Origin of the sequence: Pseudomonas sp., assembly GCF_017744435.1 — a bacterium.
Classification (GTDB): Bacteria; Pseudomonadota; Gammaproteobacteria; order Pseudomonadales; family Pseudomonadaceae; genus Aquipseudomonas.
This window is the reverse complement of the sequence record NZ_JAGIBG010000001.1, coordinates 1-111804: the sequence shown is the minus strand read 5'-3', so window position 1 is coordinate 111804 and position 111804 is coordinate 1. Positions and strand designations below refer to the sequence as shown.

Here is a 111804-nt window from a genome sequence, read left to right as displayed (position 1 = left end):
CTACATTGCCTTTGGACAAGCATTCCGCGGTTCAGCTACGCCCGATAGCCTGCAAGCAATAACAACAAAAAACCCAGATATCCGAGGAGGCAGCATGGCCACCTATCACGCCAGTGCGGCACAACCTGGCACTGATACTTCGCTCGGCATTCCACGGCGCTACGCCTGGATCGTCTTCGCCCTGACGTTCGGCCTGTTGATTTCCGACTACATGTCGCGCCAGGTGCTCAACGCCGTGTTCCCGCTGCTGAAACAGGAGTGGCTGCTCAGCGACAGCCAGCTCGGCCTGCTCAGTGGCATCGTTGCGCTGATGGTCGGCCTGCTGACCTTCCCCCTGTCGCTGCTCGCCGACCGCATTGGCCGGATCAAGAGCCTGACCGCCATGGCCGTGATATGGAGCCTGGCGACCCTGGGCTGCGGCCTGGCGGACAACTACCAGGAAATGTTCATTGCCCGCTTCATGGTCGGCGTCGGCGAGGCGGCCTACGGCAGCGTCGGCATCGCCGTGGTGGTGGCGGTGTTCCCGCGCGAGATGCGCGCCACACTGGCCGGCTCGTTCATGGCCGGTGGCATGTTCGGCTCGGTGCTGGGCATGGCCCTGGGCGGGGTGATGGCCCAGCACCTGGGCTGGCGCTGGGCGTTCGCCGGCATGGCCCTGTTCGGCCTGGTGCTGGCGCTGCTGTACCCGCTGATCGTGCGCGAAGCGCGCATTGCGCCCAACGGCAATGAGGCCAGGCCCGACAAGGCGGCGCTCAAGGCGCTGCGCCCACTGCGTACCCTGTATTCAAGCCGCTCGGTGATCTGCGCCTATGTCGGCAGCGGCTTGCAGCTGTTCGTCGGTGGCACGGTGATCGTCTGGTTCCCCAGCTACCTGAACCGCTACTACGCCATGGGCACTGATCGCGCCGGCGCCGTGGCGGCGATCATCGTGCTGTGCAGCGGCATCGGCATCGTCCTGTGCGGCATGCTCTGCGACCGCATGGGGCGCCACTGCCCGGACCGCAAGATCAGCCTGGCCATCGCCTACTGCCTGGGCAGTTGCCTGCTGCTGTCGGTGGCGTTTGCCATGCCGCCAGGGTTGGCGCAGCTGGTGCTGATCTGCCTGGGCATGATGATTGCCGCCGGCACCAATGGCCCGTCCAGTGCCATGGTCGCCAACCTGACCCACTACTCGGTGCACGGCACCGCGTTCGCCACCCTGACCTTGAGCAACAACCTGTTGGGGCTGGCCACCGGCCCGCTGATCACCGGCAAGGTGTCCGATCTGATCGGCCTGCAGTCGGCATTCCAGCTGGTGCCGTTGATCAGCATCGGCGCTGCTGCGGTGTTCTTCTACGCCAAGCGTTACTACCACCTTGACATGGCGCGCCTGCAGCCCGGTGAACCCGTGCAAGCGCCCGTGCAGCCCACCCTGGAGGCCCGCTCGTGAAGCGTTCGTTGTCGATTGATGTGTACTTCGATTTCATCTGCCCGTGGTGCCTGATCGGCCGTCGGCAATTGCAAGCTGCGCTGGCGCAGTTCAAGGCGGCGCAGCCGGAGGTCGAGGTCAACCTGGCCTGGCAGGGCGTGCAACTGCTGCCTGAGCTGCCGTTCGACGGCCAGCCGTTCGCCGAGTTCTACCGCCGGCGCCTGGGCAGCGACCAGGCCGTGCACCAGCGCCAGGCCCAGGTGCGCGAAGCCGCCAGCGCCGTGGGTGAGCAGATCGACTTCAGCCGCATCCAGCGCATGCCCAACACGGCCGACGCCCATCGCTTGCTCTTGCATGCCAGCGAACTGGGCAGCGAAGCGCAGGTCGAGGCGCTGCTGGAGCGGCTGCTGGCCGCGTACTTCACGCAGGGCGAAGACCTGGGTGACCGTGCCACGCTGTTGCGCATCGCCGAGCAGTGCGGCTTTGCTGCGCACAGCCTGGCTGGCAGCCTGCGCGGTGATGGCCTGCCATTCGTCAGTGCCAGCGCCGACATTGCCAGACGCGGCGTGCCCTGTTTCGTCTTCGATGATCGGCTGCAGGTGGTGGGTGCCCAACCGGCCGAGGCATTGCTCGAAGCCATGCACATGGCCGTATCGCGCATGGAGCAGGTGAAAGGATGAACCGGCGTATCGAAGTGCCGGCAGCGCGGGTGCCGGCGATTGGCGAGCGCTGCCTGGTCGAGGGTGAGGGCAAGAGCGTGGCGCTGTTCAACGTGGATGGGCGCCTGTTGGCGGTCGACGACAGTTGCCCGCACCAAGGCGCTTCGCTGTGTGCCGGGCAGCTGCAGGGGGCGGTGATTCAGTGCCGATCCCACGGCCTGCGCTTTGATCTGGCCAGCGGCTACCTGCTCAATTCCACTGCGCTCAAGGTCGCCAGTTACCCGGTAGAGGTCGAGGGTGACCGGGTGTTTATCGTACTGGCCCGCCAGGAGGTGGTGGCATGAGCACACTGGCACTTTCCCAGGTCAACCACCGCGTGCGCGAACTGGCGCCCGGGCTGATCGTCAGCCTGATCGCGGCAGGTGCGGCAAGCTTCCTGGCCGAGCATTACGGCGCACCGGTGATGCTGTTCGCCCTGCTGCTGGGGCTGGCCCTGAACTTCCTCAGCGCAGACGGCACGTGCAAGGCCGGCATCGAGTTCACCGCACGCACCGTGCTGCGCCTGGGCGTGGCCTTGCTGGGCATGCGCATCACCCTGGAACAGATGGCCGGCCTTGGCTGGAAAGCCGTGGCGCTGGTGGTGATCCTGGTGGTTGTGACCATCAGTGTGTCGATGGTGGCGGCCAAGGCCCTGGGCTTCCAGCGCCTGTTCGGCATGCTCACCGGCGGCGCCACGGCGATCTGCGGTGCTTCGGCGGCGCTGGCGCTGGCCGCCGCATTGCCCAGCCACCCGCAGAAGGAACGCGCCACGCTGTTCACCGTGATCGGGGTGTCGGCGCTGTCGACCCTGGCGATGATCCTCTACCCGATGATCGCCAATGCCCTGGGCCTGTCGCCGCAAACGGCCGGGGTGTTCCTTGGCGCCACCATCCATGATGTGGCGCAAGTGGTGGGGGCGGGCTACAGCATGTCCACCGAAACCGGCGACACCGCCACGGTGGTCAAGCTGATGCGCGTGGCCATGCTGGTCCCGGTGATCGTCGTCGCGGCCATGATCGGCCGTCGCCAGGGCATCGACAGCAGCGGCAAGCGCCCGCCGTTGCTGCCGTGGTTCGCGGTCGGCTTCCTGCTCCTGGCCTGCGTCAACAGCACCGGCTGGGTGCCGCTGGTGGTGCAGGGCAGCATCAACGAGCTGTCGCGCTGGTGCCTGGTGGTGTCGATCGCCGCCCTCGGCATGAAGACCCAGCTCAAGGAACTGGCCGCCGTGGGCATCAAGCCGATCCTGCTGATGGTGGGCGAAACGGTGTTCCTGGTGCTGCTGGTGCTGGGGTTGCTGCGCTTCGGCCTGTAACCCGCAGGCCCAGGGCCGTCAGCGGGCGCTGACGGCAGCCTGGGCAGCGCTGCGACTGCGGCTGCGTTTGGGTTGCGTGTGCGGTTCATGCTGCGCGCGCCAGGCCGCGGGTGGTTGGCCGAACTGGCTGATGAACCAGCGGGTGAACGAGCTGTGCATGGAATAGCCGAGCATGTCGGCGATGCGCCCCAGTGAGTAGCCGGGGCTTGCCAGGTAGCGCACCACCAGGTCGCGGCGCACGCCGTTGACCAGCTCGCTGAAGGTCGCACCTTCTTCTTCCAGGCGCCGCTGCAGGGTGCGCACGTTCATGCCCTGGGTCTGGGCGATGTGTTCGATGGTGGCGCGGCCCATGGGCATCAGCAGGAAGATCGCCTTGCGCACTTCCAGCGTCAGCGACGGCAGGTTCTCATCCTGCAGCACCCCCACATAACGCTGCGCCAGGCGCGCCATGCCTTCGTTGGCCTGGGGGTTGGTGGTGTCAAGGTCGGACGCTGAGCAGACGATGCCGTTGAAGTCGCTGTTGAACTCCAGCTTGCAGCCGAAGATGCGCCGGTGGATCGCCAGGTTGGCGGGGGCGGCGTGGGTGAAGTTGGCGCTGATCGGGTGCCAGTGCGGCCCCAGCAGCACCGAGCAGAAGCGGTGCATCACGCCGATGGCCATCTCGGTGGCCTGGCGGCTGTGCATCGGCTGGTCGGTGATGACCTCCTCGCGGATGATCACGGTCTTGCCGATTTCTTCGATGTGGATGGCCAACGCGTTGTTGAGCACGTGGCGGTACTGCACGATCACCTGCAGGGCATCGCGCAGCGAGTGCTGATGGTTGATCAGCAGGCTGACCTCGCCGAAGTCCGACAACTGGCGCAGTTCGGCCATCCGCAGGCCGAAGGCTTCGCAGCCGCTCAGCCGCGCCGACTCCTCCAGCACGCTGATGGCAGCGGCCACGGGGATGCGTTGATCAGGGGTTTCCAGCAGCGATGCACTGAGGCCGGCCTGGGCCAGCAAACCATGGCCGTTGAGGCCCAGATGGCGTGAAACTTCGAGGTAATTGGTCAAGGTTGCAGCACGGGCGAGCACGGACATTTTATTGTTTTCCACGTGATCTTGATGAGCTCCCGCTGCGCTGGCGGGAAGCTTCTTATAGCGGTTGTGTCGTCAGATGAAAAGCCATTTCCGAGCGGTGGAGCCCGCTTGCGGCGTGCCATGGCTGCCGTGTCATCAACTGAAAAGTACGTGACGCGCAATGTAAAGCGTCTGGCAGGGGGACTCTTTACTCTGGCCTCAAGCAGTCGGCAATCGACCGAGCTGACCAGAGCAAGGGCCCTGACGTGGAAAAACTGCAAACCACCGCAACCGTGCTGATCGTGCCCGGCTTGCGCGACCATGTACCCGAACATTGGCAAACCCTGTTGCAAGCGCGCCTGGGCAAGGTGCGCTCGGTACCCCCGCTGGAAACCGACAAGCTCAGCTGCAGCGCCCGGGTCGACGCGATCGAGCGCGAACTGGCCAGCATCGATGGCCCGGTGATCCTGGTGGCGCACAGCGCCGGTGTGCTGATGGTGGCGCACTGGGCCGCCCGTTACCAACGCCCGATCAAGGGCGCCTTGCTGGCCGCGCCACCTGACCTGGAAACCGAATGGCCGGCCAATTACCCCACCCCTGACAGCCTGCGCGCCAATGGCTGGGCACCGCTGCCGAACGCTCGCCTGCCATTCCCGAGCATCGTGGCCGCCAGCAGCAACGACCACCTGGCGAGCTTCGAAGCGGTCGCCCGCATGGCCGATGAGTGGGGCAGCGAGCTGCTCGAACTCGGCGCCGTCGGCCACCTCAACCCGGCGTCGGGCTTTGGCCCATGGCCACAAGCCGAGGCATTGATCCGCCAACTCGATCGCTGAATCGCGCGGGGCACGCGCATTCAAGGGCAGGCCAGCAACCGCTCGTTGCTGGCACCTTGCACATCCCAAGCAGAGACATCGCATGAACAACAATAAGAACGTTCTCTTCTGCCTTAACCGCCACAAACTGATGGCCACGCTGTTGCTGGTCGCCGGCACCCCGGCTGCCCAGGCATTCCAGCTTGACCTCGCCGACCCCGACTGGAACGTGCGCTTCGACAACACCGCCAAGCTCAGCTACGGCCAGCGGGTCGAGGGAGAAAACGCCAAGATCGCGCGCACCGCCAACCTCAACGACGGTGACAAGAACTTCAGCGTCGGCAGCGCGGTGACCCAGCGGCTCGACCTGCTGACCGAGCTGGACGTGGTGTACCAGGGCAACATGGGCATGCGCGTGAGTGCCGCCAGCTGGTACGACCACGCCTATGACGACGTGGGTTCCAATTCCAACCCGTTCCCGGGCCAGGCGGGCAATGCCGGCAACCTGGTCCTGGCGCGCCCGGCCGGAAGCCTGCCGGCGGGCACCGTGCTGCAGGGCGGGCCGTCCAGGCGCCATGGCCTGAGCAGTTACTCCGACCGTTACTACAACGGCCCGTCTGGCGAATTCCTCGATGCCTTCGTGTTCTACAACACCGAAGTCGGCGACGAATCGATGGTGAGCGGCAAGCTAGGCTGGCACTCGGTGTACTGGGGCGAGACGCTGTTCAACGCCGCCAACGGCATCAACTATGGCCAGTCGGCCCTGGACCTGGCCAAGCTGTACAACGTGCCCGGCACCGAAACCAAAGAGCTGTTCCTGCCGCGCAAGCAGCTGTCGCTGAGCTACACGGTCAACCCCGAGCTGACCCTGGCGGCGCAGTACTTTCTTGAATTCGACAACTCGCGCCTGCCTGAAGGGGGCACCTACATGGGTGCCTACGACATGCTGGGCGACGGCGCCGACATCTTCTGGCTGCCAGTACCCAACGCGGTCGGCGGTGCCGGTGCCTTCTATGGCGCTCCCCGCGGGCATGACATCCGCCCGCGCAACGCCGGCGACTTCGGCGTGATGGCCAAGTGGAGCCCGGAATGGCTCGACGGCACCCTGGGCTTCTACTACCGCAACACCTCCGACCCGACTCCGGCGGTGCTGATCAACGCCCCCAACCTGCACAAGGGCAGCCTGGAAGGCACCAGCTACATGACGGCCTACGCCGACGACATCGATATCTACGGCATCAGCCTGGCCAAGAACATCGGCCCGGTCAGCGTCGGGCTGGACGTCAACTACCGCGAGAACATGCCGCTGATCAGCAACTTCACCACCATCAACGGGCCGCTGTACGACGCCCTGGCCGGCACCGCCGGCGGTACCAACCTGATCGGTGAAGTGCCAGGCCACGGTGAAACCGGGTTGGCCCGCGGCAAGACCTTCCACGTGGTACTCAACGGCCTGGTGTCGTTCGGCGCCACGCCGCTGTGGAACGCCTCGTCGCTGGCCGTGGAGGGCGCCATGACCCACCTGGTCAGCGTCGACAAGGGCGAGCAGACCTTCAAGGGCGACTCCAGCTACGAAGGCGTCGACAAGGTCACCACCAACGCCTACACCCTGGCGGTCAACTTCACCCCGACCTGGTTCCAGGCGCTGCCGGGGGTCGATATCACCCTGCCGCTGTCCTACAACGTCGGCCTCAAGGGCAACTCGGCGGTGCAGCTGGGCGGCAACGAAGACTCCGGCAGCTACTCGATCGGCATCGCCGCCGACGTCTACCAGAAGTACAAGTTCGACCTGAAGTACGTCGACTCCTTCGGCAAGTTCGATACCTGCGAAACCGGTACCGACAACAACACCCCCGGCACCAACGGGCGCTACCAGTGCATCCCCGGGCAGATCACTTCGCAGGCCGGCCTGGCGCCACTGCTGAAGGACCGCGGCATGGTCACTGCCTCGTTCAAGACCACCTTCTGAAGCTCCCTGGAACAACAACAAGTCCTATAACAACAAGCGGAGAAACGTGATGAAGTATCTCAACAGCCTGCTGTCGGCCTCGCTTGCGGTCGTGATTGCCGGTAATGCCCATGCCGCCGCCCCGGCGCAGGAAGTCGCCCGGCTGGGCAAGGACCTGACCCTGGTCGGTGCCGAAAAGGCGGCCAGCGCCGACGGCTCGATCCCGGCCTACCAGGGCGGCCTGAATACCCCGCCTGCCGGGTTCAAGCAGGGCGATACCCTGCGCCCGGACCCTTACGCTGCAGAGAAGCCGCTGCTGGTGATCGATGGCAAGAACGTCGACCAGTACAAGGATTCGCTGACCGCGACCACCGTGGAGCTGGCCAAGCGTTTCCCGACCTTCCACCTCGACGTGTACCCGAGCCACCGCACGGCGGCGTTGCCCCAGGCGCTGCTCGACAACACCCTGAAGAATGCCGCCAATGCCAAGTCCCTGCAGGACGGCATGGCCATCGAGAATGTGCTGCCGGGCGTACCGTTCCCGATCCCGCAGTCGGGTGCCGAGGCCATGTGGAACCACCTGCTGCGCTACCAGGGTGTGGCGCAGAAGGCCAAGTACGACTCCTGGAACGTCGACTCCGCCGGCGTCGCGGCCCTGGCCACCACGGGCCTTGCGTACAACGCCTATCCGATCTACGAAGACCTGAACAAGGTCATCGAGCCCAAGGACATCTACTTCCAGACCAAGCTGTACTTCGAAGGCCCGGCGCGCCGGGCCGGTGAGTCGATGATGCTCAAGGACGCCGCCAACCCGCTGGTGCAGGAGCGCCGCGCCTGGCAGTACCTGCCAGGGCAGCGCCGGGTGAAGCTGGCGCCGAACCTGGCCTACGACACGCCAAACCCTGGCACCGCGGGCTCGGGCACGTTCGACGACATCTACGTGTTCAACGGTGCGCTGGACCGCTATGACTGGCACCTGGTCGGCAAGAAGGACATGTACGTGCCGTACAACACCTACAAGCTGACCTACATCCACGACCCGAAAACCCTGACCACGCCCAATCACCTGGCGCCTGACCAGGTGCGCTGGGAGAAGCACCGCGTGTGGGTGGTGGAGGGCACCCTCAAGGGCAATGCCCGGCACATCTATGCCAAGCGCCGCTTCTACCTCGACGAGGACAGCTGGGTGGCCCTGGCCTCCGACCAGTACGACGCCCGTGGCCAGCTGTACCGCGGCTCGTTCGCCTTCTTCACCCAGAGCTACGACGTGCAGACGCCCAACAGCAACCCGCACGTGGTCTACGACCTGGTCGGCAGCACCTACAACGTCAACGGCCTGATCGGCCCACATGGCGGTATCGAGTACATCGCCCCTCTGTCCAAGGCGCAGTGGTCGCCGGAAGCCCTGGCCGGCGCCGGTATTCGCTGACCCCGACGACCCGTCTGGCGGTGGTCCGCGCGTGGCCGCCGTCAAGCTTTGCAGAGGATGTGGCATGGCTTCTTTGAACAAGTATGCGCCGTGGGCGCTGGCAATCACGCTCGCCCTGGGCGGCACCGGCGGAGTGGCCCGGGCGGCCTATGTCGATGTGCTCGACTTGCCGGCCAGGCCCAGCGCGCTGGCAGTGCACAGCGCCCTGCGCGATGTGGCGCGGGCCGGCGAACGGCTGGTCGCGGTGGGCGCTCGTGGCCACATCGTGTATTCCGATAACCAGGGCCAGGACTGGCACCAGGCCAACGTGCCGGTGAGTGCCGACCTCAATGCCCTGGCTTTCCCCACCCCCGAGGACGGCTGGGCGGTGGGCAACGACGGGGTGATCCTGCACAGCCGCGACGGCGGTGTGAACTGGGCCGTGCAGCTCGATGGCCGGAAGATCGGCGCCCTGGTAGCGGCCCATTACCAGGCCCTGGCCAAGGCCCACCCGGATGACGAGCAATGGGCGCAGTTCGCTGCCGAAGGCCAGCGCCTGGAAGAAGAGGGCGCCGACAAGCCGTTCCTCGGCGTGTGCTTCATCGACGCCAGGCACGGCTACGCGGTGGGCGTGTTCAACCTGATCCTGCGCACCGACGACGGCGGCGCAAGCTGGGTGCCGATGCAGGACCGCACCGACAACCCGCAAGGCTTGCACCTCAATGCCATCCGTGCGGTCGGTGATGACCTCTACGTGGCCGGCGAGCAAGGCTTGCTGCTCAAGTGGAATGCCCAGCAGCAACGCTTCGTCGCCTTGCCCAGCCCTTACCAGGGCACCTGGTTCGGCATTCTCGGCAAGCCCGGCGAAGTGCTCGCCTATGGCCTGCGCGGCCATCTGGCCCGCAGCCTCGATGGCGGCCAGAGCTGGACCAAGGTGGACACCGGGCTGGGCCAGAGCATCACCGCCGCCACCCTCGACAACAGCGGCGACTACTGGCTGTTCAGCCAGGCCGGGCATGTGCTGCGCAGCCACGACGGCGGGCTGAGTTTCGCCCTGCAAGCGCAGGTGCCGCTGGCACCGGTGGCCGGCGCTTTGCAGACCCATGGCAACGGCACCGTGCTGGTGGGTGAACGCGGCGTGCGCGTGCTGCCTGCCCGCCAAGACCCACAATAATTCCAAGAGAGCCCCGTGATGGCCAACATCAAGCAAGACACCATGCCGGTGATCCGCGACCTGCGGGATTTCGATCGACGCTCCGGCAACCTGCTGGAACGCATGGTCTTCAACTATCGCCCGCTGTTCATGCTGTTCATGGTGCTGGCCACGCTGGTGCTCGGCTATGTGGCGGTCACCCGCCTGGAACTGCGCCCCAGCTTCGAGAAGATGATTCCGCAGAGCCAGCCCTACATCCAGAACTACCTGGACAACCGCAAGTCGCTGCGTGGCCTGGGCAACTCGGTGCGGGTGGTGGTGGAGAACACCCAGGGCGACATCTTCGACCCCGAATACCTGGACGTGCTGAAAAAGATCAACGACGAGCTGTTCCTCGCCCAGGGCGTCGACCGTGCCTGGATGAAGTCTTTATGGAGCCCGGGCGTGCGCTGGACCGAGGTCACCGAAGAAGGCTTCCAGGGCGGCGCGGTGATGCCCGATGACTATCAGGGCAAGCCGGCCGACATCGAGCAGTTGCGCCAGAACATCAACCGTGCCGGCATCGTCGGCAGCCTGGTGGCGACCGATTTCAAGTCGAGCATGCTGGTGGTGCCGCTGCTCGACCACGACCTGGCCACCGGGCGCGGCATCGACTACCGGCAGTTCTCGCAGATGCTCGAGCAGCAGTTGCGTGACAAGTACGAGTACGGCGGTGACAGCAAGGCGCGGGCGTCCGGCAAGGAAGGCGAGGGCAAGTACAAGGTGCGGGTGATCGGCTTTGCCAAGCTGATGGGCGACCTGATCGAGGGCCTGATCCAGGTGATGATGTTCTTCGCCCTGGCCGTGGCCACCTCGCTGGTGATCATCTTCCTGTACACCCGCTGCGTGCGCAGTACGCTGCTGGTGGTGTTCTGCTCGCTGGCGGCCGTGGTGTGGCAGTTGGGCATCGTCGGCTGGTTGGGCTATGCCATCGACCCGTACTCGATCCTGGTGCCGTTCCTGATCTTCGCCATCGGCGTGTCCCACGCGGCGCAGAAGATGAACGGCATCATGCAGGACATCGGCCGGGGCACCCACAAGCTGGTGGCGGCGCGCTACACCTTCCGCCGTCTGTTCGTGGCCGGGGTCACCGCGCTGCTGGCGGACGCCGTGGGCTTTGCCGTGCTGATGCTGATCGACATTCCGGTGATCAAGGACCTGGCGATCACCGCCAGCATCGGCGTGGCGGTGCTGATCTTCACCTCGTTGCTGTTGATTCCGGTTGCGCTGTCCTACGTGGGCGTCGGCCGCAAGGCGGCTGAACGGGCCCTGCGCATCGACCGCCGCGCCGCCGAGCACCGGGGCTTCGGCAAGCTGTGGGATGCGCTCGACCGCTTCACCACGCGCAAGTGGGCCACCGGCGCGCTGCTGGTCGCCACGCTGATGGGCGTGGGCGGCTTCTGGGTGAGCCTGCAACTGAAGATCGGTGACCTCGACAGTGGTGCGCCGGAGCTGCGCGCCGATTCGCGCTACAACCGCGACAACGCCTACATCACCAGCCACTATGCGCTGTCCAGCGACCTGTTCGCGGTGATGGTCAAGACCCCGGCGGAAGGCTGCCTGAGCTACAACACGCTGATTCTCGCCGACCGCCTGGCGTGGGAGCTGCAGCAGTACCCGGGGGTGCAGACCACGGTGTCGCTGGTCAACGCCGTGCGCCAGATCACCGCTGGTTCCTTCGAAGGCAACCCGAAGATGAACAGCCTGCAGCGCAACCAGGACATGCTCAACTACGCCGCCCAGCAGGCCTCGGTCAACGCCCCCGAGCTGTTCAACAACGACTGCTCGATGATGCCGGTGATCGCCTACCTCAAGGACCACAAGGCCCAGACCCTGGATGACGTGGTGGCCATCGCCGACCGCTTCGCCCGCGACAACAGCAGCCCCGACCGCCAGTTCCTGCTGGCCGCCGGCAGCGCCGGCATCGAGGCGGCGACCAATATCGTCGTGCGCGACGCCAACCGCACCATGCTGCTGTTCGTCTACCTGGCGGTCACGCTGTTCTGCCTGGTGACCTTCCGCAGCTGGCGCGCGACCCTGGTGGCGCTGCTGCCACTGGTGCTGACCTCGGTGCTGTGCGAGGCGTTGATGGTGGCGATGGGCATTGGCGTGAAAGTGGCCACCTTGCCGGTCATCGCCTTGGGGGTCGGCATTGGCGTGGACTACGCGCTGTACCTGCTCAGCGTGCAGCTGCACTACCAGCGCCAGGGCCGCACCCTGGGCGAGGCCTACCAGAACGCCGTGGCCTTCACGGGCCGGGTGGTCGGCCTGGTGGGCATCACCCTGGCCGCCGGTGTGGTCGGCTGGGCCTGGTCGCCGATCAAGTTCCAGGCCGACATGGGCATCCTGCTGACCTTCATGTTCCTCTGGAACATGCTCGGTGCGCTGCTGCTGATCCCGGCGCTGTCGCACTTCCTGCTGCCCGACAAGCGCTTTGTCGCGGCCGCCCCCACGCCTTGCGAGGCCCAACCGCAACCCTGTGACAACGCCCAGGTACCGCGCGCGCAAGCGCAGGTGCAGGCGTAGCCGGCAGGTCTACTCGTCGAATCGAACACGGAAATCGGACACAACGTCATGGCCAAGACAAAAATAATGCCGCCGGCACCCGGCGCCTATGCCTACCCCTTGCTGATCAAGCGCCTGTTGATGTCGGGCGTGCGGCACCAGCCGGACCAGGAGATCGTCTACGCCGACAAGCTGCGCTACACCTACCGCGAGCTCGACCAGCGCGTGCGGCGGCTGGCCAACGTGCTGCGCGCGGCCGGGGTTCAGGCCGGCGACACCGTGGCGCTGCTGGACTGGGACAGCCACCGTTCGCTGGAATGCTTCTTCGCCGTGCCGATGCTCGGTGCGGTGCTGCACACGGTGAACATTCGCCTGTCGCCGGAACAGGTGGCCTACACCATGAACCACGCCGAGGATGACCTGGTGCTGGTGCATGACGACTTCGTGCCGCTGCTGGAGCAGGTCCACGGCCAGCTGGGCACGGTCAAGGGCTACCTGCAGCTCAGCGACGACGAGGCGGTGGCTACCTCGCTGCCGGTACTGGGCGAGTACGAGGCGCTGCTGGCAGCGGCCAGCCCCGAGGCCGAGTTCGAGGACTTCGACGAGCAGTCGGTGGCGACGCTGTTCTACACCACCGGCACCACCGGCAACCCCAAGGGTGTGTACTTCTCGCATCGCCAGCTGGTGCTGCACACCCTGAACCAGCTGGGCACCTTCGCCGCCTACGATACCCAGCCGTTGCTGCGCTCGGGCGATGTGTACATGCCGATCACGCCGATGTTCCACGTGCACGCCTGGGGCGTGCCCTACACGGCCACGGCGCTGGGGATCAAGCAGGTGTATCCGGGCCGCTACGAGGCGGACAAGCTGGTGCGCCTGTACCGCGACGAAGGGGTGACGTTCTCTCACTGCGTGCCGACCTTGCTGCAGATGATGCTCGACAGCGAGCAGGGCCGGCACGCCGATTTCAGCCGCTGGAAGCTGCTGCTCGGCGGCAGCGCCCTGACCCAGGGCCTGGCGCGTCAGGCCAGCGAGCGCGGCATGCTGATCTTCAGCGGTTACGGCATGTCGGAAACCTGCCCGCTGCTGACCCTGACCCACCTGCGCGACGAACACCTGGCGCTGCCCATGGCCGAGCAGGTGGCGCAGCGGATCAAGACCGGCGCCCCGGTGGCCATGGTCGACCTGCGCATCGTCGATGCCAATGGCCTTGATGTGGCCCACGACGGCGAGTCGCTGGGCGAGATCGTGGTGCGCTCGCCATGGCTGACCCAGGGCTACCTGCACGAGCCCGGCATGGGCGCCGAACTGTGGCAGGACGGCTGGATGCACACCGGTGACATGGGCTCGATCGACCGCCACGGGGTGCTGGAGATCAAGGACCGGATCAAGGACGTGATCAAGACCGGCGGTGAGTGGATCAGCTCCCTCGCGCTGGAAAACCTGATCAGCCTGCACACGGCGGTCAACGCCGTGGCGGTGGTGGGCATTCCCGACGAGCGCTGGGGCGAGCGGCCGATCGCACTGGTGGTCTGCATGCCTGGCGACAGCCTCGACCAGGTGGGGCTCGAAGCGCACCTGAAGCAATTCGTCGACAGTGGCCAGATAAACAAGTGGGCGATCCCGCGGCAGGTGCACTTCGTGGCCGACATCCCCAAGACCAGCGTTGGCAAGATCAACAAGAAGCTGATCCGCGAGATGCACCTGTGAATACAGCGCATACCGCGATTCTGCAGGAAGCACCGGCCCGGCGCTGCGCCGTGGCCGAACAGCCGTCGGTCTGCCTCGACACCCTTTGACAATCACAACAAGGAACACCCGATGAACTTCCTCGATGGCCACCTGTTCACCGAAAACCAGCAGCCGCTGATCATCACCGCAGCACCCTATGCACCGTCCTGGGTACCGTCCGACTTCCCCGAGGACATTCCGGTAACCATGGCCGAGCAGATACAGAAGGCCGTGGACTGCTACAACGCTGGTGCCACGGTGCTCCACCTGCATGTGCGCGAGCTCGATGGCAAGGGCTCCAAGCGCCTGTCCAAGTTCAACGAGCTGATCGCCGGCGTGCGTGAAGCGGTGCCGGAAATGATCATCCAGGTGGGTGGCTCGATCAGCTTCGCGCCGGAAACCGAAGGCGCCGCCGCCAAGTGGCTGAGCGACGACACCCGCCACATGCTCGCCGAGCTCGACCCCAAGCCGGACCAGGTCACGGTGACGGTCAATACCTCGCAGATGAACGTGGTCGAGCACTGGGGCTACCAGGACGTGCGCGGCACCTCGATGGAAGACCCGGCCGTCTATGAGGCCTACAAGGAAATGACCGTGCCGGCGCAGCCGGGCTGGGTCGAGGAGCACGTGCGCCGCCTCAGCGCCGCGGGCATCCAGAGCGCCTTCCAGTGCTACAACCTGAACAGTTTCGAATCGGTCGAGCGCCTGATGCGCCGCGGTATCTACAAAGGCCCGCTGGTGATGAACTGGGTGGCCATCGGCGGCGGCATGGACGTGCCGAACATCTACAGCCTGGCCAACATCCTGCGGGCCGTACCGGACGGCGCGGTGCTCACCGTGGAAAGCTCGATGCGCAACGTGCTGCCGGTCAACATGATGGGCATCGCCATGGGCTTGCACGTGCGCTGCGGCATCGAGGACAACCTGTGGAACCAGGCGCAGACCGAGAAGATGTCCACGGTGCAGCAGATCGAGCAGCTGGTGCGCATCTCGCGCGAGTTCGGCCGGCCGATCGCCACGGCCAAGCAGGCCCGCGAAATCAGCAAGATCGGCGTGTTCTACGACACCGTCGAAGAAAGCCTGGCAGCCAACGGCTTCGCGCCGAACCGCAACGGCGGCCAGCAAGGCTTCCTGCGCAAGACGGCTGAATGCGCGTAAGCCGCGCTGCATGCCCGTGCTGATTCGGGCTGGAGCCCTGTCCCACTACCTTGAGGTGTGCCAGCAGTTCGGGATCGACCCGGTGCCGCTGCTGGCCGAGGTGGGCTTGAACAAGGCCCGGCTACGCTACGCCGAGCACCGCCTGTGCGGCGAGGCTGCGGTGCGCCTGCTGGAAAACACCGCGGCCGCCAGCGGCTGCCAGGCCTTGGGCCTGAGCATGGCAGCGGCGCGGCAGTTTTCCGACCTGGGCGCGGTCAGCCTGCTGTTGTGCCACCAGCGCTCGCTGCGTGATGTCCTGCAGGTGATGCTGCGTTACCGGCACCTGATGAACGCGTCGGTGGCCATCGACCTGGATGAGCAGGGCAGCCGGGTGATCATCCGCCAGGACGTGCTGACCCGCAGCGCCATGCCCAACCGCCAGGCCAACGAACTGGCCATGGGCGTGCTGTTTCGCCTGTGCGTCACCTTGCTCGGCAGGCACTGGCGGCCCTACAGCGTGCACTTCACCCACTCGGCACCGGCCAACCTGCAGCTGCATCGGCGCCTGTTTACCTGCGAGCTGGTGTTTGGCAGCCATTTCAACGGCATTGTCTGCCCCGACGGCAATCTGGAGCTGGGCGCTGGTCGGGCTGACCCGGCAATGGCGCGCAATGCCCAGCGCTACCTGGTGCCACTGCAGCAGGACGGTGGGCCGTCGCTGGTCGAGGCGGTGAGCAAGGCGATCCGCGAGTGGCTACCTGAAGGCCGGGCGTCGATCGAGCATATCGCCCAGCAGCAGGGCATGAACGTGCGAACCCTGCAGCGCCGCCTGGGCGACCAGGGCCAGGTGTTCAGCGCGTTGATCGGCGAAGCCCGCCGCGAACTGGCCCTGCGTTACCTGGGCAATGCGAACTACCCGCTGCAACGCATTGCCGAGTTGCTGGGTTTTTCCGCACCCACGTCCTTTACCCGCTGGTTCATCGGCCAGTTCGGCATCCCGCCGGCCGCCTGGCGCAAAAAAAACGGCAAGCTGCTGGCAGCGTTGCCGTAAAGCAGGCCGGTGCCAACGCACCGGTTGTGCGACCCATCAGTAAGGCTTGTCGCCAACGATGCCGGCGCGATTCATCTTGCGGTGGCAGGGCGGGTAGTCCATGACCGCGTAATGCTGGGTGCTGCGGTTGTCCCAGATGGCAATGCTGTTGGGCTTCCAGCGCCAGCGCACCTGATACTCCGGGATCGTCGCCTGGCTGATCAGGTAGCGCAGCAGCTCGCCGGCACCCGGGCTGAAGTCCTGGCCGAAGCGTACCCGTTCGGGCGTGTGGTAATTGCTGAAGTGGGTGGCAAAGCTGTTGACGAACAGCACTTTCTCGCCGGTTTCCGGATGGGTGCGCACCACCGGGTGCTCGGCATCCGGGTACCGCTCCTTGAGGGCCAGGCGCTTTTCGATCGGCATGGCGGCGCCAAAGCTGGCCTCGATGCTGTGGCGGGCGCGCAGGCCTTCGATCCTGGCCTTGACGTCCGCCGGCAGGCGATCGTAGGCCACCACCATGTTCGCCCACACGGTGTCGCCGCCCACGGGCGGGCACTCAAGGCAGCGCAGCACCGCGCCCATGGACGGGTTCTCGCGCCAGGTGGTGTCGGTGTGCCAGGCGTTCTCGTAGCGGTCTGGCGGGTTTTCTGGCGACTTGTGGATCTGCACCAGGCCAGGGTGGTCCGGGTGGCTGCCGACCACCGGGTGGTCTTCCAGTTCGCCAAAGCGCCGGGCGAACGCCACATGCTCGGCGTGGCTGATGTCCTGGTTGCGCAGGAACAGCACCCGGTGCTTGAGCAGTTGTTGGCGAACCTCGGCGAACAGCCCATCGTCATGGATGACGTCGGCCAGGTTCAGGCCTAGCAGTTCCGCACCGATGGTGCAGGTCAGTTGTTCCACTTGCATGATGTGCCCGCTCTCAGAGTCTGCATTGTTGTTGTAAGCGTTGGGTCACGCTGGAACAGACTGTAGGCCGCAGGTGTAGCGTGCTGCTTCACATCAGGTGACAGGCAGCTGTCTTTTCGTGACAACGGGCCTGGCGTTTCTTATTGATAAAACCGATAGGTGCTATGTCGCGAGTATCAGTTCCATCAAAGAAAATGTGAGCCACGACGTAACCACATGATGGAATCTGTTATGAAAAAGGTCTCTTTCACCGAACGCATGGTCCATGCCGTCGGCTATGAAATCTTCGCCGTGCTGCTGTGTGCGCCCTTGCTCTCGTGGATCATGGGCAAGTCGCTGGCCACGGCCGGTACCCTGGCGGTCACCCTGTCGGTGATCGCGATGATCTGGAACATGGTCTACAACGCACTGGTCGACCGTTTCGTGGCGACGCCGCGCATCCAGTGGAAGGCGCTGGCGCGCTTCGTTCATGGCCTGGGCTTCGAGGCGGGGCTGGTGGTCTGGTGCCTGCCGGTGGCGGCCTGGATGCTGGAGATCTCGCTGCTGCAGGCGTTCATGGTCGAGCTGGGCTTCTTCGTGATCATCCTGCCCTACACCGTGCTGTACAACTGGGCGTTCGACCGGGCCCGGCACTTCATCCTGCAGCGCCGGGCCGTGGCCTGAGGCCTCAGAAGTGCTTGCTGACACCGGCGACCACGGTGGCGCTGCAGACATCGTCGAAGCCATAGTTGCTGGCGCATTCGGCCTGCGACAGGTTGGTATCCATATAGCTGAGGCGCCAGATGAGGCCGAGGAAGTCGCGGGTTAATTTGGCTTCCCATTCACGGTAGGAATCGCGTGACTGGCCGCTCTGTGACCAGTAGCTCGGGTCCTTGAAGTCGGCGCGGCCGTAGCGCAGCTCCAGGCCGACCTCCAGCGGCAGCACCGTGTGGTAGCCCACCCAGGTGTAAAGGCTGTCCTGATCCTTGCCGTACTGTGTCGTGGCGTCCGTGGAGTAGTACGCCGCCAGCTTGAAGCCATGCACATCGAGGATGGCGTACAGCTCTGACTGGTTGTACTGGCTTTCCTTGGGGTAGGTGTACTTGAGGTACCCCAGGTCCAGGTTGGCGTGCTCACTCATTTGCCAGGCCCAGCCACCGTAGTAGTCGACCTCCTGGCGGGTCTTGCTGTCGAAGCCGAAATCGACGTTCGAAGTCCAGGCGCCCAGGTACAGGCCGCTGGCATGGCTGAGCATGACATCGGCCTGTGCGGCCGGATCGCCCTGGGTTTGTGAAATGCCGCGGCTGCGGTAGTCACTGACCGCGGCCAGGTCGATGTCGAGCGCGAAGTCATCGTTGATCGGCAACGCGATGGCGGCGGGGGCGAGCGCGGCGCAGCCGAGTGCGCACACGGCTGCCAGGGTAGCGTGCTTCATGGTCATCCCTATCTTGTGTTGTGGTTGTTGTGGCAGATAGAAAAGGCGGCATGCCGTGCAGGCATGCCGAGGTGCGAGGGCTTAGTGGGGGGCGTAGACCTGTTGGCCGCCGAAGTAGGTGGCCAACACCTGGGTCTCGCCCAGTTGCTGGTCGTTCACCGCGAGCACGTCACGGTCGAGGATGACGAAGTCAGCCTGCTTGCCCGGGCTCAGCGAGCCGATCTGCTGCTCCAGGCCCAGGGCCTTGGCGGCATTGGCGGTGTAGGCATAGAGCATGGTCTGGCGGTCGAGGCGCTCATCGGCATTGAGCACGCCTTGCGCGCCCTTGCGCGTTGACGCCTGGGCGATAGCCAGCCAGGGGCTGGGTGACGACACCGGCCAGTCGCTGGCGCCAGCAATGGTCGCGCCATTTTTCTGCAGCGAATGGGCCGGGTACTGGTAACGGAACGCGGAGGCATCGACGTAGGGTTTGACCATGTCGACGGTGTAGTCGTCGCCGGCGGCCCACAGCAGCTGCATCGAGGCAATCACGTCGAGGGGCTTGAAGCGGGCGAAGTCGTGGAGGTTGACCAGCTGCAGGTGGGTGATCGAGTGATGGATGCCGCTGTTGCCGGCCTTGCGCGCCTGTTCGATGCCGTTGAGTGATTCACGCACCGCACGGTCGCCGATGGCGTGCACATGTACCAGCCAGCCACGCTGGTCGGCGGCGCTGACCAGCTCACCGAAATGTTGCGGGTCGATCAGCAATTCACCCGGTTTGTGTGTGTTGTGGTACGGCTTGAGCAGGGCGGCCGATTGCGCGGGGTACTCCAGCACGCCGTCGGCGAACACCTTGATGCCGGGCAGGGTCAGGTTCGGTACGCCAGCGAACTGCTTGCGCACGTTGTCGATGGTCTGCAGGTCGGCGGGGGTGCTTTTCGGGTTGACCACCAGCAGCGCCGCGACATGCGCGTTCAGCCCGCCCTGTTCGGCGAGCGCCTTGTAGGCCGGCAGCACGCCCACGGTCTGGTCGGTGGGTTTGATATCGAACAGCGCCTCGCCGGGCATGCTGTTGGCGGCCGGGTCCATCCAGGCGGTGATGCCCAGGCTGTTGTTGAACTGCACGGCGGCCTGTGCCCCCTTGAGCAGGGTGGCGGCATCGGCCTTGGGCAGGACGCTGGCGACCCGGTCCCAGCCGGCGTCGACCAGGAAGCCGCTGGGCTGGCCGTCTTCGAAGGTGCCGATGGTGTCTTTTTCCTGCTTGCTCAGGGTGGCCAGCAATGCCTTGTCGATACCGGCGCGCTTGAGCATGGCCGGGTTGGCCCAGGCGGTGTGGTAGTCCTCGCCGATGAACACGATGGGCGTGGAGGCCCACTCGCCTTGGCCGAAGCGCTCGTTCAGCGCCTTGGCCTGGGCCCAGTAGGCCGAGCTGACCCCCAGCACCTGCAGCACATCGCCGTTGCGGGCGCGCCCGTCATCTCGCCATGCGCGCAGGCGGGTTTCGAACTCATCCAGTGGCACCGCCTCGCCGCCCATGTCGGCGCCACTCAGTTGCATGCCACCGAAGATGGCGTGGGAGTGGGTGTCGATCAGGCCCGGGGTGACGCGCTTGCCGTGCAGGTCGATGACTTGGGTCTGTGGGTCCGCGAGTGCCCGCGCCTGGGCGTCGGTGCCCACGGCGACAATCTTGCCGCCTTCGATGGCGATGGCCTGCGCCTGCGGGTTGTTGCGGTCGGCGGTGAAGATCTTGCCGTTGACCAGCACCAGGTCGGCAGCGGCCAATACGTGCCCCGAGGCAAAAGCCACGGCCAGCGCCAGCAAACCAGGTAGACATCTCGACATGTGTAGCCTCTTGTATTTATTGGTGTGCGTCGAGCCTACCCAGCCCGGGCTTGGCATAGAATCGCCAGAACGCTAAAAAGCCTTTTGCCATTCAGGAAAAACCGCATGGATACCTTGGGTGCGATTTCGATGTTCGTCGCCACTGCCGAGCACGGCAGCTTCAGCCGCGCGGCCGAGGCGTTGGGCAAGACGCCTTCGGCCCTGACCAAGGCGGTCACGCACCTGGAGCGCGAGCTGGGCAGCCAGCTGTTCGAGCGCAGCACGCGGCGTATCGTGCTGACCGAAGCGGGCCGGCTGTACCTGGACACCGCCCGGCAGGTGTTGAAGAGCCTGCATGAGGCCGGTGAAGAGATCAGCCAGCTGCAAGGGGTGTCCGGCACCTTGCGCCTGACCGCGCCGCTGGCATTTGGCCGGGCGTTTCTGGCCGACGCCTGTGCCGGTTTCATGCGCGACTACCCACAGATCCAGCTGCGGGTGGAGCTGTCCGACACCTTCGTCGACCTGATCGAAGCCGGTTATGACCTGGCCTTGCGCGAAGGGCACAGCGACCTGCCGGGCCTGATTGCCCGGGTCATCGGCAACAACCGCATCTTTCTCTGTGCCAGCCCCGAGTACCTCGAACGCAACCCGTTGCCGGTGACGGCGCACAGCATCGGCCAGCACCAGTGGCTCAAGTACATTCACCCGGCGCTGGATGCCAAGTTCTGGTGGATGCAGTGCGACGGCGTGCGCATGCGCCTGCCGTATCCGCAGAAGGCGCGGCTGGAAAGCGACAACTACGACTTGCTGCTGCGCAACGCACTGGCCGGCCACGGCATCCTGCACACCCCGGCGTGGAGCGTGCGCCGCTACCTGCAGGAGGGGCGGCTGGTGCGGGTGATGGAGCACTGCGTGATCGAGCCGGATGCATTCGGCGAAGACATCCTCGCGGTCTACCCCAGCCACCGCCGCGCCAGCGGCAAGGTGCTGGCCTTCATCGACTACCTTCAGGGCTACTTGCAGCGGTTGTGAGGCTTGGACCGAGGCTACCGGCGATCGGCGCTTGCAGACAAACGAGCAAGTCGCCGCTGCCTGTGAGAGGATGTCCACCACCCCAGCCAGGACCCCGAACGCAGCCTGATGAAGACACCAAAACGAATCGAACCACTGATCGAAGACGGCCTGGTCGACGAAGTACTACGGCCCTTGATGAGCGGCAAGGAAGCGGCCGTCTACGTGGTGCGCTGCGGTGCCCAGGTACGCTGCGCCAAGGTCTACAAGGAGGCCAACAAGCGCAGCTTCCGCCAGGCCGCTGAATACCAGGAGGGCCGCAAGGTCCGCAACAGCCGCCAGGCCCGGGCCATGGCCAAGGGCAGCAAGTACGGCCGCAAAGAGGCCGAAGACGCCTGGCAGAACGCCGAAGTCGCGGCGCTGTTCCGCCTGGCCAACGCCGGTGTGCGGGTGCCCAAGCCGTATGACTTCCAGGACGGCGTGCTGCTGATGGAACTGGTGACCGACGGCGACGGCGATGCCGCCCCGCGTCTGAACGACGTGCACCTCGAAGCCGAAGAAGCCCGTGAATACCATGCCTTCGTCATTCGCCAGATCGTGCTGATGCTCTGCGCCGGCCTGGTGCATGGCGACCTGTCCGAGTTCAACGTGCTGCTGGGCCCGGACGGCCCGGTGATCATTGACCTGCCGCAGGCGGTGGATGCGGCGGGCAACAACCACGCCTTCAGCATGCTGCACCGTGACGTGGCGAACATGGCGCATTACTTCGGGCGCTTTGCCCCGGAGCTCAAGGCCACCCGCTACGCCGACGAGATGTGGGCGTTGTACGAAGCCGGCGAACTGCGCCCGGACAGCCCGTTGAGCGGGCAGTTCGAGGAAGACGACCATGCCGCCGACGTGGCCGGGGTGATGCGCGAGATCGATGCCACCCTGCGCGATGAAGCCCGCCGCCGTGCGGCGCGGGATGAGGCCGAGCATGGGCCGGCCAAGGCTGAAGAGCCGACTCCGCCGTGGATGCAGTAACGGTCTGAGCGCACTTGTTCTGCCGAGCTTTTCGCTCTTCGGGGCTCCACCATTATCTGGGTAGAGTGGGGCTCTGAAGGAGCTGGCATGCAAATAAAGTGAGCGCCTGTAATACAGGCTTCAAATCTAATGCTTCTGCATATATTCCTACTTTGTAGGTAATAAATTCCTACGCATTAATTCGCCATTTTCGGAATGCTCCTACAGTGGTAATTGTTGTTCGGGGTATTCCTACAGGATAAGTCTGGCTCATGTAGGGCTGTTATCCTACTGTTAGGCGTTAGTATCTACCCTTGTTCAAGTCGCTCATGGGGTGGACTGGTGTCCGATCTATCTGAAGTTTTTGACCATCACGCAAGTGACAGCGGCCTGGCCTGCCTGGTCATGCGGAGTTTTAATGGCTATGCGCTTTTGGGTTTCAGTTGGCTTGGCTAAACCAAGTTGTGTGCCATTAAGTGCTGTTTTCTTGAGGTTCACGAATGCTGAAAACTCATGCGGTTCGATTGTATGTTATTACCTGGCAAACGCTAAGGGTCTGTGCTGGTTTGTTATTGGCGATGCGAGTCATTCTATATGCTGGGTTGATCTACTATGTGTATACAAAACCAGCGCAACTTTATGAGTCTCCTCCAGTTGTCTGCGGGAAAATGGCGGGCGAGGTGTATGAGTTTTCCCGGCTTTATTTCCCTTTTTGGCCGGAGTACGAGGAAAGACCTGCAAAGCGTTCATATTATGTAAAGAAAAATGACTGCGATATTAATATTGCGTCAATTTTCGTTGCGATGAGTTGGCCAGGGCTGGAGCCGGCAGACAATCATCGGATTCATGAGCGGCTTTTGGATAGGGGAGGTTTGTTGGTTGCTGTTACTCCGATTGTGGCCAGTGAAAACGACCTGCGGCAGTGGCGAGGCCAATTGCTGGAGATGCGCTCATTTGGGGAGGCACCAGTTGTTGTATATGACAGTCAGCTAGGTCTCTATCGTGATGTGGGAAACGATTATTCTTGGGGGAGGCGAAACAGAAGAATCTTCTGGGAGGAGGAGCGAGGGGTGGTTACCTCTGTCACTATTTGCAATTGGCAAGCGCGGGAGCCCGATTTTTATGCTTGTGAAATGATGTTTCTAATGAGCGGGATTTTGAAGGTGCAAGTTACGATGTCGCCGGAAAGATTTGTGCAATGGCACGAGGTTAGGCGTGCGATCGAAGCGTTTCTTGTCAGTAGCAAGAAAGCTGGGTGATGTGTGGGTGATTAAGGAGGTTTCCGCCCCGGAAGCAACCAGTACTAAGCTGTTTGCCGAGGCGCCCTCACAGCGCTGGGAATCGACTATTGCCGTCGCAGCATGACCCAGCTCACGCGCAGGGCGGTACAAAATCATTGCGCTGGTAGAACCGCTCCAGCTCATGTGCCGCCGGCTCCTCACCGGTAAAGATGCGCAGGTACTCCGGTATGAAGCGCATGCGGTATTCCAGCGGCTCGACGGTCTTCATGCTGATGTAGCCGATCTGCGCCAGGTAGATCGAACGGGCGCGGGTGGCGGCGGCGTCTTCGCTGAAGCCGAAGCGGTCGAACATCTCCTTCAGCGCCGCCATGCGCAGGTTGTCGGCCTGCTTGATTTCCTCGGCTACCTGCTCCGATTGCAGCGCCCAGCTGCGCATGGCGAATTCGCACTGCGAGTCGAACAGCTCGCTGTTCAGCCAGCAGTCGAACACGTTGAGGATCGCCTCGGTGATCGACGCCGCGTAGGCCTGGGCATGGCTCACCAGGTTGCGGGTGTTCTTGTTCTTCCACTGCTCGATCAGCGCCGCGAGCAAGGCTTCGCGGTCTTCGAAGTACCAGTAGAAACTGGTGCGGGCGAGGTTGAGTTTCTTGGCCAGCGGCAGCACGCGCACGGCATCCACCCCCGACTCCTTGAGGGTTTCGAAGGCCGCGTTGAGCCAGCTCTCGATCGAGCCGCGAGTGGCGGTTTCCGGGTGGTTCGAGGTCATGTTCATGGGCGCATTGTTCCGTATCCATCGGGGCCTGGCAAGGTCAATGTACACCACTGTCGAATTTATTGACACTGGTGTACATGGGGTCTAATGTCGATTTTGCCTGATGCCCTGAACGCGAGAACAATCATGTCAAATGACCCGTTGCTTCAGCCGTACCAACTCAAGCACCTCACCCTGCGCAACCGCATCATCACTACCTCCCACGAGCCCGCCTACCCCGAAGACGGCATGCCCAAGCAGCTGTACCGCGCCTACCACGTGGAGCGCGCCAAGGCCGGGGTGGCCATGACCATGACGGCCGGTTCTGCGGCCATCTCCCGCGACAGCCCGCCGGTGTTCAACAACGTGCTGGCCTACAAGGACGAGGTGGTCGGCTGGATGAAGGACCTCACCGACGAATGCCACGAGCACGGCGCGGCGGTGATGATCCAGCTCACCCATCTGGGCCGCCGTACCCGTTGGGACAAGGGCGACTGGCTGCCGGTGGTGTCGCCGTCGCACAACCAGGAACCGGCGCACCGGGCCTTCCCCAAGCGTTTGGAAATCTGGGACATCGAGCGCATCGTCAAGGATTACGCCGATGCCGCCGAACGCATGCAGGCCGCCGGGCTCGACGGCATCGAGCTGCAGGCCTACGGCCACCTGATGGACCAGTTCTGGTCGCCGCTGACCAACGAACTGCAGAACGTCTACGGTGGCTCGCTGGAAAACCGCCTGCGCTTCACCTTCGAGGTGCTCACGGCCATCCGCAAGCGGGTTGGTAGTGAGTTCATCGTCGGCATCCGCTACACCGGCGATGAAGTGCTGGCCGGCGGGCTGACGAAAGCGGAGGGCCTGCAGATCTCCCAGCTGCTGAAGAACAGCGGCATGATCGACTTCCTCAACGTGATCCGCGGCAACATCGCCACCGACGCCGGCCTGACCGACATCATCCCGATCCAGGGCATGCGCAACGCGCCGCACCTGGACTTCGCCGGCGAGATCCGTTCGCTGACCGGTTTCCCGACCTTCCACGCGGCGAAGATCCCGGATGTGGCCACTGCGCGCCATGCCATCGCCAGCGGCAAGGTGGACATGGTCGGCATGACCCGTGCGCACATGACCGACCCGCACATCGTGCGCAAGATCATCGAAGGCCGCGAAGACGATATTCGCCCCTGCGTCGGCGCCAACTATTGCCTCGACCGCATCTACCACGGCGGTTCCGCCTACTGCATCCACAACGCCGCCACCGGCCGCGAAACCACCATGCCGCACCAGATTCCCAAGGCCGGGCGCAAGCGCAAGGTCGTCATCGTCGGAGCCGGCCCTGCAGGCCTGGAGGCCGCGCGGGTGGCGGGCGAGCGCGGCCATGAAGTGGTGGTGTACGAGGTGGCCGACAAGGCTGGCGGGCAGATCCGCCTGACCGCGCAGTCGGAGCGGCGCAAGGAGATGATCAGCATCATCGACTGGCGCCTGGCCCAGTGCGAGCGCCTGGGCGTGACCTTCCACTACAACGTCTGGGCCGACAGCCAGATCATCCTCGACGAAGCCCCCGACGTGGTCATCGTCGCCACCGGCGGCCTGCCGCACACCGAGGTGATGGAGCAGGGCAATGACCTGGTGGTGTCGAGCTGGGACATCATCTCGGGTGACGTCAAACCCGGGCGCAATGTGCTGGTGTACGACGACGCCGGCGACCACGCCGCGTTGCAGGCCGCCGAGTTCATCGCCCAGAGCGGCGCGCGCACCGAGATCATGACCCCCGACCGCACTTTCTCGCCCGAGGTCATGGGCATGAACCTGGTGCCCTACATGCGCGCCCTGCAGCAACTGGACACCACCTTCACCGTGACCTGGCGCCTGAAAGCGGTGAGCAGAACCGCCGACGGCCTGCTGGCAACCATCGGCACCGACTACAGCGAGCTGCGCCAGACCCGGCTGGTCGACCAGGTGGTGGTCAACCACGGCACCCGGCCGCTGGACGACCTGTACTTCCAGCTGTGCCCGCTGTCGAGCAACGAAGGCGCGGTGGAGTACCTGGACCTGATCGCCGGCCGCCCGCAGGCCGTGGCCCGCCGTGACGATGGCCGCTTCCAGCTGTTTCGCATCGGCGACGCGGTGGCCTCGCGCAACACCCATGCCGCCATCTATGACGCGCTGCGCCTGGTCAAGGACCTCTGAACCACGCGCCACAACAACCATAAGAACAGCAGCACCCGTTTCGCGCTTCCTTGTTACTGCCCTGGCTCCAACAACGACAACGATATCCAGTGGAGAGTGTAACCATGCACATCGGTACCCGACCGAGCCCCGCGCCATCCCTGCAGTTTCGTGACGACGTCAGCGTAACCGGCCATGCCCTGGCCCCGGTGGACAGCGAGCTGCTCGCCGCCCAGGCCGCGATCGACCGCAAGGCCCTGCGCCACTACCGCCTGGAGCGCATCCGCCAGCAGCTGCGCGCCCATGACTACGGCGGCATCCTGCTCGCCGACCCGATCAACATCCGCTACGCCACCGACACCAACAACCTCGGCCTGTGGGTCATGCATTCACCCAGCCGCTATGTGTTCGTACCCACCGAGGGCCCGGTGGTGCTGTTCGAGTTCACCAGCAGCCGGCACAACAGCGAGCACGTCGAGACCATCGACGAGATCCGCCCGGCGCTGCCCTGGCTGTACTTCCTGGCCGGCCCGCGGGTCGACGAAAAAGCCGCGTTGTGGGCGGCCGAAGTGGCCGAGCTGATGGTCCGCCACAGCGGTGGCAACCGTCGCCTGGCCGTGGACCGCTGCGATCCGTGGGGCGCCGAGAAGCTCAAGGCCAAGGGCATCGAGCTGTTCGATGCGCAACCGCTGATGGAGCAGGCGCGGCTGATCAAGTCGGTTGAAGAGGTCGCCAGTCACCGGGTGTCGATGGCGGTCTGCGACCTGGCCATCGCCCGCATGCGCGCCAGCCTGCAGCCGGGCATTACCGAAAACCAGCTGTGGAGCATCCTCCATGGCACCAACGTCGCCCAGGGCGGCGAGTGGGCCGAAAGCCGCCTGCTCAGCTCGGGCCCGCGCACAAATCCATGGTTCCAGGACGCTACCGACAAGGTCATCGAGGCCGGCGAGATGGTCTGCTTCGACACCGACATGGTCGGCCCCGGTGGCTACCTGTCGGACATCTCGCGCAGCTTCGTCTGCCCCGGCAAACCGGTGACGGCGGCCCAGCGCGAACTGCTCGACATCGCCAGCCAGCAGATCAGCCACAACATCGAGCTGCTGCGCCCGGGCCTGTCGTTCCGCGAGTTCGCCGAGCGCTGCTGGCCGGTGCCGCGCCAGTTCGAGCACAACCGCTACATGATGATGCTGCATGGCGTCGGCCTGGTCGACGAGTACCCCAGCGTGGCCTACGCCGTGGACTTCGCCGAGTGGGGCTATGACGGGCTGTTCCAGGAAAACATGGTGGTTTCGGTGGAAAGCTACATCGGCGAACGCGGCGGGCGTGAAGGCGTGAAGCTGGAAGAACAGGTGCTGATCACCGCCCAGGGCGCGGTCAAGCTGTCGAGCACGCCCCTGGTCGATGACCAGCGGTCTTGAGCGGAGGGCCTGCCCATGAACCCGATGAGCGTTCCGCTGCGCCAGGTGCCACCCATGCCTGAGCCCAAGCCGGCATTCCTGCGCCTGGAGTCGATCCACAAGCAGTTCGGCCCCTATGAGGTGCTGCACGACGTCAATTTCGAGATGCGCAAGGGCGAGGTGGTGGCCATCATCGGCCCCAGCGGCTCGGGCAAGAGCACCTTGCTGCGCTGCATCAACCAGCTGGAGCCGCCGACCCGCGGGTGCATCCGCCTCGACGAGCTGGACATCGACGCCGCCACGCCACTGGCGCGCGCCGACCTGCTGAAGCTGCGCCGGCGCATCGGCATGGTGTTCCAGTCGTTCAACCTGTTCCCGCACATGACCGTGCTGCGCAACGTGAGCCTGGCGCAGGTGCGCACCCTTGGCCGCAGCCAGCGCGAGGCCGATGCGCGCTCGCTGCAGTTGCTGGAGCGGGTGGGCCTGGCCGACAAGGCCGGGCACTACCCGGCGCGCTGTTCCGGTGGCCAGCAGCAGCGTATCGCCATCGCCCGGGCACTGGCGCTGGAGCCCGAACTGATGCTGTTCGACGAGCCGACCTCGGCGCTGGACCCGGAGCTGGGTCTGGAAGTGCTGGCAGTCATGAAGGAGCTGGCTGCCGAAGGCATGTCGATGATCGTCGTCACCCACGAGATGCACTTTGCCGAGACGGTCTCCGACCGGGTGGTGGTGATGGCCGACGGGCGCATCCTCGAACAGGGCCCGAGTGCCCGGGTGATGCGCCAGCCACAACATGAGCGGGTGGTGAAGTTTCTCCAGGCCGTGAGGGACCGCTGATGAACGACATTCTCTCGATGTTGCTCACGGGCGTGCCGTGGACCCTGGGGGTGACCCTGTGTGCGTTCGCCACCGGGGTAGTGCTGGGTTTTCCGCTGTGCGCACTGCGCATGGCCCGCTCACGGGGGTTGGCGGCGCTGGGTGCGGCCATCGTGCTGACCTTGCGCTCGATCCCGCCGATCGTCTGGCTGTTCTTCATCTTCTTCGGCATTGGCGGTGGTTATCTCACCCTGTCGCCGTTCGTCGCGGCGGTGGTGGGCCTGGGCCTGATCACCGCCGCGCAGATGGCCGAGGTGTATCGCGGCGCCTTTGCGGCGATCCCCGATGGCCAGTACGAAGCGGCCCATGTGCTCAACCTGTCGCCACCGCAACGCTTCTTCGATGTGGTGTTGCCGCAACTGACGCGCATCTCCATCCCGACGGCGGCCACCTATGCCATCGGCCTGCTCAAGGATTCGGCGGTGGCGTCGACCCTGGGTGTGGCGGACATCAGCTTCCAGGCGTACCAGGTGTCGCAGCAGACCTTCCAGGGCTTGGGTGTGTATAGCGCTGCCGCGCTGGTGTACCTGGTGCTCAGCGTGCCGGTGGCGCTGGCCTCGCGCTGGGTGTCGGCGAGCTTGCAACGGAGGATCAGCCAATGAATGAGATGCTGAGCCAATGGGCCGAATGGTTCCCGGAACTGTGGAAGGGCTTTGTGCTGTCGTTGCAGGTGACCGCCATCAGCCTGGTGCTCGGCGTGTGCCTCGGCCTGCTGCTGGCCCTGGGCGTGAGCGCGAAGGGCAGGGCGGTGCGCTACCCGGCGCTGGTGATCGTGGAGCTGGGGCGCGGTGCGCCGGCCTTGATCCTGTTGCAGTACTTCTACTTCGGCCTGCCGTCGGTGAACCTGACCCTGAGCTCGTTCTGGGCGGCCGTGCTGGCGCTGGCCTACTGCACGGCGGCCTATACCAGCGAGATCATCCGTGGCGGCCTGGAAGCGGTGGCCCGTGGTCAGCATGAAGCGGCCGAGGTGATCGGCCTGGACCGTGTCGATGCGCTGCGCTACGTGATCCTGCCCCAGGCCCTGCGGGTGGCGCTGCCGTCGCTGCTGGGCTTCTCGATCATGATGTTCCAGGCCTCGTCGCTGTGCTTCACCATCGCCTTGCCCGAAATCGTCAGCCGCGCCTCGGCCATCGGCTCCTCGACCTTCCAGTACATGCCGGTGCTGGTGCTGGCCGGGTTGATGTACGCAGCGGTCTGTGCCCCGGCAAGCCTGGGCGTTGCTGCCCTGGAAAGAAGACTGGCGCCCGGCCAGCACGCAACGCCCTGAACCCTGCCTGCCCCTTACATTGCCTGCCCCTTACATTGAAAAGGTAACCGTGATGAAACCATTCAAGCGTTTTACCCGCTGCCTGGCCCTTTGTGTCGCCGTGGCCGGGAGTGCCCAGGCCCTGGCCGAATGCAAGCCAGGCCACAGCTTTACCACCTTGACCCCCGGTGTGCTGACGGTGGCGGCCTGGGTGTTCCCGCCGTACTCGATCCCCGGGCCGAATCAGGAGCTGGGCGGCGTGGACGGCGAGATCATCCGGCAGATCGCCGCCCGCGAATGCCTGACCATCAAGGCCAGCGTGCTCGACCCGGCGGCGGCGATCCAGTCGGTGGTCACCCGCCGTGCCGACGTGGTGATCGGCGACTGGTACCGCACCGTGGAGCGCGGCAAGGTGCTGGGCCTGTCGGCGCCGCTGTACCTGGATGTGATGGGCATCATCTCCAAGCCGGGCTATGCCACGGTCGGTGAACTGGAAGGCAAGCGGGTTGGCACCGTGCAGGGTTACCTGTGGGTCAATGACCTGAAGAAGGTACTGGGCGATAACCTGGTGCTGTACCCCAACCCGGTGGCCATGGCCCAGGACCTGGCCTCCGGGCGCATCGAGGCGGGCATCGACAGCCATGCGGTGGCAATAGCGTCGCAGCAGAAGGGGGCCTACCAAGGCGCGAGCATCAAGGTGTCGGCGCCCGATCCGCGGGTGAAAGCTACCGAGCAGCCGGGGCAGACGGCGATTCCGTACATGCTGAGTAATGCCGAACTGGGCAAGGCGCTGGATGCCAATATCCAGGCGTTGCACGGCAGTGGCGAGATTGCGCGGATTCTCGAGGCCCATGGGCTGGACCGACAGGCGGCTGAGGTGGGGGCACCAAGGCTGGTGGATTGAGACCAGGTCAGGCAAGGCGAAAACAGCCGAGCAAGCGGAGTGTACTGGAGTACATGAGCATTCCGAGGCTGTTTTCAATGCAGCATGGGCAAATCTCAAGGCTTTTCGTACAGAGCCTGATTGCACTTACCTCAATACCCGCTGACAGTATACCCCTCACTTCAAAGAGTTGTTATCAGGGTGCTTTGAATACACAGTGGATTCACAGGCAAATCAAGTTGTCTGTCAGGGCAATCAACTTCCTGCTATCACTCGGAGTGCTTTAACCGAATGACCTACCGCATGGAGTTGTTATGCACTGCCACGTTTAATCAATTAGGCAGGACCATTATTGTGCTAGAAATTGACGGAATCAAAATCAGGAAAATGCCGGCTCTCCGTACATTGGCGGCGGCAGAGCAATCGGAAAACATCCTGCACGCCTGCGCGCAAAGCACCTATGTGTATGCTGAGGGCGGTTCGGGGGAAGTTGTGGCGCGCATCATCACTCCCCTTGAGTCCGGGCAGGTTGATATCCAGCTGCTTGGACCAGGCGGCACCCTTAAAGAGGTTGATCGACAACGGGCATTTGATCATTGCAATCTGAGTGATCTGATAATGGAGGATAATCTTCTCAAACATGTCTACGGTAAATCAGTCTATGCGGATGGCACCCCGGTCAGGCTGGACACTCGGGAACTACCCCCCGCGACCGCTGAACAGAGTGAGTTTAGTGAATTTCCGTTGTTCGCTCCAAAAGGCACGGACCTCGGCATGCGCGACGCCGAACGCGTAGTGGACCGGACGTTTTACTGGGGGGCAAACTCAAAGATGACGGTGGTCATCAGAACCACGCTGGGCCGAGTATTGAGCTGCACCGAGAATGCCTCATTGGCCATGGACCATGTTCAGGTGGGCGATTTCATCTACCTGCCAGTGGGGGGCAGCATCCAGCTCGTGTGGCGCATCAGCGTGACCGAGCAACAGCGCATTGTCCCATGGGCCATTGAGCTCTGACAGTTTTGCGCATACTGGTCACCTGAGTCGTTGATCACCCTTTGTACGATGGACGCTTGCACATTGAGGGCGCGGTGCAAAGGGTGACCACAGGGCCGGCAGAGGCAAATTTCGGCCATTGCGTTTGACGCAACACATAATCTCGTCTTCTGGCCTTTTCACTGGCGCGCGACAGGCATAAGGTATACGCCGTTAAAAATGCCCTGGAGCTGTCATGTCCAACCGTTTCCCTTCCGTTCGTCCCCGCCGCCTGCGCCAGAACGAATCCCTGCGCACGATCTTCCAGGAAACCGAATTCCGCCTGGAAGACCTGATCCTGCCGATCTTCGTCGAGGAAGGCATCGATGACTTCGTGCCGATCACCAGCATGCCGGGCGTCAACCGCATTCCGGAAAAACTGCTGGCCCAGGAAATCGAGCGCTATGCCCGTGCCGGCATCAAGTCGGTGATGACCTTCGGTGTGTCGCACAACCTGGATGCCACCGGCAGCGACACCTGGAACGAGAACGGCCTGGTCGCGCGCATGTCGCGGATCTGCAAGGACACCGTGCCGGAAATGATCGTGATGTCCGACACCTGCTTCTGCGAATACACCAGCCACGGCCACTGCGGCGTGCTGCACGACCACGGCGTGGACAACGACGCTACCCTGGCCAACCTGGGCAAGCAAGCGGTCATCGCCGCCGCTGCCGGTGCCGACTTCATCGCCCCGTCGGCGGCGATGGACGGCCAGGTGCAGGCCATCCGCAGTGCCCTGGACGGTGCCGGCTTCCACGACACGGCGATCATGGCCTATTCCACCAAGTTCGCCTCGTCGCTGTATGGCCCGTTCCGTGAAGCGGGCGGCACCGCGCTCAAGGGCGACCGCAAGAGCTACCAGATGAACCCGATGAACCGCCGCGAAGCGGTGCGTGAGTCGCTGCTCGACGAGCAGGAAGGGGCCGATGTGCTGATGGTCAAGCCGGCTGGTGCCTACCTCGACGTGATCGCCGACATCCGCGCCGCCTCGCGCCTGCCGCTGGCGGCGTACCAGGTGAGCGGCGAGTACGCGATGATCAAGTTCGGTGGCCTGGCCGGTGCCATCGACGAAGGCCGGGTGGTGCGTGAAAGCATCGGCGCGATCAAGCGTGCCGGTGCCGACCTGATCCTGACCTACTTCGCCATGGACCTGGCCCGCGAAGGGATCTGATCGAAGGCAAAAAAAAGCCGCTGCAATTGCAGCGGCTTTTTTCTGCGCGAAAGGTGGCAGTTTACAGCGCTGCCGCTTCCTGCAGGCTCATCGACCTGGTCTCCGGTGCCAGCACCAGCGAGACCGCAAGGCCGAGCATGGTGATCGCCGTGGCCGCGAACATGGTGTTGGCGATGCCGAACTGCTCCAGCGAGATCGGTACCAGCCAGGTGCCGATGGCCGAGCTGAAGGCGGCCAGCGAGGCGCCCATGCCGACCGCGAAGGCGCGGATCTCGGTGGGGAACAGCTCGTTCGGGTAGACGAACTCCAGCACCTGGGCGCCGCCGATGAACAGCGCATAGGCGCCGAACAGCGACAGCACCACCCAGCCCTGGGCATCCGGGAACAGCCCCAGGCCCAGCAGCGCCAGGCCCGACCACAGGAAGCTGTGGATGATGATGGTGCGCCGGCCCAGGTAGTTGATCAGCCAGGTGGCGACGCAGCAGCCGATCACCAGGATCAGGGTGATGCCCATCGAACCGTAGGCGGCCAGGTTGCCGGTCAGCTTCAGGGCCTGGAACAGCTTGGGCACGAAGGCGTACACGGCGAACAGCGGGATCACCGCGCAGGCCCAGAACATCACCACGAAGAAGATGCGCTTGCCATAGCCGGCGCGCAGCGCGTCGACGAACGACATCGCCTTGCCCGAGGCGGCGTCATCGCTGATGTTGCGCAGCGAAAACGCCGCGCCGTAGACCTGGCGGATCACCTGTTCGGCTTCCTGGCGGCGGCCCTTGCTCAGCAGCCAGCGCGGTGATTCCGGGGTGCCCAGGCGGGCCAGCAACAGCAGGCCGGCAATGATCGCCGGGCTGGCCATCACGGTGCGCCATTGTTCAGGGCCGGCGTCGGCCAGCATGAAGTTGCCGGCGATGTAGGCCAGCGCGGCGCCGACGAACCACAGCACGGTCAGCAGCGACAGGCGCGAGCCACGGGATTTCTGCGGGATGAACTCGGTCAGCAGCGAACCGGCCGCGGTGTATTCGATGCCGACTGCCAGGCCGCAGCACAGGCGCAGCAGCGACAGGGCCAGCGGGTCCTGAACCCAGAGCATGGCGATGGACGACAGCAGGACGATTGCCGGGGCGACGAAGAACAGCTTCTGCCGGCCCATGCGGTCGGTCAGCCAGCCGCCGAAGAAACCGCCAGCGAACACGCCGAGCAGGGCCATGGCGGCGACCATGCCTTGCCAGAAGCCGCTCAGTTGCAGAGCCGCGGACATCGGGATGGTGGCGACGCCGATGATGCTGAGGATGTAGCCGACCATTACCCAGCCCAGCCCGGTACGCAGGGTGAGCAGTTGGTGGAAGCGGTTGATTTCAACGTCGTCGATCATGACGGGTGGGGCAGTGGAACGCATGATTCTCTCTTGATCTGTGGGTGATGCAATACAGGCAGTGGCGGGCGCTTTCGGCCCGCCGGGTCAGACTTCCAGGCCGGCGCGGAACTGGCCCCACTTGAGCACCGAGTTCACGCCGATCGACAGGAACGGTTGCGGCGGAGTCTTGTTCGGGCCGGGCGAGGACAGCAGGAAGTCGATGTGCTCGTTGCGCTCGCCCAGCAGCCAGTCGGCCAGCAGCTTGCCCGTGGCCGTGCCACGGGTGATGCCCAGGCCGTTGCAGCACAGTGCGCCGTACACGTTCGGTGCCAGCTGGCCGAAGAAGCCTTCGTGGTTTTCCGACAGGCAGATGGCACCGCTCCAGGAGTATTCGAACTCGACGTTGCCGAGCATCGGGAAGCGCCGCTCGAACGACTTGCGGTGGGTTGGCAGGTGGCTTTGCAGGGCATTGGCGCGCGGGCGGCCGTCCGGGTAGAAGTTGAAGCTGTTGCGGATCAGGATGCGGTTGTCGGCGGTACGCCGCACGGTGCTGCCGAACGGGTGCGCCGGGATCACGCCCCACACCGGCTGGCCACCCAGGCGGGCCTGTTCTTCCTCGGTCAGCTGGCGGCTGAGGCTGGCGTACAGGAACGTCGGCAGCAGGCGACCCTTGAGGAAGCCGAAGGCCGAGGCGAAGCCGTTGTTGGCCAGGATCAGCTTGTCGGTGACGATGCTGCCGCGCTCGTGCACCAGGGTGATGCGCTCGCCCTGGTCGATCGAGGTGATCGGGGTGTTTTCGTACAGGGTGACGTTGGCCGGCAGGTGGTCGGCCAGGCCCTTGACCAGTGCCGACGGCTGCAGCAGCAAGGTGCCGGGGATGTGCAGGGCCTTCTTGTAGTACGAGGTGCCGATGTGCGCGGGCAGGTCCTGCTCGTCGATCAGGGTGGAGCTGCAGCCGATCTTCTCCAGGCCGCTGCGGTAGGCCTCGAGGATGGCGATGCCCTTGGCGCCGACGGCCGCCTGGTACTTGCCGGAGTCGGACATCTGGCAGTCGATGCCGTTGCGCTCGACGATCGCGCGCAAGTAGTCCTGGCCGAGGGTGTTCAGGCGCAGGATCTTGGTCGCGGTGGTGACATCGCCAATGTAGTCCTTGGCACCGATGTCGTGGGGCACATCGATGGCGAAACCGGCGTTGCGGCCGGCGGAGCCAAAGCCGACTTCCTGGGCCTCGACCAGCACGATCTCTTCATTGGGGAAGTTCAACGCCATCTGGCGCGCCGCTGCCAGACCGGTCAGGCCGGCACCGACGATGGTCCAGCGCGCTTCCTTGCGACCCGAATGGCCCGGACGTGGCTGACGCTTGGGGCTGGTGTGGTACCAGCCCGGACGGGCGTCATCGCCAGGCAGCGAAGTTACTTTTTGCATTTATCTACTCCGGTTAACGATCTTGCACGCTTGCATGCCGCGGTGGCACATCGGCCTTCGAGTGCGACATTTTGTCATTGTCTATCGACATTATACAAATTGTCTACTATTCGTTTTTTCCGCTTCGATTCCTACCAGGCACAAAAAATCACTGAGCGCTGAATTATTTAGTGTCCCGTTGTATCTGATCCCTTAGAGCCTTCAGCGACAGGGATACGGGCATGAAATCTCGCAAGAAAAGCGTCCAGCCGATCGGCCTCAAGGACATCACCATCGTCGACGATGCCAAGATGCGTAAGGCGATCACCGCCGCCGCACTGGGCAACGCCATGGAGTGGTTCGACTTCGGCGTGTATGGCTTCGTCGCCTTCGCCCTGGGCAAGGTGTTCTTTCCCAATGCCGACCCGAGCGTGCAGATGATCGCGGCGCTGGCCACGTTCTCGGTGCCGTTCCTGATCCGCCCGCTGGGCGGGCTGTTCTTCGGCGCCCTGGGCGACCGCTTCGGGCGGCAGAAGATTCTTGCCGCGACCATCGTGATCATGTCGCTGAGCACCTTCGCCATCGGCCTGATACCGTCCTACGCCTCGATTGGTATCTGGGCGCCGATCCTGCTGTTGCTGGCAAAGATGGCCCAGGGCTTCTCGGTGGGCGGGGAGTACACCGGGGCATCGATCTTCGTCGCCGAGTACGCCCCGGACCGCAAGCGCGGCTTCCTCGGCAGCTGGCTGGACTTTGGCTCGATTGCCGGCTTCGTGCTGGGTGCGGGTGTGGTGGTGCTGATTTCCACCGTTATCGGCGAAGAGAAATTCCTCGAATGGGGCTGGCGCCTGCCATTCTTCCTGGCCTTGCCGCTGGGTATCATCGGCCTCTATTTGCGCCATGCGCTGGAGGAAACCCCGGCATTCCAGCAGCACGTGGACAAGCTTGAGCAGGGTGACCGCGAGGGCCTGGCCTCGGGGCCGAAGGTGTCGTTCAAGGAGGTCGCCACCCAGCACTGGCGCAGCCTGGTGACCTGCATCGGCGTGGTGATCGCCACCAACGTCACCTACTACATGCTGCTCACCTACATGCCCAGCTACCTGTCACACAACCTGCACTACAGCGAAGACCATGGCGTGCTGATCATCATCGCGATCATGGTCGGCATGCTGTTCGTGCAACCGATCATCGGCCTGATGAGCGACAAGTACGGCCGCCGCCCGTTCATCGTGGTGGGCAGTGTCGGGCTGTTCGCCCTGGCGATCCCGGCGTTCATGCTGATCAACAGCGGCGCGCTCGGGCTGATCTTCTCCGGCCTGCTGATCATCGCCGTGCTGCTGAACTTCTTCATCGGCGTGATGGCGTCCACCTTGCCGGCGATGTTCCCTACGCACATCCGCTACAGCGCCCTGGCCAGCGCCTTCAACATCTCGGTGCTGATCGCCGGCCTGACCCCGACCCTCGCCGCCTGGTTGGTGGAAAGCAGCGGCAACCTGTACATGCCGGCGTACTACCTGATGGTGATTGCCGTGGTTGGCCTGGTCACCGGCCTGACCATGAAGGAAACCGCCAACAAGCCGCTGCGCGGCGCAGCGCCTGCGGCGTCGGACATCGAAGAAGCGCGCGAACTGCTGCAGGAGCACCACGACAACATCGAGCAGAAGATCGAAGACATCGACGCGCAGATCGCCGAGCTCGAGGCCAAGCGCAAGCTGCTGGTGCAGCAGCACCCACGCATCGAGTGAGGCTCAGCGCGGCATGTAGCCGCGCTGCCACGAGCGGGGGATGAACCGCGACACCAGCGCCAGCAGGCAGGCCAGCGCAGCACTGCCTGCCATCGCCTGCAAGCCCAGGTGCTGTTGCAGCCAGGCGCCGAGGGCGGCGCCCAGCAGCATGCCGGCCCAGGGCACCAGTTGCACCCGCCAGCCGTTGCGCCGCTCGCCCAGCAACCAACGCCCCAGGCCGCGGCCGAAGCGCGACAGGGCACCGGTGACGTAGGTCAGGCCGATGGGCAGGCCGTTCACCTGTTCCACCACCGCATTGATCATGCCCATGGCCAGGGTGGCGGCCAGCAGTGCCGGGAAGGTTGCAGCGAAGGGCCACAATGCGGCGCAGGCCAGCAGTGCCGCGACCACCAGCAACACCGGCCACGCCCGGCGCCGGAAAGCGCGGGCCAGCAGCACGCCCAGCGCATTGCCGGCCACGAAACCCAGCACGGCGCCGCTCAGGCGCAGCACCATGGCCAGGTCCGCTTCACTGATGGCTACGGCCAGGCGGGTGGTATTGCCGCTCATGAACGAGACGAAATCGCCCAGCGCCAGCAGGCCGATGGCATCGGTCATGCCGGCCAGCACCGACAACCCCGCCACCAGGCCAAGGCCGACGCGGCCACGCAAAACCTGCAGGCGCAGGCGCCTGGCCGTGCGCGCGGGGAGGGCGTTGGGCAGCATGGGCCGGCTTCAGCGCGGCATTTCGCGGGCGAGGGTGCTCTTGATCGTGCGCTCCACCACGTCCACCAGCACCATGGTCTGGTGGTCCACCTCGATGTTCAGCAACTCGCCGGCCTGGTAGCGGGCGAAGGTGGTCTGGCGCAGGGTTTCCGGGATCAGGTTGATGGTCACCACGTTGTCCTCGACATCGGCGACGGTCAGGCTGCAGCCGTTGACCCCGATGAAACCGCGCGGGAACACGTACTTGCCCCACTCAGGTGGCATGCGGAAGGTGATGAAGGCGCCGGTTTCCTTGATCGACAGCTCGACCACCTCAGCGGTGGTGGCGATGTGGCCGGCCATCAGGTGGCCGCCGACTTCGGCGTTCATTTTCGCCGAACGTTCGATATTCACGCCCTGGCCAGCCTTGAAGCAGCGCAGGTTGGTGCGTTCGAGGGTGGCGGTCATGGCGTCGAACTTCACCTGGGTGCCGTCGATTTCGGTGACCGACAGGCAGGTGCCCTCGACACTGACGCTGGCACCAATCTTCAGTTCGTCGAGCAGCTCCGGGGTGAGGTCGATGGTGAACTGGTTGTGGCCCGGGTAGGTGGTCACATCAAGCAGAGGGCGGACGGCCTGGACGATGCCGGTGTACATGGAGTTGCTCCTGGGCACAGAAAGGGAAAACATCAGGAAGCTATGCCCGTGGCGCCGCAAAAGCAAGCTGCCTGTACCGGCCTCTTCGCGGGTAAACCCGCTCCCACAGGATCGCCACAGTCTTCAAGACTTGTGCAATACCTGTGGAAGCGGGTTTACCCGCGAAGAGGCCAGTTCAGGCTTCAGACATGCCCGCTGCTGTTCACGATCCTCAGGCACAGCGCCTCATAAGGGTCCAGGTTGACAGTCAGCCGGCCATCCTCGGTCAGGTCGCCTTCGACCGTCTCGTTGATCATGTCCACCACCGGCCCCGGGGTGAAGCCGGTCAATTGCAGCTCCTCGGCAATCACCGCCTGGCCGAAGTTCAACGCGCTGATCTGGATGCCACGCCCGGCCGGCAGCTCATGCACCATCACCAGCAGGCCCGGGCTGCTGACCTCGGGCACCAGCACCTGGCGGCTGGTGGCGATGCCATAGGCCTGGCGCACGGCCAGCAGCTTCTTCACCTGGCTGGCGAACGACTCGGGGTTGTCCAGCTGGCTGTCGAGGCTGCCGTACAGTGAGCGGGCCCGGGGCATGCCGCGCACCGAGGCTTCGGCCTGCGGGTCGAGCCCGGCCAGGTCGTAGCCGCCCCGGTGGATCCAGCGGGTATCGCCGTCGAGCATGCGCTCGGCCACCGCCTCGGCCGGCAGCGGCAAGGCGCCGACCAGGTCCCAGCCGGACAGCGCCACCACGCCCGGTTGCATGGCGTTGTACATCACCAGCAACAGGTGCACCTTCTGGATCAGCGCGATGTCCGCCGGGCTGAGCTGTTCGAGGTCGCGAATGCCCAGCGCCGCGGTGATCAGGCTGACACTGGTGCAGGCAATGCCGTTGGTGACGAAGCGCAGGTTGTACGGCGCATGCTCACCCGAAAGGCGCTCGTAGATTTCCTCGCGGATGTGCTCGCGCAGAATGCCGCCGGGCAGGGTCTGGCCCTTGTACAGGTACATGTCGTGGGCGTGCAGGGTCCAGAAGTGCACCAGCTCGACGGTCAGTTCATCGTGGTTCTGCAGGGCGTGGATCAACGACGCCGGGTCGATGCCGAAGGCATGCATCTCCTTGAGCATCAGGCGCAGGAATTCGGTGTCGCCAGTCAGCAGGGCATGCTGGCAGGCGGGGCGGGTGATGAAGTCGTAGGACAGGTCGGCCCCGCCCTTGGACATCTGCGCGATATCGTCGAGGGTCAGGTTGAGCTCCTGGAAGCTGAAGCCACCGGCCTTGCGGATCATGCCGCCAATCAGCTGGTTGCCGACGATCGACAGTGGGTGGCTTTCCGACCAGGCAGTGCCGCTGGCGCGGGCCTCCACGCCGAGAAAGCCGTTGGCATCCAGGCGCAGGCCGCGGGCGCCCAGGCAGTCCAGCGCGTGCAGGGCGTCGCCGATGATCATCTGCTGGGCCGCGAAGCTGGGGTCGAGCCAGTTCAGTGACGGTTGGCCGTCCTTGAAGTAGCGCAGGTACACCCAGCGCCGGGTCTTGCCGTCGACTCCGGTAATCGGCGCGGTAGCGCTCCAGTCGGTTTCCTTGACCCCAGGCTCGAAGAAGATCACCCGCTGCAGTTGGCCGACGATGTAGTGGCGCAGCTTGAGTTCATCGCACAGCGCCGGCGCCAGGTTGACCGCATCGCGGCCCTCGGGCACATCGGGCAACAGCGGCCAGTCCTCCTCGCGAATCTCGACCATGTGGTACAGCCCGGGGTAGGCACCGTGGGCCAGCTCGGCCAGGCGAAAGTCGGCGCCCTTGCCGGTGTGCGAGGGGATCAGGTCGTCGATGGTCACGGCGTTGTGCGCGGCGGCCATGCGGCTCATCTGCACCAGCTCCTGCTCGTTGCCGTAGAGCGGGTCGATGTCAAAGCTGATGCGGTCGAAGTTGCCGTCGATGCTGGGGGTGAAATCACGCCCGCGCACACCGCCAGACTGCTTGATCGGGCCGGTGTGGATGCCCTGCACGCCGATTTCCGACAGACGCTTCCACAGCGCTTCGTGACCGAGGGCAGCCAGTACCGAGCAGCCTTCGGGGGCGATGATCGCGTCGGGGTAGACCGTCAACCATACCGAGGCGATCTCGGTGGCGCGGCGTGGCTGGGCTTCGGCGTAGGGGTTCTGCCACAGGCGTGACTGGCCGGAATACAGCCTGGCGCGCTCCTGCGAGGCCTTGAGCATCGAACGGTCTTCGAGCCATTTGAGGTATGACGGGTCGGGCTGGGTCATTTCGCGTCCTCTTTGCGTGGCGGCACCGGCCCAAGTTATGACGGCATGCCGGGCGGATCGTTCGGCTTGAGAATAGCGGTGGCTTCTTCGCGGGCACGCCCGCTCCCACAGGTACTCTACAAAACTCAAGGCTGGTGAGATCCCTGTGGGAGCGGGCAAGCCCGCGAAGAAGCCAACACTGATCAAGGCTTGCGAATGGGCTTGCGGGCCGCCTCGCGCAAACTCTCCAGCAAATCCAGCACCGCCTCCTCGATATGCGGCTCATCGCGCCAGCACATGCCGATCGAGCCTTCCGCCTCCAGCTCGAAGTCCAGCCGGCGCAGCAACCCGCGCCCATGAAAATGCTCGGCCACCCGCCCGGAGGCGACCGACAGCATGTCGCTGTTCTGCATCAACCACAGGTTGGCCATCAGCGAAGACGATTCGATCCGGCACGGCAGCGGCTTGCGCCCGGCGTTGCTCAGGGCGGTATCTAGGCGGTTGCGGATCGGCGTGGCCGGTGGCCACAGCAGCCAGTCGTACTGGTACAGGTCGTCCCAGCCCAGGCCTTTGCGCTCGGCCAGCGGGTGGTCGGGGCGGGCGACCACCTGCATCGGCTCGCGAAACAGCATTTCGCTGTGCAGCGCCTGGCTCGGCTGGTAGTTGTCGACGCGCCCGACCACTACGTCCAGCTGGCCCAGCTGCAGGCGTTCGAGCAGCACGTTCATGGTGTTTTCCTGCAGTGATACCTGTGCTTTCGGGTGCTTTTCCAGGAAGTACAGGATGGCATCCGGCACCAGGCTCGGCGCCGAGGCCGGTGAAGTGCCGATAGCCACGTTCGGCGTGTTGCCTTCGCGCAGGGCATCCAGGTTGCTCTGCGCCCGTTCCATCTCACTGAGGATGCGCCGCGCGTGGTTGACCAGCAGGGTGCCTTCGGCGGTCGGCCGCAAGCCGCGGGCGTGGCGCTCGAAGAGCAGGGCGCCGGCGTCTTCTTCGAGCTCCTTGAGGAACTTCGACAGCCCTGGCTGGGTGGTGTAGGCCTGCCGCGCGGTGTCGCTGAGGTTGCCGGTTTCGGCCAGCGTCACCAGCAGTTGCAGGTGGCGTGGGCGCAGGCGGCGGGTCCAGTGCATGGCGAATCTCCCATCATCTTTATCGTATGGCTGCATACGAAAATATCATTTTTTTTGTATGTCGAGCGGGCGTTTAATCGACTCGACACGGGGGCGCTGCCACTGCCATGAGCCCCTTCACAGCCCACCACAGGTGAAGCGATGAATAACAACGACAACATCGGCACAGCCCGCGCCGAGTTCTATCAACGCATCGACAGCCAGGCTTTGTTCCCGCTGTGGGAACAGCTGCACAATCTGGTGCCGCCCCAGCCCACAACACCCTGCGTACCGGCACTCTGGCGCTTCAGCGAGGTGCGCCCGTACCTGATGGAAGCCGGCCAGCTGATCAGTGCCGAAGAAGCCGTGCGCCGGGTGCTGGTGCTGGAGAACCCGGGTATCCGTGGCCAGGCTTCGATCACCCCGAGCCTGTACGCCGGCCTGCAACTGATCCTGCCGGGCGAAATCGCCCCCAGCCACCGCCACAGCCAGTCGGCGCTGCGCTTCGTGGTCGAAGGCAAGGGCGCCTATACCGCCGTGGACGGCGAGCGCACCACCATGCACCCGGGCGACTTCATCATCACCCCGTCCTGGACCTGGCACGACCACGGCAACCCGAGCGAAGCCGAAGGCGGTGAGCCGGTGATCTGGCTCGACGGCCTGGATATCCCCACCGTGCGTTTCTACGGCGCCGGTTTCGCCGAGAACTACCCCGAAGCCGTGCAGCCGGTCAGCCGCCAGGAGGGCAACAGCCTGGCCCGCTATGGCGCCAACATGCTGCCCGTGCGCCACGAAGTGCACGACGGCACGTCGCCGATCTTCAGCTACCCCTACGCCCGAACCCGCGAAGCGCTGGCCACCCTCGAGCGCCAGGGCGAGGTGGATGCCTGGGACGGCGTCAAGCTGCGCTACGTCAACCCGGCCACCGGCGGCTGGGCCATGCCGACCATCGGCACCTGCATGCAACTGCTGCCACGGGGCTTCGTCGGCAAGACCGCACGTTGTACCGACGCCACCGTGTACTCGGTGGTCGAGGGCCGAGGCCGCGCCATCATCGGCGGGCAGACCTTCCACTTCGAGCCCAAGGACACCTTCGTGGTGCCGAGCTGGGCGCCGCTGAGCCTGCAGGCCGATGACGCGTGCGTGCTGTTCAGCTATTCCGACCGGCCGGTGCAGGAGGCCCTCGGGCTGCTGCGCGAAGCCCGCGAACACCATTGATCCGAGGACCTCTGCCATGACTTACCTGTTCGAACCTGCCGCCACCACCAGCCTGCCGATTGCCGGCAGCGACCAGCGCTTCCCGGTGCGCCGTGTGTACTGCGTGGGCCGCAACTACGCTGCCCACGCTCGCGAAATGGGCTTCGACCCGGACCGCGAGCCGCCGTTCTTCTTCTGCAAGCCGGCCGATGCCGTGGTCCCGGTGGCCGAGGGCCAGACCCTGGAACTGCCGTACCCGGCCGAAACCAGCAACTACCACTACGAGATCGAACTGGTCGCGGCCATCGGCAAAGGCGGCCGCGACATCCCGCTGGCCCAGGCCAACGAGCACGTGTTCGGCTACGCCGTAGGCCTGGACATGACCCGCCGCGACCTGCAGATGAAGATGCGCGAGATGGGCCGCCCCTGGGAAATCGGCAAGGCCTTCGACGCCTCCGCGCCGATCGCCCCGCTGCACCCGGCCAGCCAGGTCGGCCACCCGGCCCAGGCGGCCATCTGGCTGCAGGTCGAAGGCCAGGACCGCCAGCGCAGCGACATCGACAAACTGATCTGGTCGGTGCCGGAAACCATCGCCTACCTGTCGCGCTTCTTCGAGCTGCAGCCCGGTGACCTGATCATGACCGGCACCCCCGAAGGCGTCGGCCCGGTGGTGGCCGGCGAGCTGATGGTCGGTGGCGTCGATGGCCTGGGCGAGCTGCACGTGCGCGTCATCTGATTGCCCTGGGCCGGCGTGGCCGGCCCTTCCTCCCGGTTTTACACGTGGCCCGCGCCTGTGCGCCGGCCCGGAGGTTTCGCTCATGTCTTCCACCGACAACAACAACACCGTGGATGTACAAGCCTTCATCGACAGCCAGCCGGTTGCCCGCGTCCAGTGGCGCATCCTGCTGCTGTGCTTCCTGGTCACGGCCATTGATGGCCTGGACACGGCCGCCATCGGTTTCATCGCTCCGGCCCTGCGCGAACACTGGCAGATCGGCGCCGCCGAGCTCGGCCCGGTGCTCGGTGCCGCGCTGATCGGCCTGATGCTGGGCGCGTTCATGGCCGGGCCACTGGCCGACCGCTTCGGCCGCAAACGCGTGCTGCTGTGGTCGGTGGCCTGTTTCGGCGTATTCAGCCTGGCCGCCGCCTTTGCCCAGGACCTGCACAGCCTGGCGCTGCTGCGCCTGCTCACCGGCCTGGGCCTGGGCGGAGCGATGCCCAACGCCATCACCCTGACCTCCGAATACTGCCCACATCGTCGCCGTTCGCTGATGGTCACCGGCATGTTCTGCGGTTTCACCCTCGGCTCGGCCCTGGGCGGGGTGGTGGCTGCACAGCTGTTGCCGCTGTTCGGCTGGCGTAGCGTGCTGGCCCTGGGCGGCGTGCTGCCGCTGGCACTGCTGCCGGTACTGATGGTGGCGTTGCCCGAATCGGTGCGTTTTCTCGCACGCCGCAGGCCAGGTGACGCAATGGCCATCCTGCAGCGTATCGGTGCACTGCCGGTGGGTTGCCAGGGCCTGCGCAGCGATGAGGTGACCGAGGGCCATTCGCCGGTGCGGCAGATTCTTGCGGCCCCCCTGCGCCGCGGCACCCTGGCGCTGTGGCTGGCGTTCTTCATGAGCCTGCTGATCATCTACGGCATGACCAACTGGCTGCCGCTGCTGGTCAGGGACACCGGCCTGAGCCTGAGCCAGGCGGCGCTGGTCAGTGCGCTGTTCCAGATCGGTGGCACCCTCGGCGCGCTGTGCCTGGGCACGGCCATGGACCGCTTCGATGCGCACCACGTGCTGGTGCTGGCCTTGCTCGGCGGCGCCGGCTGCCTGTTCGCCATCGGCCAGTGCCATGGCAACTACCTGCTGTTGGGCCTGAGCGTGGCCGGCATGGGCTTCTGCATCAGCGGCTCGCAAGTTGGTGCCAACGCCCTGGCCGCCGCCTTCTACCCCACCAGCAGCCGCGCCACCGGCGTCAGCTGGGCGCACGGGGTAGGGCGCATCGGCTCGGTGTGCGGCACCTTCGGCGGCGCCTGGCTGATGGATGCCGGGCTGTCCTTCGAAGCGCTGTTCGGTGTGCTGATGCTGCCGGCCGTGCTGGCTGCGGCGGCGATTTTTTTCAAAGGCGTGCGGCCGACCGCCGCGCTGCCCGCCAATACCCACATCACGCTCTGATCGAGCAGGACCACTGCCATGCAGCTTTACAGCTTTTTCAACAGCTCCACCTCGTACCGGGTGCGCATCGCCCTGGCGCTCAAGGGCCTGGAGGTGGACTACCACGGCGTCAACCTGCGTGCTGGCGAACAGCGCCAGGCACAGCACCGTGAACTCAGCCCGATCGGCGGCGTGCCGGTGCTGGTGCGCGACGATGGCGTCAGCCTGACCCAGTCGCTGGCGATCATCGACTACCTCGACGCGCTCTACCCCCAAGCGCCGCTGCTGCCCAGCGAACCGCTGCTGCGGGCGCGGGTGCTGGAGGTCGCGCAACTGATCGCCTGCGACATCCACCCGCTGAACAACGTGCGCGTGCTCGGCTACCTGCAACGTGAGCTCAAGGTCAGCGCCGAGGCCAAGGACAGCTGGTACGCCTACTGGGTCGCCGAAGGCCTGGCCGCGCTCGAAGCCTTGCTGCAACGCTACGGTTTTGGCCCGTACTGCTTCGGTGCGCAGGCGACCCTGGCCGACTGCTGCCTGGTGCCGCAGGTAGCCAATGCCGAGCGCATGGGCTGCGACCTGCAGGCCTACCCACGGGTCATGGCCGTGTACGAGCACTGCCAGGCCCAGTCGGCCTTCCAGCGTGCTGCCCCCGGCCGCCAACCCGATTTCATTCAATAAGAAACGCAGGCCCCGCACCTGCACGGAGACCCGAACCATGACTGCCAGACAACAAAAAATCATCATCGTCGGTGGTGGCATCGGCGGCCTCGCCGCTGCCCAGGCCCTGACTGCGCAAGGTATCCAGGTGCTGCTGCTGGAACAGGCCGAGCACATCGGCGAGATCGGTGCCGGCATCCAGCTCGGCCCCAACGCCTACGCGGCGCTGGATGCCCTGGGCGTTGGCAACGCCGCACGCAGCCGATCGGTGTTCACCGACCACCTGATCATGATGGACGCCATCGATGCCCACGAAGTCGGGCGCATCGAAGTGGGCGAGGGATTCCGCCAGCGCTTCGGCAACCCCTATGGCGTGATCCACCGGGCCGACATCCACCTGTCGATCCTCGAAGCGGTGCGCGAGAACCCGCTGATCCGCTTCCAGACCTCCACGCACATTGCCGGCATGGAGATGGACGACCACGGCGTGACCCTGACCGACAGCAAGGGCAACCGTTACCAGGCTGATGCCGTGATCGGCTGCGATGGCGTCAAGTCGGTGATCCGCGAGCGCATGGTCGGCGACCCGGCGCGGGTTACCGGCCACGTGGTCTACCGCGCCGTGGTCGACGTCGAGAACATGCCCGAGGACCTGCGCGTCAATGCCCCGATGCTGTGGGCCGGACCGCGTTGCCACCTGGTGCATTACCCGTTGCGCGGCGGCCAGCAGTACAACCTGGTGGTGACTTTCCACAGCCGCAACGAGGAGCAGTGGGGCGTCACCGATGGCAGCAAGGAAGAAGTGCTGTCGTACTTCGAAGGCATCCATGAGCGCCCACGGCAGATGCTCGACCGCCCGACCTCGTGGCGCCGCTGGGCCACCGCCGACCGCGACCCGGTGGAGCAGTGGGGCGAAGGCCGTGCGACCTTGTTGGGCGACGCCGCCCACCCGATGACCCAGTACCTGGCCCAGGGTGCCTGCATGGCGCTGGAGGATGCGGTGGTGCTGGGGCAGGCGGTGAAGGCCTGCGAGCATGACCTGCAGGCGGCGTTCCGCCTGTACGAGTCGATCCGAATTCCACGCACGGCGCGGGTGTTGTGGTCGGCGCGGGAGATGGGCCGGCTGTACCATGCCAAGGGCGTCGAGCGGCTGGTGCGCAATCAGCTGTGGGAAGGGCGTTCGCAGGCGCAGTTCCAGGATGCGGTGCAATGGTTGTATGGCTGGAATGTCGATACCTGCCTGAAGCACTGATCCCAGGCCCGGCCTCTTCGCGGCTGAAGCCGCTCCCACAGGTACAGCGCTGCACTTGAGCATTGTGATGACCCTGTGGGAGCGGCTTCAGCCGCGAAGAGGTCAGGCCTGCAGTCTCCTATCTTCCTGGCGACACAAGGCCGCACCCGCGGTATTTGCGCACGGACTTAGCGCCGGGCCGAGAGTTGCTGCGGTGCCAGGAAGGCATCATGGAAGTAGGTGCGCAGTGCCTGCATCGCCGGGCTGAAGGCGCGCTCGCGGTGCCAGGCCAGGCCGACGCTCATTGGCGTCACCGGGTCAGTGATGGTCAGCGTTTCGATGCGCTTGCCCTCCAGCGACCAGGGGCGGTGCACCAGGTCGGAGAGGATCGCCACGCCGCTGCCGTTGGCGACCATGCTGCGTACGGCCTCCACCGAGCTGGTGCGTACCCGCACGTTCGGCCGTTGCCCGGCCTGTTGCCAGTAACGCATGGCGCTCTGTTCGGCCTCGTCCACGGTAAGCAGGATGTACGGCTCCCGAGCCACGTCGGCCAGGCTCACCGCCGAGCGTTCGCACAAGGGATGATGGCCGGGCAGCCACAGCCGGCGCTCTGAGTTGAACAGGGTTTCCGAGACGATATCGGGGTGGGTGAGGTTAGCGGTCAGTACCACTGCCATGTCGAAGCGGCCTTCCAGCAGCCCTTGCTCGATGGCGCTGCGCTCCTGTTCATGCACCTCCAGGGTCACGTCCGGGTGCCAGTGCTCCAGGCGCTGCAGGTGGTGCGGCAGGAAGTAGCCGATCACCGTGTAGCTCGCCGCCAGGCGCAGCAGGCCGCTGGCGCGCACATCGGGCAGCGGGCTGTTCAGGGCATCGTCGACGCTGCGCAGGATCACATAGGCGCGGTTGAGGAAGTGCCGGCCGGCCTCGGTCAGGCTCATGCCCTGGGCCGAGCGCTGGAACAGTTGCACCCCCAGCATCGCCTCCAGTTCCTTGATCGCAGTGGTCACCGCCGACTGGGAAATGTTGAGGTGGATCGCCGCCTGGGAAATCTGGCCGATCTCGGCGGTGGCGACAAAGTAGCGAACCTGGCGCAGGGTCAGTGACACGGTGGGCTCCTGGGTATCTGATTTTCAGAAGACACCCTATCTGTTTATAGATCTTCCCAAGGGGATTGGGAGAATCTAACGTGGCTTGCATGCCGTCACAAGCCAGGAGAACAGCGATGCGCGCAGTGGATTTCAACTCTGACATGGGCGAAGGCTTCGGCCCCTGGACCATCGGCGATGGCGTCGACCACGAACTGATGGCCTTCATCAGCTCGGCCAACATCGCCACTGGCTTCCATGCCGGCGACCCCGGCACCATGCGCCGCACCGTCGAGCGGGCCAAGGCGCTGGGTGTGGGCGTGGGGGCTCACCCCGGTTTCCGCGACCTGGTCGGCTTCGGCCGCCGCCACATCAATGCCCCGGCCCAGGAGCTGGTCGACGACATCCTCTATCAGCTCGGCGCGCTGCGCGAGATTGCCCGGGCGCAGGGCGTCCGGCTGCAGCACATCAAGCCCCACGGTGCGCTGTACATGCACCTGGCCCGAGACGAGGAGGCCGCGCGCCTGCTGGTGGAGAACCTGCGGGTGATCGAACCGGAGCTGTTGCTGTATTGCATGCCCGGCTCGGTGATCTGCCGCATAGCCCAGGAGCTCGGCCAGCCGGTGGTGCGCGAGTTCTACGCCGACCGCGAGTACGATCTGAGTGGTTCCATCGTGTTCACCCGCCATGTGCGTGGTTACGAGCCGCAGCGGGTGGCCGAGCGGGTGCTGCGGGCTTGCCAGGAAGGCGTGGTACGCACGGTGGAAGGCCAGGACCTGGCGATCGAGTTCGATTCCATCTGCCTGCACAGCGACACCCCGGGCGCGCTCGACCTGGTCGAGGCCACCCGTGCGGCACTGGACGCCGCCGGCATTGAGGTGCGTGCACCGCGTTGAGTTTCGAGGGCTGCTGGCGCGAAGGCGCCACGGCCTGCCGTTTTGCCTGCCGTTCGATAAAGATTCCAAAAAAGGAGCAGACATGGCCAGTACCCCCATCCGCTACAGCTTCGGTGCCGACGAGCACCTGTTCGCCGAAGTCAGCGACAGCATGTCGCTGGAGGCCTTCTTCAAGGGCATGGCGGTGACCCGTGCGGTGGAGCGCCTGGCGCTGGAGGGCGTGCTCGACATCTGCCTGGCCAACGCCTCGTTCCAGATCCGCTTCGACCCCGACCGCATCGCCCCCGAGGCGCTGCTCGAAGCCGTGCGTGGCGCCGAGGCCGAGGCGGTGGCCGAGCGTTCGTTGAGCACGCGGATCATCGAGATCCCGGTGCTGTACAACGACCCCTGGACCCACGAAACCCTCATGCGTTTTCGTGACCGCCACCAGGACCCCGACAGCACCGACCTGGAATACGCCGCCCGCATCAATGGTTTGGCCGACGTCGAGGCGTTCATTGCCGCGCACAGTGGCGCGCCGTGGTTCGTGTCGATGGTCGGCTTCGTCGCCGGTTTGCCGTTCATGTTTCAGATGGTCGAGCGCGAGCGGCAGTTGCAGGTACCCAAGTACCTGCGCCCACGCACCGACACGCCCAAGCTGACCCTCGGCCATGGTGGCTGCTTCGGCTGCATCTATTCGGTGCGCGGGGCAGGGGGCTACCAGATGTTCGGTGTGACCCCGGCACCGATCTATGACCCGCAGCAGTCGCTGGCCTACCTGAAGGACCACATGGTGTTCTTCCGCCCCGGCGATATCGTGCAGTTCAAGCCCATCGACCGCCAGGCCTATGACCAGGCCGTGGCGGATGTCGAGGAGGGGTGCTTCGACCTGCGTATCCGCCCGGTGGAGTTTTCCCTGGATGCATTCCTCGCCGACCCGGTCGGCTACCCCAAATCGCTGCAGGAGGTGCTGGCATGATCAAGGTCATCAAACCCGGATTGGCTACCTCGGTGCAGGATATGGGCCGCGAAGGCTATTACCACCTGGGCATCCCGCCTTCCGGTGCGCTGGATCAGTATGCCATGCAGGCCGCCAACCACCTGGTCGGCAACCCCGCAGGTGCGGCGGGCCTGGAATGCACGTTGGTGGGGCCGGAACTGGCGTTCCAGCATGACGCGCTGGTGGCGGTGTGCGGTGCGCAGATGCCGGTACTGCTCGATGGTCGCGAACAGCGCCCGGACACCGCTTTCGCGGTGCGTGCCGGGCAGGTGTTGCGCTTCGGCTTCCCTACGGCGGGCGCGCGGGCGTACCTGGCCGTGGCGGGCGGCATCGATGTCCCCGAGGTACTTGGCAGCCGTTCGACTTACGCGTTGGGCGCGCTCGGTGGCTTGCAGGGGCGCAAGCTGGTAGCCGGTGACCTGCTGCCGGTCGGCGTGCCGAGTGGCAAGAGCCGGGCCGGGGCCAGCCTGCCCATGGCCTTGCGCCAATCGTTGGGTGGCGAAGTGGTGTTGCGGGTGGTGCCGGGGCTGTATTTCCACCGCCTGACCGAGGCGGCGGCGAAAAGCTTCTTTACCGATGCCTGGACTGTCGGTTCAGAGGCCGACCGCATCGGCTATCGCTACAAGGGCGGCGGTGCGCTGAGCTTCCAGCCGCGTGAGCAGCCGTTTGGCGCAGGTTCGGACCCCTCGAATATCGTCGACAGCTGCTACCCGATCGGTTCGATCCAGGTGCCGGCGGGGCTGGAGCCGATCATCCTGCACCGGGATGCGGTGTCGGGCGGTGGCTACGCGATGATCGGCACGGTGATCAGTGCCGACCTGGACCTGATCGGGCAGATGCAGCCGAACCAGCAGGCGCGGTTCTTGGCGGTGAGCCTGGAGGATGCACTGGCGGCCCGGCGTTCGTACAAGAAGAAGCTCGGCTGCCTGGCCAGGCTGTTTGGCTGACTGAAGCAATAGCCTGTACCGGCCCTTTCGCGGGTAAACCCGCTCCCACAGGTTCACCACCCTTTTCAAGTGAGTGGAAATCCTGTGGGAGCGGGCTTGCCCGCGAAGAGGCCGGTACAGGCTACCGCAGCCTCAGAAGCTGTACTTGGCCGTCAGCATCAGGTTACGCGGCGCCCCCCAGGTATCGCCGGCGTAATCCACCGAACTGGCAATGGCCGAGTAGTACTTGCGGTCGAACACATTGTTGGCATTGAGCTGCAGGTCGAGGTGCTGGTTGACCCGGTAGCCAGCCATCAGGTCGGTGACCGCGTAGGCCCCTTGAATCAGCCGGTACTCGCTGCCATCGGCCACGGTGAAGTCGTTGTAGATACGGCTCTGCCACGAGATGTTGCCACCGACACGCAGCTTTTCCAGCGGACCCTGGAAGTGGTAGACCGTGTTCAGCTTGAACATGTGCTCCGGGGTGTCGGTGTCGAAACGCTGGTTCACGTTGGCAGGGTTGGCCGCGTCCTTGATGGTGTGCGCACGCGCATAGGTATAGCCGCCGCCGATCTGCCAGTTAGACGTCAGCGCGCCTTGCAGCTCCATGTCGATACCCTGGCTGCGCACTTCGCCCGAGGCCTCGTAGCAGGACGTTTGCGGACAGTTCGCGAGGTATACCTGGGTGGCACGGTTTTCCTGGTCGATGCGGAACAGCGCGATGCTGGCATTGAGTGCGCCGTCGAAGTATTCGCCCTTGATGCCGACCTCGTAGTTCTTGCCCACGATCGGTTTTACCGGTGTGCCGGAAACATCCTTGGAGCTTTGCGGGGTGAAGATGTCGCTGTAGCTGACATACACCGAGTGATGGTCGTCGAGGTCGTAGATCAGGCCTGCATACTTGGTGACGTTGCGGGTGACTTTGTAGTCGCCGTCGCCATCGCGGTTGTCGTAGTCGTACCAGTCCAGGCGCCCGCCGAGGATCAGCTTGAGCGGGTCGGCCAGGTTCAGGCGGGTGGTGATGTACACGCCTTCCTGGGTGGTGACTTCCCGCTGGTTACCGGTGTGCACAAAATCCGGTTTACTGCCGTTGAGCGGCCAGAACATGTCGTACGGGCTGTAGTTGCGGGTGTCCATGTCGTAGATGCGCTTGCTGGCGCCGACCACCAGCTCATGGCTGCGGCCAAGCAGGTCGAACGGCCCGCTGACAAAGGCATCCAGGCCGGCCTGGTTTTCCTGGTGCCTGGACTGGTAGACCGTGCGCGCAATCGGCGCCTGCAGCCCGGCCCAGCGCGACTGGTAGGAACCGGTGAAGGTGGCCTGCTGCTGCGCATAGTTGGCATTGACCTGCAGCTTCCAGTCGTTGGCCAGGCGCTGGCGCAACTCGGCGAATACGGTATCGATTTCCTGATCTTTGTTTTCCCAGTCGCTGCCGGGGTTGTAGGAGCGCGAGAAGCCCATGTGATGGCCGTCGAGGGCGGTAGGCATGGCGCCCCAGAAGTAGTTGGTCTTGTCCTTCTGGTGCGAGAAACCAAGCATCAGGCTGGTGTCATCGGACAGGTCCGCCTCGGTCACCGCATAGAACAGGCCGTGGTCTTCCTCGACGTCATCGATGTAGCTGTTGGCGTCGCGATAGGACGCCACCACACGCCCGCGCAGGGTGCCGCTGTCGTTGAGCGGGCTGGAGGCATCCACCTCGCCGCGGTAGTCGTCCCAGCTGCCGGCAGCACCGGTCAGGGTGACCTTCTGCTCGGCCAGCGGGCGCTTGCGCACCAGGTTGATCGCCGCCGACGGGTTGCCGGCACCGGTGACCAGGCCGGTGGCGCCGCGCACCACCTCGACCCGATCGAACATCGCCAGGTTCGGCTGGGCGCCGACCACCCAGCCGGTGTAGCCGCTGGGGATGCCGTCGTACATCAGGTTGTCGATGTCGAAACCGCGTGCCGAGTAGCTTTGCCGGCCCGGGCCGTTGGAGTAGTCGAGGAACAGGCCTGGTGTGGCCTTGACCACGTCATTGATGCTGGTCATGGCCTGGTCGTCCATGCGCTGGCGGGTGATCACGGTCACCGCCTGGGGCGTTTCGCGCATGCTCAGCGGCAGTTTGGTAGCGGTGGACATGGAGCCGGTGGTGTAGGAACCCGAGCCCTCGGTGGTGCTGCCCAGCGTGTCCGAGCTGATTTCGGTGGCGCCCAGTTCCAGTATGGTTGGGGCGTCTTCAGCCAGTGCGGGTGTGGCAATTGCCATGCATACGGCCATGGCGAGCAGGTTACGGGTGGGGAGGGGGCGCGTGTGCGCGAGGGGCGACAGCATGACGGGGAGGCTCCTGACTTCTGCTAATGCAACTAATTATGAGAATGATTGGCAGTTAGTTTGTCAGGATGTGTCGCGCCTTGGGAAGGTGGTATACCAGATCCATTACAAAATTTTCACAAATCACCCAGGACGGGTGATCTTGCCGCCGCGCTGGCTGGCCTGGCCGATGCGCAATCAGGCGTCAGCGAACGCTGCATTTGCAAGCGTCGAAAGCTGGGCGGGAAAGCACCGTTGCGCCGAAACGCAACGGTGCTGGGCTTCAAGGCTTGCTGAAGACGTAGAACAGGTTGGGCTCGCTGACGACATAGAGGTTGCCAGCGCTGTCCATGGTCATGCCTTCGGGTTGCGGGGCATCACGGTGCAGCCCGCCAAGCCAGGAACGCAGCGAACGGATGCTGACGAAGCGGCCATCACCATCGAGTTCGGTGATGTTCTTCGACTGATCGCTGAGCACCAGCAGGTGGCCGGTACGCGGGTCGTAGTAGCCGTCGGACAGGTCGGTGGCGTACACGCTGCGCTTGACCCAGTCGCGGCGGTCGCTGACGGTAATTTGCAGGGGGCCACCGCTGAGCGCCGTGAGCATGCCGGTCACGGTGAACAGCTGTCGTGGGTCGCGTTCCTTGATGGCGAACAGGCGGTCGTGCTGGCGGTCGTAGGTCACCCCCTCGAAGCCCTTGTTGCGGAAGGTCGGGTTGATGTCGAGGGTGATCCACTGGGCCTCGCTGGCGTGGATCGGCTGCGGGTGGTCGGGCAGGGTGATCACGTCCAGCCGTTGCTTCTGCTCGTCGCTGATGGCCAGGCGGCCATTGCCCAGGTACGCCAGGCCCTCGGTGTCCTCGAAGTCCACCAGCGGGTAGCGGGCCACGATGTCGCCCGTCTTGCTCAATTCCAGCAGCTCCATAGGCACACCATTGGTGATCGCCAGCAGCCGGTCACGGTCGTAGTCGTAGGTGATGCCGGAGAGGTTGTCCAGGCCTGGGTCCACCACCTTGGCGTCGATCTTGACCTTGAAGTCCGGCAGCCAGACGTTCTTGCCGGGCGCAGTGTCGCCGGTCCAGCGGTTGCTCAGGTGTGCGTAGAGCTGCTGCGGCCAGAACGAGCGGGCGGCTTCGATGCCCACCAGGGCCATGGCCACCAGTACGCTGACTGCGCCGACCTGGCCCCAGCGGTTCAAACGTCGCCACAGATGCCGGCGTGGTGCTGGCAGGGTCTGGGTAGTCATTGTGCGCGTCCTTGTGCTGCGGTTTGCAGATTGGCGGGCGTGTTGGCCCAGGCAAAGTGGTAGACCTGTTCAGGTACGGCTGGCTGGCATTGGCCGTTGTCGGCATCGGCACCGACCACGTACCACTCGGCGCGCGAGGTATCGCCCAGGCGGTGAGCTTTGTCGATGTTGAAGCAGCGGCCCAGTTCGGTCTCCGGAATCAGGGCGAAGGCCGAGGGGTAGTGGCGCAGCCAGTACACGGCTGTTTCGGGCTTGGACTGGTTGGCGAAACCGAAATGGACGATGGGTTGACGGGCGAACAGCCAGTGCCCTTCACGCCAGTTGACCAGCACCAGCTCGGCGCCACCGGTGGCGCGTGCGGCGTCGGCCATCAAGGTTTCGTGGGGGTTTTGGCCCTCCTTGAGCGGCTCGACGAAGCCGCGGGCGAACCACAGGCAGAACCAGGCCACGGCAATGGCGGTGAACGCCTTGCGCCAGCCGGGGCGGCGCTGCAGCCAGCGCTTGAGCATCCACGGCACCAGCGGGGCGATGGCCAGTACCAGGCCGGGCAGGGCCGGGAAGATGTAGAGCTTGCGCTTGCCACTGCTGAGGCTGAAGAACAGCAGCACCAGGGCCACCCAGCCGAGCAGCAGCAGGAAGCGCCCATCGCGTTTCTGCAACTGCCGGCGCCAGGCCGGGACCAGCCACGGCAGGGCCAGGATCAGTGGCAGCCAGTACTGCGGGATGACCTTGACGAAGAAGTACCAGAAGGGCTCGCGATGGTCCCAGGCATTGGCATAGCGGTTGGCGGTCTGGCGCAGGAGAATTTCCTTCAGGTAGGCCAGTTCCGCCGCACCGCCGCCGTGGGTGATCGAGATCAGCAGCGGCAGCAGCCACACCGCGCAGCCTGCCAGCAGCCAGACGAAGCCCAGGCTCCAGCGCCCACCCTGGCCGGGATACGCCACCACGCCGCGCCAGCCTTTGCGCACGGCCCAGGCATAGGGCAGCAGCATCAGCGCCGGGACAAACCCCACGCCCTTGCTGATGATGCCCAGGCCCATGGCCGCGCAGGCCAGGTAGAACCAGCCCCAGGCAGGCCCGAGCAACAGGTGGCGGACCATGCCGTAAAGGCCCAGCGCCACCCACAGGCACAGGTAGCTGTCGATCTGCCCGGTACGCAGGATGCTGTAGCTCTGGTAGGTCGCCAGGAACAACAGCGCGGCAATCACGCCGATGCGCCGGGTCCACAAACGACGCCCCAGGTCATGCAGCACCAGGGTGATGGTCGCCGCGGACATCAGCCCCGGCAGGTACAGGGCGACCTTGGGCGAGCCGGTCAGGTAGCTGAACAGGGCCACGGTCCACATGAACAACGGTGGTTTGTCGCCGTAGATTTCCGCCGCGCGGTGGGGGATGAACCAGTTGCCGCTCTGGAGCATTTCCAGGGCAACGCCGAGGAAGCGTTCCTCATCGACGTTCATTGGCTGGCGCCAGCCGATACCGGCACCGACCAGCAGCACAGCGAGTACAACCAGGGCCAGGCGTTCGGCCCCGAGCGTCTTGAACCTTGGCAAGGGCTATTCCTTCTGCTCTTTGTGTCGGGCAATCAATTGCAGGTTGCGCAGGTAGACCACCAGGCCGAACGACTGGCCGATGATGAACACCGGGTCTTCGCGGTAGATGGCGTAGATCAGCAGCAGGGCGCTGCCGAGCATGCTCAGGTACCAGAAGCCCACCGGGATCACGCTGCGTTTCTTGAATTCGCTGTACAGCCACTGCAGGACGAAGCGGCCGGTGAACACGACCTGGCCGGCGAAGCCGACGATCAGCCAGAGGGTTTCGCGGGTCATCCTTCGAGCTCCTGGGGTTGGGTGTCGAGGCGCGTGCGGCGGATCAGCCACCAGACCCCGACCAGGTCGAGAATGCCGACCAGGGCGCGGTCCAGGTTGCCGTACTTGGAGACCCCGGCATGGCGCGGGCGGTGGTTCACCGGGTGCACCAGCATGCGGCCCTTGTGGCGCAGGATCAGCGCCGGGATGTAGCGGTGCATGTGGTCGAAATAGGGCAGGCGCAGGAAGGCGTCGCGGTCGATCAGTTTCAGGCCGCAGCCGGTGTCTGGCGTGGCGTCCTTGAGCAGGCGGCTGCGCAGGCCGTTGGCAAAGCGCGAGGCCCAGCGCTTGCTGGCGGTATCGCGGCGGTTGACGCGGTGGCCGGCGACCAGCTTGATGCCGCCGGCGAAGTCTTCGTTGCCGCGTACCAGGGCGAGCATGCCGGGGATGTCGGCCGGGTCGTTCTGCCCGTCGCCGTCGAGGGTGGCCAGCCAGCGGCCACGGGCAGCCTGGGCGGCATGCCAGATCGAGGTGCTCTGGCCCAGCGAGCGGTCGTGGCGCAGGATGCGCAACTGGGTGAAGCCCTGCTGTTTGAGCTGGTGCAGCATGTTGAGCGTCTGGTCAGTGCTGCCGTCGTCGACCACCAGCACTTCATAGTTTTCAGCGGCCAGTGCCGCGCGAATTTCCGCCAGCAATGCCGGCAGGTTGTCGACCTCATTCTTGGCGGGGATCAGTACCGAGAGGTCAAGTGGATCAGTCATTGAGGCTACCTGTGTTCTTGTAATGATTGCGTGGTCAAACCCGGTAGAAGTCCCGGTACCAGCCAACGAAAGCGGCGACGCCGTGCTCCAGCGGAGTACTCGGCGAAAAATCGATCCAGCGTGTCAGTGAGTCCACATCCGCCCAGGTTTCAAGCACGTCACCCGCCTGCAAGGGCAGGTACTCGCGCCGGGCCTTGATGCCCAGCGCGTTTTCCAGGCAGTCGACGAACTCCAGCAGGCGCACCGGCTGGCCGCGACCGATGTTGAACAGCTGGCAGGGCGGTTGCCCGGCTTCAGGCCGTGGCGGCTTCTGGCGCAGGCGCAGGATGCTTTCGACGATGTCGTCGATGTAGGTGAAGTCGCGCGCCATCTGGCCGTGGTTGTAGATCTCGATTGGCTGGCCTTCGAGCATCGCCCGGGTGAACTTGAACAGCGCCATGTCGGGGCGGCCCCACGGGCCATAGACGGTGAAGAAGCGCAGGCCGGTGATTGGCAGCTGGTACAGGTGCGCATAGCTGTGCGCCATCAGTTCGTTGGCGCGTTTGCTCGCGGCATACAGCGAAATCGGCTGCTCGACCGGGTCATCGATGCTGAACGGCTGCTTGGTGTTGGCGCCGTACACCGAACTGCTGGAGGCGTAGATCAGGTGACGCGGAGGGTGTTGGCGGCAGGCTTCGAGTAGGTTGAGAAAACCGGTCAGGTTGGACTGCCCATAGACCGCCGGGTTGTCCAGCGAGTAGCGCACACCGGCCTGCGCCGCCAGGTGGATCACTTCGCTGAACGGCTGCCCGGCGAACAGTTGCTGCATGTCGGCGGCGTTGGCGATGTCGACCGTCTGGAAGCGGAAATTGGGGTAGGCGAGCAACTGTTGCAGGCGCGCCAGTTTGAGCTCGACGCTGTAGTAGGCGTTGAGGTTGTCGATGCCCACCACTTCGATGCCCGCTTCGCACAGGCGGCGGGCCAGGTGGAAACCGATGAATCCGGCCGCGCCGGTGATCAGTACGGTCATGGTTGTTTCACCTGGCCACGGCCAATGCCGTAATACGTGAGGCCGGCGGCGGCCATGTGCTCGGGTTCGAACAGGTTGCGGCCGTCGAACACCACGCGGTCAGCCAGTTGCTGCGGGACCTTGTCCAGGTTCAGCACGCGGTAGTCCTGCCACTCGGTGACGATCACCAGGGCATCGGCACCTTCCAGCGCATCGTCCTTGCACGGCACCAGTTTCAGGTCGGGGCGAGTGCCGTAGTGCCGCTGGATCTCCTGCATGGCTTGCGGGTCGTGGGCCTGGACGCTGGCGCCGGCGGCCCACAGTGCTTCGAGCAACACCAGGCTGGAGGCTTCGCGGATGTCATCGGTGTTGGCTTTGAACGACAGCCCCCACACGGCGAAGACCTTGCCGTGCAGGCCGCCGGGGTAGTGGCGCTGGATCTTGCTGAACAGCCGGCTCTTCTGCCGCTGGTTGACTGCTTCCACCGCGCCCAGCAGCAGCGGGTCGAGGCCTTCGGCCTCGGCCGTCCTGCGCAGCGCCTGCAAGTCCTTGGGGAAGCACGAGCCGCCGAAGCCGCAGCCGGGGTAGATGAAGTCGTAGCCGATGCGCGGGTCCGAGCCGATACCGCGGCGAACCATTTCGATGTCGGCACCCAGGTGCTCGGCCAGGTTGGCCATTTCATTGATGAAGGAAATCTTGGTCGCCAGCATGCAGTTGGCGGCGTACTTGGTCAGCTCGGCGCTGCGCGCGTCCATGACCATGACTTTTTCGTGATTGCGGCTGAATGGCTGGTACAGCTCGCGCAGCAGCTCGACCTCGGCCGGTGCGGCGCCGCCGATGATGATGCGGTCCGGGCGCATGCAGTCTTCCACTGCCGAGCCTTCCTTGAGGAATTCGGGGTTGCTGATCACCTGGTAGTGATCAGCGTCGGTCACCGCTTGGCTGATTCGCGCCTTGATGCGGTCTACCGTGCCCACCGGCGAGGTGGACTTGTTGACGATGACCTTGGGGCCGTCGGCATGTTCGAGGATGCTGTCGATCACGCTGAACACATAGCGCATGTCGGCGCTGCCATCGGCCTGGGGCGGGGTGCCGACGGCGATGAAATGCAACCTGGCGTACTGCGCGGCTTCAGCGGCGCTGGTGGTGAAACGCAGGCGGCCGCAGGCCAGGTTTTTCTCCAGCAGGGGCGCAAGGCCGGGCTCGAAGATCGGGCAATGCCCCTCGCTGAGCGCCGCCACCCGCTCGGCGTTGATATCCATGCATAGCACCGAGTGCCCCACCTGGGCCAGGCATACCGCCTGGGTAAGGCCGACATAGCCGGTACCGAAAACCGTAACCTTCATTCAAAGCTCCATGGTGTGAACCTGTACGGGCAGTACCCCCTGCTGGCGCAGGTGTCTGGCATTTGGCCGCAGAGATCCTTGGCGAAAAAGCTGAAAAAAAATGTCACATTTTTGTTTAAATTTTGTTACTTGAGCCCGGATCGGAAGGCTTCTTGCTCATGCACATGTTTGCTTTGCAAATGAAAGGCAAACTCAACTTCTTGGCGCACAAAAGAGCGCCTGGCGCAGGCCCGGAAGTTGAGAGGGTTTACAACCGAACAAGAATGACGTGTGCGAAACCCCGAAAAGGGTCGGCACAAGGCCTGAGCATAGACAGCTACTTGCGAAGTGCCAGCATATGGCAGGGGTTTCTTAGGACAAGTTGCACTAAGAGATGTCAGTTGTATGACAGTGGAGGCCGGTAAGTTGCCTTGAGTGATGGGGGTTCCGAGGGGCTAAACTCATAACGGATATACATCCATTCATCCCACTGACCACCGCTCCCCTCGAACCGGACTTGATCGTCGACGGTGGCCTTCTTGCAGAGGAGGGCAGGTCATGGACGAGGCAAGGCTTCACGAATTCATGGGCAAGCTGGTTGGTGACATGGGCGCTGCGGCGACCCTGGCCAATGTGATCCTCGGCGATGAACTCGGGCTGTACCGGGCCATGGCCGACAGCCAGCCGACCAGTCCTGAGGCACTGGCGGCAAAGACCGGCTGCCACCCACGGCTGGTGCGCGAATGGCTCAACGCCCAGGCGGCCTCCGGCTACATGGTGCATGACAAGGGCATGTTCGTGCTGCCCGAAGAGCAGGCCATGGCCCTGGCCCTGGAAGACTCGCCGGCCTACATGGCTGGCGGCGCGGCGGTCATCGCCGCACTGTTCCATGACAAGGACAAGCTGGTGGCGGCCATGCGCGGCGACGGCGGGCTGGCCTGGGGCGATCACCACCCGTGCATGTTCAGTGGCACCGAACGCTTCTTCAGGCCCGGTTATCGCACCTTTTTAGTGGCGGACTGGCTGCCGGCGCTTGAAGGCGTGGTGGCCAAGCTGCAGGCCGGAGCCAAGGTGGCGGATGTCGGTTGTGGCCATGGTGCTTCGACCCTGGTCCTGGCCCAGGCGTTTCCGGCTTCTACCTTCACAGGCTACGACTATCACGCCCCCTCCATTGCCACGGCCAGCGAGCGTGCGCGCGAGGCCGGGCTGGCACAGCGTGTGAGCTTCCAGCAGGCATCGGCCAAGGACTACCCGGGGCATGACCACGACCTGGTGTGCTTCTTTGATTGCCTGCATGACATGGGCGACCCCGTGGGCGCGGCGAAGCATGCCTACCGGGCGTTGAAGGCGGATGGCACGGTGATGCTGGTGGAGCCTTATGCCGAGGATTCTCTGGAAGGCAACCTGACGCCGGTCGGGCGGTTGTTCTATGCGGCGTCGACGTTCATCTGCACGCCCAACTCGCTGTCCCAGGAAGTGGGGTTGGGGTTGGGGGCGCAGGCCGGCGAGGCGCGGTTGCGGGCGGTGTTCGAGGAGGCGGGGTTCACACGGTTCAGGCGGGCGACGCAAACGCCGTTCAACTTGATCCTGGAGGCCAGGAAGTAGATGTAGTCCTGTGCCGGCCTCTTCGCGGGCTTGCCCGCTCCCACAGGTACGGCACAGTATTCGAGGCCTGTGCCGTACCGGTGGGAGCGGGCGAGCCCGCGAAGAGGCCGGGCCTGCAAAAGCAGAAGGGGCGCCTGATTGGCGCCCCTTCTGGTTTACTGCTTAGGCTTCAGCGTCCCACGGACGATCGCCATTTTCATCTTTCACGCGGGTCGGCAGGCCCATCACGTCCAGCGCCTTGAGGAACGGCTCGGCTGGCAGCTCCTCGACGTTGACCATGCGCTTGGCATCCCACTCGCCACGGGCGACCAGCAGGGCCGCGGCCACTGGCGGTACACCGGCGGTGTAGGAGATGCCCTGGCTGTCGGTCTCGGCGTAGGCCTCTTCGTGGTCGGCCACGTTGTAGATGAACACTTCACGCGGCTGGCCGTTCTTGGTGCCCTTGACCAGGTCACCGATGCAGGTCTTGCCGGTGTAGCCCGGGGCCAGCGAGGCCGGGTCAGGCAGCACGGCCTTGACCACTTTCAGCGGGACCACTTCCAGGCCTTCGGCCGTCTTCACCGGTTGCTCGGAGAGCAGGCCGAGGTTCTTCAGTACGGTGAACACATTGATGTAGTGCTCGCCGAAGCTCATCCAGAAACGCACGTTCGGCACATTGAGGTTCTTCGAGATCGAATGAACTTCGTCGTGGCCGGTCAGGTACAGGTTCTGCGAACCTACCACCGGCAGGTCGTCGGTACGCTTGACTTCGAACATGGTGTTGCTGGTCCACTGGCTGTTCTGCCAGCTCCACACTTGCCCGGTAAACTCGCGGAAGTTGATTTCCGGGTCAAAGTTGGTGGCAAAGTACTTGCCGTGCGAACCGGCATTGACGTCGAGAATGTCGATCGAATCAATGCTGTCGAAGTATTGCTGCTGCGCAAGTTTTGCGTAGCTGTTCACCACACCCGGGTCGAAACCGACGCCGAGAATGGCGGTAATGTTCTTTTGTTGGCACTCTTCGAGGTGTTTCCACTCGTAGTTGCCGTACCACGGCGGGGTCTCGCAGATCTTGCCCGGCTCTTCGTGGATGGCGGTGTCCAGGTAGGCGACACCGGTATCGATGCAGGCACGCAGCACCGACATGTTGAGGAAGGCGGAACCGACGTTGATCACGATCTGCGATTCGGTCTCGCGGATCAGTGCCTTGGTCGCCTCGACATCGAGGGCGTTGAGCGAGAAGGCCTGGATGTCGGCGGGTACCTTGAGGCTACCCTTGGCCTTGACGCTGTCGATGATGGCCTGGCATTTGGAGATGTTCCGTGACGCGATAGCGATACGACCCAGTTCGTCGTTATGCTGCGCGCACTTGTGGGCCACCACCTTGGCGACACCTCCTGCACCAATGATAAGAACGTTCTTCTTCAATTTACCTTTTGCTCCTTACTTGGAAAGCCGGTCTTACGACAGGCTGGAAACGTAGTCTTCGAAGCCGAAATCGCGGACCACCTCGACGCTGCCGTCGAGCTGCTTGACCACGATCGATGGCATTTTCAGACCGTTGAACCAGTTTTTCTTGACCATGGTGTAGCCGGCGGTGTCGATGAACGACAGGCGGTCGCCAATGGCCAGTGGACGATCGAATTGGTACTCGCCGAAGATGTCACCGGCCAGGCACGACTTGCCGCAGACCATGTAGGTGTGCTCGCCGTCGTTGGGGGCCATCTTGGCGTTGAGGCGGTAGATCAGCAGGTCGAGCAGGTGTGCTTCGATCGAGCTGTCGACCACGGCCAGGTGTTTGCCGTTGTACAGGGTGTCGAGCACGGTCACTTCCAGCGAGGCGCTGTTGGTGATGGCGGCTTCGCCCGGTTCCAGGTAGACCTGTACGCCGTATTGCTCGGAGAAGGCTTTCAGGCGCGCGCAGAAGGCGTCCAGCGCATAGCCTTCGCCGGTGAAGTGGATGCCGCCACCGAGGCTGACCCACTCGACCTTGTGCAGCAGGTGGCCGAAGCGCTCTTCGATGTGCGACAGCATCTTGTCGAACAGGCCGAAGTCACCGTTCTCGCAGTTGTTGTGGAACATGAAGCCGGAGATCTGTTCGATCACCTGTTCGATCTTTGCCGGGTCCCACTCGCCGAGGCGGCTGAACGGGCGGGCCGGGTCGGCCAGCAGGTAGTCGGAGCTGCTCACCTGCGGGTTGACGCGCAGGCCGCGGACCTTGCCTTCGGACTGTTCGGCGAAGCGCTGCAGCTGGCCGATCGAGTTGAAGATGATCTTGTCGCAGTTCTCGAGCATTTCCTCGATCTCGTCATCGGCCCAGGCCACGCTGTAGGCGTGGGTTTCGCCGGCGAACTTCTGGCGGCCGAGCTTGAGCTCGAACAGCGAGGACGAGGTAGTGCCATCCATGTACTGCTGCATCAGGTCGAATACCGACCAGGTGGCGAAGCACTTGAGGGCGAGCAGCGCCTTGGCACCGGAGTTTTCACGCACGTAGGCGATCTTCTCCATGTTGCTCAGCAGCTTGGTTTTGTCGATGAGGTAGTACGGCGTCTTGATCATTTAAAGGCCCCCGGCCAGGCCGGCCAAAAAAAAGACCCGCATTGTGCCTTCACTTGCCGCAGATCGAAAGGGCGGATGGTGTATTTCGTCTGCGTGGCGGTGGTTGCAGGTGAATTGTTTCGGCAGTGACGGGTTCAGTAGTACAGGAGGAAATGAACATCCTGATGACAGCGACGTTCATTTTCCTGTGCCGGCCCTTTCGCGGGGCGCTTCAATCGACCTGCTTGAGCCAGGCCTGGATCTGCTCCAGCGTAGCAGTGGCCCCGCCACAAACCACTACCAGCACGTGCGGGTAGCTGGCCAGGGCATCCGCATCATAAGCTAGCGCCAACGCCGCGCCGCACGCCGGCTCCACCAGCACTCGATGGTCCAGCAGGAACCGCTCGCAGGCCTCCAGTGCCGCCCGGTCACTGACCAGATGACTGTGCACCGGATGCTGCCGGGTGCAGGCCAGTGCCTGTTCGGCGACGCGCTTGGCGCCCAGCGAGCTGGCCACCGAGGCGATGCGTGGCAGTTCCACCGTGTGCCCGGCCTGCATGGCCGCATGCAGCGAAGCGGCCCCGGTGGTTTCCACCGCCAGCACCGGCACATCGCCCCAGCCGTTGCGCTGCAGGCCTTCGACCACACCACTGAGCAGCCCGCCACCGCCCACCGACAGTACCACCACATCCGGCTTGAACCCGGTTGCCGCCACTTCGTCGACCAGGCTGGCATGCCCGGCCCACAGCAGCGGGTCGTCGAACGGGTGGATGAAGGCATCGCCTTCGCCGATCAGGGTCAATGCCAGCTCGTTGGCTTCTTGCCAAGAGCTGCCATGCACCACCACCTTGGCGTCTTCCAGGCGCAGCAACTCCTTGGCCCGTTCGGTGGTGGTCTCGGGCACCACCACGGTCACCGGCACCCCCAGCTTGCGCCCGGCATAGGCCACGGCCAGCCCGGCATTGCCACCCGACGAGGAGACGAAATGGCGCGCGCCACGGGCGTGGTGCACCTCGCAGGCATGGCCGACACCACGCAGCTTGAACGAGCCGCAGGGCTGCAGGGCGTCGAGCTTGAGCCAGACCGAGCGGCCAGCGACCAGCGACAGCGGGCGGGATTCGATCAACGGTGTCTCGATGTGCAGGGTCATGGGTTGGCTCCTCGCAGTTGTTCCAGGTAGTTGTAAACGGTGTAGCGGGTCACACCCAGGGCCGCGGCCGCTTTCTCCACCCCGCCCTTGACGATGAACAGGCCACGTTCCTGCATGACGCGCACGGCCTCGACCTTGGCCTGTTTGTTCATTCGGCCGTGGCCGGTGCGCTGCAGCGAGTCCTCGATGATCTCACTCATCAGGATGGCCATGTCGGCGGGCTCGCTGGCCTCGGCGGGGGATGCGCCGAGTGGCTGCAACTGCTGGAGGAAACTCATGGCGGCGTCGAGGCCGGTGACGTCGGTATTGACGCAGAGGCTGGCGAACGGGTGGCCGCTGCTGTCGCGGAAGATCGCCGTGGCGCTGCGCAGGGTGCGGCCCTTGAGGGTGGTGGGGTAGTCGGGCAGAACCACGGGGGCAGCGCCTTGCTGATCGGCGCTGGCCTGCATCAGGGCCTTGAAGCCCTGGTCCTGTTCCGGGGCGGCGAGGATCGGGCTGCCGACCACGCGGCCGGAGAGATGGCCGTTGACGATTGCCACCACGGAGTGTTCCGGGTGGTCGAGGTCGTGCAGGAGGATTTCCATGTTGCGCGCGGCAACGCTGCCCAGGGCCTGGAGGGCGGCCTTGAGGACGGTGAGGGTGAGCTGGCGTTCTTCGGCTGGGGACATGGGAAGATCACAAAAAATTCAACTTATTGTGTATTTTTACACATTAGGTTGAATTTTACGATGTGCTTCTCCAGGTCCATTCGCGGGCAAGCCCGCTCCCACAGGTATACCGCAGCCTTTGAATGCGGCGTTGTACCTGTGGGAGCGGGCTTGCCCGCGAATGGGCCGCAAAGCGGCCCCTGTATGCCTTAACCCAGGGCTGGCGTACGCGGCGGGATCATCCGGCGCGAGCCGGTCGCCTCGAAGGCCGCAGCAAAGCTCAGCAGCGCATTGTCGCTATAAGCCTTGCCGGCAAAGGTCAGCCCCACCGGCATGCCGATATCGGCCATCACGCCCATCGGCACGGTCACGGTCGGCACGCCCAGGTGACGGATGGCCAGGTTGCCGTTGGCTACCCAGATGCCGTTGCTCCAGGCGATGTCGGCCGAGGCCGGGTTGACGTCGGCATCGGCCGGGCCCACATCGGCCACGGTCGGGAACAGCACGGCGTCCAGGCCCTGCGCGTCCATCCAGTCTTCGAGGTCCATCTTGCGGGTCTTTTCCAGCCCGCGCAGGCCGTCGGGCAGGGTCTCGATCTGGTCCCAGGTCTTCAGGCCGCGCTTGGCCATGTTGACGTATTCGTCCATGCCGGCGGCCAGGTCGTCCTCACGGTTGGGCAGGGTGCCCGGGTCGTGCGGGAAGATCTGCGGGCCGTCGACATCGGCCAGGCGATTGAGCTTGGGGTCATCGTTGGCGCGCAGGAAATCATCGAAGGCCCAGCCCGACAGTTCCCATAGTTCGTCATGCAGGAATTCCTTGCTGACGATGCCACGGTTGTAGACGGTCGGCGCGCCCGGGCGGTCGCCCTCGCAGTTGGATACCAGCGGGAAGTCCACTTCCAGCACCTCGGCGCCGGCCGCTTCCAGGGCCTTGCGCGCCTGCTTCCACAGTTCGATGACGCTGTCGCGGGTATTGATGCGCTGGCCGGTCGGGCCGCCGATGCCTGGCTTCTCGGAGGTGCCGGCTTCGGCGTCGGCATTGATGTACATGCGCGGTACGCCAAAACGCTTGCCCTTGAGCGAGCTGGCGTCGACGGCCAGGTCAAGGTAGGACGCCGGGCGCACGGAGGAGGCGGCCGGGATCGCTACCCACGGCTGCAGGCGCCACAGGTCGCCGCGCTTGTCGGCATCGTCGGCAACCACGACGTCGAGGATTTCCAGCAGGTCGGTCATGGTCCGGGCGTACGGCACCACCACGTCCATGGTCGGGGTCAGCGGCCAGTTGCCACGTACCGAGATCACGCCGCGCGAGGGGGTGTAGGCGCACAGGCCGTTGTTCGAGGCCGGGCCGCGGCCACTCGACCAGGTTTCCTCGGCCAGGCCGAAGGCGCTGAAGCTGGCAGCGGTGGCGGTACCGGCGCCGTTCGACGAGCCGGAGGCGAACGGTGCGGTCAGGTACTTGGCGTTGTACGGGCTTTCGGCGCGGCCGTAGACGCCACGCTGCATGCCGCCATTGGCCATCGGCGGCATGTTGGTCTTGCCCAGGCACACGGCACCGGCGGCGCGCAGGCGCTCGATGGTGAAGGCGTCGCGCTGGGCGACCAGGTCCTTGAACGCCGGGCTGCCGGAGGCGGCAGTCAGGCCTTTGACCAGGTAGCTGTCCTTGGCGGTGTAGGGAATGCCGTCCAGCGGGCTCAGGGCCTGGCCCTTGGCGCGGCGGGCGTCGGAGGCCTCGGCTTCCTTGAGCGCTTCAGGGTTGCGTACGACCACGGCGTTCAACGCAGTGGCGGTGTCGGCGCCATCGTAGGCGTCGATGCGCGCCAGGTAGGCCTTGACCAGCTCGACTGCCGTCGTGCGGCCCGTTTCGAGTGCGTCGCGCAGCTCGGCAATGGAAACCTCGGTTACCTCGATCATGCTTTCACCAAAATTTGTGCAGGTTGGGGCTAGTGCGAGGAGTGTACAAGAAGGGATCAGGGCTGGGAGGTTTGCGCGGGAGAAATGGTTTTTTGCAACGGGGCATTGACGGGGCCGCGCAGCGGCCCCGTTGCCCTCAATCCAGGTCGGCCGCCGAGTGCCGCTCGGGTACCTGGCTGGCTTCGTCGCCCCAGGTGCGGTTGACCCGGGTGCCACGCTGCACGGCCGGGCGCTGGGCAATGGTCTCGGCCCAGCGCTGCACATGCGGGTACTCGTCCACCGCCAGGAATTCGGCCGCACCATACAAGTTGCCGCGCACCAGTTGGCCGTACCACGGCCACACGGCGATATCGGCGATGCTGTATTCGTCGCCACCGAGATAGCGGCTGACCGCCAGGCGGCGCTCCAGCACGTCGAGCTGGCGCTTGGCTTCCATGGTGAAGCGGTTGATGGCGTACTCGAACTTTTCCGGCGCATACACGTAGAAGTGGCCGAAGCCACCGCCCAGGTAAGGCGCGGCGCCCATCTGCCAGAACAGCCAGTTGAGGGTCTCGGTGCGTGCGGCCGGGGCTTTCGGAAGCAAGGCGCCGAACTTTTCCGCCAGGTGCAGCAGGATCGAACCGGACTCGAACACCCGCACCGGCGGCTCGACGCTGCGGTCGAGCAGGGCGGGGATCTTCGAGTTGGGGTTGACCTCGACGAAGCCGCTGGAGAACTGCTCGCCATCACCGATGCGGATCAGCCAGGCATCGTATTCGGCGCCGCTGTGGCCCAGGGCGAGCAGCTCTTCGAGGAGAATGGTGACCTTGACGCCATTGGGGGTGGCCAGGGAGTACAGCTGCAGCGGGTGCTTGCCGACCGGCAGGGCCTTGTCATGGGTCGGCCCGGCGATTGGCCGGTTGATGCTGGCGAACTGGCCGCCGGAGGCTGCGTCGTTGCGCCAGACCTTGGGCGGGACGTAAGGGTGCTTGCTCATGCAGGGTTCTCCTGGGAAGGCGCGAAAGCGACCACGTAAAGACGTGGACCTGCATCTATGCCACGGGTTCGGAGAAAAGCGCAAATGCATCGGGCGCAAGCGTTGGCTGCATGGCGCAGCGGTGATAGTGCATTCGCGGGGCGTGCCCGCGAATGCGCAGGGTCAGGCCACGGGAATGGTCGGGTCCGCCGCCGCCAGGGCCGCCGTACGGTCCGCCGTCGGCGGATAGATCCAGATCGAGTTGATCTGCGACTTCAGCAGCTTGGCCTCGGCCTTGTCGGTCGGTGGTGACACGGTGCGCTCCCAGCCCTCGGTATACACCGCGCCCCAGGCGCCAAGGTCGAGGCAGGTCACGTACTTGGGCTGGCTGTAGGTCATCGGCGCCACGCCGATCAGCTCGGCCGCTGCGTTGTTGCCGGCATAGCGCCCCAGCGGAATGGCATGCTGGCACGACATCACGGCGAAGTTGCCCTGGTTGTCGCAGGCGGCATAGGCCACGTCCCCGGCCGCGTAGACCGCATCATTGCCGATGACCTTGAGGTTGCCGTCGACATGCAGGCGGCCTTGGCGGTCGCGCTCGCCGCTGATCTGTTCGGTCAGCGGGTTGGCCTTGAAGCCCACGGTCCAGATGACTGTGGTAGCGTCGATGCGCTGGCCGTTGTCCAGCAGCACCCCGTCGCGGTCCACCGAGGCGACAGTGGTGCCGCAGATCCACTCGATGCCCAGTGCCTCGGAGGCCTGTTCGATGGCCGGACGGATACCGTCACCCAGCGCGGCGCCGATCTTCGCCCCGCGGTCGATCACAACCACCCGCAGCCTGGCGTCCTCGCCGAGAATGGCGCGAAGGCGCGTCGGCAGTTCCGTGGCGGTCTCGATACCGGTGAAGCCGCCGCCGGCTACCACCACGGTGTTGCGTGCCGGGCTCTCGGGCAGGTTGGCCAGGGACTTGAGGTGGGTTTCGAGGCGCGCGGCGCTGTCGATCTTGTCGACATCGAAGACGTGCTCGATGCCCACCATGTCCGGGCGGTTGAGCACGCTGCCGCAGGCCATGATCAGGCGGTCGTAGGGCAGGTTGCATTCGGTGCCGGATGACGTGCGGTAGCGTACGCGCTGCTCGGCTTCATCGACATGGAAGGCGGTGCCGTGGACGAAGCGCACGTTCACCGCATCGAACAGTTCCTGCAGCGGTGCGGCCATGGTGTGCACTTCAGGTTCATAGAAGCGCGGGCGCACATGCAGTTCGGCCTGGGGGGCAAGCAGTGTCACCTGGACATCCCGGCGGCCGTGCAGATCCAGTTGGCGGATGGCGCTCAGGGCGCTCCACAGGCCTGCGAAGCCGGCGCCAATGATCAGGATATTCTTCATCGTTATGCTCCTGGGTAGTCCGTGAGGAAAGACCGGTAGACAAGATAGACCGTCATTGCGGTCAACGATGTTACGAGCGGCCAGGTGCCGCACCCTAGGCCAGAGAACCCTGAATTTCGGCCAACGGTACCGTGCGGGCAAAGCGCGCCCGATAGTCGCGAGGGGTCACCGCCAGATGGCGCTGGAAGGCCAGGCGCATGCGCTCTTCGCTGCCGAAGCCGCACTGGCGGGCAACTTGCTCGATGTGGCCGTCACTGTTCTCCAGCAGCCGCCGCGCCGCTTCGAGGCGGAACACCTCGATGGCCTTGGCCGGGGTGCGGCCGGTTTTCTGCTTGTATACCCGGGTGAAGTTGCGCAGGCTCATGTGCGCCTGTTCGGCCAGGTGTTCGACGCTGAGCCGTGGGTCGTGCAGATGCTGGTTGAGCCAGAGGTGCAGCGCCTCGAACGCCCCCGCGTCCTGGCCCTGGGACTTGAGCAGTTCGCTGAACTGGGCCTGGCCGCCGGGGCGCTTGAGGAACACCACCAGCTCGCGCGCCACCTGCATCGCCACCTCGCGGCCACAGTCCAGCTCGACCAGGGCCAGGGCCATGTCGATGCCCGCGCTCACGCCGGCAGAGGTCCAGACGCTGCCCTGCTGGACGAAGATCGATTCATGGTCCACTTCCACGGCCGGAAAGTCGCGGCGCAATACCTCGCACATGGCCCAGTGGGTGGCGGCGCGCCGGCCATCGAGCAAGCCGGCACTGGCCAGCAGGAAGGTACCGCTGCAGACCGAAGCGGTGCGCCTGGCATGGAGGCTGGCACGGCGCAACCAGGTGATCAGCGGGCCGTGATCGGGGAGGCTGCGGATGATGTCGGGGGCGCCGGGCACGATCAGCGTGTCGACGGTTTGCGTCATGACATCGTCCAGGCGCTCGCTGGCGACCACCAGGCCTTCGGCCGTTTGCTGCAGGCCACCTTCCAGGCTGGCGGTGTGCAGCCGGTAGCCTGGCAGGCCGCGCTCGGCCATGGCCTTGGTCGCGGCCCAGAACACGGTCTGTGCGCCGCTGAGATCGAGCAGGCCCATCTGCGGATAGGCGACGAAGACCAGCACCCTCGGGTGGTCGACGGGGAGCAGCGGCGGGTCGAGTTGCTGGTTGGGCTCGGTCATCGTGTCGGGCGTCGCCTGGCAGTGATGGAATCCTCGGATTCAGAATGTCGGCGGGGTGATCACCCAGATGATCACGGCGTCCACCTCGCCAGGGTTGCCATAGCGGTGCGGCTCCTGGCTGGAGAAACTGAAGCTGTCGCCTTCGCCCAGCAGGAAGTGGCGCTCGCCCACCCACACCTCGAAACTGCCCGAGAGTACATAACCCGCTTCGTCACCTTCATGGCTGTAGCTCTGCTGGCTGTAGGTGCCCGGCGGAAAGCGCGAGTGCAGCATCTCCAACTGGCGGTTGGGCTGCGGGGTGAGCAACTGGTCGACGATGCCGTCCTCGTAATGCACGCTCAGCCGGCTGTTGCGCCGCACCACGTAACCCTGGTCTTCGGGGGCGGTGGTGGCTTCGCTGGCGAAGAACCACTGGATGGTCACGCCGAGGCTGCGGGCGATATTGAACAGCGCCGGGATCGACGGGTACGACAGGTTGCGTTCCAGCTGGCTGATGTAGCCGGCGGTCAGCTCGCTGTGCGCCGCCAGCTCCGCCAGAGTCATGCCGCGGCGCTTGCGCAGGCCGCGGATGCGGCCACCGAGGAACTGCGGCGCGCTGCCGCCGTCTTCGGCGGCGGGCGGGAACTGGGGTTGCTGGCTCATGTGCTTCGGTCCATCGGGAAAGCCGCAGTATGGACAGGCTCAGAGCGCCCAGGCAACTGTCAGGCCTTCATGGATCGCCTCCTCGACCGTGCGCGGGGCCAGGCAGTCACCGATGCGTCGCACCTCCACCAGGCCTGCCAGTTCGGCGGCCAGGGTGTCCTGAGGTTGGTGACCAAGGCACAGCACCAGGGTGTCGATACCTTCGAAGATCATCGGTTCGCCGCTGGCGGTGTGCTGCAGGTAGACGGTGTTGTCGTCGCAGCCGTACAGGCGGGCATAGGGCGTGATCGGGATGCCCAGGCGGTGCAGCTCGCCAGCCAGCTGGTCGCGTACGTATAGCGGCAGGGTTTCGCCGCAGTGGGTGCCGTTCACCGCCAGTTGCACCTGGTGGCCGTCGCGGACCAGGCGCTCGGCGATACCGGGGCCGATCCAGTCGCAGCGCCAGTCGATCACCAGTACCGAGCGGCCGAGGGTGGCCTCATTGCGCAGGACCTGCCAGGCATCCACCACCTGCAGCTCGCCGCTACGTTCGAACGATGGCCAGTAGGGCGTGGCGCCAGTGGCGGCAATCACCAGGTCGGGGCACTCGCGTTCGACCAGGGTGCGGTCCACTCGTGTATTACGTACTACGTGTACACCTGCCAGTTCCATTTCCCGCTGCAGGTTGGTGCTGGCACCACCGAACTCACTGCGCCGGGGCAGCAGCTGGGCGAGCTGTATCTGGCCGCCGAGTTGTGTACTGGCTTCGTACAGCGTGACGTCATGGCCACGGGCGGCGGCAACGGCTGCGGCCTTCATGCCGGCGGGGCCGCCACCTGCCACCAGAATGCGTTTGCGCGCGGTAGCGGGGGCCGGGGTTTCGTACTGCAGTTCGCGGCCGGTTTCCGGGTGCTGGATACAGGAGATCGGCAGCCCTCGGTGGAAATGGCCGATGCAAGCCTGGTTGCAGGCAATGCAGGCGCGCACGTTTTCGACCTGGCCGCGCTCGGTCTTGGCCGGCATCTGCGGGTCGCAGATCAGTGCCCGGGTCATGCCGCATACATCGGCCTGGCCACGCGCCAGGATCAGTTCGGCTTCCTGCGGCTGGTTGATGCGCCCGGTGACGAACAGCGGGATGTCCAGGTGCTGCTTGAAGGTGCCGGCCTCGCGCGCCAGGTAGGCCGGGGCGATGGCCATGGGCGGCACGATATGCACGGCGCCGCCCAGCGACGCCGAGGTGCCGGCGACGATGTGCAGGTAGTCGACCTGGTCTTGCAGGGCCTGGGCGGCGGCGAGGGATTCGTCTTCGCTCAGGCCCTCGCTGTCGCGCTCGTCGGCGCTGATGCGCAGGCCGACGATGAACTGCTCGTCGGTGGCCGCCCTGACCGCTGCCAGCACCTCGCGGAGAAAGCGCAGGCGCTGTTCGAGGTCGCCGTTGTAGCCGTCGGTGCGCTGGTTGACCCGCGGGTTGAGGAACTGCGCCGGCAGGTAGCCATGGCTGGCCACCACCTCGACACCGTCCAGGCCGGCCTGGTGCAGGCGCCGGGCGGCGCTGGCATAGCCCTGGACGATCTCGTCGATCATCGCCTGGTCCAGCGCCCGTGGCATGACCCGGAAGCGCTCGTTGGGCACCGATGAGGCCGAGTAGGCCACCGCCAGCAGGCCGTCCGCCGACTCCATGATCTCCCGGCCCGGGTGAAACAGCTGCGACAGCACCACCGTGCCGTGGGCGTGGCAGGCTTCGGCCAAACGCCGGTAGCCGTCGATGCAGGCATCGTCGGTGGCCATCAGCACGTGCGAGGTGTAGCGGGCACTGTCATGCACCCCGGCCACCTGCAGCACGATCAGGCCGACACCGCCGGCGGCGCGGGCGCGCTGGTAGGCGATGAGCTTGTCGTTGACCAGGTTGTCGGTGGGCAGGCAGGTGTCGTGGCCGGTGGACATGATGCGGTTCTTCAGGCGTTTGCCGCGGATCTGCAGGGGCTCGAACAGGTGGGCGAAGGCGGTCGTCATGCGGGCAGCTCCGGTACGGTGTCGTTCTTGTTTTTCTCATGAAAGTGTAGCTTCAGTAAAAAATCAACTTGTTTTTTTACTTGCGCGCGACTAGCTTTTTCCCAGCCACGGCAGTGGCGCGTGACCTCACTACAACAAGAAACGGGCCTTCGAGCTGATGCTGGAAGGTACCGACAGGAGGCAACTCGATGCAGGCATTTCCTCGCAGTACCGGCCTTTGCGCAGCGCTGTTGGCCCTAGGCCTGAGCAGTGCGCAAGCGGCGCCGCAGATGGTCGTGGTCGGCTATGGCGGCGCCGGTCAGAAAGCCCAGGATGTGGCGATCTTCCAGCCTTTCAGCGCCCAGGACGGCAGCCAGTTGATCCAGAGCGAATACAACGGCGAGATGGCGCGTATCCAGGTGATGGCCGATACCGGCAATGTCGACTGGGACGTGGTGCAGATCGAGGGGCCGGACCTGATGCGCGGCTGTGACGAGGGCATCTACGAGCACCTCGACTGGCAGCGCCTGGGGCATGCCGCCGAACTGATCCCTGCGGCTGCCCAGGACTGTGGTTCTGCGGCGCTGGTGTGGAGCGTGGCGATCGCCTACGACCGCGACAAGCTGGCCCAGGCGCCGACCTCGTGGGCTGATTTCTGGAACGTGCAGAAGTACCCGGGCAAGCGCGGCCTGCGCAAGCGTGCGGTGTACAACCTGGAGTTCGCCTTGCTGGCCGACGGGGTCAAGGTCGAGGACGTGTACAAGGTCTTGTCGACCCCGGCGGGTGTCGAGCGTGCCTTTGCCAAGCTCACCGAACTCAAGCCGTACATCCAGTGGTGGGATGCCGGCGCGCAACCGGCGCAGTGGCTGACCGCAGGCGACGTGGTGATGACCTCGACCTACAGCGGCCGGATCGCCGTGGCCGCCCAGCAAGGCAGCCCGCTGGCGGTGGTGTGGCCCGGTAGCCTGTATGGCATGGATTACTGGGCGATCATCAAGGGCTCGAAACATGTCGAACAGGCCAAGCGCCTGATCAGCTATGCCAACCAGCCGGATACCCAGGTGCGATACGTCGAGCAGATCCCTTATGGGCCGACCAATACCCAGGCGGCGGCCAAGCTTGACCCAGCGCTGGCCAGTTGGGTGCCGACCTCGCCGGAGAACCTGCAGGGAGCCTTGGCGATGAATGTGGAGTTCTGGGTCGACCATGGCGAAGAGCTGGAACAGCGCTTCAATGCCTGGGCCAGCAAATAGGCGTCGGACTATCGCGACTGACTTGCCGGCCCTTTCGCGGGCAAGCCCGCTCCCACAGGATCACCTCAGGCTTGAAGCGAGTGATATACCTGTGGGAGCGGGCGTGCCCGCGAAAGGGCCGGAGCAGGAAAACTCAGGACACCGCCATCCGCGCGGTCAGGTTCTGCTGCATGTAGTCGAGGAACCGCCGCTGGAACAGCATGGTGTGTTCATGCGCCGCGTTCTCTGCCGCATCGGCATCGCGTGCGGCAATCGCCTCGATCATCTCTTCATGGTCGCGCCCCAGCCGATGGCTGCTGGCGGAACTGACAATGTGGTCGAAATGCAGGTGCAGCAAACGTTGCCCTTCACCGAGCAGGCGTTCGTAGTAATTGATGAAGTACGGGTTGCGCCCGGCCTGGGCGATGGCCATGTGGAAGGCCTTGTTCAGCTCCGACATGGCCTGGAAGTCACCCTCGGTGACAGCCTTGAGGTAGGCGGCATCGGCCTTGCGGATGTTGGCCAGGTCCTCCTCGCGGTGCTGGGTCGCCGCCAGGCGGGTGACCGCGCGCTGGATCAGGTCCAGGGCCGAGATGTAGTTGGGAAACTCCTCGATCTCGAACGGCGTCACCAAGGTGGTGCGGTTCGGCAGGATGGTCACCAGGCCTTCGGTGATCAGCCGCGCCAGGGCATCGCGCACCGGTGAGCGCGACAGACCGAACTGCGCGGCCAGCGAAACCTCGTCCAGCTGCACGCCGGGCTTGAGCTTGAGGGTGAGGATCTGCTTGCGCAGCTCCTCGTAGATGTAGCGACCGCTGTGACGGCGCACGCCGCCTTCGGTTTCGGTGTCTTTGGCCATCATCAGGTCTCGGTTGGGCTGGCCTCCATCATACAGGCCAGCCCCGGTCGTTTTCATCACTGCAGGCCGGCGCCCCAGGTATCACTGAGCATGAAGCCTGCCGCCAGCGGGTCGTCCGGGTCCACGCCCAGTTGCTGCAGGCCGTACAGCCAGGCGCGCCCGGTGACCCTCGGCAGCACCGCCGGGCGCCCGGCCACCTCGGTGGTGCCCAGCATCTCGACCTGGAACTGCCCGCCGATGGTCGAGCGTGATACCAGGCTGTCGCCCGCCTGCACCAGCCCGCGGGCGGCCAGGGTGGCGAGGTTGGCTGAACTGCCGGTGCCGCACGGCGAGCGGTCGACCCGGCCCGGGGGCAGGGTGGTGCAGGTCTGGTAGGTGCGCCCGTCGAGGCGGTTGCGGAACATCACGTAGGCCACCTCGTTGACCGACGGCAGCAGCGGGTGCTGGATGTTCAGCTGGCGGTTGATCACGTCTTTCAGCGCCACCCCGGCGTCGGCCAGGGCGCGGGCGTTTTCCGGGGCGATGGTCAGGCCGGTCTGCTCGACGTCGATCAGCGCGTAGTAAACGCCGCCGAAGGCCACATCGACCTTCAGCGTGCCGAACGCCTCGGTCTCGATGGCCAGGTCCAGGTGCTCGACGAATGCCGGCACCATGTCCAGCGACACGCCCAGGCAGCGCCCGTCCGCGCACTGGGCGCGAGCGGTGACCAGGCCGGCGGGGGTGTCGAGCACCACCGTGGTTTCCGGTTCCTGCATCGGCACCATGCCCAGTTCGAGCAGCGCGGTGACCACGCAGATGCAGTTGCTGCCCGACATCGGGTGGGCCTTGTCGGCCTGCAGCACGATGAAGCCGGCGTGGGCTTCGGGCCGGGTCGGCGGCAGCAGCAGGTTGACCGACATCTGCAGGCAGCCACGGGGCTCCAGGGTCACCAGGCGGCGCAGGCTGTCGTCGACTTCGTTGATGTAGTTCATCTTGTCGAGCATGGTCGCGCCAGGGATGCCCAGCACGCCGCCAGTGATGACCTTGCCGATCTCGCCCTCGCAGTGCACTTCGGCCAGTTGCAGGGTCTGTTTCCAACGCATGGCGTTACCTCACTTGATGTACCAGCCCCAGGGCTGTTGGCTGTCGTAGCGGGTGATCTGCTTGGTTTCCAGGTAGTTGTTCAGGCCCCATTCACCCAGCTCGCGGCCGATACCGCTGTGTTTGTAACCGCCCCAGGGGGCCTCGGTAAAGGTCGGTTGCGAGCAGTTGATCCAGACGATGCCGGCGCGGAACTTGCGGGCGACCCGCTCGCAGCGCTGCAGGTCCCTGGACATGACGGCCGCACCCAGGCCGAAACGTGAGCGGTTGGCCGAGCGCACGGCTTCTTCTTCGCTATCGAAGGGCCGCACGCAGACCACCGGGCCAAAGATTTCTTCGTTCCAGATCCAGCTGTCTTCCGGCACATCGGCGAACACGGTCGGCTGCACGTAGTAGCCCTTGTCGAGGTGCGCCGGGCGCTCGCCGCCGCAGACCAGCCGCGCGCCTTCTTCGCGGCCGCGTTCGATGGCGGCCAGCACCTTGTCGTACTGGCCGCGGTTGACCAGCGGCCCGAGCAGCACGCCATCTTCCAGGCCGTTACCGAGGGTGATCTTGCGCGCCTCCTGTTCAAGGCGGGCGAGCAGCGGTGCGTACAACGCACGTTCCACCAGCACCCGGGAAGTCGCCGAGCAGACTTCGCCCTGGTTCCAGAAGATGCCGAACAGGATCCACTCCACCGCCGCGTCCAGGTCGCTGTCGGCAAAGATCACGAAGGGCGACTTGCCCCCCAGCTCCAGGCTGATGTTCTTGATGTCACGGGCCGCCGCCTGCATGATCCGGCTGCCGGTGGGCACGCTGCCGGTGAAGGCCAGCTTGTCGACGTCCGGGTGCTCGGCCAAGGGGGCGCCGGCGTCGGCACCGAGGCCGGTGACCACGTTCAGCACGCCCGCTGGCAGGCCGGCTTCATCGGCGATGCGGGCCAGTTCCAGGGCGGTGAGCGGGGTCAGTTCGGACGGCTTGAGCACCATCGTGCAGCCGGCAGCCAGGGCCGGTGCGACCTTCCAGGCAGCCATCAGCATCGGGAAGTTCCACGGGATGATCGCACCTGCCACGCCGATCGGCTCCATGCGGGCGAGTGCAGTGAAGCGATCGTCCGCCAGGGCGATACCTTGCTCGCGCTGATCATCCAGTTTCTCGGCGAGCTCCGCGTAGTAGTCGAAGCAACCTGCGGTGTCACCGATGTCCCACAGCGCTTCAGGCAGCGGCTTGCCGTTGTCGCGCACTTCGAGTTCGGCCAGGGCTTGCTGGCGTTCACGGATCAGCGCGGCGATACGGCGCAGCACACGGGCGCGCTCGTGGCCGGGCAGATGTGGCCAGGGGCCGTTGTCGAAGGCGTTGCGAGCAGCCGCGACGGCGGCGTCGACGTCTTCGGCGGTTGCAGCGGCCACCTGGGTGATCAGCGTTTCGTCGCTCGGGTCGATCGTGTCGAAGCGCCCGCCGTTGATGGGCGCGGTCCATTGGCCGTTGATGTACAGCTGGTCGTAGCGGTTCATGCATGTCCTCCGATAAGGGCGAAGCGTCGGGCGCTGAAGGGGCTGAGGTCCTGGGCCGGGCGGCGGCCGCCAGCCAGGTCGCTGATCAGGCGGCCGGTGGTGGCGCCGAGGGTGAGGCCGAGCTGGCCGTGGCCGAACGCCATGAGGGTGTTCTGCAGCCGTGGCGAACGGTCGATCACCGGCTTGGTGTCAGGCAGGAACGGGCGGTAGCCGACGCCGAATTCCATGCCTTCTGTGCGCAGTTGCGGCAGCACCCGGCGGGCTTTTTCCAGAATGATTTCGGCGCGCCTGAAATTGGGTTGGGCATTGGGCCCGGCGAACTCGATGGTGCCGCCGATCTGCAGGCCACGGGTCATCGGTGCGAAGCAGAAGCCTCCGTCGGCGTAGATCACCGAATGGCGAATCTCGACGCCAGGTTGCGGCAGCACGGCCTGGTAACCGGCAATGCCAGCCAGCGGAATATTGACCCCCAGCGTGTCGAAGAAGGGGCGCGCACCGGTACCGGCGGCGACCACCAGCAGATCGGCGGGTACACGGGCACCGTCGGCCAGGGTCACGCCGCTGGCCTTGTCATGGTTTTCCTCGATCTTCAGCACGCGCTGGCGGATGCGCTTGCCGCCCTGGGCGACGAAGCTCTCGGTCAATGCGGCGATGAAGCCTTCGGTGTCGCTGACGGCGCGCCAGTCCGGGAACAGCAGGCCGTGATGAAACTTGCCGGCCAGCGCCGGTTCGAGGTCGCCGATAGCGGCACCGTCCAGCTCTTCGGAACGGAAGCCCAGCTGCTTGCGCAGTTCCAGGTGCGGGCGTTCGTGGGCGAGGCCGGCGGGGGAGTCGAAGACTTCGAGGATCGGCCGCTGGCCGAGCAGGGTCTTGTCCGGGCAGGCGTCGAGCAGCGGCGCGTAGTCGTCGTACACGTGCTGGGTCAGGCGTGCCATGTCCTGGGCGATTTCATGGATCTTGGCCGGGCGGGCGCAGGCGAGAAAACGCATGAACCACGGCAGGATCCCCGGCAGCGCGCTCGGGCGCAGGGCCAGGGGGCCTTTCTGGTCGAGCAGCCAGCCGGGGATCTTCATCAGGATGCCGGGCTTGGACAGCGGGATCACTTCGCTCACGGCCATCTGCCCGCAGCTCCACTTGGCGGTGCTGTCGCCGGGGGCGGCGGGGTCGATCAGGGTCACCCGGTGGCCATCGCGCTGCAGGTACAGCGCGCAGCACACGCCGACGATGCCGCCGCCGATGACCACGGCCTGTTGCTGGGTAGGGTGCGGGTTGTTCATGGGTCAGGCTCTTGAGTAAAGGCGAGGGCTTTGCCCTCGATTCGCGGGCAAGCCCGCTCCCACAGGGTCCGCGCCGCTCCCAAGGCCGGTGCTGAACCTGTGGGAGCGGGTTTACCCGCGAATGGGCCGCAAAGCGGCCCCTTGCGATTACTGTTGCGAAGCTTCGTACACCTTGCGGAACTCGGCCTTTTCTTCATCGGTCAGCGGCAGCAGCGGGGCGCGGGCGTTGCCGACCTTGAAGCCGGCCAGCTCGGCGCCGTACTTGACCTTCTGCACGAACTTGCCGCTTTCCAGGTTGGCCATGGCCGGGAACAGGCTGCGCATCACCTGCTGGGCACCGCGGATGTCGCCGCGGGTGAAGGCCTGGTGGAAAGCCACGACCTTCTCCGGGAAGATGTTGGCCGGCCCGCAGATCCAGCTGTCGGCACCCCACAGGTAGAAGTCCAGGGCCTGGTCGTCGGAGCCACAGGACAGCTGGATCCCCTTGTATTTCTCACCGATCTCGATGGCGCGCAACAGGTTGCCGCTGCTTTCCTTGATGCCGATCACACGCGGGTGCTGGTGCAGCGCGGCGATCACGTCCATGCCGACTTCGACGTTGGTGCGGATCGGGTAGTTGTAGAGCACCACGTTGATCTCGGGGAAGGTCTCGAGGATGGTCTGGTAGTGCGCCAGCAGCTCTTCCTGCGAGGGCAGTGCGTAGTAGGGGGGGGCGATCAGCAGGTTGGTATAACCGGCGTCGACGGTCTGCCTGACCTGCTCCAGCACTTCACGGGTGCACGAGCCATTGGCCCCGGCAATCAGGGTGCCGCGGTCACCGACCACTTCCTTCACGGTGGCGAGGATCTGCCGGCGCTCGTCGTTGGCCAGGGCGTAGTATTCGCCGGTCGAGCCCAGCGGCACGAAGCCGCTGACGCCGGCGGCCAGCTGGTGTTCGAGGATCGCGGCGAGGGTGTCGTGGTCGACCTTGCCGGCGGCATTGAACGGGGTGACCAGGGCGGGCAGGATGCCGTTGAGTTTCATGTGCAAGTCTCCTTGGGTGAAGTATCAGTAGGCGTAGCGACGCAGCAGGCGCCCTTCGATCACGCCGACCAGGCGGGTGAGCGGGAAGGCGACGAGGAAATAGATGACCGCCACCGCCGAGAGGAACTCGACCGGGCGGGCGGTGCTGTTGGAAATGTTCTGGCCGACGAACATCAGGTCGGCGACCCCGACCGAGGAGATCAGCGCGCTCTCCTTGAACAGGCTGACCACGTTCGACAGCAGCGGCGGCACGGCGCGCAGCAGGGCCTGGGGGAACACCACGTATAGCACCTTGACCCGCGAGGTCAGGCCCAGTGCGGTGCAGGCATCGTGCTGTTCGCTGGCGATGGATTTCAGCGCGCCGCGGAAGGTCTCGCTGGTGATCGCTGCCATGTACAGGGTCAGCGCGATCAGCACCGAGCCGTAGGGCGGGATATCCACTCCGAACACCACCGGGAAGCAGAAGAACACCCAGAACAGCTGTATCAGCAGCGGCGTGCCGCGGAAGAACTCCACGTACAGGGTCAGCGGCAGGCGCAGCAGCGGCGTCCTGAACTGGCGCAGCAGGCTCAGCACGAAGCCGGCAAGGATGCCCAGCAGGGCGCACACGGCGGTGAACGCCAGGGTCAGGGCCAGGCCCTTGAGCAGCACCGGCCAGTAGTGCAGCACGACTGAAAAATCGAGTGGCATGGCGGTCTCCTCAGCGTTGCGCGGCCAGGTCCTGGCGCCGTTCGAACCACTGCACCAGCTGCGCGACCGGCAGCGACAGGGCGAAGTAGACCAAGGCGATCAGGGTGTAGGTTTCCAGCGGGCGGTAGGCCTCGGTGGCCAGGCTTTTACCCACGTACATCAGGTCGGCGACCGCGACGATGGCCACCAGTGCGCTCTGCTGCAGGGTGCCGATGCCATTGGTGATCAGCACCGGCAGGGCACTGCGCAGCGACTGCGGCAGCACCACGTACAGCGTGCGTTGCCAGCCCTTGAGGCCCAGTGCGATGGCGGCATCCAGGTGCTCGCGCGGCACCGCCTGCACGCCGGCCCGATAGGCCTCGGCATTGAACGCGGTGAGGTTCAGGCCCAGGGCCAGAAAGCCCATGGCGATCGGGTCGATGAACACGTTGAACAGCATCGGCACGCAGTAGAAGAACCAGACGATCTGCAGCAGTGCCGGGGTGCAGCGGAAGAACTCGATGAACAGCTGCGCCGGCCAGCGGATGACCCACCAGCGGCTGAGCGCCATCAGGCACAGCACGAAGCCGCAGGTCAGGCCGATCAGGTTGGCCACCAGTGCCAGCTCGAGGGTGACCTTGAGGCCGTCGAGCAGCGCCGGCAGGCTGCCGTTGAGAAAGTGGAAGTCGAATTGGTAGTTCATCGCGGCGGCCTCAATCCAGGTGCAGGACCTTTTCCAGGAACTCGCGGGTACGCGGTTCGCGCGGGGAGGTGAACAGCTGCTCGGGGTGGCCTTGCTCGACCACCTTGCCGTTGGCGCAGAACACCACGCGGGTGGCGATATGCCGTGCGAAGTGCATGTCGTGGGTGACGATGATCATCGCCATCTTCTGCTCGGCCAGCTGCAGCATCACGTTCTGAACTTCAGTGACCATTTCCGGGTCCAGCGCTGAAGTGACTTCGTCGAACAGCATCAGGCGCGGTTCGAGCATCAATGCCCGGGCAATCGCCACCCGCTGCTTCTGGCCGCCGGACAGCTGGCTGGGGTAGGCGTGCAGCTTGCTTTCCAGGCCCAGACGGGCGAGGTAGGCGCGGGCCTTTTCGGTGGCCTCGGCCTTGCTCAGGCCGTGCACCTTGACCGGCGCCAGGATCAGGTTGCCCAGCACCGACAGGTGCGGGAACAGCGTGTAGTGCTGGAACACCATGCCGATCTGCTTGTGCAGGGCTTCGTCCAGCGGCTTGCCGTGCTTGTGCTCGCCGGCGATGTAGGGCTTGCCCTGGAACTGGATGTGCCCGCCCTGGATGCCCTCCAGGCCCATCAGCACGCGCAGCAGCGAACTCTTGCCGCTGCCCGACGGGCCGATGATCACCAGGCGGTCGTCGGCGCGCATGTCGAGGTTCATCCGGTCCATCACCACCAGCTGCTCGCCATAGGCCTTGCAGACGTCACGCAGCTGGATGAAATCGCCGCCCTGGGGCAAATCCGGGGTGAGCGAAGCCTGTGGCTGGGCAGCCACCAATCGGGGAGTGTTCATCGTTTCGTCTCCACGAAGGCGCATCGGGCGGCGCCTTCGGCACGGGGCTTTACTGGGCGGGCTTGTCGGCGGCGTTGGTTGCGGTCGACGCCTTGTCTACCAGCTTTTCGATTTCACCGGTTTCGCGGCGCTGGGTCAGGTAGATGTTGAGCACCGCAAGGTCCGCGGCGGACATCTCGCGCGAGACGCCAAACGACACGCCTTGCTTGGCCAGGGCCGGCTTGGGGAAGACTTCCCTGGCCCAGTCGTTGGCCAGGGCGAACAGGTGGTTGGTGTCGTTGGCGTCGGCCAGCACGTCGGCACGGCGCGACATCAGGGCCATGCGGGTTTCGTCGGAGCCTGGCAGGCGCATCACGGTGGCGTTCTTCACTACGGCGGAGACGGCCTTGTCGGCGGCAGTGCCGGACATCACGGCAATGGTCACGCCGGGCTTGTCGTAGTCGGCGATGGCACTGCCGGCACCGCTGAACTTGGGGTTTTCCTTGTTCACCAGCAGCGACACCTGGTAGTCGGTGGCCGGCACCGAGAAGGCCACGGCGAGGGCGCGTTCCGGGGTCTGGTTGAGGGCCATGGCAAGGTCCCACTTGCCGCTTTGCAGGCCGGCGACCTGGTTGTCCCAGCTGGTGTCGATGAACTGTGCCTTGACCTTGAGTACCTTCTCGGCGAAATCGCGGCACAGATCGACGAAGTAGCCGCTGTACTGGCCGCTGGCGGCATCGCGCATCACGTAGGGCGCGGCAACGGCAGCGCCGCAGCGCAGCACGCCGGCTTTCTGAATGGCTTGCCACTGGGGGGCTTCAGCGGCCTGGGCGCTGATAGCCAGGCCCATGACGGCGGCGCTGGCCAGGGTATTGCGGATGGAGCGGGGGACTGAAACGCGCATTTTTGACCTCTCCGTTGAACTTGTTCTTGTAGGCAGAAGGGCAAGGCTGAATCGCTGTGTGGTGCTTTGAGTGTTGTGATGTGTGCAGCGATGTATTCAGATTAGGCCCGGGCGCGAAATGTTGTCAACGGGGAGTTTTCTTAAGGCAAAAAAAAGACCTGTGGGAAGGGGCAGGCCCCTCGCCACAGGTCTTTTTGAATCAAAGGGTTATAGGATCAGCGCGCCTCCGGCACGATCATGCTGGCGGGGGCTTCGGCGGCACGTCGGCGCGCCACGCAGTAGTACAGCACACTCGGCACCACCAACCCGATCAGCCACGACACATCCACGCCACCCAGGTGCGCGACCATGGGGCCGGTGTAGAGCTTGGTGTCGATGAACGGCATCTGCACCAGCACGCCAAAGGTGTAGACGCTGATGCCGGGCCAGTTCCAGCGGCCATAGCGGCCCTCCGGGTCGGCCAGGGCCGGGACGTCGTAGCGCTCCTTGGTGATGAAGTAGTAGTCCACCAGGTTGACCGCGCTCCAGGGCACGAAGAAGGTCAGCAGGAACAGGATGAACGACTTGAACGCACTGAGGAACGAGTGCTGGCCGAGCAGGGCGACCAGAGTGGCGGCACCGACAATGGCCAGCACGAACACCAGGCGTTGCACGCGGCTGATCGCCAGGTGGCCACGGAAGCCGCTGATGATGGTGGCGATGCACATGAAGCTGCCATAGGAGTTCAGTGTCGAGATGGTCACCTTGCCGAAGGCGATGCTGAAGTACAGCAACGCTGCGGTGGTACCGGCGCCGCCGAGGCCGACGATGTAGGCCACTTCACGCCCGCTGAACTGCCCGCCAGCGATGGCCGCAGCGAACACGCCGAGGATCATCGACGCCTGCGCGCCGACGACCGAACCCAGGCCCGCGGCGAGGAAGGTCTTCACCGGCGAGGTGCTGCTCGGCAGGTAGCGCGAGTAGTCTGCCACGTAGGGGCCGAAGGCGATCTGCCAGGAGGCCGCCAACGACACCGCGAGCAGGAAGGTGGCCCAGCTGAAGTGGCGGTTTTCCAGCAACTGGCCGATGTCGGCGAGCATCAGGATGCGGCTGAACAGGTAGACGAAGGCAATGATGCCCAGCACGCTGGCGACCCGGCCGATCCAGTGGATTACCCGGTAGCCGGCCAGGGTGGCGAGCACGATCACCGACGCGAAGATGAGGATGCCGGTGCTGTCGCTGACGCTCAGCAACTGGCCGATGGCTTGCCCGGACAGCACCGTGCCGGTGGCCGTAAAGCCCAGGTACATCAGGCACACCAGCACCATCGGGATGGCCGCGCCGTACACACCGAACTGCACGCGGCTGGAGATCATCTGCGGCAGGCCCAGGCGCGGGCCCTGGGCCGCATGCAGGGCCATGACCGCACCGCCGATCAACTGGCCCAGCAGCAGACCGATCAGCGACCAGAACACGTCGCCGCCGAGCACCACGGCCAGGGCGCCGGTGACGATGGCGGTGATTTGTAGGTTGGCGCCGAGCCAGAGGGTGAACTGGCTGTACAGCTTGCCATGGCGCTCGGCCTCGGGAATGTAGTCGATAGAGCGCCGTTCGAGCACGGATTTGCGGGACATTGAGGGCTCCACTTGATTGTTTTTGTGTCAGGGAGAGGGCCAGCGCCGGCGCGCTGCGCGGGTGGCGTGTGCCTGATATCAGCATGTCTATACAAGTAGGGTCAAGTGAAGCTTGCAGGCCGTAACAGACAATCTGTTGCGCAAGGGTTGGCCACAACTGTGCTGGTCCCTGCTCGGAAAATGGCCTTATGCTGTTACGAAATATGTCTAGAAAGCCTGAAGAAGGAAGCTGCAATGCCGCTCAAGGACCTGCTGATCGCCCTGGTGGTGATTGTCGCCTGGGGAGTCAATTTCGTGGTCATCAAGGTCGGCCTCGATGGCCTGCCGCCGATGCTGCTGGGGGCATTGCGCTTTCTGCTGGTGGCGTTTCCGGCCGTGCTCCTGGTCAAGCGGCCGAAGCTGCCGTGGCGCTGGCTGATCGCATACGGCGCGACCATCTCCCTGGGCCAGTTCGCCTTCCTTTTCCAGGCCATGTACAGCGGCATGCCACCGGGCCTGGCGTCGTTGGTGCTGCAGTCGCAAGCGTTCTTCACCCTCGGCTTTGCCGCGCTGTTCCTGGGGGAGCGGCTGCGCCTGGCCAGTGTGCTCGGGCTGGTGGTGGCTGCCAGCGGCCTGGCGCTGATCGGCAGTGAAGACAGCGGCCATGTGCCGCTGGTGGCGTTGCTGCTGACCTTGTGTGGCGGGGCCATGTGGGGCATGGGCAACATCATCACCCGCCGCTTTGGCTCGGTGGACCTGGTGGCGCTGGTGATCTGGGGCGGGCTGATTCCGCCGCTGCCGTTCCTGGCCTTGTCGTGGTGGCTGGAAGGGCCGGAGCGCATCGGCCATGCGCTGGCCAATATCAGCTGGAGTTCGGTGCTGGCGCTGGCATACCTGGCATTCGTCGCCACCATGATCGGCTACAGCCTGTGGAGCAAGCTGCTGTCGCGCCACCCGGCGGGCAAGGTGGCGCCATTCTCGCTGCTGGTGCCGGTGATCGGCCTGAGTTCGTCGGCGTGGTTGCTGGGTGAGCGGCTGACGGCGGTGCAGGGCTGGGGCGCGCTGCTGGTGATGCTCGGCCTGCTGGTCAATGTATTCGGGCCGAAGCTGGGGCAGCGACTGCGGGAGGCCAGTGTGCAGTAGCGGAAGCGGCCGGCGCATTTGTTAGACTTGGCCTTTTTTGCAAGGCCAAGGAGCTCTACATGATCATCTCCACCACCAGCCAGCTCGAGGGCCGCCCGATCGCCGAGTACCTTGGCGTGGTCAGCTCCGAATCGGTGCAAGGTATCAACTTCGTGCGCGATTTCTTCACACGCGTTCGCGACGTCTTCGGTGGCCGTTCGCAGACCCTGGAAAGCGCGCTGCGCGAGGCCCGCGAGCAGGCCACCGAGGAACTCATTGCGCGGGCACGGCAGTTGCAAGCCGATGCCGTGGTAGGCGTGGACTTCGAGATCAGCATGCCGTCGGTGCAAGGCGGCATGGTCGTGGTCTTCGCCACCGGTACTGCCGTGCGGCTGAAGTAGCCAAATGCCACTGGTCGGGTCTGCAGGTTTCGGCCGGGCAGTCCGCTTGTGACCGGCTAGTCTCACTGGCATAGGTCGCGTTTTTCAGGTCAGCCCATTGCTGGCCGACGCGGGCGCCACGGAATGGAGACAGGCATGAGCGACACCTTTTTCGAAGACACGAACGATGCATTCCCGATCAACAGCCAGGTACGTTGCGGTCAGGCGGCATTCAACCTGGGCTTCGCCCACATGACCCTGGACGACTCGGAAAACCTCAAGCCTGCACACCTGCAGCGCATCAAGAAGGGCCGTTTCACACCACGGGTGCCAGCCAGGAAGTAAGCCTCGAAAAAGTGAACCTGCTCACACAACCCCGCCCGATGGCGGGGTTTTTTGTGGGTGTTGCTTGACCCTGCTCATGGTAACCGTGGGTTGCCCTCGCGATGGCGGCGCAGTTGTGGTTTTCTGGCGCGGCATCCAGGAAAGAGAGGATTGATTTTTCATGCGAGTCAGGGACGAGACCTATTGGCAGTGGGCCGACGCACAGTTGCATAGCCGCTGCCATGACGAAGTGCTCAGTGACGGCACTTCGCTGGATATCCAGGTGCGCCTGTCGCGGCTCGGCGCAACGCAGCTGTTCCTCGGGCTCTACGGCCAGGACGGCAGGGCGCTGCTGGAGGAGTACTACCCGGCGCGGCCCGGCGAAACCATGACCCGCGCGCTGGTGTGGGGCGTGGACCGGGCTCGGGCGTTGGCCACCGGCGCGTTGCCGTTACCCGTGCTGCAGCGGCGCCTTCAGGCCTGAGGGTGGCGGGCGCTGGCGGCCTGGACGATACGCTGGGCTGGCACCGCCAGCTGGCGCAGCAGGTAGTCGGCGAACGCCGGCTCCCAGGGCTGCAAGGCAATTGCTTCACGCATGCAGGTCAGCCAGATCGCTGCGTGCTGCGCGTCGATCGGCCATTGCGCATGGAATGATGGAATACCGATCGAGCCGTAGCGTTCGGCGTACAGCCGTGGCCCGCCCAGCCAACCACTGAGGAAGCACGCCAGCTTGTCGCGTGAGCCGGCGAGGTCGGCCGGGTGCATCTGCCGCACCGGGGCGGCTGCCGGGTCCTTGTCCATCAGCCGATAGAAGTCGTCGACCAGCCGGCGCAGGCCATCGATGCCGCCGGCGGCCTGGTAGGAGGCATCGCCAGTGCCAAATGCAGGGGTAGTCATGTTGGGCTCCAATCTCGAGCCGACATTCTAGCAGGCATGAAAAAGCCCGGCCTATGCAGGCCGGGCTTCATAAGTGGCGGCGAACCCTCAGTTCAGCGGTTCGATCACCTTGACTGCCTGCCGCTCACGGGCGGCGGGCCATTCTTGTTGCAGGGTCTGCAGCACGCGGCCGACGAACTCGGTATCGGCGGCGGCCTTCTTGCCGACGTAGCCTTGGCCACGGCGGTAGACCTTGAAGCGGGCGCGCATGCTGGGCAGGTGCGCTTCGAATTCATCTTCGACCGTGTTCGGCGGCAGGCGGTCGATGCGCACCTCGCCGGTCTGGCTGACCCACAGCAGGTGGTCGTCGAGGCTGTCCTTGCGTACCGCGAACAGCTGGGCCAATTGGTCGATAGTCGGATTGTTGTTCAAGTTCATCATAAAGCCCCCATCACCTATTTGTTGTTGATTTTCACAGTTGGCGCCACAGGTTGTAGCGCACTACCAAGGCTGCTACAGCAGCATCGCAACAGGGGCTTTCTCACGCTGCCTTTTGGACAGATTCCCTCTCCACGGACGGCCTGCGTTACCGCGCAAGCCGTCTGGAACACCCTTGCCACCGCTCCCGATCAGGGAGACGGCTTCATCATGCACAAGGCTGATGAACGGCGTCAATGCTTTTGTAGTGAATATTTTTCGTCACTACATTCTTGTCATATTGTCTGGCAATCTGTTCGGCGGTGACTCAGCGGTCGAGCCCGGAAAGTATCTGGAAGGCCGCACGCACACGGGCTTCGTTGGGGTAATTGCGGTTGGCGAGCAGGACAATGGCCTTGCCTTCGGACGGAATGAAGGCGGCGTAGGCGCCGAAGCCGCTGGTGGAGCCGGTCTTGTTGTACCAGGCGGCGGGCAGGGCCGGGAGCGCCGGGTTCAGGCGCTGGGTGGCCTGGGGCTCACGAATCAGGCGCGGGCTGTTGCCATCGACCAGCGTCTCCAGCGCGACTGGGTAAGGGTAGCGTTCCCAACCCAGGCCCTGGGTCATGGCGCCCACCTTGAAGTAGCCGGCCTGGGTGATGGCGGTGGCCTTGCGCAGTGTCTGTGGCAATTCGGCAGGCTGCATGTGCAGGCGCACGTAGCGCAGCAGGTCGCTGGCGCTGGTCTTGATGCCGTAGGCTTCGTCGGCGTAGGGGCCGGGGCTGACGCGCACCGGGTGGTTCTGTGCGTCATAGCCCTGTGCGTACAGCGCCTGTGCTGTTTGCGGCACTTGCAGGTAGGTGTGCTGCAGGCCCAGCTGCGGTAGCAGGTGCTCGGTCATGATGGCTGCGAAGGGCTTGTGTTGCGCACGTGCCGCAAGGTCGCCGAACAGGCCAAGGCTCGGGTTGGAGTAGCAGCGCTGGGTGCCATGCTCGGTGCGCGGCTTCCAGTTGCGGAAGAATGCCAACGTCTGCTCCGGCGTCTGTACTTCATCGGGGAACTGCAACGGCAGGCAATCGGCGCTGTAGGCGCCAAACTCCAGCACGCTGTCCTCGCCCAGGGGCGAGCCGGCAAGCGCGGGCTGGTAGCGTCGGGCAGGGGCCTCAAGGTCGAGTTTGCCTTCGGCACTGGCCAGGGCGGCGAGGGTGGCGGTGTAGGTCTTGCTCAGCGAGCCGATCTCGAACAGGGTGTCGGCGGTGACCGCACTGCCATCGGCCTTGCTGGCCACGCCATAGCTGAAGTAATGGGCCTGCCCGTTGGCGTAGACCGCCACGGCCATGCCGGCGATATCCTGCTCTTTCATCAGGGGCCGGATGACTTCGTCCACCTGGGCTTGCAACGGCTCGGCAGCATGCGCACAGGCGAAGCCGAACAGGATGAACAGTGGCGCTAGACGTACAAGTGGCATGCAAAGGTCCTTTTTTGGGGTGTGGCCGTCGTGGGTGTGTCCGTTGAGCGACACCGATGGGGGTTCCGGCGTTAGCGGGAAAAAACCCAAGACCTTATCGTCTGGCCTTGCACAACGACAAGATGGAAACTGTTATGAAGTATTTGCGCATGTTGTTCGACAATTTCACCCTGTGCCTGCTCGGGGTGGTGTTGATTGCCACCGTGCTGCCTTGCTCGGGCGACGGCGCGGTGTATTTCGGCTGGCTGACCAACCTGGCGATCGGCCTGCTGTTCTTCCTGCACGGCGCCAAGCTGTCGCGCGAGGCGATCATCGCCGGTGCTGGCCATTGGCGCCTGCACCTGCTGGTGTTCTCCTGCACCTTCGTGATGTTCCCGCTGCTGGGCCTGGCGTTCAAGCCGCTGTTCGTGCCGCTGGTGGGCAACGAACTGTACCTCGGCGTGCTGTACCTGTGCGCGCTGCCTGCCACCGTGCAGTCGGCCATCGCCTTCACCTCGCTGGCCCGCGGCAATGTGCCGGCAGCCATCTGCAGTGCGGCGGCTTCCAGCCTGATCGGCATCTTCCTGACCCCGCTGCTGGTGGTGATGCTGCTGGGCGCCAGTGGTGATACCGGTTCGGGGCTGGACGCGGTATTGAAGATCACCTTGCAGTTGCTGGTGCCGTTCGTCGCCGGGCAGGTCGCACGCCGCTGGATCGGTGCCTGGGTCAAGAAAAATGCCCGCTGGCTGAAGATGGTGGACCAGGGTTCTATCCTGCTGGTGGTGTACACCGCGTTCAGCGAGGCCGTGGTTACCGGCCTGTGGCACACGGTATCGCCGCAGCATCTGGCTGGGCTGTTCGCCGTGTGCGGCATCCTGCTGGCGGTGGTGCTGTTCGGCACGCGCATGCTGGGCAAGGTGCTGGGCTTCAGCCTGGAAGACCGCATCACCATCCTGTTCGCCGGTTCCAAGAAGAGCCTGGCTACCGGGGTGCCGATGGCCCAGGTGCTGTTCGTGGGGAGCGGCATTGGCGCGATGATCCTGCCGCTGATGCTGTTCCACCAGATCCAGCTGATGGTGTGTGCGGTGCTGGCGCAGCGCTATGCCAGCCGCGAGCAGGTGGGTGAGGGCGCTGCCGCTTCTTCCTGAAAGATGTGTGTTGCCTGTACTGGCCTCTTCGCGGGCACGCCCGCTCCCACAGAGGCCAGTGCAGGCTACCGAGCCTGCCCGGAACTGCGCTCGCGCAATGCCTTCCCCACCTCGGCCTCGATCTTGTAGGCCGGCCCTTCCAGCTCCTCGTAGTTGCGCGTATAGCGCCGGGCAAACTCGTTCACCCCCAGTTGCTGATACTGCTGCACATGCTTGAGCTCGTGGGCCCACAACGCCACGTTGTCCTCGGCATCGCTGGCGTGGCGGAAGATGATGGTATCGATCAGGGTCACCGCGTTCACGTCCGGGTTCTGCAGCATGGCGTTGGCCGCCGTGACCTGCTGCTCGTCACCGACCCGGTAGCGCGCGGCATCGAGCACGGCAAAGTCATACCAGGGCTCCAGTTGTGCGCGGATGTGCAAGGGGATCGGTTGAGTGCCACTGGCAGTGGCTTCGTCACGAGCCTGTTGCAAGGCAAACGCCAGGCTGCTCGACGCCACCGTTTCGACATCCTTGAGCACCTGCCCGGCCTGGCCGGGGTCGATCGGCGCGCAGAAACAGCCCATCAGGCACACCTGATACTGCCCAGGCGGGCAGGCCTGTTCGGCCAGGGCGGGCGCTGCCAGCAGCAGCCCCAACAGCAGGTTAATCCGCTTCATTCAATGCCCTGTCGACAAAGCCTTTGCTGGCATCGAGCAACTGCTGTTGCACCGCTTCACTGGCCAGCATGCGCCCGACCACCAGTGCGCCGACGCACTGACTGATCAGCACCCAGGCCAGCGCCGGGTCTTCCAGGGTTTCGCTCCACGCGGCATGCAGGCTCACCAGCCAGTGCTCGGCCTCTTCGCGCACAGGTTGTTCGGCGCGGGCGATTTCCACTCCCAAGGGCGGCAGCGGGCAGCCGCCTTCGGCATTGTGCAGGTGCGCCAGGCTCAGGTACTGCTGCAGGCAGCGGGCCAGGCGTTCGCGGCTGGCACCCTGGTTGGCCAGGCGGGCCAGCGGGCTGTTGCACAGCTCCTGGCGGACCACTTCGGTGAACAAGTCGTCCTTGGACGGGAAATGGTTGTAGAACGCGCCGCCGGTCAGGCCGATGGCCTTCATCAGCCCGGCCACGCCGGTGCTGGAAAAACCGCCGCGCTTGGCCAGCGCGCCGCTGCTGGCCAGCAACTTGTCGCGGGTCTGCTGCTTGTGTTCGGTGGAGTAGCGCATGCACGACCTCTTCGCGCTGCTTGACGATGGGGGCGATCATAACATAGCGTTCGTTTACTAAACGATCATTCACCAATGGAGGCAGGCATGGCAGAACAACAAAAAGTGGTGCTGGTGATCGGGGCCGGGGACGCCACCGGTGGCGCGATCGCCAAGCGATTTGCCCGTGAGGGTTATGTCGCGTGTGTTACCCGGCGCCAGGCAGAAAAGCTGCAGCCGCTGATCGACGAGATCCGCGCTGCTGGGGGCCAGGCCCATGGCTTTGGCTCGGATGCGCGCAAGGAGGAAGAGGTTGCCGAACTGGTCGATACCATCGAGCGTGATATTGGCCCGATCGAAGCGTTTGTTTTCAATATCGGCGCCAATGTGCCGTGCAGCATCCTTGAGGAGACACCGCGCAAGTACTTCAAGATCTGGGAAATGGCCTGCTTCGCCGGCTTCCTCACCGCCCAGGCCGTGGCCCGGCGCATGGTCACCCGTGAGCGCGGTACTCTCCTCTTCACTGGCGCCACCGCAGGCACGCGTGGTGCCGCCGGTTTTGCCGCCTTCGCCGGGGCCAAGCACGGGTTGCGCGCCCTGGCCCAGAGCATGGCGCGGGAGCTCGGCCCGCGGAACATCCACGTGGCCCATGTGGTGGTGGATGGTGCCATCGACACCGCGTTCATCCGCGACAGTTTCCCGGAACGCTACGCGCTGAAGGATCAGGACGGCATTCTCGACCCGGCGCACATCGCCGACAGCTACTGGTTCCTGCATGCGCAGCCCCGTGATGCCTGGACCTTCGAACTGGACCTGCGCCCTTGGATGGAGCGCTGGTAAGCCTGACCGACCAAGGAGTGTGATGCATGAGCAAGACCGTGGAGTTCTACTTCGACCTGGGCAGCCCGGCCAGCTATCTGGCCTGGACCCAGCTGCCTGCTATCTGCGCCCGGCATGGCGCGACCCTGGTATACCGGCCGATGCTGCTTGGTGGGGTGTTCCAGGCCACCGGCAACGCTTCGCCGGCGATGATCCCTGCCAAGGGCCGCTACATGTTCACCGACCTTGGCCGTTATGCCCGCCGCTATGGCGTGCCATTCGGCCTGCCGCCGGGGTTCCCGGTGAACACCCTGACCCTGATGCGCGGTGCCATCGGCATGCAGCTTCGCGCGTCAGCGCAGTTCGAAGCGCTGTTGGCCGTGCTGTACAAGGGGCTGTGGGAGCAGCGGCGCAACTTGAGCGATGGCCCGACATTGGATGAAACGCTCGGCCAGGCCGGCTTCGACCCAGCGGCATTTCATGCGCTGGCGGCGGATGTCGAAGTAAAGGCCGAACTCAAGCGGGTGACCGAAGAGGCAGTTGCGCGGGGTGTATTCGGTGCGCCGACCTGCTTTGTCGACGGGGAGATGTTCTTCGGCCAGGATCGCCTGGATTTCGTCGAAGAAGCGCTGAGCCGTTAAGGGAGGATGGCCTCGCCCTGGGCGAGGCCAAACCGGGCTCAGAAATTGGCCGGGGTGTTGGCGCTGATGATTTCCGCCTCGTCCTGGCCAATGTTCTTGAAGCTGTGCGGCAGGGTAGTGGGGATGTAGTAACCATCGCCCGAGTTGAGGATGCTCACCTGGCCATCGACCCACAGTTCCACGGTGCCGCGGGTGACCAGGCCACATTCTTCGCCTTCGGCATGCACGATCGGCTCGCCGGAATCGGCACCCGGGGCGTAGAGTTCACGTAGCATGCGCATCTGCCGGGCTTCGACGCTGGCGCCGACCAGCAGCATGCGCAGGCCATTACGGCCCAGGTCCGGCTGCTCGCTGGCGCGGAACACGAAGCGCTCTTCGCGCACCGGCTCGTCGAAGCTGAAGAACTCGGCCAGGGTCATGGGGATCCCTTCGAGCAGCTTTTTCAGGGAGCTGACCGACGGACTGACACGGTTCTGTTCGATCTGCGAGATCGTCGAATTGGTCAATCCGCTGCGGCGGGCCAGTTCCCGTTGGGAGAGGTTGTTGCGTTCACGCACCAGTTTGAGTCGCGTCCCCGTGTCCATAGCCGCCTTGTAATCAGAGGTGTTTAAAATAATTAGCGACGCATTAAAACACACTCTGCACGCTTGCGCGCTGTGCTTTCAGGCGCGTTGGTCACGCGGCAACGGCCACAGCCCGACCAGCAGCAAAAGCACTGCCACCGCCAGGAATGGCAGGCGTGGGTCCAGGGCGTAGACCAGCGTTCCGGCCAGCGGGCCGATCACCGCGCCCATGCCCTGGGCGGCGCCAATCGAGCCTGCGGTGGCACCTTGTTCCGAGGCCTGCATGGCATTGGCCGCCAGCGCGGAAAACGCCGGGAACACGAAGCCCATGCCAGCCGCGGCGACAAAGTAGCAACTCCACAGCCAGGGCGCCGTGGTGGCCGCCGCGCCACAGGCGAAGCCCAGCGCCGACACACTGGCGCCGACCCGGATCATCTTCAAGGGCGGCCATTCCAATTGGCGCAGCAGCACCTGCGACAGGATCAGCGCCACCCCGACGGTGGTCAGGGCGATGCCGGCAGCCTGGGCGGCATCGGTCGGCGCCAGCTGCAGACGGTCGAGGGCGAAAAAGCCGACGACGATCTGCGATACCGTGACACTGAGCATGGCGCTGAACGCCACCAGCAGTGGCCGGCGCAGGCGGGGGTCGCTGAGCCGGACAGGGCTGGGCGCATGGCTTTGCGCAAGGGGCTGGGGTTTGAGCTTGAACAGCAGCACCAGGAAGGCGCTGGCCGGCAACAGCGACATGACATGGAACGGCAGGCTGAGGCTGTGCTGTGCCAGCACGGCCGCCAGCGCCGGCCCCACCACCAGGCCCACGGCATTGGCCGCGCCCAGCGAAGCCATGGCCCGCGCCCGGCGCTGTGGCTCGACATGGTCGGCGATCAGTGCGTTGCAGCCCACCGGGATGGCGGCGTAGAAGGCGCCGATGCAACCGCGTGCGAGCATCAGGCCGAAGAACGCCAGGCCCGCCCCCGGCAACCAGCGCAGCGCCCCTTCGACGAACAGGCACAGCAGCCAGTAGGCCAGGGTGAAACCGGCGCTGCCCAGCAGCAGGATGCGGCGGCGCCCCAGGCGGTCGGACAACCGCCCCCACGGGCGCGCCAGCAGCACCCAGACCACGCCGGCCACGGTCACTGCCGCCCCGGCTTGCCAGGTGGCCATGCCCAGCAGGCGCGAGATCGGCCCGATCAGCGCGACGAAGGCCATCATCGACATGGTGCAGGCCATGTTGGCCAGTAGCAGCGGGCGCATGTCCAGGGTGTTGGCGGGTGTCAGTAGTGCAGGGTCCTTTGCGACGTTCATAAGGCAGTCCAGGGCAGGTCGACAAGAAAGCTGCCGAGCTTAATGAGAATAATTGCTGTTTGTCGATCCCGCCCGGGCATCAGCCTGTCATTCGCTGCGCCGCACGGGGCCTGGCCACATGCTACGCAACACGCCGTCCCGACGCACCAGGGCATGCATCAACGCCGCCCCCAGGTGCACCAGCACGGTGGCGAACAACAGGTAGCCGGCCCAGCCATGGGCCTGGCGCAGCACGGCATACAATTGCAGGTCATGCGGGGCGATGGCGGGCAACTGCAGGGGGCGTGGGTAGCCGCCTGCCGACAGCATCGCCCAGCCCAGCAGCGGCATGGCCAGCATCAGGCCGTAGAGCAGCAGATGCGAGGCGCCGGCAGCAAAGCGCTGAAACGCCGGCAGATCGGCGGGCAGTGGCGGATGTGGCAAGGTCAGGCGCAGGCCTATGCGCACGATCACCAGTACCAGCAATGCCAGGCCTGTGGCCTTGTGCAGTTCGACCAGCAGCGGGTGGCGCGGTGACAGGTCGCCGACCATGCTCACGCCGATGAACAGCATGCTGATGATCAGGATCGCCATCAGCCAGTGCACCAGGCGCGCCAAGGGGTGGAAGACTTCAGGTTTCATCGCTGTGCTCCTGCGCCGAGAGACTCGCGGCTGCGGCGGTTGAAGGATTCCGAATAGGCGGCCGAACGGGCGGCGAGGATCGGGTCGGCAGACGGTTCGATGCCACTGGGCAGGATCAACGGGTCGAAGTTCAGGTCACGGCAAGCACCTTGCTCGGGGGCGTCCACGTGCTCGACCACCAGGGTGCCGGCATCGACGCTGCGGCGCTCGGCTGGCCATGGGCGGGCCGGGTCGTCCACCGCATCGCCCGGGTCGGCCAGTACCAGGCGCAAGGTCCAGCGCAGCGGCCCTTGGGCCAGGCGCTGTTGCAGGTCGTGCTGGAGGAACTGCTTGTCGTCGACCTGGCCGGGCAGGGCGGTGAATGGCGTTTGCGGTTCGAGCTGCCAGCGTACCGGGTGCGCCGAACCGCTGGCATCGATCAGGCGGAAGGCGTTGATGCTGTGGTACTGGGTGCTGGCGAAGCTGTCGCTGGGCTTGTAGCCCGCCGCCCACTGGCGAAACGCTGCGCTTTCCGGGTGAGCGGCGAAGAATGCCTGCAGCTTCGCCGGGTCCGGCTTGCCGGTGGCCGGGTCTGGCGCGCCTGCCAGTACCTGGTCGTAGAAGCCCTGCGGGGTGCTGACCGCCAGCACCGGCGGGTTGTTCATGCCGGTACGCCAGACCTGGCCGTCATCGGTACTCAGCTGGATCGCCAGGCTGCGCACCGGTACGCCGGTGTCCGGGGCGAACGGGTTGGCACCGCCGATGGCGAAGCGGCCGATCACCGGCACCCGCGCCTGGCTGAAGGCCCGTGCAGTCGACAAGCTCGCGGCCTGGCCGCTGGGCTGGAAGTAGCCACTGATGCACAGGCCCTTGGCGTGGTTCTTGCGATAGCCCGGATAGTGGCCTGCCTGGGCCTCGAAGGTGTCGATGATGCGTTGTGGCGTCAGCTGCGGCCCGCCGATCCAGCCAGCGGCATAGGCGAAGCCGGCGCCCAGCGCCAGCATCACGGCGCCGATGCCGGCCAGGCGCAGTGCCTTGGCGGGGCCTTGCAAGGGTGAGTTCATGGTCGTCTTCCGGTTCAGTGAAGGTACCGGTACGACGGAGCAGGGAAAAACTTATTCCATCGGCGGGAATAGATTTTCTCGCCAGGCGTCTGCCCCATACACTGATAACCCCAGCGCCCGGTACCTGACCATGCACGATCTGGACGAACAGCAGTGGCGTGAGCTGTTGCAGCGCCTGCGCCGCTTTGCCTTGTGGCTGACCCGCGAGCCCGGCAGCGCCGATGACCTGGTTCAGGCCACGGTCGAACGCGCCTTGAGCCGCCGTGGCCAGCAACGCGAAGCCGAAGCCCTGCGCGCCTGGCTGTTCACCATTCTTTATCGGCTGTTTCTCGACGGTAAGCGCCGCGATCGCTTGCATGCTCGCTGGCTGTCGTGGTTCGGCCGCAGCGCCCCGGAACACGAAGCGGTGGGCGGCAATACCGAGGACATCGTCCTGGCCCAGGCCGACCTGCAGGCCTTCGCCCAGCTGTCGACCGAACAGCGGGCCTTGCTGCTGCTGGTCAGCATCGAGGGGCTGAGTTACAAGGAAGCGGCCGTGGCCCTGGAAATCCCTATTGGCACGGTGATGTCGCGCCTGTCGCGCGCCCGTGCCGCGTTGCGTGAACTGACCGAGGGCAACCCCCAGCCGCCGGCCTTGCGGAGACTCAAATGACACGCCTGATCCCTGGTGAAGACGAGCTGCATGCCTACATCGACGACCGCCTGGAGCCGGCGCGGCGCGCAGAGGTACAGGCCTGGCTGGCGGCCAACCCGCAGGAAGCGGCGCGGGTCGAAGCCTGGCGCAACGATGCCCGGCGCCTGCGTGCGGCCTTGGCAGGGTTTGCCGAGCAGCCTGGGGCGGCCACGCTCGACCTGCGCCAGGTGCAGCAGCGAGTGCGCCAGCGCCGACAGCGGCGGCTGGCTTCGGCGGCGGTGTTGCTGCTGGCCATGGGCGTCGGCGGGTTGGGTGGCTGGCAGGCACGGCAAGTGACCTTGGCCAGCAATGAACTGCCGATGGCCGATGCGGTGCAGGCCCATCGGTTGTTCGCCGGCAGTGAGGCACTGGATATCCAGGCCAGCGACCCGGCGCAGCTGCGCGACTGGCTGGCCCGGCATTTCAGCCGCGTGGGGCAGTTGCCGGACCTGGCGGGTTACGGCTTTCAGCCGGTGGGCGCGCGGCTGCTCAGCAACGAGCAGGGGCCGGCGGCGCTGCTGGTGTTCCAGGATCGCAACGGCCAGCGCATCAGCCTGTTCCTGCGCTCACCGGGTGACCGCTATGAGCGCATGCCGCAGGGGCAGCGGGTTGATGGGCAACTGGAGGCGCGTTACTGGTCGCATGGGGCGTACAACTTTGCCCTGGTCAGCGCAGCGGACGATGGGCGTGGGGCAGGGGTAGGGGAGGCGTTGCGCCTGGGGCTTTAACGGCTATCGTGTGTGCCTCTTCGCGGGCAAGCCCGCTCCCACAGGCATTTCACTATTCTCCAGGGCAGTGAAATACCTGTGGGAGCGGGCTTGCCCGCGAAAGCGTCGGGTCAGGTCAGCTCAATTCGAGCCAGATCGGCGCATGGTCGGAAGGCTTTTCCATTCCGCGCAGCTCATAATCCACGCCGGCCGCCTTGATCCGCGGCACCAGGGCCTGGGAGGCCATGATCAGGTCGATGCGCAGGCCGCGCTTGGGTTCGTCCTCGAAGCCGCGGCTGCGGTAGTCGAACCAGCTGAAGCGGTCGGCCACGTCCGGGTGCAGGTGGCGGAAACTGTCCACCAGGCCCCAGCCCTTGAGACGCTCCATCCACTCGCGCTCTTCCGGCAGGAAGCTGCACTTGCCAGTCTTCAGCCAGCGCTTGGCGTTGTCCGGGCCGATACCGATGTCGCAGTCCTGGGGCGAGATGTTCATGTCGCCCATCACCAGTACCGGCTGGTCGTTCTTGAACTGCCCTTCGAGCAACGCTTGCAGGTCGCTGTAGAAGCGCTGCTTGGCCGGGAACTTGGTAGGGTGGTCACGGCTTTCGCCTTGCGGGAAGTAGCCGTTCATGATGGTGATCGGGTTGCCGTCGGCATCGGTGAAGGTGCCCCAGATGAAGCGGCGCTGGGCATCTTCTTCATCCGTGGCAAAACCCTTGAACAGGCTCAGCGGCGCCTGGCGCGAGAGTAGGGCGACCCCGTAGTGGCCCTTCTGGCCATGGTAGTGCACGTGGTAGCCCAGTGCCTGGACATCGGCCAGAGGGAACTGATCGTCGCTGACTTTGGTTTCCTGCAGGCCGATCACGTCCGGCTGGTGCTTTTCGATCAGCGCCGCCAGCTGGTGCGGGCGGGCCCGCAGGCCGTTGATGTTGAAACAGACGATCTTCATGGAAAGACAATCCTGGTAAAAGGCCGGATGCTAGCCGACATCGGCGTTCATCACCAGCGTGGCGGCTTGGCCAAGGCACTGCTAACGTGCTGGGTGAGGTGAACGATGCGCTGTGGAGCACCTCCAAGGCACTGACATGCCCCTTCCAGGAGGACGACCCACCATGCACGAAGCCACTGCCGCCCAAGCGCGCATCTGCACCCTCGATGACGGCTACAGCCGTGAGGCACGCTCGTTGCTGTACAACGCCTACCGCCACGAACCGACCTTCGCCTATATCTTCGAGGCCCAGCGCCCGGGCTACGAACGTCGGCTGCGGGTGATGGTGCGCGAGTGGGTACGCCAGCACTTCTACCTGCAGTTGCCGGCCATCGGCCTGCTGCTGGAAGACCGCCTGATCGCCCTGGCCCTGATCGTGCCGCCGCAACGCCGCCTGGGTGTGGCCGACAGCTGGGCCTGGCGTTTGCGCATGCTGCTGGGCACCGGCCAGCGCTGCACCCGGCGTTACATGGATTACCAGGCGGCGCTGGCCAGCTGCCTGCCGGCGGGGCAGGTGCATATGCTGCCGCTGCTGGGGGTGCATCCGCAATTTCGTGGATGTCACTACGGCGAACAATTGTTACAAGCTGTTCACGACTGGTGCGCGGAAGACCCCAATACCCAGGGCGTGGTGCTGGACTCTGGCAACGAACATTACCTGGCCTTTTACGCACGCCAGGGCTATGAAGAGATAGGCGAGGTGGCTGTAGGGCCAATCCGGGAAAGGGTATTCTTTCACCCCAATCCAGTGTCATCCATGTCATCAATTGCTTGAACAAGGCCGCCAGGCGCCTCCCTTGAGCGCCTGGCTCTGGTAGCATGCGCCGCATGACGTATTCAGGAAGACTAACCTGGGGCCTGGTTTTCTGGGCCGCCAGTGTTGCAGCATGGGGCCAGAGCGAGTTGCTGGTGAAGGTAAAACCCGCCAACAAGGAGCTCAAGGCCAATGTCGAAGGCTATATTGGTACCCTTGGCGACCGCGATGAAGAAGCGCTGCTGCGTTTCAGTCGCGGGGCCCAGGAGCAGGCGCGCAAGGCCGCGCAGGCACTTGGCTACTATCAGGCGCAGATCGACACCGAGGTCAAGCCGCCGGCCAAGGCCGATCAGCACCCACAACTGATCATCAAGATCGACCCCGGCGAGCCGGTACGTCTGCGCAACGTGACCGTGCGCATCGAAGGGCCGGCCAGCGAGATGAAAGCCTTTCGCGTGCCTGACAGCCGTGCACTGCGTGCGGGCGAACCGCTCAACCATGGCCTGTACGAAGATGCCAAGCGGCTGATCCAGAACCAGGCTTCGCGTTATGGCTTCTTCAGTGGCCACTTCACACGCCAGCGCCTGGCGGTCGACCCTCAGGCCGGCGTGGCTGATATCGAGCTGGTTTACCAGAGCGGTCCGCGTTATCGCCTCGGGGCCGTGAAATTCAGCGGCGACACGCCGCTCGACGAAGACCTGCTGCAACGCATGGTCTCGTTCAAGCCCGGCACGCCCTACGACTCCGAACTGATCGCCCAACTCAACAACGACCTGCAATCGAGCGGCTATTTCGAAGGCGTGCGGGTTGATGCCGCACCCACTGCGGCGGTAGGCGAAGACATCCCGGTGGACGTCCGCCTCGACACCCGCAAGCCCCGCACCATGGGCCTGGGCCTGGGCTTCTCGACCGACGTGGGGCCGCGTGGCAAGGCCAACTGGACACGGCACTGGGTCAACCCGCAAGGCCACAGCTATGGCTGGGAAACCGAGCTTTCGGCACCGCGGCAGAACGTCGGCTTGTGGTACGACGTGCCTCTGGATCCACCCTTGACCGACAAGCTGCGCTTCGCCGGCGGCTACCAGAACGAAGAAATCGCCGGCACCGACACCCTCAGCAAGCTGCTGACCGTCGGCCCGGAGTGGCACAGCAAGCTGGCCAGCGGCTGGCAGCGGGTAATCTCGCTCAAGTACCAGCGCGAAGAGTACAGCCTGGGCGATGATTCGGGGCTGAGCCACCTGCTGATGCCAGGTGTGAGCTTTTCCTACCTGCGCAGCGACAACCGCATCGACCCGCACAACGGCTACCGTTTGCAGTTCGACACCCAGGTGGCCAAGGAAGGGCTGATGTCCGACACCAACCTGTTGCATGGCAATGTCCTGCTCAAGGGCCTGACCACCCTCGGCCACAACCACCGCTTTCTCGGGCGGGTGCAGTTCGGTGGCAGTGCCACCAACGGCTACAAGAACAACATTCCGCCGTCGCTGCGCTTCTTCGCCGGTGGCGACCAGAGCGTGCGCGGCTACGACTATCAGACTCTGTCGCCGAAGAACAGCGACGGCGACCGCATCGGCGGCCGCTACCTGGTCGCGGGCAGCGTCGAGTACCAGTATTCGCTGGCCGAAAAATGGCGGGTGGCAACCTTCGTCGACCAAGGCAACGCCTTCAACACGTTGGAGCTGCCCAGTCTCAAGACCGGGGTCGGTATCGGTGTGCGCTGGGTGTCGCCGGTCGGGCCGCTGCGCCTGGACCTGGCCAAGGCACTCGATGACGACGGTGGTATTCGCCTGCACTTCTCCATGGGGCCTGAGCTGTGATGCGTGTGTTGAAATTCATTCTGCTGGGTGTGCTCGGCAGCGTGTTGCTGGTGGCCTTGGCCCTGGGCGTTTTGCTGGGTACCGAAGGTGGCAGCCGCTGGGCACTCGGCCGGGTGCCAGGGCTGACTATCGACGATTTCCAGGGCCGCCTGGCGGGCACCTGGCAGGCCAGCCATTTGAGCTGGATCGACGGCGGCAACCATGTGCAAGTGGAGGCACCGCTGCTGAGCTGGTCACCGGCTTGCCTCCTGCGCGCCACGCTGTGTATTGACCAGTTGCAGGCCCAGCGGGTCGACATGGCCTTCGCACCAAGCGATCAACCGGCTGAAAGTGGCCCGCTGCAGTTACCCGCGCTGCGCTTGCCGGTGGCGATCGAGGTCGGTGAGGTAAAGGTGGGGCAGTTGCGCCTGGATGGCAGTGATCTGCTCGGCGATCTGCACCTGTCGGCGCATTGGACCGCGAGCGGACTGCGCATCGACAGCCTGCAGCTGCAGCGTGACGATTTGCGCGTGCAAGTGCAGGGCGATCTGCAGCCTGAGGGCGATTGGCCGGTGCAACTTCAAGGCCAGGTACAGTTACCTGCGGTGGAGGGCAAGGCTTGGCAGCTGGCGCTGAACGCAAAGGGGGAACTGCAGAAAACCCTCAGCCTCGACGCCACCAGCAGCGGCTACCTTGATGCCCGCCTGAGCGGGACGGTACAGGCCCTTGCCGAACACCTGCCGGCGAAACTGCAGATTCGCGCCGAGGCCTTCAAACCAACGGCATCGTTGCCCGACACGTTGCAGCTCAATCAGCTCGTGCTGGATGCCCAGGGCGATCTGCTCAAGGGCTACCAACTGTCTGGCAGTGCCAGCCTGCCGGCCGAGCAGGCACCGATCGCACTGGCGCTGAGCGGCAAGGTGGATGCCAAGGGCGCCAAGCTGGATGCCCTGGACCTGACCGCCAGTGACACCCAGCGCGTCAAGCTGCAGGCCAGCGCTGACTGGCAGCAGGCACTGAAGGCCGATGCCCAGCTGGATTGGCAGGACTTTCCGTGGCTGCGCCTGTACCCGCTGGAAGCCCCGCCGCAGGTTACCCTCAAGCGTTTCAATGCCCAGGTCCAATACCAGAATGGCAATTACCAAGGTACCTTCAACGGTGACCTCGACGGCCCGGCCGGGGCGTTCACCCTGGCCAGCCCGTTCGAAGGTGACCTGGGCCAGGTGCGCCTGCCGCAGCTGGCGCTGACGGCCGGGCAGGGCAAGGCGGCGGGCAGCGTCGCGTTGCGTTTCGCCGATACGCTGGCCTGGGACGTCGACCTGCAGTTGTCGGCGCTGGACCCGGCGTACTGGCTTGCCGAGCTGCCCGGTACCCTGGCCGGACCTCTGCGCAGCAAGGGTGAAATGAAAGGCGAGCAGCTCAGCCTGGATGCCCAGCTTGACCTCAAGGGGCGTCTGCGCGGGCAGCCGGCGGTGCTCAAAGTCGAGGCACAAGGGGCAGGCCAGAGCTGGACGCTCGGTGCGCTGGCCGTGCAGTTGGGCGATAACCGAATCAACGGCAGCGGCAGCCTGCAGCAGCGCCTGGCCGGGCGTGTCGACCTCGACCTGCCACGGCTCGGCCAGCTGTGGCCGAGGCTGCAAGGGCAGGTCAAGGGGCGCCTGGACGTCAGCGGCACGCTGAACGCGCCGCAAGGCAACCTGACCCTGCAAGGCCAGCAACTGGCACAGGAAGCAAACCGCCTCCAGCGGCTTGATCTGGAGGCGCGTCTGGACAGCGCCCAACGGGGCGTGATCGACCTCAAGGCCAACGGCATCCGCCTGGGCGACACGCTGCTGGGCACCTTGCAGGCCAATGGCAAGGGTGATATCCGCCAACAGGCGCTGACCCTGGCGCTGGATGGCCCACAACTCAAGCTCGACCTGGGCCTGGATGGCCAGCTGAACAAGGGTGACTGGCGTGGTCGCCTGGCCAGCGGCAGAATCCAGGCCGGCGGCCAGGACTGGCAACTGCAGGCACCGGCCCGGCTGCAGCGACTGGCCAGCGGTCAACTGGATTTCGGTGCCCACTGCTGGCGCTCCGGCCAGGCCAGCCTGTGCGGCGAGGACCAGCGCCTGGCACCCGAGCCGCGTCTGCGCTATCACCTCAAGCAGTTCCCGCTGGAGAGCCTGGCGCAATGGCTGCCGAAGGACTTCGCCTGGCAGGGCATGCTCAATGCCGACGTGAACCTGGATGTCCCGGCCAGCGGCCCTAAAGGCAGTGTTCGAGTCGACGCCAGTGGCGGTACGTTGCGCGTTCGCGACAAGGGCCGCTGGATCGACTTCCCTTACCAGACCCTGCGCCTGGACAGCACCCTGGCGCCACGCCGGGTTGATATACGCCTGGATTTTCGTGGCGAACGCCTGGGCGAACTGAGCCTGAACACGCGCCTCGATCCACTGGGCAAGAACAAGCCGTTGTCGGGCGACTTCCGCCTGGCCGGGCTGGACCTGTCGATTGCCCGTCCGTTCGTGCCGATGGTCGAGCGCCTGGCCGGGCAGTTGAATGGCAGCGGGCGCTTGACCGGCACCTTGCTGGCGCCACAGGTCAACGGCAACCTGATGCTCAGTGGCGGTGAGGTCAGTGGTGCCGAGTTGCCGGTCAGCCTGCAGGACCTTTCGCTGCAGGCCTTGATCGCTGGCGAGCAGGTGCAGCTCAACGGCGGCTGGCGCAGCGGCGAAGCCGGCCGCGGCCAGCTCAACGGCCACCTGACCTGGGGCCAGGCCCTGGGCATGGACCTGCGTCTGCAGGGCCAGCAGTTGCCCGTGACCGTCGAACCCTACGCCACACTGGAAGTCGCGCCAGATCTGAACCTGCGCCTGATCGATGACAAGCTGGCAGTGACCGGTAAAGTGCTGGTGCCCAAGGGCAAGATCGTTGTGCGCGAGTTGCCACCCTCTACCGTCAAGGTCTCGGACGACACCGTCATCGTCGGCCACCAGACCGAAGAGGGCAAACCGCCCATGGCGATGGCCATGGACATCGATGTGGTCGTGGGGCAGGACAAGCTGTCGTTCAGCGGCTTCGGCCTGACCGCCAACCTGCTGGGCCATGTGCACATCGGTGACAACATGGACACCCGTGGTGAATTGAGCCTGGCCGATGGTCGCTACCGTGCCTATGGCCAGCGCCTGACCATTCGCCGCGCACGGCTGTTGTTCGCCGGGCCCATCGACCAGCCTTATCTGGATATCGAGGCCATCCGCAAGGTCGATGATGTGATTGCTGGTATCCGCCTGAGTGGCAGTGCCGAGCAGCCGACCACCAGCGTGTTCTCGGAACCGGCCATGAGCCAGGAGCAGGCGTTGTCCTATTTGGTGCTCGGGCGCCCACTGGGGACTACCGGCGAGGACAACAACATGCTGGCCGAAGCGGCACTGGGCCTGGGCCTGGCAGGCAGCGCCGGGATTACCGGCAGCCTGGCATCGGGCCTGGGGATCGATGACTTCCAGCTGGACACCGAAGGCTCCGGTAACAGCACCAGCGTGGTGGCCAGTGGCAACCTGACCGAGAAGCTCAGCTTGCGCTACGGGGTCGGGGTGTTCGAGCCGGCCAATACCATTGCGCTGCGATACAAACTGAGCAAGAAGGTGTATCTGGAGGCTGCCAGTGGGCTGGCAAGCTCGCTGGATATCTTCTACAAGCGAGATTTTTGAGGGGCGTCAGCGTACGGTGGCGGCCTCGATGAATTCGTTGGATTCTGCAGGGGCAGGTGAGACGGGCTTGCGAACGGGGACGATCATCTTGGTGTACTCCTCGATCAGGCGGTTGAGTGCCTCGGGTGGTTCGCTGGCATGAAACTGCATGCGGATCTGCACTTCGTCAGGGTCGCGGGCTTCGCCCTGGCGGCCTTGCGCGCCGATCGTCACCTTGAAACTGGCTACGCCGGCCCGTTCATATTCCTCGTGCAAGGCACTTAGCCCCTCGGTGGCGTTGACCCGTACCGACAGGTCTACCTGCATGCGCTCCAAGGTCAGGCCCTTCGGCGCCACCAGGGCGAACAGTGGCACGCGCATCACATGCCTATCATCCATGGCGATCTCGACCATCTTGGCTTTCATCGGGCTACCCAGTGCCTGGGTGTCGCAGTCAAAAAACTGATCGAAGAGGTTGATGTATTGCTGGGCGATAAGACTGTTGGTGGCGGCGGCGGCCTCCTGCAATCCGCGGGTGATATCCCGCAGATCGACAGCGGTCATCGGCGAAAGTGGTTTGTCCAATGGATTGCCTCCTCAATCAGGAAGGTGCCCCACCGAGATAGGTGAGGCAAGCGGCTCGCACCTGATCAGTTACCCGGTGGTTGCGTCTTACTGTCGTCGGCGGCAGGGGGCTTGAGTGTGTCGTCTTGCGAAATCAAATCCGGGCTTTTCAACTCGGAGCCTTGCAAAACGGTCGGCTTGGTGGCCGCGTCGGTAAGGAAGTCGATCACCCGCATCATGGCCTCTGGTGGATCCTGGCGACGCAGCGAGGTATTGAACGCATAGCGTGCCCGGGTATCGGTCTTGCGGGTTTGTGTGGACTTGCTGCTGATGCTGCCTTTCACATCCAGTTTGAACGGGCCCCAACCCAGCGAGGCAGCCAGGTCGCCGCTCTTGCTCGATTCGCTGAAGTCCTCGGCCATCTGACTGATGGTCAGCTCGAACTCGACGTTACCTTCTTCGATGGTGATGTTCGGGTGGGTGATGGCGGCCAGCAGGGGCACCTTCATGGACTTGCTGACGATGCCTCTGTACTCGCCTTGTTCGTCAACGATGGTTTCGTCGTAGTCGAACTGGATGGCAACGGCTTTGCCATCTTGTACGCAGACCTGCATGAGGAAGTCCGCATAGGATTTGCTGGCAGTGACCTGCGCCTGGACCATCGCTTGCAGCGGTGCGGCGATCATGCGGTCCATGGGCAGGGCATTGACGACCGAACCGATAAGGCTGTTATCGATAGACATGGTGGTTATCTCATTTTGCAAGGCTTAGGAGGCGGCCACTCAGGGTGGTCGCGCGTGAGCACCTTCAACGAGGGCAATGCTCCTGACGGCGAATGTTGCCTATCTGGCGCAGGCTCAGGCCGTACTTGTCGGCCAGCAGGCTGCGGGACAGGCCGTTGGCGCTTTCTTTCTGGATCTGCAGGTTGCGCAGCTGGCGCAGGAAATGGTCTGCCTTGGGGATTTCCAGGGCCACGCCGGCAAAACGTTTGATCAAGGCGTCGAGCGCATCGGCCGGGAGTACGTCGGCGAGCTTGGTGCGCTCTCGGTGCTTTGGGATGTACTTGGGCCTGCCGCCGTAGGCGCAGGTCAGCTGGTAGGCGCTTTCAAGGCCGATGCATTCGATCAGGGCTTGCAACGAATGCGGTAACTGGCCGATGTCGATGGCGGTGAGATCTGGCAGTTCCATATGAGACTTCCTCGCGGTGGATGGAGCGCGATGCCTGTCGTTGGCATGGGGGAATTCTCGGTGAGCGACGAATGCTGTCGCTAGGCGCCAAGTGGGCTGGCAGTTGTAGTTTTGATGAGCAGGGCTTGCAGGCAACAATGCCTAGCGGTGTAGGACGATGCTTCAGTGCTGCCGTGCAGGCCCGATGTCACGTAGGGTCGCTCTATCCGCAGTGTCGGTAAGTGCCAACCCCTCTTACTTGCATGGATAGCTGTTCAGCAGGCTTGCACTGCCGAGGTAGGCATGGGCTCTATCTGCCTGCTCCTGCGGCAAGGTGCGCCAGTCGATGGTCAGGCAGAGGCTGTTCAAGGGCTGACCATCGCGCATGCCGATGACCCTGTCAGGGAAGGTACGCCGATAGCGGGCGAGGGTGTGGTTCACGGTTTCTACCTGATCCGCCTGCGCCAGCGTCTGACGGGCCAGTTCTGGCAGCAGTGGGTGAGGGATCGTGAAGTGGGCTTGCCCGGACGTGGCTTGCAGGTGCCCGGCAGCACGGGTTCTTTGCCAAAGTTGTTGCCATTGGCTGCTGCCTGCGTGGGTCGCCAGCTGGCTACCTAGCTTGAGCAATTGTTCAGGCGCAGCCTGGCGGGTGTCCAGGGCATGAATGGGAAGAGAGGGTGTGAGCAGCATGATGAACAGCGCGAAATTGCGCATGATGCCTCCAGCATGGATTGGGGAAATCCATGCTTTCAGGGTGGGCTCGCCACGCTAAGCAGGAAATACAGCGCCGCAAGCCATGGCCGTTGTATCATTGCGCCTGCTCATTGCGAGCCAAATGCCCCCGATGTTGAAGGATTTTTCGATGACACACGTGCAGCGCCTCAAATACTCGCTTCTGATCATCCTGGTGGTGCTGGGCCTCATGCTGGGCCTGTCGCATCTGCAGAAGCAAGGCACGATCAGTGAACAGACCTTCCAGATGCTGGCCATTGCCATTGCCGTGGTCGTAGTCGTGATCAACGGAATTCTGCGGCGCAAGGTCAAGCCCTGACGCCTGCCGGCCGGCCACGCCAGGCCGGCCTTCAGTCAGCGCGGCAAGGGCTGCTCGAGCACGGCGCGTGCTTCTGGCTTGAGGCTGTAGCACTTGTCGCTGCCAAGGCTGATCACACCCTCTGTGCATAGCCGCTTGAGCACCTCACGTACGCTCAGGAACGATAGCGGTATGTCCAGTTGTTCCAGTTGCGCATGCACGCCGCGTACGCCAATGCTGCGCCCGGTGCGGTCTGCGTTGTACAGCGCATCGATCACTTTCAGGCGAATAAGGCTGGTGCGCAGGCCGTATCCGCGCAGCAGTTCGCGAATCTGCACGTTGCCGGCACGCTCGTCCACGCAGTCGGCCGCTCCGTTGGCCGCTTTGCCTGGGGCGCATCCGGTCTGCACTGAGGGTTGCGGGTTGTACATGTGAATGCTCCTTTTCGTGGACTGTCCCGAAATATGGGTGCCTCACTGATTAGGACGAATGAGAACGGCAAATCTGCAGCTTCTGCCTGAAAAAAGATTTCTGCCGGTTTTTCATTAAGACGGTTCGCGGCGCGCGTGCGCGTAAAATTTTCATCCAGCCATTCGTCTGATCGGGAATGACCCCCTGAATCCGAGGAGTGCCCGTGTTGCCAATTTCGCGTCCCTTGACCTGTGCCAGCCTGGCGGCTGCCCTGGTCGCCTCAAGCGTAGCCGTGCAGGCGCGGGAACCCAGCGCTGATGCCAGTGCGCAGATCCGCCGTACCAGTTTTGGTGTGCCGCATATCGTCGCCCAGGGCGAGCGCGGCCTGGGCTATGGCATTGGCTATGCCTATGCCCAGGACAACCTGTGCCTGCTGGCCAACGAAGTGTTGACGGTCAATGGTGAGCGCTCGCGCTATTTCGGCGCCCAGGGCAAGACCCTCGAGCAACGCGACAACCTGGCCAGCGATCTGTTCTTCACCTGGCTGAACACGCCAGCGGCAGTCAGTGGCTTCATGCAGGACCAGCCAGCGCAGGTGCGAGAGCTGCTGCAGGGGTATGCCAGCGGTTTCAACCGCGCCCTGGCCGAGCGACGCAACCAAGGCCTGCCAGCGGAATGTGGCGATGGCCAGTGGGTACGCCCGATCACCAGCCAGGACCTGGTCAAACTGACCCGTCGCCTGTTGGCCGAAGGGGGCGTGGGCCAGTTCGCCGAAGCGCTGGCGGGCGCCCAGCCCCCCAAACTGGCCGCCCAGAAAACAGCCCCGGCCTTTGACGTGGCACTGGCCCAGCAGCAGCGCTTCGCCTCCGAGCGCGGCAGCAACGCCGTGGCAGTGGGGGCACAGCGCTCGGCCAATGGCCGTGGCTTGCTGCTGGCCAACCCGCACTTCCCGTGGATGGGTGGCATGCGTTTCTACCAGATGCAGCTGACCATTCCTGGCAAGCTGGATGTGATGGGGGCCGCTTTGCCTGGCCTGCCCGTGGTGAACATCGGCTTCAACCGTCACCTGGCCTGGACCCACACGGTGGACACCTCGAAACACTTCACCCTGTACCGTCTGCAACTGGACCCCAAGGACCCGACCCACTACCTGCAGGATGGCAAGTCCATCCCCATGGCACGGCAGGCCGTGAGCGTCACGGTCAAGGCCGCCGATGGTTCGCTCAGCCAGGTCGAGCGCCAGGTCTATAGCTCCAGTTTCGGGCCGGTGGTGCAGTGGCCCGGTCGACTGGATTGGGATACCCAGGCGGCCTATAGTCTGCGCGATGCCAACCTGGACAACACGCGCGTGCTGCAGCAGTGGTACCGCATCAACCAGGCCGACAGCCTGGATACCCTCAAGGGGTCCATCGAGCAGTTGCAGGGCATCCCCTGGGTCAACACCCTGGCGGTCGATGCCGCCGGCAAGGCGCTGTACCTGAACCAGTCCGTGGTGCCCTATGTCGATCAGCAGCTGCTGAGCGAGTGCAGCAACCCGGCGGCGCAAGGCCCTCTGGTGGTGCTGGACGGGTCGCGCAGCACCTGCCAGTGGAAGGTCGACGCCCAGGCCGCACAGCCTGGCATCTTCCCGGCGCGGATGCTGCCAAGCCTTGAGCGCAACGACTTCGTGCAGAACTCCAACGACCCGGCCTGGATGGCCAACCCGGCCCAGCCGTTGACCGGGTTCTCGCCATTGATCAGCCGCAGCGACCAGCCGTTGGGCATGCGCGGGCGTTTCGCCCTCGAGCGCCTGCAAGGCAACGCCAAGCTGGGTGTCGATGATTTGCAGCGCATGGTGCTGGATGACGACGTGTACCTGGCCAGCCTAGTGCTGCCCGACCTGCTGCAGTGGTGCAAAGGCGTTGAGGCGGACCTGCAGGCCGTGTGCGCCAGCCTCGCCGCATGGAATGGCAAGGCCGATTTGAACAGTGGTATCGGCCTGGTGCATTTCCAGAATATGGTCGAGAGCATGGCCAAACATCCGCAAAGCTGGCGCATGGCCTTCGACCCGGCAGACCCGCAGCACACCCCGCGTGGCTTGGCGGTGGAGCAGGCGGCAGTACGCAAGCTCTTGCGCGAAGCGGCGTTGGCGTCGTTGCAGCAAGTGGCCAAGGCCGGTGTGGAGGAGGGCAGCCGTTGGGGGCAGATCCAGCAAGCCGCCGATGGCACGCCGGTGCCGGGCGGGCCGCAGCAGCTGGGGGTCTATAATGCGATGTTCAGCGTGCCGCACGGACCGGGCAAGCGCCTGGTGGTCAGCGGTACCAGCTATCTGCAGTTGGTGAGTTTCACTGAAAATGGGCCACAGGCGCGTGGGCTGCTGGCGTTCTCGCAGTCCAGCGAAGCCGGTTCGGAACATTTCAGCGACCAGACCAAGGCGTTTGCCGCCAAGCAGCTGGCAGCGATGCCGTTTACCGAGGCACAGATCAAGGCGGACCCGGCGTATCGGCAGTATGTGATCAGTGAGCAGGACAAGGGAGCCGTGGCCAGCCGGCCTTGAGGCTTTAGCCTGCACAGGCCTCTTCGCGGGCACGTCGAATCGCCGCACCGCCGCTCCCACAGGATCACCACAGTTCCAAGGTATGTGGTGGACCTGTGGGAGCGGCGGTGCGGCGATTCGACGTGCCCGCGAAGAGGCCTGTGCAGGCTAAAGCCTCAAGGCCGGCTGGCCACGGCTCCCTTGTC

Annotated in this window: 103 protein-coding genes; 49 read left to right on the top strand and 54 right to left on the bottom strand. The window is 64.8% G+C overall.

Features of this window, described 5'->3' with window-relative positions:
* Positions 1-94 precede the first annotated feature (94 nt).
* Genes J7573_RS00515 through J7573_RS00500 form a run of 4 tightly spaced genes read left to right on the top strand, consistent with a single transcriptional unit; the run spans position 95 to position 3418 of the window.
* Entirely contained in the window at positions 95-1429 is a 1335-nt protein-coding gene (locus J7573_RS00515) for an MFS transporter (protein ID WP_294323618.1), read from the top strand.
* On the top strand, positions 1426-2088 hold the full coding sequence (locus J7573_RS00510; RefSeq protein WP_294323616.1) for a DsbA family oxidoreductase: 663 nt from the start codon (positions 1426-1428) through the stop codon (positions 2086-2088). The genes J7573_RS00515 and J7573_RS00510 overlap by 4 nt, the downstream gene beginning before the upstream one ends.
* Positions 2085-2411, top strand: coding sequence for a Rieske 2Fe-2S domain-containing protein (locus J7573_RS00505; RefSeq protein ID WP_294323615.1), 327 nt, complete (start codon positions 2085-2087; stop codon positions 2409-2411). Before J7573_RS00510 ends, J7573_RS00505 begins: the two co-directional genes overlap by 4 nt.
* A complete protein-coding gene (locus tag J7573_RS00500; protein ID WP_294323613.1) occupies positions 2408-3418 on the top strand; it encodes a putative sulfate exporter family transporter in 1011 nt (336 codons plus the stop codon). Before J7573_RS00505 ends, J7573_RS00500 begins: the two co-directional genes overlap by 4 nt.
* Before the next feature lie 18 nt (positions 3419-3436).
* On the opposite strand, the gene J7573_RS00495 is transcribed toward J7573_RS00500, so the two are convergent.
* Positions 3437-4498, bottom strand: coding sequence for an AraC family transcriptional regulator (locus J7573_RS00495; RefSeq protein WP_294323611.1), 1062 nt, complete (start codon positions 4496-4498; stop codon positions 3437-3439).
* A gap of 245 nt (positions 4499-4743) precedes the next feature.
* On the opposite strand from J7573_RS00495, the gene J7573_RS00490 reads away from it, so the two are divergent.
* The 8 genes from J7573_RS00490 (at position 4744) to J7573_RS00455 (ending at position 16261) form a co-directional block, all read left to right on the top strand.
* Positions 4744-5310: an alpha/beta hydrolase gene (locus J7573_RS00490; RefSeq protein ID WP_294323608.1), complete on the top strand. Its 567-nt coding sequence runs from the start codon at positions 4744-4746 to the stop codon at positions 5308-5310.
* Between the two features lie 82 nt (positions 5311-5392).
* Positions 5393-7258 carry a DUF1302 domain-containing protein gene (locus tag J7573_RS00485; RefSeq protein ID WP_294323606.1) on the top strand — a complete coding sequence of 622 codons (1866 nt, stop codon included), beginning with the start codon at positions 5393-5395 and terminating at the stop codon, positions 7256-7258.
* A 49-nt stretch (positions 7259-7307) separates the two neighbouring features.
* A complete protein-coding gene (locus tag J7573_RS00480; protein ID WP_294323602.1) occupies positions 7308-8666 on the top strand; it encodes a DUF1329 domain-containing protein in 1359 nt (452 codons plus the stop codon).
* Between the two features lie 64 nt (positions 8667-8730).
* Positions 8731-9819, top strand: a complete 1089-nt coding sequence (locus J7573_RS00475) for a YCF48-related protein (protein ID WP_294323600.1) — start codon at positions 8731-8733, stop codon at positions 9817-9819.
* Positions 9820-9837: 18 nt separating this feature from the next.
* Entirely contained in the window at positions 9838-12363 is a 2526-nt protein-coding gene (locus J7573_RS00470) for an MMPL family transporter (RefSeq protein ID WP_294323597.1), read from the top strand.
* Between the two features lie 48 nt (positions 12364-12411).
* The gene (locus J7573_RS00465) at positions 12412-14052 is read left to right on the top strand and encodes a fatty acid--CoA ligase (RefSeq protein ID WP_294323594.1); all 1641 of its coding nucleotides are present in this window, start codon (positions 12412-12414) and stop codon (positions 14050-14052) included.
* Positions 14053-14163: 111 nt separating this feature from the next.
* On the top strand, positions 14164-15231 hold the full coding sequence (locus J7573_RS00460) for a 3-keto-5-aminohexanoate cleavage protein (RefSeq protein ID WP_294323591.1): 1068 nt from the start codon (positions 14164-14166) through the stop codon (positions 15229-15231).
* 10 nt (positions 15232-15241) lie between these two features.
* The gene (locus tag J7573_RS00455; RefSeq protein WP_294323588.1) at positions 15242-16261 is read left to right on the top strand and encodes an AraC family transcriptional regulator; all 1020 of its coding nucleotides are present in this window, start codon (positions 15242-15244) and stop codon (positions 16259-16261) included.
* A 36-nt stretch (positions 16262-16297) separates the two neighbouring features.
* Here J7573_RS00455 and J7573_RS00450 read toward each other — a convergent pair whose 3' ends face one another.
* On the bottom strand, positions 16298-17146 hold the full coding sequence (locus tag J7573_RS00450) for a TauD/TfdA family dioxygenase (protein ID WP_294323585.1): 849 nt from the start codon (positions 17144-17146) through the stop codon (positions 16298-16300).
* Between the two features lie 231 nt (positions 17147-17377).
* Here J7573_RS00450 and J7573_RS00445 point away from each other — a divergent pair, with 231 nt between their 5' ends.
* Entirely contained in the window at positions 17378-17809 is a 432-nt protein-coding gene (locus tag J7573_RS00445; RefSeq protein WP_103446998.1) for a multidrug/biocide efflux PACE transporter, read from the top strand.
* A 4-nt stretch (positions 17810-17813) separates the two neighbouring features.
* Here the strand turns inward: J7573_RS00445 and J7573_RS00440 are convergent, their stop codons facing one another.
* Positions 17814-18560 (bottom strand): TorF family putative porin, encoded by a 747-nt coding sequence (locus tag J7573_RS00440; RefSeq protein ID WP_294323577.1) that lies wholly within the window; start codon positions 18558-18560, stop codon positions 17814-17816.
* Between the two features lie 81 nt (positions 18561-18641).
* On the bottom strand, positions 18642-20381 hold the full coding sequence (locus J7573_RS00435; RefSeq protein ID WP_294323574.1) for an amidohydrolase: 1740 nt from the start codon (positions 20379-20381) through the stop codon (positions 18642-18644).
* A 105-nt stretch (positions 20382-20486) separates the two neighbouring features.
* On the opposite strand from J7573_RS00435, the gene J7573_RS00430 reads away from it, so the two are divergent.
* The 3 genes from J7573_RS00430 to J7573_RS00420 all read left to right on the top strand — a co-directional run bounded on the left by J7573_RS00430 (position 20487) and on the right by J7573_RS00420 (position 23632).
* Positions 20487-21392 carry a LysR family transcriptional regulator gene (locus J7573_RS00430; protein WP_294323572.1) on the top strand — a complete coding sequence of 302 codons (906 nt, stop codon included), beginning with the start codon at positions 20487-20489 and terminating at the stop codon, positions 21390-21392.
* A gap of 108 nt (positions 21393-21500) precedes the next feature.
* Positions 21501-22394 carry a PA4780 family RIO1-like protein kinase gene (locus tag J7573_RS00425; protein ID WP_294323571.1) on the top strand — a complete coding sequence of 298 codons (894 nt, stop codon included), beginning with the start codon at positions 21501-21503 and terminating at the stop codon, positions 22392-22394.
* 479 nt (positions 22395-22873) lie between these two features.
* Positions 22874-23632, top strand: coding sequence for a hypothetical protein (locus tag J7573_RS00420; protein WP_294323569.1), 759 nt, complete (start codon positions 22874-22876; stop codon positions 23630-23632).
* 112 nt (positions 23633-23744) lie between these two features.
* On the opposite strand, the gene J7573_RS00415 is transcribed toward J7573_RS00420, so the two are convergent.
* Positions 23745-24386 (bottom strand): TetR/AcrR family transcriptional regulator, encoded by a 642-nt coding sequence (locus J7573_RS00415; protein WP_294323564.1) that lies wholly within the window; start codon positions 24384-24386, stop codon positions 23745-23747.
* A 126-nt stretch (positions 24387-24512) separates the two neighbouring features.
* Here J7573_RS00415 and J7573_RS00410 point away from each other — a divergent pair, with 126 nt between their 5' ends.
* The 8 genes from J7573_RS00410 (at position 24513) to hemB (ending at position 33136) form a co-directional block, all read left to right on the top strand.
* Positions 24513-26549, top strand: a complete 2037-nt coding sequence (locus J7573_RS00410; RefSeq protein WP_294323561.1) for an NADH:flavin oxidoreductase — start codon at positions 24513-24515, stop codon at positions 26547-26549.
* Positions 26550-26653: 104 nt separating this feature from the next.
* Positions 26654-27946, top strand: coding sequence for a Xaa-Pro peptidase family protein (locus J7573_RS00405; RefSeq protein ID WP_294323558.1), 1293 nt, complete (start codon positions 26654-26656; stop codon positions 27944-27946).
* Positions 27947-28000: 54 nt separating this feature from the next.
* Positions 28001-28762 carry an amino acid ABC transporter ATP-binding protein gene (locus J7573_RS00400; RefSeq protein ID WP_294324832.1) on the top strand — a complete coding sequence of 254 codons (762 nt, stop codon included), beginning with the start codon at positions 28001-28003 and terminating at the stop codon, positions 28760-28762.
* Positions 28762-29403, top strand: a complete 642-nt coding sequence (locus J7573_RS00395) for an amino acid ABC transporter permease (protein ID WP_159410034.1) — start codon at positions 28762-28764, stop codon at positions 29401-29403. The genes J7573_RS00400 and J7573_RS00395 overlap by 1 nt, the downstream gene beginning before the upstream one ends.
* Entirely contained in the window at positions 29400-30068 is a 669-nt protein-coding gene (locus J7573_RS00390; protein WP_294323548.1) for an amino acid ABC transporter permease, read from the top strand. The genes J7573_RS00395 and J7573_RS00390 overlap by 4 nt, the downstream gene beginning before the upstream one ends.
* 49 nt (positions 30069-30117) lie before the next feature.
* Positions 30118-30951, top strand: coding sequence for a transporter substrate-binding domain-containing protein (locus J7573_RS00385; RefSeq protein ID WP_294323545.1), 834 nt, complete (start codon positions 30118-30120; stop codon positions 30949-30951).
* Between the two features lie 270 nt (positions 30952-31221).
* Complete coding sequence (locus J7573_RS00380; RefSeq protein WP_294323541.1) at positions 31222-31947, top strand: hypothetical protein; 726 nt, start codon at positions 31222-31224, stop codon at positions 31945-31947.
* Positions 31948-32161: 214 nt separating this feature from the next.
* Positions 32162-33136, top strand: a complete 975-nt coding sequence (hemB, locus tag J7573_RS00375; RefSeq protein WP_294323538.1) for a porphobilinogen synthase — start codon at positions 32162-32164, stop codon at positions 33134-33136.
* A gap of 61 nt (positions 33137-33197) precedes the next feature.
* On the opposite strand, the gene J7573_RS00370 is transcribed toward hemB, so the two are convergent.
* Complete coding sequence (locus J7573_RS00370; protein WP_294323535.1) at positions 33198-34532, bottom strand: MFS transporter; 1335 nt, start codon at positions 34530-34532, stop codon at positions 33198-33200.
* Positions 34533-34595: 63 nt separating this feature from the next.
* Positions 34596-35915: an FAD-binding oxidoreductase gene (locus J7573_RS00365; protein WP_294323532.1), complete on the bottom strand. Its 1320-nt coding sequence runs from the start codon at positions 35913-35915 to the stop codon at positions 34596-34598.
* A gap of 221 nt (positions 35916-36136) precedes the next feature.
* On the opposite strand from J7573_RS00365, the gene proP reads away from it, so the two are divergent.
* The gene (gene proP / locus J7573_RS00360) at positions 36137-37639 is read left to right on the top strand and encodes a glycine betaine/L-proline transporter ProP (protein WP_294323530.1); all 1503 of its coding nucleotides are present in this window, start codon (positions 36137-36139) and stop codon (positions 37637-37639) included.
* 3 nt (positions 37640-37642) lie between these two features.
* Here proP and J7573_RS00355 read toward each other — a convergent pair whose 3' ends face one another.
* The 4 genes from J7573_RS00355 to J7573_RS00340 form a co-directional block, all read right to left on the bottom strand.
* Entirely contained in the window at positions 37643-38344 is a 702-nt protein-coding gene (locus J7573_RS00355; RefSeq protein WP_294323528.1) for a YoaK family protein, read from the bottom strand.
* 9 nt (positions 38345-38353) lie between these two features.
* Positions 38354-38980 (bottom strand): riboflavin synthase subunit alpha, encoded by a 627-nt coding sequence (locus J7573_RS00350; RefSeq protein ID WP_294323526.1) that lies wholly within the window; start codon positions 38978-38980, stop codon positions 38354-38356.
* A gap of 182 nt (positions 38981-39162) precedes the next feature.
* The gene (gene treS, locus J7573_RS00345; RefSeq protein WP_294323523.1) at positions 39163-41229 is read right to left on the bottom strand and encodes a maltose alpha-D-glucosyltransferase; all 2067 of its coding nucleotides are present in this window, start codon (positions 41227-41229) and stop codon (positions 39163-39165) included.
* A gap of 182 nt (positions 41230-41411) precedes the next feature.
* Complete coding sequence (locus tag J7573_RS00340; protein ID WP_294323521.1) at positions 41412-42338, bottom strand: LysR substrate-binding domain-containing protein; 927 nt, start codon at positions 42336-42338, stop codon at positions 41412-41414.
* Between the two features lie 141 nt (positions 42339-42479).
* Between J7573_RS00340 and gtdA the strand changes: the two genes are divergently transcribed.
* From gtdA to J7573_RS00315, 5 genes are all read left to right on the top strand, one after another.
* Entirely contained in the window at positions 42480-43535 is a 1056-nt protein-coding gene (gtdA, locus tag J7573_RS00335) for a gentisate 1,2-dioxygenase (RefSeq protein ID WP_294323518.1), read from the top strand.
* Positions 43536-43551: 16 nt separating this feature from the next.
* Positions 43552-44250: a fumarylacetoacetate hydrolase family protein gene (locus J7573_RS00330; protein ID WP_294323516.1), complete on the top strand. Its 699-nt coding sequence runs from the start codon at positions 43552-43554 to the stop codon at positions 44248-44250.
* Between the two features lie 82 nt (positions 44251-44332).
* Positions 44333-45679 carry an aromatic acid/H+ symport family MFS transporter gene (locus tag J7573_RS00325; RefSeq protein ID WP_294323514.1) on the top strand — a complete coding sequence of 449 codons (1347 nt, stop codon included), beginning with the start codon at positions 44333-44335 and terminating at the stop codon, positions 45677-45679.
* 18 nt (positions 45680-45697) lie between these two features.
* A complete protein-coding gene (gene maiA / locus J7573_RS00320) occupies positions 45698-46339 on the top strand; it encodes a maleylacetoacetate isomerase (protein WP_294323511.1) in 642 nt (213 codons plus the stop codon).
* 37 nt (positions 46340-46376) lie between these two features.
* Positions 46377-47570 (top strand): 3-hydroxybenzoate 6-monooxygenase, encoded by a 1194-nt coding sequence (locus J7573_RS00315; RefSeq protein WP_294323508.1) that lies wholly within the window; start codon positions 46377-46379, stop codon positions 47568-47570.
* Between the two features lie 167 nt (positions 47571-47737).
* Here J7573_RS00315 and J7573_RS00310 read toward each other — a convergent pair whose 3' ends face one another.
* Positions 47738-48655 carry a LysR family transcriptional regulator gene (locus tag J7573_RS00310; protein WP_294323506.1) on the bottom strand — a complete coding sequence of 306 codons (918 nt, stop codon included), beginning with the start codon at positions 48653-48655 and terminating at the stop codon, positions 47738-47740.
* Between the two features lie 116 nt (positions 48656-48771).
* Between J7573_RS00310 and J7573_RS00305 the strand changes: the two genes are divergently transcribed.
* The 3 genes from J7573_RS00305 to J7573_RS00295 all read left to right on the top strand — a co-directional run bounded on the left by J7573_RS00305 (position 48772) and on the right by J7573_RS00295 (position 51456).
* The gene (locus J7573_RS00305; RefSeq protein ID WP_294323504.1) at positions 48772-49530 is read left to right on the top strand and encodes a 5-oxoprolinase subunit PxpA; all 759 of its coding nucleotides are present in this window, start codon (positions 48772-48774) and stop codon (positions 49528-49530) included.
* Positions 49531-49612: 82 nt separating this feature from the next.
* The gene (locus J7573_RS00300) at positions 49613-50488 is read left to right on the top strand and encodes an allophanate hydrolase subunit 1 (RefSeq protein WP_294323500.1); all 876 of its coding nucleotides are present in this window, start codon (positions 49613-49615) and stop codon (positions 50486-50488) included.
* Entirely contained in the window at positions 50485-51456 is a 972-nt protein-coding gene (locus tag J7573_RS00295; RefSeq protein WP_294323498.1) for a biotin-dependent carboxyltransferase family protein, read from the top strand. The genes J7573_RS00300 and J7573_RS00295 overlap by 4 nt, the downstream gene beginning before the upstream one ends.
* A 132-nt stretch (positions 51457-51588) precedes the next feature.
* Here the strand turns inward: J7573_RS00295 and J7573_RS00290 are convergent, their stop codons facing one another.
* From J7573_RS00290 to J7573_RS00260, 7 genes are all read right to left on the bottom strand, one after another.
* Positions 51589-53745, bottom strand: a complete 2157-nt coding sequence (locus J7573_RS00290; protein WP_294323496.1) for a TonB-dependent siderophore receptor — start codon at positions 53743-53745, stop codon at positions 51589-51591.
* A 262-nt stretch (positions 53746-54007) separates the two neighbouring features.
* A complete protein-coding gene (locus tag J7573_RS00285; RefSeq protein WP_294323492.1) occupies positions 54008-54970 on the bottom strand; it encodes an SdiA-regulated domain-containing protein in 963 nt (320 codons plus the stop codon).
* Entirely contained in the window at positions 54967-56523 is a 1557-nt protein-coding gene (locus tag J7573_RS00280; RefSeq protein WP_294323490.1) for a glycosyltransferase family 39 protein, read from the bottom strand. Before J7573_RS00280 ends, J7573_RS00285 begins: the two co-directional genes overlap by 4 nt.
* Before the next feature lie 3 nt (positions 56524-56526).
* Entirely contained in the window at positions 56527-56799 is a 273-nt protein-coding gene (locus J7573_RS00275; RefSeq protein WP_079227811.1) for a lipid-A-disaccharide synthase N-terminal domain-containing protein, read from the bottom strand.
* A complete protein-coding gene (locus tag J7573_RS00270) occupies positions 56796-57539 on the bottom strand; it encodes a glycosyltransferase family 2 protein (protein ID WP_294323482.1) in 744 nt (247 codons plus the stop codon). The genes J7573_RS00275 and J7573_RS00270 overlap by 4 nt, the downstream gene beginning before the upstream one ends.
* A 34-nt stretch (positions 57540-57573) precedes the next feature.
* Positions 57574-58548 (bottom strand): NAD-dependent epimerase, encoded by a 975-nt coding sequence (locus tag J7573_RS00265; protein WP_294323481.1) that lies wholly within the window; start codon positions 58546-58548, stop codon positions 57574-57576.
* Positions 58545-59873 (bottom strand): UDP-glucose/GDP-mannose dehydrogenase family protein, encoded by a 1329-nt coding sequence (locus J7573_RS00260; RefSeq protein WP_294323478.1) that lies wholly within the window; start codon positions 59871-59873, stop codon positions 58545-58547. The genes J7573_RS00265 and J7573_RS00260 overlap by 4 nt, the downstream gene beginning before the upstream one ends.
* A gap of 537 nt (positions 59874-60410) precedes the next feature.
* Between J7573_RS00260 and J7573_RS00255 the strand changes: the two genes are divergently transcribed.
* Positions 60411-61457, top strand: coding sequence for a class I SAM-dependent methyltransferase (locus J7573_RS00255; RefSeq protein ID WP_294323476.1), 1047 nt, complete (start codon positions 60411-60413; stop codon positions 61455-61457).
* Between the two features lie 162 nt (positions 61458-61619).
* Here the strand turns inward: J7573_RS00255 and J7573_RS00250 are convergent, their stop codons facing one another.
* The 10 genes from J7573_RS00250 to J7573_RS00205 all read right to left on the bottom strand — a co-directional run bounded on the left by J7573_RS00250 (position 61620) and on the right by J7573_RS00205 (position 73809).
* Positions 61620-62864, bottom strand: coding sequence for a saccharopine dehydrogenase family protein (locus J7573_RS00250; protein WP_085676984.1), 1245 nt, complete (start codon positions 62862-62864; stop codon positions 61620-61622).
* Between the two features lie 33 nt (positions 62865-62897).
* On the bottom strand, positions 62898-63995 hold the full coding sequence (locus J7573_RS00245; protein WP_294323470.1) for a carboxynorspermidine decarboxylase: 1098 nt from the start codon (positions 63993-63995) through the stop codon (positions 62898-62900).
* 211 nt (positions 63996-64206) lie between these two features.
* Positions 64207-65124: a pyridoxal-phosphate dependent enzyme gene (locus J7573_RS00240; RefSeq protein ID WP_294323467.1), complete on the bottom strand. Its 918-nt coding sequence runs from the start codon at positions 65122-65124 to the stop codon at positions 64207-64209.
* Positions 65121-65792 (bottom strand): PAS domain-containing protein, encoded by a 672-nt coding sequence (locus J7573_RS00235; protein ID WP_294323464.1) that lies wholly within the window; start codon positions 65790-65792, stop codon positions 65121-65123. The genes J7573_RS00240 and J7573_RS00235 overlap by 4 nt, the downstream gene beginning before the upstream one ends.
* Before the next feature lie 188 nt (positions 65793-65980).
* On the bottom strand, positions 65981-67684 hold the full coding sequence (locus J7573_RS00230) for an amidase (RefSeq protein ID WP_294323461.1): 1704 nt from the start codon (positions 67682-67684) through the stop codon (positions 65981-65983).
* A gap of 136 nt (positions 67685-67820) precedes the next feature.
* Positions 67821-68660 carry a glutathione-dependent disulfide-bond oxidoreductase gene (gene yghU / locus J7573_RS00225; protein ID WP_294323457.1) on the bottom strand — a complete coding sequence of 280 codons (840 nt, stop codon included), beginning with the start codon at positions 68658-68660 and terminating at the stop codon, positions 67821-67823.
* Positions 68661-68822: 162 nt separating this feature from the next.
* Positions 68823-70025: an NAD(P)/FAD-dependent oxidoreductase gene (locus J7573_RS00220; RefSeq protein ID WP_294323456.1), complete on the bottom strand. Its 1203-nt coding sequence runs from the start codon at positions 70023-70025 to the stop codon at positions 68823-68825.
* Positions 70026-70119: 94 nt separating this feature from the next.
* Complete coding sequence (locus tag J7573_RS00215; RefSeq protein WP_294323453.1) at positions 70120-71175, bottom strand: helix-turn-helix domain-containing protein; 1056 nt, start codon at positions 71173-71175, stop codon at positions 70120-70122.
* 39 nt (positions 71176-71214) lie between these two features.
* Positions 71215-71817 carry a cupin domain-containing protein gene (locus J7573_RS00210; RefSeq protein ID WP_054887346.1) on the bottom strand — a complete coding sequence of 201 codons (603 nt, stop codon included), beginning with the start codon at positions 71815-71817 and terminating at the stop codon, positions 71215-71217.
* A gap of 39 nt (positions 71818-71856) precedes the next feature.
* A complete protein-coding gene (locus J7573_RS00205; RefSeq protein WP_294323444.1) occupies positions 71857-73809 on the bottom strand; it encodes an FAD-dependent oxidoreductase in 1953 nt (650 codons plus the stop codon).
* 188 nt (positions 73810-73997) lie between these two features.
* On the opposite strand from J7573_RS00205, the gene J7573_RS00200 reads away from it, so the two are divergent.
* A complete protein-coding gene (locus J7573_RS00200) occupies positions 73998-75041 on the top strand; it encodes an ABC transporter substrate-binding protein (protein ID WP_294323442.1) in 1044 nt (347 codons plus the stop codon).
* 133 nt (positions 75042-75174) lie between these two features.
* Here J7573_RS00200 and J7573_RS00195 read toward each other — a convergent pair whose 3' ends face one another.
* The 10 genes from J7573_RS00195 to J7573_RS00150 all read right to left on the bottom strand — a co-directional run bounded on the left by J7573_RS00195 (position 75175) and on the right by J7573_RS00150 (position 85452).
* Positions 75175-75882: a GntR family transcriptional regulator gene (locus tag J7573_RS00195; protein ID WP_294323439.1), complete on the bottom strand. Its 708-nt coding sequence runs from the start codon at positions 75880-75882 to the stop codon at positions 75175-75177.
* A gap of 53 nt (positions 75883-75935) precedes the next feature.
* Positions 75936-76961 carry a proline racemase family protein gene (locus tag J7573_RS00190; RefSeq protein WP_294323437.1) on the bottom strand — a complete coding sequence of 342 codons (1026 nt, stop codon included), beginning with the start codon at positions 76959-76961 and terminating at the stop codon, positions 75936-75938.
* Positions 76962-76970: 9 nt separating this feature from the next.
* Positions 76971-78452, bottom strand: coding sequence for an aldehyde dehydrogenase family protein (locus J7573_RS00185; protein WP_294323434.1), 1482 nt, complete (start codon positions 78450-78452; stop codon positions 76971-76973).
* A complete protein-coding gene (locus J7573_RS00180; protein ID WP_294323432.1) occupies positions 78449-79729 on the bottom strand; it encodes an FAD-dependent oxidoreductase in 1281 nt (426 codons plus the stop codon). The genes J7573_RS00185 and J7573_RS00180 overlap by 4 nt, the downstream gene beginning before the upstream one ends.
* A 147-nt stretch (positions 79730-79876) precedes the next feature.
* On the bottom strand, positions 79877-80752 hold the full coding sequence (locus J7573_RS00175) for a dihydrodipicolinate synthase family protein (RefSeq protein WP_294323431.1): 876 nt from the start codon (positions 80750-80752) through the stop codon (positions 79877-79879).
* 24 nt (positions 80753-80776) lie between these two features.
* The gene (locus J7573_RS00170) at positions 80777-81442 is read right to left on the bottom strand and encodes an amino acid ABC transporter permease (protein WP_294323430.1); all 666 of its coding nucleotides are present in this window, start codon (positions 81440-81442) and stop codon (positions 80777-80779) included.
* Between the two features lie 10 nt (positions 81443-81452).
* Positions 81453-82124, bottom strand: a complete 672-nt coding sequence (locus J7573_RS00165) for an amino acid ABC transporter permease (RefSeq protein WP_294323426.1) — start codon at positions 82122-82124, stop codon at positions 81453-81455.
* Between the two features lie 10 nt (positions 82125-82134).
* Positions 82135-82956, bottom strand: a complete 822-nt coding sequence (locus tag J7573_RS00160; protein WP_294323423.1) for an amino acid ABC transporter ATP-binding protein — start codon at positions 82954-82956, stop codon at positions 82135-82137.
* A gap of 49 nt (positions 82957-83005) precedes the next feature.
* Complete coding sequence (locus J7573_RS00155) at positions 83006-83839, bottom strand: transporter substrate-binding domain-containing protein (RefSeq protein WP_294323419.1); 834 nt, start codon at positions 83837-83839, stop codon at positions 83006-83008.
* 215 nt (positions 83840-84054) lie between these two features.
* Positions 84055-85452: a cytosine permease gene (locus J7573_RS00150; protein ID WP_294323416.1), complete on the bottom strand. Its 1398-nt coding sequence runs from the start codon at positions 85450-85452 to the stop codon at positions 84055-84057.
* A gap of 234 nt (positions 85453-85686) precedes the next feature.
* Here J7573_RS00150 and J7573_RS00145 point away from each other — a divergent pair, with 234 nt between their 5' ends.
* From J7573_RS00145 to J7573_RS00130, 4 genes are all read left to right on the top strand, one after another.
* Positions 85687-86574 carry an EamA family transporter gene (locus J7573_RS00145; protein WP_294323414.1) on the top strand — a complete coding sequence of 296 codons (888 nt, stop codon included), beginning with the start codon at positions 85687-85689 and terminating at the stop codon, positions 86572-86574.
* Between the two features lie 59 nt (positions 86575-86633).
* Positions 86634-86954, top strand: a complete 321-nt coding sequence (locus J7573_RS00140; RefSeq protein ID WP_103447044.1) for a YbjQ family protein — start codon at positions 86634-86636, stop codon at positions 86952-86954.
* 135 nt (positions 86955-87089) lie between these two features.
* The gene (locus J7573_RS00135) at positions 87090-87278 is read left to right on the top strand and encodes a hypothetical protein (protein ID WP_110638228.1); all 189 of its coding nucleotides are present in this window, start codon (positions 87090-87092) and stop codon (positions 87276-87278) included.
* A 160-nt stretch (positions 87279-87438) separates the two neighbouring features.
* Positions 87439-87741: a hypothetical protein gene (locus J7573_RS00130; protein WP_085676972.1), complete on the top strand. Its 303-nt coding sequence runs from the start codon at positions 87439-87441 to the stop codon at positions 87739-87741.
* Here J7573_RS00130 and J7573_RS00125 read toward each other — a convergent pair.
* From J7573_RS00125 to ampC, 3 genes are all read right to left on the bottom strand, one after another.
* Positions 87732-88154: a group II truncated hemoglobin gene (locus J7573_RS00125; protein ID WP_294323386.1), complete on the bottom strand. Its 423-nt coding sequence runs from the start codon at positions 88152-88154 to the stop codon at positions 87732-87734. The two genes, J7573_RS00130 and J7573_RS00125, sit on opposite strands and share 10 nt — an antisense overlap.
* Before the next feature lie 87 nt (positions 88155-88241).
* Positions 88242-88574 carry a hypothetical protein gene (locus J7573_RS00120; protein ID WP_027916800.1) on the bottom strand — a complete coding sequence of 111 codons (333 nt, stop codon included), beginning with the start codon at positions 88572-88574 and terminating at the stop codon, positions 88242-88244.
* A 304-nt stretch (positions 88575-88878) separates the two neighbouring features.
* Complete coding sequence (gene ampC / locus J7573_RS00115; RefSeq protein WP_294323382.1) at positions 88879-90015, bottom strand: class C beta-lactamase; 1137 nt, start codon at positions 90013-90015, stop codon at positions 88879-88881.
* A 122-nt stretch (positions 90016-90137) separates the two neighbouring features.
* Here ampC and J7573_RS00110 point away from each other — a divergent pair, with 122 nt between their 5' ends.
* A complete protein-coding gene (locus J7573_RS00110; protein ID WP_294323380.1) occupies positions 90138-91142 on the top strand; it encodes a bile acid:sodium symporter family protein in 1005 nt (334 codons plus the stop codon).
* A 65-nt stretch (positions 91143-91207) separates the two neighbouring features.
* Here J7573_RS00110 and J7573_RS00105 read toward each other — a convergent pair whose 3' ends face one another.
* Positions 91208-91801: a DUF4157 domain-containing protein gene (locus tag J7573_RS00105; protein WP_294323378.1), complete on the bottom strand. Its 594-nt coding sequence runs from the start codon at positions 91799-91801 to the stop codon at positions 91208-91210.
* The gene (locus tag J7573_RS00100; RefSeq protein ID WP_294323376.1) at positions 91788-92351 is read right to left on the bottom strand and encodes a TetR/AcrR family transcriptional regulator; all 564 of its coding nucleotides are present in this window, start codon (positions 92349-92351) and stop codon (positions 91788-91790) included. The genes J7573_RS00105 and J7573_RS00100 overlap by 14 nt, the downstream gene beginning before the upstream one ends.
* A gap of 87 nt (positions 92352-92438) precedes the next feature.
* Between J7573_RS00100 and J7573_RS00095 the strand changes: the two genes are divergently transcribed.
* Positions 92439-93170: an SDR family oxidoreductase gene (locus J7573_RS00095; RefSeq protein ID WP_294323373.1), complete on the top strand. Its 732-nt coding sequence runs from the start codon at positions 92439-92441 to the stop codon at positions 93168-93170.
* Between the two features lie 26 nt (positions 93171-93196).
* Positions 93197-93790, top strand: coding sequence for a 2-hydroxychromene-2-carboxylate isomerase (locus J7573_RS00090; RefSeq protein WP_294323370.1), 594 nt, complete (start codon positions 93197-93199; stop codon positions 93788-93790).
* Positions 93791-93828: 38 nt separating this feature from the next.
* Here the strand turns inward: J7573_RS00090 and J7573_RS00085 are convergent, their stop codons facing one another.
* The 4 genes from J7573_RS00085 to J7573_RS00070 all read right to left on the bottom strand — a co-directional run bounded on the left by J7573_RS00085 (position 93829) and on the right by J7573_RS00070 (position 97322).
* Positions 93829-94374 carry a cupin domain-containing protein gene (locus J7573_RS00085; RefSeq protein WP_027916793.1) on the bottom strand — a complete coding sequence of 182 codons (546 nt, stop codon included), beginning with the start codon at positions 94372-94374 and terminating at the stop codon, positions 93829-93831.
* Positions 94375-94452: 78 nt separating this feature from the next.
* A complete protein-coding gene (locus J7573_RS00080; RefSeq protein ID WP_294323360.1) occupies positions 94453-95658 on the bottom strand; it encodes an MFS transporter in 1206 nt (401 codons plus the stop codon).
* An 87-nt stretch (positions 95659-95745) separates the two neighbouring features.
* Entirely contained in the window at positions 95746-96279 is a 534-nt protein-coding gene (locus J7573_RS00075; RefSeq protein WP_294323358.1) for a cytochrome b, read from the bottom strand.
* Positions 96276-97322: a catalase family peroxidase gene (locus J7573_RS00070; protein ID WP_294323356.1), complete on the bottom strand. Its 1047-nt coding sequence runs from the start codon at positions 97320-97322 to the stop codon at positions 96276-96278. Before J7573_RS00070 ends, J7573_RS00075 begins: the two co-directional genes overlap by 4 nt.
* 130 nt (positions 97323-97452) lie before the next feature.
* Between J7573_RS00070 and J7573_RS00065 the strand changes: the two genes are divergently transcribed.
* Positions 97453-97974 carry a sigma-70 family RNA polymerase sigma factor gene (locus J7573_RS00065; RefSeq protein WP_294323355.1) on the top strand — a complete coding sequence of 174 codons (522 nt, stop codon included), beginning with the start codon at positions 97453-97455 and terminating at the stop codon, positions 97972-97974.
* The gene (locus J7573_RS00060) at positions 97971-98723 is read left to right on the top strand and encodes an anti-sigma factor (protein ID WP_294323351.1); all 753 of its coding nucleotides are present in this window, start codon (positions 97971-97973) and stop codon (positions 98721-98723) included. Before J7573_RS00065 ends, J7573_RS00060 begins: the two co-directional genes overlap by 4 nt.
* A gap of 115 nt (positions 98724-98838) precedes the next feature.
* On the opposite strand, the gene xthA is transcribed toward J7573_RS00060, so the two are convergent.
* Positions 98839-99651 (bottom strand): exodeoxyribonuclease III, encoded by an 813-nt coding sequence (xthA, locus tag J7573_RS00055; protein WP_294323349.1) that lies wholly within the window; start codon positions 99649-99651, stop codon positions 98839-98841.
* Between the two features lie 163 nt (positions 99652-99814).
* Here xthA and J7573_RS00050 point away from each other — a divergent pair, with 163 nt between their 5' ends.
* Genes J7573_RS00050 through J7573_RS00040 form a run of 3 tightly spaced genes read left to right on the top strand, consistent with a single transcriptional unit; the run spans position 99815 to position 105932 of the window.
* Positions 99815-100465: a GNAT family N-acetyltransferase gene (locus tag J7573_RS00050; protein ID WP_294323346.1), complete on the top strand. Its 651-nt coding sequence runs from the start codon at positions 99815-99817 to the stop codon at positions 100463-100465.
* Positions 100466-100518: 53 nt separating this feature from the next.
* On the top strand, positions 100519-102261 hold the full coding sequence (locus J7573_RS00045; RefSeq protein WP_294323344.1) for an autotransporter assembly complex family protein: 1743 nt from the start codon (positions 100519-100521) through the stop codon (positions 102259-102261).
* Positions 102258-105932 carry a translocation/assembly module TamB domain-containing protein gene (locus J7573_RS00040; protein ID WP_294323341.1) on the top strand — a complete coding sequence of 1225 codons (3675 nt, stop codon included), beginning with the start codon at positions 102258-102260 and terminating at the stop codon, positions 105930-105932. The genes J7573_RS00045 and J7573_RS00040 overlap by 4 nt, the downstream gene beginning before the upstream one ends.
* 6 nt (positions 105933-105938) lie before the next feature.
* On the opposite strand, the gene J7573_RS00035 is transcribed toward J7573_RS00040, so the two are convergent.
* The 4 genes from J7573_RS00035 to J7573_RS00020 all read right to left on the bottom strand — a co-directional run bounded on the left by J7573_RS00035 (position 105939) and on the right by J7573_RS00020 (position 108356).
* Positions 105939-106496 (bottom strand): DUF2589 domain-containing protein, encoded by a 558-nt coding sequence (locus tag J7573_RS00035; protein ID WP_294323339.1) that lies wholly within the window; start codon positions 106494-106496, stop codon positions 105939-105941.
* 65 nt (positions 106497-106561) lie between these two features.
* Complete coding sequence (locus tag J7573_RS00030; protein ID WP_294323334.1) at positions 106562-107218, bottom strand: DUF2589 domain-containing protein; 657 nt, start codon at positions 107216-107218, stop codon at positions 106562-106564.
* A gap of 64 nt (positions 107219-107282) precedes the next feature.
* Entirely contained in the window at positions 107283-107663 is a 381-nt protein-coding gene (locus tag J7573_RS00025; protein ID WP_294323332.1) for a Mor transcription activator family protein, read from the bottom strand.
* 234 nt (positions 107664-107897) lie between these two features.
* Positions 107898-108356: a hypothetical protein gene (locus tag J7573_RS00020; RefSeq protein WP_294323329.1), complete on the bottom strand. Its 459-nt coding sequence runs from the start codon at positions 108354-108356 to the stop codon at positions 107898-107900.
* 148 nt (positions 108357-108504) lie between these two features.
* Between J7573_RS00020 and J7573_RS00015 the strand changes: the two genes are divergently transcribed.
* Positions 108505-108693 (top strand): hypothetical protein, encoded by a 189-nt coding sequence (locus J7573_RS00015; protein WP_003248064.1) that lies wholly within the window; start codon positions 108505-108507, stop codon positions 108691-108693.
* A gap of 35 nt (positions 108694-108728) precedes the next feature.
* Here J7573_RS00015 and J7573_RS00010 read toward each other — a convergent pair whose 3' ends face one another.
* A complete protein-coding gene (locus J7573_RS00010; RefSeq protein ID WP_294322966.1) occupies positions 108729-109103 on the bottom strand; it encodes a fe2+ zn2+ uptake regulation protein in 375 nt (124 codons plus the stop codon).
* 203 nt (positions 109104-109306) lie between these two features.
* On the opposite strand from J7573_RS00010, the gene J7573_RS00005 reads away from it, so the two are divergent.
* Complete coding sequence (locus tag J7573_RS00005) at positions 109307-111619, top strand: acylase (protein WP_294322963.1); 2313 nt, start codon at positions 109307-109309, stop codon at positions 111617-111619.
* The last annotated feature ends 185 nt before the right edge of the window (positions 111620-111804 follow it).

What these genes read in the sequence shown, in the direction of transcription:
- J7573_RS00145 (WP_294323414.1), top strand. Translation starts at nt 85,687, where the DNA reads ATGCCGCTCAAGGACCTGCTGATCGCCCTGGTGGTGATTGTCGCCTGG.
- J7573_RS00180 (WP_294323432.1), bottom strand. Translation starts at nt 79,729, where the DNA reads ATGAACAACCCGCACCCTACCCAGCAACAGGCCGTGGTCATCGGCGGC.
- J7573_RS00365 (WP_294323532.1), bottom strand. Translation starts at nt 35,915, where the DNA reads ATGCAAAAAGTAACTTCGCTGCCTGGCGATGACGCCCGTCCGGGCTGG.
- ampC (WP_294323382.1), bottom strand. Translation starts at nt 90,015, where the DNA reads ATGCCACTTGTACGTCTAGCGCCACTGTTCATCCTGTTCGGCTTCGCC.
- J7573_RS00440 (WP_294323577.1), bottom strand. Translation starts at nt 18,560, where the DNA reads ATGAAGCACGCTACCCTGGCAGCCGTGTGCGCACTCGGCTGCGCCGCG.
- J7573_RS00185 (WP_294323434.1), bottom strand. Translation starts at nt 78,452, where the DNA reads ATGAACCGCTACGACCAGCTGTACATCAACGGCCAATGGACCGCGCCC.
- J7573_RS00445 (WP_103446998.1), top strand. Translation starts at nt 17,378, where the DNA reads ATGAAAAAGGTCTCTTTCACCGAACGCATGGTCCATGCCGTCGGCTAT.
- J7573_RS00395 (WP_159410034.1), top strand. Translation starts at nt 28,762, where the DNA reads ATGAACGACATTCTCTCGATGTTGCTCACGGGCGTGCCGTGGACCCTG.
- xthA (WP_294323349.1), bottom strand. Translation starts at nt 99,651, where the DNA reads ATGAAGATCGTCTGTTTCAACATCAACGGCCTGCGGGCCCGCCCGCAC.
- J7573_RS00120 (WP_027916800.1), bottom strand. Translation starts at nt 88,574, where the DNA reads ATGATGAACTTGAACAACAATCCGACTATCGACCAATTGGCCCAGCTG.
- J7573_RS00210 (WP_054887346.1), bottom strand. Translation starts at nt 71,817, where the DNA reads ATGAGCCAGCAACCCCAGTTCCCGCCCGCCGCCGAAGACGGCGGCAGC.
- J7573_RS00270 (WP_294323482.1), bottom strand. Translation starts at nt 57,539, where the DNA reads ATGACTGATCCACTTGACCTCTCGGTACTGATCCCCGCCAAGAATGAG.
- J7573_RS00480 (WP_294323602.1), top strand. Translation starts at nt 7,308, where the DNA reads ATGAAGTATCTCAACAGCCTGCTGTCGGCCTCGCTTGCGGTCGTGATT.
- J7573_RS00485 (WP_294323606.1), top strand. Translation starts at nt 5,393, where the DNA reads ATGAACAACAATAAGAACGTTCTCTTCTGCCTTAACCGCCACAAACTG.
- J7573_RS00100 (WP_294323376.1), bottom strand. Translation starts at nt 92,351, where the DNA reads ATGCGCTACTCCACCGAACACAAGCAGCAGACCCGCGACAAGTTGCTG.
- J7573_RS00010 (WP_294322966.1), bottom strand. Translation starts at nt 109,103, where the DNA reads ATGTACAACCCGCAACCCTCAGTGCAGACCGGATGCGCCCCAGGCAAA.
- J7573_RS00265 (WP_294323481.1), bottom strand. Translation starts at nt 58,548, where the DNA reads ATGACCGTACTGATCACCGGCGCGGCCGGATTCATCGGTTTCCACCTG.
- J7573_RS00050 (WP_294323346.1), top strand. Translation starts at nt 99,815, where the DNA reads ATGCACGAAGCCACTGCCGCCCAAGCGCGCATCTGCACCCTCGATGAC.
- J7573_RS00095 (WP_294323373.1), top strand. Translation starts at nt 92,439, where the DNA reads ATGGCAGAACAACAAAAAGTGGTGCTGGTGATCGGGGCCGGGGACGCC.
- J7573_RS00195 (WP_294323439.1), bottom strand. Translation starts at nt 75,882, where the DNA reads ATGATGGCCAAAGACACCGAAACCGAAGGCGGCGTGCGCCGTCACAGC.
- J7573_RS00165 (WP_294323426.1), bottom strand. Translation starts at nt 82,124, where the DNA reads ATGAACTACCAATTCGACTTCCACTTTCTCAACGGCAGCCTGCCGGCG.
- J7573_RS00245 (WP_294323470.1), bottom strand. Translation starts at nt 63,995, where the DNA reads ATGATCAAGACGCCGTACTACCTCATCGACAAAACCAAGCTGCTGAGC.
- J7573_RS00230 (WP_294323461.1), bottom strand. Translation starts at nt 67,684, where the DNA reads ATGATCGAGGTAACCGAGGTTTCCATTGCCGAGCTGCGCGACGCACTC.
- J7573_RS00085 (WP_027916793.1), bottom strand. Translation starts at nt 94,374, where the DNA reads ATGGACACGGGGACGCGACTCAAACTGGTGCGTGAACGCAACAACCTC.
- J7573_RS00290 (WP_294323496.1), bottom strand. Translation starts at nt 53,745, where the DNA reads ATGCTGTCGCCCCTCGCGCACACGCGCCCCCTCCCCACCCGTAACCTG.
- proP (WP_294323530.1), top strand. Translation starts at nt 36,137, where the DNA reads ATGAAATCTCGCAAGAAAAGCGTCCAGCCGATCGGCCTCAAGGACATC.
- J7573_RS00450 (WP_294323585.1), bottom strand. Translation starts at nt 17,146, where the DNA reads ATGCAAGTGGAACAACTGACCTGCACCATCGGTGCGGAACTGCTAGGC.
- J7573_RS00175 (WP_294323431.1), bottom strand. Translation starts at nt 80,752, where the DNA reads ATGAAACTCAACGGCATCCTGCCCGCCCTGGTCACCCCGTTCAATGCC.
- J7573_RS00170 (WP_294323430.1), bottom strand. Translation starts at nt 81,442, where the DNA reads ATGCCACTCGATTTTTCAGTCGTGCTGCACTACTGGCCGGTGCTGCTC.
- J7573_RS00470 (WP_294323597.1), top strand. Translation starts at nt 9,838, where the DNA reads ATGGCCAACATCAAGCAAGACACCATGCCGGTGATCCGCGACCTGCGG.
- J7573_RS00070 (WP_294323356.1), bottom strand. Translation starts at nt 97,322, where the DNA reads ATGAACTCACCCTTGCAAGGCCCCGCCAAGGCACTGCGCCTGGCCGGC.
- J7573_RS00030 (WP_294323334.1), bottom strand. Translation starts at nt 107,218, where the DNA reads ATGTCTATCGATAACAGCCTTATCGGTTCGGTCGTCAATGCCCTGCCC.
- J7573_RS00455 (WP_294323588.1), top strand. Translation starts at nt 15,242, where the DNA reads ATGCCCGTGCTGATTCGGGCTGGAGCCCTGTCCCACTACCTTGAGGTG.
- J7573_RS00355 (WP_294323528.1), bottom strand. Translation starts at nt 38,344, where the DNA reads ATGCTGCCCAACGCCCTCCCCGCGCGCACGGCCAGGCGCCTGCGCCTG.
- J7573_RS00200 (WP_294323442.1), top strand. Translation starts at nt 73,998, where the DNA reads ATGCAGGCATTTCCTCGCAGTACCGGCCTTTGCGCAGCGCTGTTGGCC.
- yghU (WP_294323457.1), bottom strand. Translation starts at nt 68,660, where the DNA reads ATGAGCAAGCACCCTTACGTCCCGCCCAAGGTCTGGCGCAACGACGCA.
- J7573_RS00275 (WP_079227811.1), bottom strand. Translation starts at nt 56,799, where the DNA reads ATGACCCGCGAAACCCTCTGGCTGATCGTCGGCTTCGCCGGCCAGGTC.
- J7573_RS00415 (WP_294323564.1), bottom strand. Translation starts at nt 24,386, where the DNA reads ATGAACATGACCTCGAACCACCCGGAAACCGCCACTCGCGGCTCGATC.
- gtdA (WP_294323518.1), top strand. Translation starts at nt 42,480, where the DNA reads ATGAATAACAACGACAACATCGGCACAGCCCGCGCCGAGTTCTATCAA.
- J7573_RS00155 (WP_294323419.1), bottom strand. Translation starts at nt 83,839, where the DNA reads ATGCGCGTTTCAGTCCCCCGCTCCATCCGCAATACCCTGGCCAGCGCC.
- J7573_RS00260 (WP_294323478.1), bottom strand. Translation starts at nt 59,873, where the DNA reads ATGAAGGTTACGGTTTTCGGTACCGGCTATGTCGGCCTTACCCAGGCG.
- J7573_RS00090 (WP_294323370.1), top strand. Translation starts at nt 93,197, where the DNA reads ATGAGCAAGACCGTGGAGTTCTACTTCGACCTGGGCAGCCCGGCCAGC.
- J7573_RS00060 (WP_294323351.1), top strand. Translation starts at nt 97,971, where the DNA reads ATGACACGCCTGATCCCTGGTGAAGACGAGCTGCATGCCTACATCGAC.
- J7573_RS00325 (WP_294323514.1), top strand. Translation starts at nt 44,333, where the DNA reads ATGTCTTCCACCGACAACAACAACACCGTGGATGTACAAGCCTTCATC.
- J7573_RS00205 (WP_294323444.1), bottom strand. Translation starts at nt 73,809, where the DNA reads ATGACGACCGCCTTCGCCCACCTGTTCGAGCCCCTGCAGATCCGCGGC.
- J7573_RS00420 (WP_294323569.1), top strand. Translation starts at nt 22,874, where the DNA reads ATGCTGAAAACTCATGCGGTTCGATTGTATGTTATTACCTGGCAAACG.
- J7573_RS00125 (WP_294323386.1), bottom strand. Translation starts at nt 88,154, where the DNA reads ATGACTACCCCTGCATTTGGCACTGGCGATGCCTCCTACCAGGCCGCC.
- J7573_RS00460 (WP_294323591.1), top strand. Translation starts at nt 14,164, where the DNA reads ATGAACTTCCTCGATGGCCACCTGTTCACCGAAAACCAGCAGCCGCTG.
- J7573_RS00235 (WP_294323464.1), bottom strand. Translation starts at nt 65,792, where the DNA reads ATGTCCCCAGCCGAAGAACGCCAGCTCACCCTCACCGTCCTCAAGGCC.
- J7573_RS00465 (WP_294323594.1), top strand. Translation starts at nt 12,412, where the DNA reads ATGGCCAAGACAAAAATAATGCCGCCGGCACCCGGCGCCTATGCCTAC.
- J7573_RS00340 (WP_294323521.1), bottom strand. Translation starts at nt 42,338, where the DNA reads ATGCACTGGACCCGCCGCCTGCGCCCACGCCACCTGCAACTGCTGGTG.
- J7573_RS00515 (WP_294323618.1), top strand. Translation starts at nt 95, where the DNA reads ATGGCCACCTATCACGCCAGTGCGGCACAACCTGGCACTGATACTTCG.
- J7573_RS00220 (WP_294323456.1), bottom strand. Translation starts at nt 70,025, where the DNA reads ATGAAGAATATCCTGATCATTGGCGCCGGCTTCGCAGGCCTGTGGAGC.
- J7573_RS00240 (WP_294323467.1), bottom strand. Translation starts at nt 65,124, where the DNA reads ATGACCCTGCACATCGAGACACCGTTGATCGAATCCCGCCCGCTGTCG.
- J7573_RS00505 (WP_294323615.1), top strand. Translation starts at nt 2,085, where the DNA reads ATGAACCGGCGTATCGAAGTGCCGGCAGCGCGGGTGCCGGCGATTGGC.
- J7573_RS00425 (WP_294323571.1), top strand. Translation starts at nt 21,501, where the DNA reads ATGAAGACACCAAAACGAATCGAACCACTGATCGAAGACGGCCTGGTC.
- J7573_RS00045 (WP_294323344.1), top strand. Translation starts at nt 100,519, where the DNA reads ATGACGTATTCAGGAAGACTAACCTGGGGCCTGGTTTTCTGGGCCGCC.
- J7573_RS00390 (WP_294323548.1), top strand. Translation starts at nt 29,400, where the DNA reads ATGAATGAGATGCTGAGCCAATGGGCCGAATGGTTCCCGGAACTGTGG.
- J7573_RS00160 (WP_294323423.1), bottom strand. Translation starts at nt 82,956, where the DNA reads ATGAACACTCCCCGATTGGTGGCTGCCCAGCCACAGGCTTCGCTCACC.
- J7573_RS00140 (WP_103447044.1), top strand. Translation starts at nt 86,634, where the DNA reads ATGATCATCTCCACCACCAGCCAGCTCGAGGGCCGCCCGATCGCCGAG.
- maiA (WP_294323511.1), top strand. Translation starts at nt 45,698, where the DNA reads ATGCAGCTTTACAGCTTTTTCAACAGCTCCACCTCGTACCGGGTGCGC.
- J7573_RS00065 (WP_294323355.1), top strand. Translation starts at nt 97,453, where the DNA reads ATGCACGATCTGGACGAACAGCAGTGGCGTGAGCTGTTGCAGCGCCTG.
- J7573_RS00305 (WP_294323504.1), top strand. Translation starts at nt 48,772, where the DNA reads ATGCGCGCAGTGGATTTCAACTCTGACATGGGCGAAGGCTTCGGCCCC.
- J7573_RS00315 (WP_294323508.1), top strand. Translation starts at nt 46,377, where the DNA reads ATGACTGCCAGACAACAAAAAATCATCATCGTCGGTGGTGGCATCGGC.
- J7573_RS00430 (WP_294323572.1), top strand. Translation starts at nt 20,487, where the DNA reads ATGGATACCTTGGGTGCGATTTCGATGTTCGTCGCCACTGCCGAGCAC.
- J7573_RS00410 (WP_294323561.1), top strand. Translation starts at nt 24,513, where the DNA reads ATGTCAAATGACCCGTTGCTTCAGCCGTACCAACTCAAGCACCTCACC.
- J7573_RS00285 (WP_294323492.1), bottom strand. Translation starts at nt 54,970, where the DNA reads ATGACTACCCAGACCCTGCCAGCACCACGCCGGCATCTGTGGCGACGT.
- J7573_RS00295 (WP_294323498.1), top strand. Translation starts at nt 50,485, where the DNA reads ATGATCAAGGTCATCAAACCCGGATTGGCTACCTCGGTGCAGGATATG.
- treS (WP_294323523.1), bottom strand. Translation starts at nt 41,229, where the DNA reads ATGACCCAGCCCGACCCGTCATACCTCAAATGGCTCGAAGACCGTTCG.
- J7573_RS00300 (WP_294323500.1), top strand. Translation starts at nt 49,613, where the DNA reads ATGGCCAGTACCCCCATCCGCTACAGCTTCGGTGCCGACGAGCACCTG.
- J7573_RS00500 (WP_294323613.1), top strand. Translation starts at nt 2,408, where the DNA reads ATGAGCACACTGGCACTTTCCCAGGTCAACCACCGCGTGCGCGAACTG.
- J7573_RS00400 (WP_294324832.1), top strand. Translation starts at nt 28,001, where the DNA reads ATGCCTGAGCCCAAGCCGGCATTCCTGCGCCTGGAGTCGATCCACAAG.
- J7573_RS00495 (WP_294323611.1), bottom strand. Translation starts at nt 4,498, where the DNA reads ATGTCCGTGCTCGCCCGTGCTGCAACCTTGACCAATTACCTCGAAGTT.
- J7573_RS00130 (WP_085676972.1), top strand. Translation starts at nt 87,439, where the DNA reads ATGCGAGTCAGGGACGAGACCTATTGGCAGTGGGCCGACGCACAGTTG.
- hemB (WP_294323538.1), top strand. Translation starts at nt 32,162, where the DNA reads ATGTCCAACCGTTTCCCTTCCGTTCGTCCCCGCCGCCTGCGCCAGAAC.
- J7573_RS00015 (WP_003248064.1), top strand. Translation starts at nt 108,505, where the DNA reads ATGACACACGTGCAGCGCCTCAAATACTCGCTTCTGATCATCCTGGTG.
- J7573_RS00370 (WP_294323535.1), bottom strand. Translation starts at nt 34,532, where the DNA reads ATGCGTTCCACTGCCCCACCCGTCATGATCGACGACGTTGAAATCAAC.
- J7573_RS00110 (WP_294323380.1), top strand. Translation starts at nt 90,138, where the DNA reads ATGGAAACTGTTATGAAGTATTTGCGCATGTTGTTCGACAATTTCACC.
- J7573_RS00350 (WP_294323526.1), bottom strand. Translation starts at nt 38,980, where the DNA reads ATGTACACCGGCATCGTCCAGGCCGTCCGCCCTCTGCTTGATGTGACC.
- J7573_RS00075 (WP_294323358.1), bottom strand. Translation starts at nt 96,279, where the DNA reads ATGAAACCTGAAGTCTTCCACCCCTTGGCGCGCCTGGTGCACTGGCTG.
- J7573_RS00190 (WP_294323437.1), bottom strand. Translation starts at nt 76,961, where the DNA reads ATGCGTTGGAAACAGACCCTGCAACTGGCCGAAGTGCACTGCGAGGGC.
- J7573_RS00380 (WP_294323541.1), top strand. Translation starts at nt 31,222, where the DNA reads ATGACCTACCGCATGGAGTTGTTATGCACTGCCACGTTTAATCAATTA.
- J7573_RS00475 (WP_294323600.1), top strand. Translation starts at nt 8,731, where the DNA reads ATGGCTTCTTTGAACAAGTATGCGCCGTGGGCGCTGGCAATCACGCTC.
- J7573_RS00080 (WP_294323360.1), bottom strand. Translation starts at nt 95,658, where the DNA reads ATGAACGTCGCAAAGGACCCTGCACTACTGACACCCGCCAACACCCTG.
- J7573_RS00255 (WP_294323476.1), top strand. Translation starts at nt 60,411, where the DNA reads ATGGACGAGGCAAGGCTTCACGAATTCATGGGCAAGCTGGTTGGTGAC.
- J7573_RS00215 (WP_294323453.1), bottom strand. Translation starts at nt 71,175, where the DNA reads ATGACCGAGCCCAACCAGCAACTCGACCCGCCGCTGCTCCCCGTCGAC.
- J7573_RS00150 (WP_294323416.1), bottom strand. Translation starts at nt 85,452, where the DNA reads ATGTCCCGCAAATCCGTGCTCGAACGGCGCTCTATCGACTACATTCCC.
- J7573_RS00330 (WP_294323516.1), top strand. Translation starts at nt 43,552, where the DNA reads ATGACTTACCTGTTCGAACCTGCCGCCACCACCAGCCTGCCGATTGCC.
- J7573_RS00405 (WP_294323558.1), top strand. Translation starts at nt 26,654, where the DNA reads ATGCACATCGGTACCCGACCGAGCCCCGCGCCATCCCTGCAGTTTCGT.
- J7573_RS00135 (WP_110638228.1), top strand. Translation starts at nt 87,090, where the DNA reads ATGAGCGACACCTTTTTCGAAGACACGAACGATGCATTCCCGATCAAC.
- J7573_RS00025 (WP_294323332.1), bottom strand. Translation starts at nt 107,663, where the DNA reads ATGGAACTGCCAGATCTCACCGCCATCGACATCGGCCAGTTACCGCAT.
- J7573_RS00105 (WP_294323378.1), bottom strand. Translation starts at nt 91,801, where the DNA reads ATGAAGCGGATTAACCTGCTGTTGGGGCTGCTGCTGGCAGCGCCCGCC.
- J7573_RS00020 (WP_294323329.1), bottom strand. Translation starts at nt 108,356, where the DNA reads ATGCGCAATTTCGCGCTGTTCATCATGCTGCTCACACCCTCTCTTCCC.
- J7573_RS00435 (WP_294323574.1), bottom strand. Translation starts at nt 20,381, where the DNA reads ATGTCGAGATGTCTACCTGGTTTGCTGGCGCTGGCCGTGGCTTTTGCC.